This is a genomic window from Microbacterium sp. MYb62, from assembly GCF_002979475.1.
Taxonomy (GTDB): domain Bacteria; phylum Actinomycetota; class Actinomycetes; order Actinomycetales; family Microbacteriaceae; genus Microbacterium.
On the sequence record NZ_PCOY01000001.1, the window covers coordinates 1 to 113,474 of the forward strand.

A 113,474-nucleotide genomic window follows, 5' to 3' on the forward strand; every position below is an offset into this window, starting at 1 on the left:
CGCTGGATCGAGGCCCGGTGGTGACCATCGACCGCGCGGACTATCAGATCGCCGGGATCATCACGCAGTCCCCGCGGTTCCCATTGCTTCGGGGCGAGATTCTTCTCCCCGAAGCGACGGCCGGATTCGAACAACCAAAGACGACCAGTGCAGTGCTGCTCACCTCTGCAGGTGCTGCGCAACAAGTCGCACAGCAGGTGCCCATCACAGTGAACCCGTACACGCCAGAGGTGGTGACGGTTGAAGCACCCACTGATGCGAAGGAGCTTCGAGTCCGTGTCGAACAAGGTGTGCAGACCACGCTCATCGCGTTCTCGATTCTCGCGATCGTCGTCGCCATTGCCGCGCTCACCAACGCGATGCTGCTCGCGGTCACCGCTCGACGTGGCGAGATTGGAATGCGCAAGGCCCTTGGCGCTCGAAGCCGACACATCGCATGGCTCATCGCAGGAGAATCTGCGTACGTCGGCGCGGCTGGGGGAGTCCTCGGACTCACCCTCGGGATCCTCGCGATCCTCATCGTCACCCTCACCCAGCAGTGGACACCCGTCTTCGATCTGCGCCTTGGACCGCTGGCTGTCCTCGCCGGAATTCTGATCGGCGTCCTTGGCGGAACGGTTGCCGCTGCCCGAGCCTCCCGCATCCGACCCGCTGACACCCTCCGCCAATGACGGCGCACAGCCCCCAGAGATCCATAGACTCACACCCATCCCTGCGCATCGTCACCCAGCTGCTGCAGGGCGACATCGCGCACCGGGGAACAGCAACCAACCACTGGCATATGAAGGTCACCTACGCCTACCCGGCTCGATCCCACCACAATCGGAGACCAAGCCCTCGTCGACGAAGCCGTGGAGCCCTCCGGGGCCTGTCGCGAGCCCCGAACGACGGGGATGGAGTGGAACGGAACAGTCTCGCTGACGAAGTCCTTATCCCGTTCCAGGAGAACAGACGAAGCGACTTTCGGCGATTCGACTGGTCAACACGTGCGTTGGGGGACCCCGAGCCAGTTCCGACCGGCGATGTGTTGATTGTCGACCTGATCGGTCTCTTGCACCCCTCGATGGCTGACGTGCTGGATCTCACGGTCTGGTGCGACGTGCCCCTCTTGATCGCGCAAGAGCGCGGGATCGCACGTGATGCTCAACTCGGGAATGACCATCGGCGGCTCTGGCACGAAGTGTGGACGCCCAATGAGATTGACTTCGACGCCAACTTCGCTCCCCGAGAGCGGGCCGAAGTGCTCATGTCCTCGACCGATGTGGGAGCCAAGTAGCGAACGAGGTTTGGAGCACAGCGGCCTCGAATCGGCACCCTCGAAGACCAGACTTCGGTAGCAGCTTGCAGATTTCCGCTGGATCTCAGGTTGCGGCCCTACAGCGGTTTATGGGCCTTTCCCCGGTTTCTCACTAACGTCCGGAACGGAGCTCGTTGGGGGCTCCTGTGCGTACGGATCTTGCGGGCGGGTTCATCGCGCGGCCCCAGCGGTCTACGAGCCGAGTGAAGCACAGCGGTCGCCATCGGCCCGCTGGGGGAGAGGGGGAGGGGGACCCGACATGCGGGCCGCTGGCAAAGCAAGAGCAGCAAGACGACGCATCTAGCGGTGCGAGATGCCGCTCGCTGTGTGGATCGGCTCGCGCCGCGGCGCAACACAGTTCGGCTTCTGGTCTAATCAGGGGATGGTCGCAAAATCATCGAGAGCTGCTCCGAAGGCTCTGCCGGGTGATCGGGTCGCAGTGATCTCGCCGGCATTCGCCGCTCCGGCGATCTCGCCCACCCTGCACGAGCAGGCAATGCGCCGGCTGAGCGAGGCGACAGGACTGATCCCGGTCGAATACCCAACCACCCGGCAACTTGGCGCAAGTGCGGAGGCCCGTGCCGCCGACGTCACCGAAGCTTTCGCCGACCCGAACATCCGCGCCGTGCTGGCCACGATCGGCGGCGACGATCAGGTGACCGTCATCCCGCATATCGACGCCGGGGTGCTCGCGGCGAACCCGAAGCCGTTCCTGGGCTACAGCGACAACACGAACCTGCACAACCTGCTCTGGAACCTCGGCGTGCCGAGCTTCTACGGCGGGTCGACCCAGGTGCACCTCGGGCCCGGCCCTCATCTCGATGACATCCATGTGCGGTCGCTGCGGGCTGCCCTCCTCGACGGCGGCACTCTCGAGCTCACCGAACCCGGCGAGTCCGAGGACTTCGGGTGGCCGTGGGAAGACCCACGGTCTCTGCGGGACTTCGGCGCACGTGAGGTCACCGGGCCATGGACGTGGGCTGGACCGGAGAAGGCCGTGTCTGGTCGCAGCTGGGGCGGTTGCATCGAGGTCATCGACCAGATTGCTCTTGCCGGACGAATGCCCGACGTTTCTGACTTTGACGGGGCGATCCTGCTGCTGGAGACCGGCGGGGAGGCACCGTCTGTGACCGAGGTCAAGCGTTGGGTACGCGCCCTGGGCGAGCGCGGAGTCCTCGGCGCCGTTGCCGGTGTGCTTGTTGCCCGACCGCCGGTCAGCGAGCGGCACTCACCCGTGCCCTCAGCGCCTGAGCGAACCCGCCTGCGCGAGGCGCAACGGGACACCATCATCGAGCAGATCGCCAGATACAACCCCACTGCTGTGGTCTGCGTCGGGGTGCCGTTCGGGCACACCCGCCCGCAGTGGATCGTCCCACATGGCGGCACCATGGCACTCGACGGAGCACGCCGTATTGTGACTGCTGATTACTGAGTGATCTAGACGTGCGGGGTTCACAGGACGACAGAACAAACCCCGATCAGGATGGGACTCAGGGGAGGGGATCGGCGATACCCGTTTCTGCAGTAGTTGCAGATCTCGCAAGTAGTACAAGAGCGATCTGACATAATGTGCATTATCGGATATCGATCTGCCTGAGTTGCGTTGGATGCAAGAACTCTAGGCCCATCGCAACCTCGCTTTACCCCAGTTCACAAGGTATATAACGACGACGCTCGATGTCGTTCTTCGCTACGCTCTTGCCTCGCAGGTCAGTCGGGCGTATGTTTCTTGCATCAAACGCGAGTTTCATCGATTGGATGCAAGATGAGATCTTCCCGCGACGATGACATCAAGCTACTCGTGCAGCGCCGCACTCGCGTGCTGTCGATCCGCTTCGAGTCCGAGATCGCCAAGGCGATGGCGGACGATTTGGGGCGACGTTCGAAGCATGCCAGGTTGACGGAGTGGGCCAGCGTTAGGAATCAAAGTGTCTGAAACCGTCAAAGGACGCGTCCCACGCGAGTTTCGTGACGCATCGATTGCGTTATTCAGGGCTGATGAACGTGTGTTCGAAGGAATGGTTGAGGGCTGGAGAACTCAGATGTTGGCCCGCGGTCTAACCGTGGAAACCATCAGGAGCAAGATCGCCACGATTGAGCGATTTCAGGTGCATACAGGCGCGTACCCGTGGCAGTGGGCTCCAGTGGACGTAGAGCAGTACTTCGCAGACTCACGAGGGCGAACGAAGAAGCCGCTCTCGACGCGGACGCTTCGCCAGTACAGCGGATCGATAGGAATGTTCTGTAGCTATGCGACGAACCCCGTGTACGGCTGGGTGGAGTACTGCGAAGCCACTTTCGGGGACGTGCCATCACAGATCGTTTTCGATTGGAACTCGCCGCGGCACACTGCTGACGACGACGTAGCAACGTCCAACAGAGCACTCACGCATTCCGAACTGCAGCAGCTCTTCGACTATATCGACGACCTTGTCGACAGCGAGCGGGCCAAAGGGTCGAAGCGGTGGGCGAGCCTGCTACGCGATTCGATGGCGTTCAAGCTTTGCTACGCCTTCGGCCTCCGGCGGCGTGAACTCGCAATGCTCGAGCTAAGTGATTTCGGCCCCAATCCGTATATCCCTCAGTACGGCGTCTTCGGTGCTCTCACAGTTCGGTGGGCGAAAGGCACGGAAGGATCCGGGCCTCGTCGGCGCACAGTGCTGACCACGCCGAAGTTCGAGTGGGCGGTTCCTTTGATGCAGAAGTGGCTCTCCCCCGGCCGGCGTGATCAGTTCCGCATGGCGGACGGCAGCCCTTCCCTTTGGCCGAGTGAGCGTCGACCACGAGTGGGGCTGAGCACATTTGGCAATTCTTTCACTCGACTACGCGAGGAGGCGGGACTGCCCGAGAATCTTGGTTTGCATTGCCTCCGGCACTCCTACATTACGCACCTGCTCGAGGCTGGCTACGATCCAGCGTTTGTACAAGTTCAAGTGGGGCACAAGTATGCGTCGACCACGGGTCTATACACCCATGTATCATCGAGTTTTCGTCAGAAGGAATTGCAGCGAATGCTGACAAAGCGCGCCGCGCAACTCACCGCAGGTCTTGGACTGGATGGCACTCATGAGTGAACAACGTCGCATCGGATATAGCTGGAACCTTCGACAGATCATGGCTCAACGAAATCTGTGGAAAAGCTCCGACCTCATCCCGTTGCTACGCGCACGCGGTATAAACCTCTCGGAGTCCCAAGTTTGGAGGCTTGTTACAGGAACGCCCGAGAAGTTCACTGGGCGTACGTTCGCGGCGTTGTGTGACATTCTCGAGTGCACCCCTGCCGACCTCTTCGAGCCATACGTCGAGATGCAATCCGCCCGACGCGCGAACGCGCCCCGACTGGGCGATGAGCCCTTCCCGGCCGCAGGCGAATCGCTTACTCACCGAATTCGGCTTGTCGATGAGGACGATGATGGCTAGGCCCAGGCCGCCCGAGGACCCAGTGGCCTATCGGAATCCCTGCGCCCGCTGCGGCGAACATCGAGAGACCGCCGCTCACTGGCCCGATGGCCGAGTCTGCCAGCTGTGCAGGCGGCAGGCTATTCGGACGAAGGGGACTTGCGCCCTGTGCGATCATCAAGGAGTTCTGCCCGGTGTCAGCATCTCGGGACCGACTTGCCGCGCATGCTCGGGAATCCGATTGAAGATCGATTGTGCAATCTGTGGAGCGGAAGACGAGCTCTACTCGGAAGGGCGCTGCTGGAGATGCGTCCTCGCCGTCCTCGTCGATGGTGCGCTCTCACATCCGGGCACAGGCCAGATTGCCAAGGATCTGATTCCGCTCGCTGACGCGCTGAAGTCCATGAAACGCGCGAACAGTGGATTGACCTGGATTCGTCAGCCTCACGTTCAGATCTTTTTGTCTTCGCTGGCTCGAGTAGCAACCGTGAGGCATGATCAGATCGATGCGCTGCCCCGCTCGACCACGCGAGAGTTCGTGCGTAGTCTCCTAGTGACCCACGGGGTACTCCCCCAGCGCGACTCCTACCTCATGACCTTCGAGCACTGGCTACTCGACGTGCCTGCTCGGCTGACTAGCCCAGCGCACAGCACGGTCCTTGAGAAGTACGTGCGGTGGGATCACCTGCGCAAGATGCGAGCACGCTCTCCCGTCAGCCGCGGGACATTTCTTCGCAGCAAGCAAGCCATCACCGTAGCCGTGGACTTCCTCAACTGGATGGATGCCGAAGAAATTTCGCTCGCAGAACTCGGGCAGGATGACGTCGAAGCGTGGGCGACGGGCGGCACGACCACGAGGCTGATCGCCGAGAGATTCCTGAACTGGGCCCGGAAGGAAGGGTTGGTAAGCCGCAACCTGAGGATGCCACAGCACCGACGTGGGACCGCGAGCCGACTTACCCTTGACGAGCAGCAAGACGCAAGCACGCGGGCCTTGGATCCGAACATGATGACCGTGCGCGACCGGGCCGCCGCTGTTTTGGTTTTGGTGTTCGGTCAACAGCTTGAGCGCCTCGTTCGTCTCAAGTGGCGCGATGTGAGGGTCACTCCCGACGCCGTGTACGTTTCCCTCGGCGGTGACCCGATGCCGATTCCAGCGCCGTTCGATGATGCCTGGAGAGAGCTCCATGCGAACCCAGCTAATTGTCAGACGGCATCACACCCGAAGCGAGACCTCGTCTTCCCTGGTAGCAAGCCCGGCCAGCCCATCAACCCCGGCTATCTCGCGAACAGGATCAAGGCCATCATTCGAGCGCGCGCGGCTCGCCTGGGTGCGCTGGACGAGTTGACGAAGTTGGGTCCTGTGGTCGTCGTCGCCGGCGCTCTCGGTTACTCGCCTCGAACGCTAGAGACCTACGCGTTCGACGGCGGCGCCACCTATGCGCGATACCTCGGAGCCGTAAAGGAACTCGCGAAGGCGGCAACGCCCGGGACGAGCATGCTGGAACGTTAGAGGAGTTCACTCATTGATTGATCTCACTCCCCCGGTTGTGGGGCAGCGGAGCCGCGGTCAGCGTCACCGACGACGCAGGTCGGGTACGGCATGCGGCAGCAGTTCTGTGAGAGGAACCTCGAGCACCTGGGCGATCGCGAGTACGGCTCGAAGGGATGGGTTAGCCGGGGTGCCTCGACGCGACTCCCCCTGCTCGTACTGTCTGTAGATAAAGCGACTCAAGTTCGCCCGATACGCCACATCCTCCTGGCTGAGCCCCGCGGCATGCCGCTTCCGTCGAAGCAGCACCGCGAACTGGTCGGCGAAGTCTCGCCACTCGCTATCCGCCTCCCCGGTACGCTTTTCCACTCCCCTAGCGTTTCGAGAATGACTGCCAGGTATGGGCTTACGCGTATGCCATAATCTGAGTGGCCATACGAAACAATCGACTACTGCCGGATCCGCTCCACTCTGCACGTGTGCTGCCCGCCCTACGGACACCGCGGTCGCACCGCAGGGCAGGCCCGATGCGTGCGACCGCGATTGTGACGGTGATCGTGGCCGAGAAGCCATGGACTGCATGGTGGCGCGGTGTAAGCCATCCCCCACCGGCCGCATGGAAGTATGCGTTCGAAGAGTTCACGAGCGACGATACAGCCGACGAATGGGCTCTTGCCGCGGCGATCTTCGTTGCTCAGTATCGCCGTCGCCACTCACATGGGCCTACCTTCCGCGACCTATTCGCACATCTGCTTCCCGACACAGGTGGAGTTCCATCTCGCCTACCCAACGACTGGGATGCGGTCGATCATCGTCGCGGCAGCAACGACTTTCGCCGGCACGTGGCGATCGAGTGGCGCCGCCGGGGATATATCGGCTACGACAAGCAAGTTGCACGCAGTCTCAGAGTGGGCCCTCGATTTCGCGCGCAGTCCCGCGCGCGAAACGCACAGTCCCCTGACCGCCGAGGGGCGAGCGACGTTCCTATGCCATCGGTCTGCTCAGCGCGGGAGAAGGAATGACGGCAGACGCCATAGCGAATCCACGGTCGAAGGGTCGATCCAACTGCTGGTGGGGCGGGTACAGATGCCCTCCCGCCGCGTGGTTCACCGCTTTCACCGACTTCACCCAAGGTGACTCTGGTCGCCAGTGGGGTCTTGCCGCCTCTCTGTTCGTCTCACACCATCGGCGCAAACACCCTGAGGGCCCGAGCGCCCGCGAAGTGTTCGAGCACCTCCTGCCCGAGACTGGAGGCGCACCGACGGTACTCCCTGCGGAGTGGACGCCATCTGAACGAGGCCATGTCGTCCAACGATTCCAGTTCTTCGTCCTGACGAGATGGAAGCAGTTCGGATTGGTTGATTTTGACGACGGGGTTACTCACAATCTCCGTGCGGGGCCGCAGCTGCAGGTAATCGCATCGCGTGATCGCCATATTCGCGCGCTCGTGAGGGCGAGACCTCCTCGTTCGGGCAGAGGCCCCCACGACTGCGCGTTGTCCGCGTGTCTTACGCGAGAAGGAGCAGCGGAACGCCTCCGCATCACCGAGACCGCCGTGAAGCGCCACACCAAGGCGGGATACCTTCGCGTAGTCGTTCACGACGATCAGGTGCTTTATCCCGCATGGCAGTTCTCGCCTCGCCCGGACAAGCAAGTCGTGGCCGGCATTGATGTTGTCGCTCCTGCAGTCCCCGAGTCATGGTCAGTGGTCGCCGAGCACTACTTCATGGCTGCACCTCGCAGCGAACTGTCGGTGGATGGGCGCCTACTCTCCCCCGGCGACTGGCTAGACCTTGGCTTGAATCCGCATCGTGTCGCAGGAATTCTCGAGAAGTACACGTATGACATCCGACGGTAACCAACAGTCGCGGGCCGACGATTCTGCGCGTGAATCCCCTGCGCCGCACGACGCCGAGTCGGTCTCGAAGTCGCTGCAGCTCCTCGACGACGCAGCGACAGAGCAGGGGCGAGACTGGAAGCTAATCGATGCCCTTCTGGTCACTTTGGCAGCGTTCCCCGCTGGTAGCAGAGTAGACGTACTCGCGCCCCACGATCCAAGAGATCCGACGCGACGGCTACGCCCTGAGTTCAGGGCACGTATGGACGCTGTCGCAGATTCTCTGAGTGATGACGAGGCTGCCTTGTTTCTCGGTGTCGGCACGCGTCAGTGGACACCTGACGAGGTTGAGCGATTCATGACTGAGACGGAGCCGACATTGAAGATGCGTGATGAGCCGATCACGCCGTGGCCCTGGCTGATCCTCGGGCTGGATTCGACGAGCGCGCCAGCCCTCATCCGGAAGGCCGCAGAGAACGATGAGTGAGCGAAAGCTGACACCAGCACAGGTGAAACAGGCCCTCGCAGCCATCGAGAAGGGACATCAACTTGAAGGCCACCGGCCGAGTGCGAGTGCTCTCGACCGTGCTCGGCGCATTCTCGCGGGCGAGCTCAACCCTGAGGACGCCGAAGCGGAGATGCGAGACGCGCTCCGAGAGGTGATCGCGGGCGAACAGGAAATCCTACGCACGGCAGACAGCCGCGCGCTCGTCGGACGACTGATAGAGGTCCTGGGCCCGACACTTGTGTCCACCCTCGCGGGCTCGACCGACACGCACGCCGCGATGACTTGGGCTACCCCAGACGGCCCGAAACCCAACATGGAAGCGCTCACGCGGCTCCGGTGTGCGGCGGACGCGTGGCGGGCGATCAGCGAAGTGGAAGGCGATGACATCGCCAGAGCCTGGTTCATTGGAGGGAATTCGTGGCTCAGCGAGGATGCACCCGTCACGGCAATACGAGAAGGTCGATTCACCGAGGTAACGACCGCCGTCACAGCATGCGTGGAGGATACGTTCAGCGGGTAGCCCAGCGCGCTCCAGTGGTGCGGGGCTACGCCCCACTAACCTCAGACCTCAGACCTCAGACCTCAGAACTCAGAACTCAGCGAGTGATGATCGCGGCGGGTGGAGATACCAGATCGGCCATGCCTCCATCATCGCCAGCCGTTCGGGTTCGAGCTGCTTCTCCAAGTGAGCCACCTCGCCGGCGTCGTCGAGAAGAAGCGCGCAGGCGATCTCAAACTCGAGTGACTGTGAATCGCCGACCCGGGCCTGTTGCCGCTTCATCTCCCTGATGGCTGCAAGGTCGTCCGAGGTGAGTGAGCCTGTCCGCCAGAGGATCTGATACCTGTTCAGGTGGTGCCGGTCAAGATCCCTCTCCTGCGCGATCAACCAGTCGTTGAGGTGTTGCGCCGCGGCTAGGAGCACTCCCTTTCGGGAACCCGCGCCGTCGGCCGCGGAGATGAGCGCGATTACTCGGAGATTCGCGAGGTGCAAGGTTGTGGGCTGATCGATCAGCGCTTCGTACGCGTTCACCATCGCGCTCAGGCGCAAGTTCAGAACAGTGGCGAAATACTCGTCCTCGACGGTGTCGTAGACGGTGACGGGGACGCCAGCGCGCGAAGGATCGTCCTCGTCGTCGTAGCGGTACACGTGAGGCGCGGCCGAGTCGAACGGATCCACGAGACGCCAACGCCCCTCCGTAGACCCTGGCACGAGGAGGAACATCAGATGCCACTCGGCGATGGGAACCACGAACCGGCTGATCTCCCCCGTCTTGTTAGTGGGCTCCTCGCCGTCGATGAGTGATCGGGAGACGTTTATCAGCTCTCGCAGCTGCGAATCCGAGACGTCCTCGAGGTTGATCAAAGTCGTATCGACATCGAGCAGAGTGAACAGTTCCTGCAGCCGTCGCATGAAGCGCAGCTGACGCTCGAGCGAGTCGTCCTCGTCCTCGTCTTCCATGTCGTAGGTGGACTCTCGCCCGTCGAGCTCGATGCTCCGAGTGGTCTTCACAGCCGAGAAGAACTCGAGCGCTTTCAGCTCGTCAGCGAAGTTCCCTGCGAGGGTGAGAGTGAAAGAGCTGGTCTGAAGACCCGCCTCCGCCTTGAAAATAATCGTCAGACCGCCGGCAAGTGCGACCGCAACCCGAGACGAGTCCAGCCTTCTCACCAAGCACTCGTCGTAGGCGATGTCACCGCAGCGGATCTGGAAGGCCGCACGCTTCTGGGCGTACTCGGCAGGAAGGATCTCGAGACGACCGCCAAGGGGCACCTGCATGCCGCCGGTCGTCGTCATCTCAAGCGCGACGTCCAGACGGCTCGAATCCAACGTCACAGGGACGTCGAAGCTGAGGTCACTCACGGAGTGCACGGTGAGGGACGCGATCTCGTCAAACAGGGCCGGATCGAAACCCATCGACGCGTTCTGCCGCCTCGTGTTCAATGCCAAAGCCACAACCGCCTCAAGCTTGGCCGGATCGGTCGTCAGGGTAGTGAGCGGAACCGAGACTGTTTTCTGATCCGGATCCGCGTTCGCGAGAACACCCTGGATCCCGAACGGGGACAGCACCGCATAGTAGGCCGTTCTCTTCAACGTCTTCGGGTGGATCGCCACCACGAAGTAGAGCACACCGGCGTTGGACTGAAAGGCGACCAGGTCGGTCCGCGCGACAGGAAACGACGCAAGTAGTCCCTTGTTCCTGCGCCCCTTGACCTGCACGTCGACGCGACCCCGCCAGTCGGCCTTGCTACGACCGAGACCCTCATACACGTCGATGTGCCCGTCGGTGAATGGGGTCTTGTCGTTCGACGCAATCTGGGCTGCAAGGTGGGGGCACCGCGCGACAAGATCGGTGATCTTCGATACCGCTAGGAGCTCGACGTCTGCCACGGACACATCATCCCAGGTCGCGAGCGTCGGCGGCCGGCGCAGCGCTCGTCCGGCGAGTCTCGGGTCCTACCTCCAGCATCCCTTCGGCGCTCAGCTCTCTGCGAGCAATTCGATGGGTCGTTCCTCGCGATGACCAGCTGCACTTTGCCAGCTGATACTGCCAAACGTGGGGTGCCTCCGCATGACTGCCTGAGCGACTGGACCTCTCATCTCAGTGTCTTCGAGAATCGCATCGGCGTCAGCGCCCGCGGGGACGTCACCGAGGTGGAACGTGGCATCTCCATCGGGCGTCAGGACCTTCAGGACCGCGTCGTACGCATCAGTGCTTCCGAGGTTCGACATCCGGAGCGTGGGAGCTTGGTCATTGCAGATGTCCATCGGCCACTCTCCTCCCCAGCTCACGTCTCGCCGTTCGCTGTGTAGCGCGTGACGGCGGCGTTCGAGGTCAAGACGCTCCTCCATCGTGTCGCGCGCTGACCGCGCAATCGCATTGGCCTCATCAAGCAGTTCAGTGCTCCTTCGCTGCGCGGCAACCGCCTCGTCCCGCGCCGACTTGGCCTCCCTCGAATCTGCGAGCGATGAGCGCGCCTGCACGAACGCCACGACCGTGGCGGCACCTGTCGCGACCAACAGCGCGAAGTTCACGATGAGTATGGCGAGATCCATGGCGCGATCGTACTGGACTGCTCGAGTCCAGTACGGGAATCCATACCCATCGCCGGCTGACGGACCCACTCTTCCAGTCAGTTGGCTCTCTCTCGGGTCTCTGCCTGGCCCTTCACCGACGATGACTCCTTGGCCGGACTATCGGCGGCCGTTCGGGCTTGAGCGGAATATGAAGCGCTGTTTCCAGCCCCACTTCGCACGCCCCCTGCAACACCCCTTGGCTCCGGTGGGGTGCGGCGCGTCGATCTAGTAGGCACCGTGGTCCAGGCCGGAGAGGGGGTGACGGTGACGTGGGGCAGAAGATCCGCGAGGGCGTCGCTGGCAGTGTGGAACACGTGCTCGCTGTCGCCGCCAATGCCCGAACGGGGTGGGGACGCAAGTCACCGCGATCGGTCTGCGATCTGCCTGAGTTGCGTTGGAAGCAACTCAGGCAGTTAGAAGGATCGCACGCTCAACGTCACCGGTTGGGCTCAATGACCTTCACTGAGCCAAGTTGGGATGAAGTGTTCGTCCGATCCGCGATACTACGAAGGTGAGCAAAGGACGCCCTCAGGACCTCTTGAAACAGATCGAGCGTGATCTCATCGCGGAGAAACCTCTCGACACCCTTCTGAGGAAGCTGATCCTGCTCGGCGGGAACGCAGGTTCCCCCGAGCTTCGTCAGTGGGCCGCCACTGAGCTCCGCGGGTACGAGGACGACAACTCCTTGCCGTCGTACCGCAGAGTGAATGCTCCCCTGCAGATCGACGGAGCTGTTCCGGGTGGAGTCATTCGCCACCAGTCCATTTCGTCGATGGATCTGCCGGACTTCGCGCGCGCAGAGATCGGTGAACTGGTACCGCTTCGTATGGGCGTCAACGAACTGCACAGCATGGTCAGGAACCACTCGATCGATCACATAGTCAAGCTTCAGCCACCGGGGGCCGCTCTTCTCGTGGGATACATGAACCGGGACCGTCAACTGAATGGTCGCATTGACTCTCTGTATTGGAGCGTGTCGACCGTCGCCATCGAGGGTGTGCTCGACCAGGTTCGCACTCGTCTCGCGGAACTAATAGCCGAACTACGATCTACAACATCCTCGGATCAGGCCTTGCCTACGCCCATGCAAGCCGCGAATGCGGTGAACCTCGTGCTGAACGGACGCGGTCACCGAGTCAGCATCGCGCAAGCCGCCGGCAACGGGGTGGTCACGCCAGTGCTCGGAGATGATGAGCCGCGGTTCTGGACCACAGCACGAGTGATCGGAGCGGCTGTCGTGGGCTTGGCAACACTAACCGGGACCGGGATCGCAATCATTCAGTGGCTCTCGTGACGGTCGGTTGTTGTCCGAGGTTGGGCCTGTTCTCAGTAGTCCCGGTGCCCAGCGTGCGTTGGGGAGATGACGTGAGACGATAGTCCGCGCTGGACATTCCTCGCCAAGCGAAGCTCCGCCGGGAACTGTATACGCCCATCGCGCCGAGCACGCTCATGACCTCGCGCGCGTGTCTTGGTTGATACGACCACCCCGTTGATATCCACCAGAAACCGACGTCGCTCGCCATTCGCACTCCTTGCGGCAACGCTGCCCGAAAGAGAACCTTGCGCAGAGCGCAAGAACCCATCAGCCCACGCGTGTCCTTCAATCGAGCGTTGACAACGATGCGAGGATCTATGTGTTCGCATTTGGTTGGGCGGGTGACGGGGGTCACCGATTGGAGAATTCGGTGACCACAAGACATGTCAATCATTCTGGCGCGCGATGGTGGAAGGTTGATTTTCACGCCCACAGCCCGGCCTCCTTCGACTTCGGCGCCAGCGAGGGAAAGCCTGCTGGAGAGGCCACAGCCTTCCGAGACTGGCTGCTTGCATACATGCGCGGCGGAATCGATGCGCTAGTCATCGCCGATCACAATGAGCACAGTGGCATCGACAGAGCGCGGGCGGAGCTCGATGCCATGCGAGAAGCTGGGGTCGACGGATTCCGTGAAATAGCGCTCCTTGCTGGCGTTGAGCTGACTGTCGATGGTGGCTTCCACCTGCTTGCGGTCTTCGATGTCGAAACCGAGAGCGAAGTGGTCAACGGCTTACTTCATGTCTCCGGATACGACGGTCAGCGCGGCAGCAGCTTGGCGACGACGAAGAAGTCGTTTACCGAGGTGGTGGACGAGATCGTCGGCCGTGGCGGACTCGCCGTACCGGCTCACGCCGACGTCGCGAAGGGCCTTTATCGCCACGATGCGCGCACAGTCGCCGCCCTCGAAGCATCTGGCAAGATTTTGGCAGTCGAGGCGGTGACAGAGGAGGGGCGATCACGCTCTGTGAAGGCGGGGTGGGTCCCGGTGCTCGGCTCCGATGCGCACCATCTGGATGGAGCGTCCTGTCCCGAAGGCGTACAGCCGAAGTTCCCTGGAAGCCACTTCACATGGGTGAAGATGGAGACCCCCAACCTCCTTGGCATCCGTTTGGCACTAGCGGACGGGGAACAGTCTGTGGTGCCAGCAACGCAGGATGCCTTTGATCGCAACGACGTTGCGCATACTGTGATCGAACGCGTCGTGCTGGCGGATGGCGATTCCGAGCACGAGTACGTATTTGGCCCCTGGATGAACGCCGTCATCGGCGGCCGGGGGGTTGGTAAGTCGACAATCATCGAAGTCGTACGCTTGGCAATGGGGCGTTTCGATGATCTGCCTGACGAGCTTCAGCGAGACGGGGAATGGTTCTCGCCCGCGCCGCCGGGCAGAGGCGCTTCCCGGTTCTGGAGCGATGACACTCGAATCGAGGTCCACCTGACTCGTCTGAATGAGCGCTATCGCGTTGTGTGGAGTGGAGAGCGACCAGACATCTCTGTGGTCGAAGTCCTCTCGGAAGGGTCGTGGATCCCTCAAGGGGGCTCGCCACGTGACCGATTTGCGTTGCTCATCAATAGTCAGAAGCAGATCTATGAGACAGCGCGTGATCCCCAAAGCCTGCTCAGGGCCATCGATGATCAGCCGCAGGTCGGCTTCGCTGCATGGAGGGAGAAGTTTGACGAGCTTCGCGGTCAGTACAGAACGCAACGCGCTGAAATTCAAGAATTGCAGGTCAAGATCGACTCCGAAAATCGCCTTCGCGGTGAACTCTCGGATGTTCTAGTCGAGCTTCAGCAGCTGTCGAAACTTCGGGATTCTGACGAAGCAAAGGAACTGGATCAGCTAACTCAGGACGAGCATGAGATGCTCCGCTGGGAGCAACTCGCCTCAACATTCGAAGGAGCCCTGGCAAAGCTCATCGGTGAGTTCGACGAACTACAGAGCGATGCCTCAGAAGTTCCGAGCCCAACGGCTTGGGCGGACGAACAAAAGCGCCGAGCACAGGTGTCGATGGCATATGAATCGATTGTGCAGGCCCGCCTCGCGCTAGTAACCTCGCGAGAGGTGTGGCATACCGCCCTCCAAGAGTCGCCCCGCCGAACTCGCATGGAAGAGTTGCGCGAGTTCCTAGTCCCCTCTGCCAGCATTCTCGATACACCGACGGTTTCGTCGGAGGAGGACGCGCACGCCGCCAACGCAAGGCTCCTTAAAGAGAAGAACGACCGAGAGGTCAGCCTCGACGAGATCGAGAGAGCGAAAACCCGGCTTGGTCAGCTAGAGGCAGGATCAGATGCGACGCTATCGCAACTCACCGACCATCGACGCACACTGACCACCGCCCGTCAAGCGATGGCAAAGAGCCTGAGCGGAGACGAACTTAAGCTTCAGGTGCTCGAGCAATCCGACGATGCGTCTCTGGAGGAGGACCTGCGGCGCTTAGTCCAGAAACCGACTTCATTCGACCCAGTGTTCTCGGAAACTGGACTTCCAGCGGTTCTCGAGCATCCATACAAGCCGGGGCGAGCGCAGCGCATATCTGAGTTGAAGAGCCTCCTGAAGGAGCTGCGCCACGACGGCGCGAACGCGTCTAGCCTCACAGACGCGCTCAGAGCCACGATCGATCAACGCCTGTATGCGCACCTGCGCACGCTGGACGATCACCGATACCAAACCGAAGTTGCACTTTGGTTCCCCGAGGATCGTCTCCGGGTTCAATACAAACAGGCCGACTCTGACGTCTTTCGCGAGATCGATGAAGGGTCACCCGGAGAGAAGACCGCAGCGCTTCTCGCCGTTATCCTGCAGCTCAGCAAGGACCCGCTGATTTTGGATCAGCCAGAGGATGATCTCGACAACAAGTTGATCTACGAGCTTGTCGTAACCACTCTCAAGCGAATCAAGAGCGACCGCCAGCTGATCGTCGTCACGCACAACGCCAACGTGGTCGTGAACGCGGATGCTGAGCACGTCACGGTCCTGCGACACGGAAAGATTCCACAAGTCGAGACCCGCGGTTCGATCCAATCATCGAGCGTCAAGCAGGCAATCTGTTTGATCATGGAGGGCGGCGAATCGGCCTTCCAAGCGCGCTACAAGAGGCTGATTGGGTGAGCACCTCGGCGTACGGAAGAGAAATCAGGGGTGCCGACCAGATGGTCACCCTCACCCATCCGCCGCACGTGTGGAGGACCGGTAGTTCAACTCACTGCGTGTGCGTACCGACTTTGCCCGTCGATCTGACTGAGTTGCACCGAGACGCGGGCATGTGGGGTTCGGTGCCCGATGCCGGTACCCTCTACCTGTGATCGACAGTGCACCAAGGCAATACCTCTACTTCGACGGCGATGATGTTGGCGCGGCCATCGAACTCTGTTTGCTAGAAGAGGACGTTCCGGGCGCGCACCTCGTGAGCACGCGGGTATCAGACGGTATTGAGGGACTCGCGGCGGAGTTGCGACGTTCGTTTGGGGCGGAGATCGTTTTCGCCGCTGGCGACGAAGTATTGGCGGTGACCAATTCACTCGTCGACCCCATACTGGTTCAACGTTTTCGCGCCAAGTTCGAGAAAACAACAGGTCGGACTGTTTCGTGCGGAATTGGTACTTCAGCAGCGGATGCGACTCGACAACTGCATCTTGCAAAACTTCATGGTAAGAACCAGACACGACGTGGCGGCAATGATGCCTAGCAGAGTCGTCATTCTGGCTTCGTCCGTGCAACCAGATGTCTACTTCAACATCATCGCCTTCAACGCGAGACAAAACGTACGTGAATTCGTCGTCGCGGTGATAGACCCGCCGACGCTACCGTCTGGATCCTCGAGTGACGCGGTTCAGAAACGACTACAGGATCTAGTGAACCGCTTATCCGAATCGAATTACCTTAAATTTGCATCCGAAGCTACGACCATGATTCCACTGGTAGACCCGGCACCTATGACATCATTCCTGGCGGAAGTGAACTGGTACTCCCTGCAAATCACATATCGGTCGGTCGCCGAATCGGACCTGAAAGAATTCCTGGATGAGGAGCAACAGGCCGGGGCAGCTTTTGACGTCACTGCTTGTCGCAACACCGTCCTGGCCGGCGCGGTCGCTTGGCTCGTCTCCCGCGGTGGTGCGCCTCTTCACTCATTGGAGGTGAAACGTCCATTTCGACACGACGCTTCAGACTTGCTTCCATACCTCGATCAAGTCGACTATGCATACCCGGAACTGTCGGCGTCGAAGCTGATCCGATCCGCTACCCGCCGCGTTAATCGAGGCACGCTGCGAAAAAAGACCTTCTGGATCCTCAGTGTCGTGGGCGCAATTCTGGTTGGCGCGCTAGCGTACTTCGCGCCTTCTGAGCTCTCAACTCCCATACTGACAGCAGCAGCGGCGTTTGCGACCGTCATGTCCGCCGTAGCGATACTCGTGCGAAATCCTGCATAGCGCGTCTCAGAGTAGTTTCTCGACAGCGGGCTTGGCCACTACCAGATCAACCATTTTTCGCAGCTTTGTGACAGGTCAAGCTGATGATCTCGGGAAACTATAACCTCGTTACTCGGGCGGGGGCGTCGTTGCAGAGCGAGTCATCGGGAACAGTCATTTGCACGGCCGCAGCTCTTTGAGGGCAACTACTCAGTACGTACTCATACCGGCGTGTGCCAGTCATTCACGATTCGAGAGCGGCGCTCGATAGGCTCACATCGTGAACGGAAGCAATGTCGATGTCGACTGGGAATCTGCACGGGACGCGAACCAGGAGAACTGGGAGGATCGAGTCCCGCTGCATGAGAACGCCTACGGGCTCGACGCGTTCGACGAACCGGAACACCTCAGCGACGTCGTCCGCGACGACCTTGCAGCGATGTCTGCATTCCTTCCTTCTGGAGGTCTGTCCGGGCTCGACCTGTGTCACCTGCAATGCCACATCGGCACCGACACCGTCTCGCTGGCGCGCGCCGGTGCGAATGTCACCGGCGTCGACTTCTCGCCGTCCGCGCTTCGCGCGGCCAGAGAGCTCGCGACGCGTCTTGGCGTCGAGGCGACGTGGGTGGAGACCGATGTCCTCGACGCGCGTGTCGCAGTGTCGGGTGACTTCGATGTCGTCTACACGAGCATCGGGACGATCACCTGGCTCAACGACTTGGATCGGTGGGCCGCGCAGATCGTGGCGTTACTGCGTCCTGGCGGCACGTTCTTCATCCGAGATGGCCATCCGGTGCTCTACGCACTGGATGAGGCTACCCCGGGGCTGGTCACGCGATACCCCTACTTCGCCACGGGGCACGCTCAGCAATGGGATGACGACTCCACCTACGCCGGATCCGGCCGCGTCGCTCATGCACGCACCTATGAGTGGCCGCACCCGCTGTCCGAGATCCTCGGCGCGCTGCTCCGCGCCGGACTGAGACTCGTCCACTTCGACGAAGGCCGAACACTGCCGTGGCGGTTCAGCGACCGCATGGTCGAGGTTCCCGGCGGCTACGCCTGGCCGGAAGACGAACGCAACCTGGTTCCCTGCACGTACACGATCATCGCCCGACGCGACTGACACGAGACGCGAGACGCCGTCCTCCCGCGTCTCGCCTGACCTCACGGCCGCTCTCGTCCTCCGCTAGGAGCCGACGTACTCCGCGAGGTGCTCCCCCGTGAGCGTCGATTTTTGGGATACCAAATCGGCGGGCGTACCCTCGAACACGACCTTTCCGCCGTCGTGGCCGGCACCCGGCCCGATGTCGATGATCCAGTCCGCGTGCGCCATGACCGCCTGGTGGTGCTCGATCACGATCACCGTCTTCCCGGCGTCGACGAGTCGATCCAGGAGACCGAGGATCTTGTCGACATCGGCGAGATGCAGTCCGGTGGTGGGCTCGTCGAGGACGTAGACGTCCCCCTTCTCCCCCATCTGGATCGCGAGCTTGATCCGCTGGCGCTCTCCGCCCGACAAGGTCGACAACGGCTGCCCGAGGGACAGATACCCGAGTCCCACATCTTCCATACGCCCCAGGATCGCGGTGGCTGCAGGCAGCTTCGCCTCGCCCTCGCCGAAGAACGCCCGTGCCTCTGACACCGGAAGGTCGAGCACCTCGGTGATGTCCTTCCCCGCCAGCTTGTACTCGAGCACCCCGGCCTGGAAGCGCTTGCCGCCGCAGTCCTCGCAGGGAGTCTCGATCGTGTCCATGAATCCGAGCTCGGTGATGATGACGCCGGCGCCCTTGCACGACGGGCATGCACCTTCGGAGTTCGCGCTGAACAGCGCCGGTTTCACGCCGTTCGCCTTCGCGAATGCCTTGCGAATCGGCTCGAGAAGCCCCGTATACGTCGCCGGGTTGCTCCGACGCGAGCCCTTGATCGCCGCCTGGTCGATCGCCACGACGCCTTCGCGCTTCGACACCGAGCCGTGGATGAGGGAGCTCTTGCCCGATCCCGCGACTCCCGTCACGACCGTGAGCACGCCCGTCGGGATGTCGACGTCGACGTTCTGCAGGTTGTTCGCCGTGGCGCCCCGCACCTCGATCGAGCCCTCCCCCGCACGCACGGAGTCCTTGAGCTGCGCCCGATCTTCGAGGTGATCACCGGTCTTCGTGCCACTGGCTTTCAGACCCTCGACGGTGCCTTCGAAGCAGATCTCTCCGCCCGCGCTGCCGGCTCCGGGTCCCAGATCGACGACATGGTCGCCGATCACGATGGTCTCCGGCTTGTGCTCGACCACCAGCACCGTGTTGCCCTTGTCGCGCAGCTGGAGCAGCAGCCTGTTCATACGCTGGATGTCGTGCGGGTGCAGGCCGATCGTGGGCTCGTCGAACACATAGGTGATGTCGGTCAGCGACGACCCGAGATGGCGCAGCATCTTGATGCGCTGCGCCTCTCCCCCGGACAGTGTTCCCGACGGCCGCTCGAGGCTGAGATACCCCAGGCCCAGCGTCACGAACGCGTCCAGATTCGCGCCGAGGGCCTGCAGCAGCGGCCCCGCCTCCGGGAGGTCGAGTCCGCGCACCCAGTCCGCCAGGTCGGTCACCTGCATCCGGCACGCGTCGGCGATGCTCACGCCCTCGATCTTCGAGGAGCGCGCCCCCTCTGTGAGGCGTGTGCCGTCGCACTCCGGGCACACTGCGAAGGTGGCGACCCGTTCGACGAAAGCGCGGATATGCGGCTGCAGCGCATCGAGATCCTTCGACAGCATCGCCTTGGTGATCTTCGGGATCAGACCCTCGTAGGTCATGTTGATCCCGGAGATCTTCACCTTCGTCACCTCGCCGTAGAGGAAGAGATGGCGCTGCTTGTCGGTGAACTGCGAGATCGGCTTGTCCGCGGGATAGAAGCCCGACTCCGAGAAGCCCTTCACCATCCACCCGTCGGCGGTATAGCCCGGCACCATGATGGCGCCCTCGTCGAGCGACTTCGACTCATCGACGATCTGCGCGAGATCGAGGTCGGAGACCGCTCCCCTGCCCTCACACCGAGGGCACATGCCACCCAGGTAGATCGCATCCTTCACGATCTTCTTCTCACCGCCGGGACCGGTCATCACCCCACTGGCCTTCTGCGTCGGGATGTTGAAGGAGAATGCCGTCGGGCCGCCGATATAGGGGTTGCCGAGCTTGCTGAAGAGGATGCGGAGCATCGCGTTCGCATCGGTGACGGTTCCGACCGTCGATCGCGGATTGGCGCCCAGGCGCTCCTGGTCGACGATGATCGCCGTTGTCAGTCCCTCCAGGATGTCGACATCGGGCCGCGGCACCGACGGCATGAAGCCCTGGACGAAGGCACTGTAGGTCTCGTCGATCATGCGGCGCGACTCCGCAGCGATCGTGTCGAAGACGAGTGAGCTCTTCCCTGATCCGGACACCCCCGTGAACACCGTCAGCCGCCGCTTCGGTATGTCGACGCTCACGTCCTTCAGGTTGTTCTCGCGTGCGCCCTGCACGCGAATCAGGTCGTGGGTGTCGGCGGGGTGCTCATCGGCGGTCATCGGCGTCCTTCGTGTTGTCGATCGAGGGTTCAGGCAGTCTGATTGATACGGAGCAGGTTGCCGGCGGGGTCGCGGAAAGCGCAGTCGCGGACGCCGTACGGCTGATCCATCGGCTCCTGGACCACGTCGGCTCCGCCGTCGACGAGGCGTTCGAAGAGGCCGTCGACATCGTCGCTGGCGAGGGTGAGAGCCGCGTAGCTGCCCTTGGCGATCAGCTCGAGGATCGTCTGGCGCTCGGCGTCGGTGATCCCGGGGTCGGTTGCGGGCGGGTGCAGCACGATCGAGGTCTCCGGCTGCCCCTCGGGACCGACGGTGAGCCACCGCAATCCGTCATAGCCGACGTCGTTCCTGACCTCGAACCCGAGCGCGTCACGGTAGAAGGCGAGCGCTGCCTCGGCATCGGTGTGAGGAAGGAATGCGTAGTGGATGCTGATGTTCATGGTCTTCACGTTAGGTGAGCACCGGTTCTCGGCGCTTCTTGATTCCTGATGGGCCTGGTCACCTGCTTCGCCTGGAACGACGGGATCCCTTCGACGTTCGCGGCGCGTTCACGGTACACGCGGGGTGAGACACCGACCAGCTCGGAGAATCTCGTGCTGAAAGTGCCGAGGGAGGAGCAGCCGACCTCGAAGCACACCTCGGTCACCGTCAGGTCGCCCCGGCGCAGCAGGGCCATCGCCCGTTCGATGCGCCGCGTCATCAGGTAGGAGTACGGGGATTCGCCATAGGCCTCACGGAACCGCCTGCTGAGGTGCCCAGCGGACATGTGCACACCGCGGGCCAGCGCCTCCACGTCGAGCGGCTTCGCGTACTCCCGATCGATGCGGTCTCTGACCTTTCGCATCACGACGAGTTCGCGCACGCGGGCGTCATCCACGGCAGTCACGAATCGATCTTGTCATGTCGCCGCGAGTCCTGGCATGACTTCACGAAACGCGGATGAGGACTCGTCCCCCATCTCGGACCGGGAGGGCGCTACCCTGAGGAGGCATCCTCACAGGATCTTCTCAGAAAGGGGTCCCCCACCATGTCTGAACCGCTCAACGAGGCGAAGTCAGTGTTCAAGTCGATCCGCGTCACGCTGGCCGTCGCCGGTGTCCTCGCACTGATCGCGGGAATCGTCCTGCTCGTCTGGCCGGTGAAGTCCGCGGTCATCGTGACAGCGATCTTCGCCTCCTACCTGGTCATCGCCGGTCTGGTGTACATCGGACTCGGCATCTTCTCGAGCACCAAGGGCGGGTGGGCCCGCGTCGGCCACATCGTCCTCGGCCTGCTCTACATCGCCGCCGGTGTCATCGCGTTCTTCAACCTGAACGTCGCCGCCGCCACGCTCGCCTTCGTCGTGGTGATCTTCATCGGTGTCAGCTGGATCGTCGATGGAATCGTCGCGCTGACGCTCCTGGGCAGGGACGGGTCGCGCGTATGGACCGTTCTCTACGCCATCCTGAGCATCGTCGCGGGAATCATCGTGCTGTTCTCGCCGCTGATCGCCGGCTTCGCCTTCTGGCTGCTGCTCGGCATCGCGCTGGTGGTGCTCGGAATCATCCAGATCGTGCGTGCCATCACGCTCGGCAAGGACGAGAAGGAGTACGTCGCCGCTGTTCAGGGAGAGCCCGCCAGCTGAGTTCTCCCCCGATACAGAGATCGGCCCGCCCTGCGTGATGCAGGGCGGGCCGATCTCTGTATCGGGGGCTACTCCGCGACGAATGCGCTCACATCTCCGACGAGGCGCGTGTTGTCAGCGGGCACCGGATCGACGGCTGCCTTCGCGACCTCCGCCGCGAACTCCGAGACGTTGTAGAGCTTCCCGGCGGACTCCCGACGCTCCGCGATCGCGCCCGGATTCGCCCGCTCCAGCAGAGTGGCGGTGATGGTTCCCTCGATCATGTCCCCCGAGACGACGGTGAAGCCGATCCCCTTCTCTGTGAGAGCGGGGATGAGCTCCCGGAGGGCGTCTTCGCCGGCGCGCTTCGAGAGCGCCACCGGCTCGTACTCTGGCATCGTCGGAGTGGTCCGGATGAAGTGCGCCTGGTGGCTGGTCACGAAGACGACGCGCGCACCCTCGCCCAGAAGCGGTGTCGCGGCATTCAGGACGTTGAGCTGCGCATCGCGGTTCAGGGTGAGCGCGTAGTCCTCCGCCATCCCGGACTCCATGCCTCCGGACGCGTTGAGGACCAGGACGTCGAGGCGTCCGTACTCGGCGCGGATGGCATCGAACATCTCGGCGACCGACGCCGGGTCGGTGAGATCCGCCCCGACCACGAGCGCGCGACGGCCGAGCTCACGCAGCTGGGCGGCGAGCTTCTCCGCGCGCGGCGCCTTGTTGCGGAAGTTGATGACGACATCGGCACCGGCCTCGGCGAGGTAGCGGACAGTGTCCGCACCGATCCCGCGCGACGAACCGGTGACAAGAGCGACCTTGCCGTCGAGGGATCCTGCGGGAAGAACGTCGGTCACGGTGACTCCTCATGATGCGTGAAAACGCCGTGATCGCACGGCCCTCTCACACTACCAAGCGACCGCTGCGGCGCCCGGATCGGCAGCCTCCCGCGTGATACGTTGACCACAAAGGAGGCCGCATGGACAACTTCGCGACATTCGTCACGTTCATCGACCAATGGGCTTGGATCGGCTGGCTGGTCCTGATCGCCGTCTTCCTCGTCATCGAGATGCTCTCGCTGGACTTCACGTTCCTCATGCTGAGCTTCGGAAGCGTCGTCGGGCTGGTCACCGACCTCATCGGCGTCCCGGTCTGGCTGCAGGTGATCATCGCCGCGGCCGCGGCCGCACTGTTCATCCTGTTCCTGCGTCCCCCGCTGCTGAAGAGACTGCGCCGGGGCGAGGACCCCACCAAGTCCAACGTCGACGCCCTCGTCGATCTTCGAGGAATCGCGCTGCACGAGATCACGCAGATCTCCGGCCAGGTCAAGCTCGCCAACGGCGACACCTGGACGGCCCGCACCGCCACCCCCGTGCCGATCCCCCCTGGCGCACCGGTCGCCGTGAGCGCGATCAACGGGGCAACCGCCATCGTCCGTCCCACCAACGACTAGGAGCACCCCGTGAACGACGCCTCGTTCATCCCCACCGCGATCCTGTGGATCCTCGTGATCGCGGTGATCATCTTCGTGGTGGTCACCGTCGCACGCGCGATCCGCATCATCCCGCAGGCCACCGCCGGGGTCGTGGAGCGCCTCGGGCGCTATCACAAGACCCTGACCCCGGGCCTCAACGTCCTCGTCCCCTTCATCGATCGCCTGCGCCCCCTGATCGACATGCGCGAGCAGGTCGTCTCTTTCCCGCCGCAGCCCGTCATCACCGAGGACAACCTCGTGGTGTCGATCGACACGGTCGTCTACTTCCAGGTGACCGATGCCAGAGCCGCGACCTATGAGATCGCGAACTACCTCGGCGCCGTCGAGCAACTGACGACCACGACATTGAGAAACGTGGTCGGTGGGCTGAACCTCGAGGAGGCTCTCACGAGCCGCGACAACATCAACGGTCAGCTGCGCGTCGTGCTCGACGAGGCGACCGGCAAGTGGGGCATCCGGGTCGGCCGTGTCGAGCTCAAAGCGATCGACCCGCCCATCTCCATCCAGGATTCCATGGAGAAGCAGATGCGCGCCGAACGTGACCGTCGCGCGGCCATCCTGACCGCAGAGGGAACCAAGCAGTCGGCGATCCTCGAAGCGGAAGGTGCCCGCCAGGCGGAGATCCTCCGTGCCGAGGGCGACAAGCAGGCGGCCGTGCTCCGCGCACAGGGTGAGGCTGAGGCGATCCAGAACGTCTTCACCGCCATCCATCAGGGCGCACCGGACGACAAGCTCCTCGCCTACCAGTACCTGCAGATGCTGCCGAAGATCAGCGAGGGCCAGTCCAACAAGCTGTGGATCATCCCGAGCGAGCTGACCGAGGCGCTGAAGGGCATCGGCAGCGCCTTCACACCGAAGCCGGGTCAGGGTCCGACGAACACGCTCCCGGGCGCGTGACGCACCCGTACTTCTCGAAGGCGCGGTATCCCCGAGTCCTCGCCCACCGCGGCCTGATCACTGCGGCGGGCGAGGACTCTGGCGTCTGGGAGAACTCGGCCGCCGCCTTCGCCGCCGCGCATGCCGCCGGCGTCGACTTCATCGAGACCGACTGCCAGGTGACCGCCGACGGCGACGTGGTGCTGTTCCACGATGCGACGCTCGACCGTCTCCTCGGCGACCCCCGCGCCGTCCGCGACGTCCGCACCCGCGAGCTGCGCGCCGTGTTCGCCGACCATGGCGGACTCCTCACGGTCGCCGAGGCGCTCGCCTCCTTCCCCGACGTCCGGTTCAACATCGACGTGAAGACCGCCTCCGCCGTCGAACCGCTCGGCCGGATCCTCGCCGAGCACACGCACCGCGTGCTCGTGACGAGCTTCTCCGATGCGAACCGCCGCGCGACGCTGGCCTCCGTGCTGCGTGCGGGAGCGTCGATGCGACCGGCCACCTCGGGTGGGAGCGCGACGATCGCGTCGCTGCGGGCGCTGTCGGCTCTCCGCCTCTCCCCCAGCCGTGTGCTCCGAGACATCGACGCCCTGCAGATCCCGGAACGGCACGGCGCGCTGAAGGTGCTGACACCTGCGCTTCTCCGCGCGGCGCACCGCCGCGGAGTCGAAGTGCACGTCTGGACCGTCAACGAGGCCGAGGACATGCGCCGACTGGTCGCTGCGGGCGTCGACGGCATCGTCTCGGACCGTTCCGATGTGGCCGTCTCCGCCCTCTCGCCGAGCTAGTTCTCGACGCGCCCCATAACCTCCGCCGCTGGGATTAACCTGTGAGTTCCGCCGAGAAGACGCTCGCGTGGATGAAGCGCACAGGCTGGACCGTTATACCTGACAGCGACGAGAGGACCACACAATGGCAGATCGCAGCCTGCGCGGCATCCGACTCGGCGCCCAGAGCCTACAGAGCGAAGAGGGCGTCGTTTTCATGGAGCGCCGTGAGACCACCTACACCTGTGACACTTGCGGCCACGTCACGAACCTGATGTTCGCGGCGGATGCGGAGCCGCCCCAGACCTGGGAGTGCCGCGCGTGCGGCGCCGAAGCCCGTCTGAACGTCGACGGCCAGGCCGTCACGCTCGAGGCCAGCGACGAGAAGGCCGCTCGCACCCACTGGGACATGCTCATGGAGCGCCGGACACGTGCGGAGCTCGAGGAACTCCTCGAGGAGCGCCTCGCATTCATCCGCGCCCGCCGCGGCGCGGGGGAAGACCCCACCCGCGAGAAGATCGGCGCTTAGCGCCCGCGGGCGCGCCACCACCCGACGACGAGCGCGCCCAGACCGCCCCACAGCAGGAGCTGCTGGATCCAGGGGCCCAGAACGACACCAGCTGTGAGGCCGGAACGAAGCTCGACATCCTCGAGCATCGCTCCGGCCTCATCCGCATCCAGGCTCGTCACCGTGGATCCGTCCGACCGGATCACCTGGCTGGTGCCGACGGTCGACACGTTCACGACGCTGCGGCCGGTCTCGATGGCGCGCATCCGCGCGAACGCGAGCTGCTGCAGGTTCTCGTCCGTGCCGCGGAAGTCGGCGTTGTTGGTCTGGAAGACGAGCACTTCTGCGCCGTCGTTGATCCCCTCCCAGATCACATCGTCGTAGATCACGTCGAAGCAGATCGCGAGCCCGACGACCACGTCGTCGACCTCCACGACCGGCGGGTTGGAGCCCGACGTGTACTCCCGCTGGATCAGGCCGATGAGGTCGGGCGCGAGCGCGTTGAAGAATGCGCGGTCCGGGACGTACTCGCCGAACGGGACCGGGTGCCTCTTGTCGTGTATCTGCGTGGCTGTGCCTTCGGTCGTCCACAGCATCGACGTGTTGAAGTAGAGACCGTCGCGACCGGTCGCCGCATTCGCCAGCAGGGGCGCATCGATACGGTTCGCCACGAGGGTCATCCGTCGCGCGATCGCCTCGGCCTCGAACGGATCGGCGTCGAGGGAACCCTCGGGCCACACGACGAGATCGACGTCCTCTCCGTAGAGCGGAGCCGTGGCCTCCGTCTGCGCCTGGATCACTGCGAACGGCTCCCGCTCGTCGAAGTAACCCGTCGGCCCGTTCCCCTGGACGGCAGCGATCCGCATCGAGCCGGACGACGACGACGGGAACAGCGGGGTGAACAGCAGCACCACGACCAGCGCTGCCGGAGCGATCAGCCGGAGCGGGCGCCGCCAGGCGCGGAGCCGTGCGACCTCGATGAGCATCGCGACGATCAGGACCATCAGGAAGCCGAGCCCGCTGACTCCCACCCACGAGGAGATCGGGGCGAGCGGACTCTCCGCCTGGCTCATGCCGATCCGCGCCCAGGGGAAGCCCCCGTAGGGCCACGAGCCGACGAAGAGCTCGCGCCCGACCCACAGGGCCGCGACGACCACGGGGAGGCCCAGGAGACGCCCTGTGGCCCCGGGGAAGGCTCGAGGAAGCCACCGGTACGCCAACGCGATCGGCACCAGGGCGATGGCCGTCAGCACCCCTTCCACGACGGCGAGTGCCGCCCACGGAATCGGCCCCAGGTAGCGAGATGTCCAGGAGACAAGGAGCCCGAAGAACAGGATGCCGTAGACCAGCCCCACCAACAGGGCTCCCCCGAACCGCCGCCCGATCAGAGCGACGAGGAGGAGGCCGGTCGCCGGGAACGCGAGTACCCACACCGCCGCCTCCGGATACGCCAGATCCATCAGCACGGCAGCGAGAGCAGCGCTCAGCACCGCAGCCCAGAGCGGGAGGAGGGGGCGCCGCGGCGCTCGGGGTTCGGACATCCTTCTCATCCTCACATCGACGAGTAGGCGACGATGCCACGCCGGACGCCGTCGAGCGCCGAGCGTGCAGTGCGAGCGAGCGCCCCGTCCTCGGCGACGATCGACAGCTGGTCGAGCAGATCGATCGTCTGCTTGGCCCAGCGCACGAAGTCTCCGGCCGCCATGTCCGCGTCGATCAGGACCCGATCGAGCATCCCTCCGCGAGCCCACGCGTGCATCGCCCCCGCCAGCCCGGCCGCCAGAGGCTCGCTGCCCGGAAGGTGATGGTCCTGCTCCAGGTCATCCAGCTCGGCCCAGAGTGTCGTCGTCTTCTCGTAGGCGGCGCGGAAGGCACCGCGCGGAAGATCGCGCTCTCCAGCGTTCGCCTCATCGCGGCGCGGCTCGTAGACGAGACAGCAGGCCATGGCCGCAAGGGATGGGGCATCGAGACCAGCCCACAGCCCCTGTCGCAGTGACTCGGCGACCAGAAGGTCTCGCTCACCGTAGATGCGACGCATGGTGCGTCCGGCGTCGGTCAGAGCGGTCTCCTCGCCGTCGTCCACCAGATAGTCCAGCGTCTCCAGCACCTCGACCACACGGTCGAAGACGCGCGCCACCGTTCCCGTGCGCGTCTCGATCTGACGACGGATGCGATCGGTCTGCCGCTTGAGCTTCCAGTAGCGCTCGGCCCACCGGGCATGGGCCTCCCGGTCGGGGCAGCGATGGCAGGGGTGACGCTGCATCTGGGTGCGGAGCGATTGGATGCGCTTCAGCCGCTTGTCGCGGGACGCCCGAGGCGCCTGCGAGTCCTGCCGATTCTTCTTCTCGAGGTCGCTCAGCTCCCTGCGGATGGCCGCATACTCCGGGAAGTCCCCGTGTTCGCAAGCCATCGCGCTCTGATAACCGGCGAGCGACTCTTCGTACTCCCGCACCTGCCGAGCCAGTCCGACGACGGCGCGGTCGGCCTGGAACTGCGCGAACGACGATTCGAGGATCTGCCTGGCCCTGTTCTTGCCGAACATGTCGATCAGGTTCACGGCCATGTTGTAGGTGGGCCGGAAGCTGGAGTTCAGCGGATAGGTGCGACGCGAAGCGAGCGCGGCGACCGCCTGCGGGTCCATCCCCTCCGTCCACTGCACGACGGCGTGGCCCTCGACGTCGATCCCCCGCCGCCCTGCACGCCCGGTGAGCTGCGTGTACTCCCCCGACGTGATGGCGACCCGGGCCTCCCCGTTGAACTTCTCCATCTTCTCGAGCACGACCGTTCGCGCCGGCATGTTGATGCCGAGGGCCAGCGTCTCGGTGGCGAAGACGACCTTCACGAGCTTGCGCTGGTAGAGCTCTTCGACGACTTCCTTGAACGCGGGGAGCAGCCCGGCGTGATGGGACGCGACTCCCCGCTCGAGGTTGTCGAGCCATTCCCAATACCCGAGCACGCCGAGATCCTCCTCCTGGAGGGTGCGCGTGCGCTCTTCGACGATCGCGCGGATCTCGGCCCGCTCCTCGTTCGACGTCAGCCTGATGCCGGAGCGGCGCATCTGCTGCACGGCCGCGTCGCAGCCCACCCGGCTGAAGATGAAGAAGATCGCGGGAAGGAGGTTGGATCGCTCGAGCAGGCGGACGACGTCGGGACGGTCCATCCGCTCGATGCTGCGGGCATTCGAGGCTCGGACCGGACGACGGCCGCCGCGCGGCGGACGCTGGGCTTGGCGACCCGCGTGACGGTTGCTGCGATAGGACTGAGCCTGCCGGTTGTTGTCGTAGTTCGACCCCGTCGAGGAGCGGATGCGCATCAGCTCCTGGTTCACCTGCGCTGTGGCGATTCCCGCGCGATCGTCGAACAGCGGAAGGAGGTCGTCGCGGACGAGCACATGCTGCTCCAGCGGCACAGGCCTGATCTCGGAGACGATCACCTCGGTGTCGCCGCGGACCGTGTCGAGCCAATCACCGAACTCCTCCGCGTTCGACACGGTGGCACTCAACGACACCAGCCGTACCCGCGCCGGGAGGTGGATGATGACCTCTTCCCACACCGCCCCGCGAAAGCGATCAGCGAGGTAGTGGACCTCGTCCATGATCACGTAGCGCAGATCGCGGAGCGCCGCGGCATCGGCGTAGATCATGTTCCGCAGGACCTCGGTGGTCATCACCACGATGCGCGCGTTGCCGTTGATGTTCGTGTCGCCGGTGAGGAGCCCTACGTCGTCGGCGCCGTAGACATCGACGAGCTCGCGGAACTTCTGATTCGACAGGGCCTTCATCGGCGTCGTGTAGAACGCCTTGTCGCTCGCGGTCTGCATCGCGAGATGGATCGCGAACTCTCCGACGATCGTCTTGCCGGCACCGGTGGGAGCGGCCACGAGCACGCTGCGGCCGTTCTCCAGCGCGTGACAGCCGGCCACCTGGAACGGGTCGAGCTGGAACTTCTGCAATGCGGCGAAGGCTGAGGACTGAGGATGTTCAGCCGCTTCCTGAGCGCGCGCGTACTTCTCCGAGGGTGAACTCATGCCGGATCCGGCAGCAGCCCCGATGCCGCGTCACGCTTGCGCTTGCGTCTGTCGAAGATGAGGGAGAGCCCCGCGGCCGCGAAGAAGAGCACGATGAGGATTCCGGCGAGCATCAGCATGCTGATCACGTCCGCCGCGGGTGTCGCCAGCGCGGCGAAGACCGTGGCGATGATGATCGCGACGCGCCAGCCCTTGAGGATCGCGCGGCCCGACATGACGCCCGCGACGTTCAAGGCGACGAGGAACACCGGGAGGACGAACGAGATCCCGATCACGATCATCAGCTTGAAGATGAAGTCGTAGTACTCCTGGGCCTGGAAGAGGTTCTTGGCGCCTTCCGGAGTGAAACCGGCCATCAGCTCGATGATGTGCGGCTGGATCATGACACCGACGTAGCAGCCGGCGAAGAACAACGGCACCGCCGCCGCCACGAAGGCGATGGTGTACCGGATCTCCTTCTTCGTGAGCCCGGGCATGATGAACGCCCAGATCTGCCAGAGCCACACGGGGGCGGAGATGAACAGCCCCAACGAGAACGCGATCCGCATCCGCATGTCGAAGGGGCCGGTGATCGTCGAGTACACGAGCGCCGCGACGTCTTCGCCGCGTTGCTCCGCGATGTCATTGATCGGCTTCGTGATGAAGCTGATGACCGGATCGGTGATGAGAAAAGCCACCACCATGCCGACGACGAGCGCCAGCGCCGCGTACATCAGACGCTTGCGGAGTTCGACCAGATGCGCGCCGAGCGACATCCGCCGATCCCGGTCCGCCTTCGGCATCACGGTCGGTTCGATGGCTGCCACGGCCGGTCAGGCGCGGGGAGGAGTCTCAGGGTCGGTGCCCGGGTCCTTCACCGAGGGAGGATCGACGGCCGTGGAATCGGCGCGAGTGGCGTCGTCTTCCTTCATCGCCTTCATCTCACCCTTGAACACACGAGCCGACTGCCCCATGCTCTTGGCGAGAGCCGGCAACTTGGCAGCACCGAACAGAAGGAGGATCACGGCCAGCACGATAAGCAGGTGCCAGCCTTGCATTCCAGCGAACATGTCAGGATTCCCGTCGTCGGTGAGCGTTCCATCCAGTCTACAGTTCAATCCTTTGCATCGGGTTGGTGGTAGAGGGCGAGTCCCGACGCCGCCCACTCACGCGTCGCGGTGCGGGCGACCCCGGGATCGAGCACCTCCATCGCTCCGCCGAAGCGCGCGGCGAGCCTCTTGATGCTGCGAGGATCGGCGAGGTGCAGGTGCGTCGTCACAGCGCCGTCGATCACGTCGGCAGCCCCGGTGGGCACGAAGCCGCTCAGCAGCGGCGCGAGACGCTCGGGGACGCGGACGGCGACCTCGCGCTCATCGTCGAGGCCGGAGAACGCCTCCGGAACCTGATCGCCACCGTGGGTGATCGGGATCTCGGTCAGTGTCGGCGCGCTCACACGATCGAGGTGGAACGTGCGCATCGCCTGTCGCAGATGGCACCACCCCTGCAGATACCACTGCCCGTTCGTGATGAGGATCTGCATCGGGTCGACGGTCCTCGTCGTCGGCTCGGCATCCGGGGCCTGGTAGGTGAAGGAGATCGCGACGCCCTCGTGCAGTCCTCGCGCCACGGCTTCGCGGACCTCGTCGACGGCCGTCGGCGCCACCACGACATCGGCCGGGACATCGGCGGCTCCCCGGGAGAGCTTCGAGATCAGGCCGGCGACCAGACCGGAATCGGAGACGGCGGGCACGGCCGCGACCATCTGCAGACCGGCGAGCAGCGCCGCCGCCTCTCGGGCCGTGAATCGAGGCACTCGTCGTAGCGCCACGTCATTGGTGATCTCGATCTCGTCCTCGAGGTCGAGCAGGTCCCAGTTGATGTCGAACATCTCCTGCGGCTGCTGCCAATAGCCGGACTCGCCGGGGAGGCCGATCACCGTGAGCTTCTCCACCATGCCGCGCATCTCCTGCGGTGTGACGCCGAACTCCGCCGCCGCTTCGGAGAGCGACACCTGTCCGTGCTCGAGGAGGTAGGGCACGAGGGTGAGGTAGAGCCGCACACGATCTGCGGCGAGGAGCGGTTTGGACTTCGTGGACATCATGCCTCCTCCGCATCGGCGTGAGCGTGGACGACCGCACGGAGCCGATCGATCACGGCGTCGCGCAGGACGGCGGGTTCGACCACCCGCACCTCCGGCCCGTACGAGGCGAGTTCATCGGCGAGGATGTGCACGTCGACGAAGGGGACGTGGATCCCCTGGGATGCGGAGGTCGCGCGTCGACCGAGCCGGAGCGCGGCCTCGGTACCCGGGGTGACCTCCAGCAGCGCGGAGTTCTCGGAGGCGACCCGTTCGAGACCGGACAGGGCGCGCTCCCCCGCACCGTCGCGGAGCGAGGACGCGAAGGACTTCGCGGTGACCTTTACCTCTCCGACGATACGGCTGAGCAGGAAGGTGCGGTCTTCGTCGACGTCCACGTCGACGCCGAAGACGTGCCAACGGGCTTCATAGTCGACCAGCGCCAGAGGGCGGATCGTGCGACGGCGAGGCGCATCCTCTCCGGGCTTGAGATAGTCGAAGGCGACCACCCGGGAGCGTTCGATGGCGTCCTGAAGCGGCGAGAACGCCGCATCTCGCGCCGTGATCCGCGGCGCGAAGCCGATGATCGGCTCATCGCCGTCGATGCCCAGCGCCCTGATCTTGCGCACGCCGGACTGTGCGTCGCCCGAGACGGACTCCGCGCTCCACACGCTGCCGGCGAGCTGCAGCACCGCGAGCTCGGCCGGCGAGAACTCGATATCACTGGGAAGGTCGTATTCCGCTTGCGGAATACGGTATCGCGCCTCGCGCAGATCGTTCGGATCGGCGGCATCGCCGATGGTCTCGATCGGCACGCCGAGCGCGCGCAGCTCTTCTTTGTCCCGTTCGAACATCTTCTCCAGAGCGTCGGAGCGTGTGCCGGCGTCTGCACGTTGCCGGTACCCGGAGACGTTGTCGAGAATCTGCTGCTTCGTCAGCCCGATCTCCGTGGACATCAGCGCCACGACGAGATTCGTCAGGCGCTCCTCCGCAGGGATCCGGGCAGCCATCACTGTGTGGGCGCCGTCACTGCGCCCAGGATGTCGACGACGATCGCGGTGGCCGGCGCGGCCTCGGTGGCGGGGAAGACGATGAGGAGCTGGGATCCGACCGTGGCACCGACGAGCTGTTCGACAGCCGCGCCGATGCTGGCCTCTGCGCCCCACGAACTCGTCGTGACTTTCTTGTCGTCCCAGCTGACGCCCATGATGTTCGTCACGACGGCATCGCCGGCCTTCACCTCAGGCCCGTCGCCCTTGATGAGCGTCTGCGTGGTGATCTCCGTCGGCGCGGGGACATCGGGGATGATGACGCCGGGGGTGCCATCGGGAGCGCGGACGACGGTCGGAAGCCCCTGCGCGTCGTTGAACTGCAGCGCACCGGAGGCCTTCGACGGCATGACGTCGAGCACGTCGATGACCGCGACGATGTTCTCACCCTTGTCGAGGCCGAAGGCCTCGACGTTCTGCGGGCCGAAGTCCTCCGGCGTCAGAACGGCCAGGACCCGGCTGCCGCCGGTCGCGCACTCGAGCACATCGGCCAATCCGGGCGAACGCTGCGCCCAGTAGTCGATGCTGTGCACACGGCTGGGATCGCCGTTGAACTCGGACTCGTACAGTTTCTTGCCGCTGTCGCCGCCGTAGAAGGCGAGGTCGAGCACGACGGGCTGGAAGTCGGTCGTGAGGGCGAGTCCGTCGCCGACCGTGACATCGGCGAACGAGGTCTCGTCGCCCTTGACGGGGTCGAAGACCGTGACCTCCGGCGCGGAGCCGAGGTCCCCGGACACGTCGGCGACGTTCAGGATCTTGTCGTTGCCGCCGCGATCGCAGGCGGCAGCGCCGTCGGACGCTGTCGTGGTGCACCCGGTCAGGGCGAGGACGGCGAGGCTGAGGGATGCCAGAACGGCGGACGTTTTACGCACGCGCTCCAGTCTATTCCGTCGCGTGCCCGGATTCGCGCGATGCCGCGGCCAGACGCGCACCTTCTGCCGCCTTCTCGGCTTCTCTGGCGCGCTTGCGCAGGTTCTTGTCGCTGATCTCGCGATCGCCGACGGCACCGGGCGTCCATGCCTCCACATCCTCGTCGCCGTAGCTGCTCTTGGAAGCTCGTCGCTTGACGGAGGGTGCGATGGCCCCGGGCGCGAGGCGTCGCGCCGTGAGGAGGAAGCCCGTGTGCGCGACCATGCGGTGATCAGGGCGAACGGCGAGCCCTTCGACATGCCAGCCGCGGACCATCGTCTCCGACGCATCCGGATCGGTGAAGAGCCCGGTGCCGCGGATGTACTCGGCGACGCGCGAGAGCTGTGTCGCGGTCGCCACGTAGCAGAGGACGACTCCGCCCGGCGTGAGCGCGTCCGCCACGGCGTCCATGCACTCCCACGGTGCCAGCATGTCGAGCACCACCCGGTCGACGGACCCCGGGGCGACCTCGTTCGGAAGAGCCTCGACCAGATCCCCGACGACGACGCGCCAGGTGTCGGGGTGCTCGCCGAAGAACGTCTCGACATTGCCGCGCGCCACATCGGCGAAGTCTTCACGACGCTCGAAGGAGATCAGCTTCCCGGCCGACCCCACGGCCCGCAGCAGCGAGAGCGAGAGCGCACCCGACCCGACGCCGGCCTCGACCACGACCGACCCGGGGAAGATGTCGGCCTGCATGACGATCTGAGCCGCATCCTTCGGATACACGATGGCCGCGCCGCGCGGCATCGACATCGCGAAGTCGCGCAGCAGGGGGCGTAGGGCGAGGTAGTCGTGGCCGGAGCTGTTGGCCACGACCGAGCCGTCGGGCAATCCGATCAGATCGCGATGACGGAGCACGCCCTGGTGCGTGTGGAGCTCGCCGTCCTCGCGGAGGGTGACGGTGTGCAGGCGCCCCTTCGGGCCGGTCAGTTGCACGCGATCCCCCACGCGGAACGGACCGCTCGGTCGCTGCGGACGGGTATCGGTCATCGGGTGGCTCCTGACACGGCGTTCCGGTTGTCGAACAGATCGGTGAGGTCTGCTGCTCCCCTGCCGTCGAGCGTGGCCCAGAGTTCGTGGGCACCCAGGTGGTCCAGGGGCAGGATATGCGGCACCGCGAGCGTCAGGGCACCCGAAGCGAGCCCGGCACGGACACCCGTCGGAGAATCCTCGATGACGATCACCTCGGAGATGTCCACGTCCAGGAGTGCTGCCGCCTGCAGATACGGCTCAGGGTGCGGTTTGGGGTTGTCCACGTCGTCGCCGGCGACGACGATGTCGAACGCCTCGAAGTCGATCAGATCCACGACGCTCAGCGCCATCCGACGCATCGACATCGTCACGAGGCCGGTCGGGATCCCCGCGTGGCGCAGGTCGCGGAGGAGCTCCCGAGCGCCGGGACGGAACGGGACCCCCTGTGTGCGGAGCGATTCCTGCACGACGTCGGTCAGATGCGACACGATCGCCTCGGCCTCCATCGAGACACCCGCGTTCTGCAGGATCTCGGCACTGTCGAGCAGTCCGCTCCCGACGAGCTGCAGCGCGTCCTCGTGGCTCCAGGTGCCGCCGAACGATTCGACCAGTGCGGTCTCGGCCGCCATCCAATACGGTTCGGTGTCGACGAGTGTTCCGTCCATGTCCCAAAGGACCGCGCTGGGCTGTCTGCTCACTGAACCCATGCTAGCCGGGGCGCCACCCGCATCCCGCCGACGCGGACTAGCCTGGAAGGATCACGTCCACGAACTCGAAGGGAGCCCTCGATGGATGTTCTCGGTCCACGCATCGTCATCGCCGCCTTCGACGGCTGGAACGATGCGGGTGAAGCGGCGAGCGGTGCGATCGAAGCATTGCGTGCGTCGACGGAGTACGACCTCGTGCACTCGGTGGACCCCGAGCTGTATTTCGACTACCAGTACACCCGCCCTTCCACACAGATGGATGCAGAAGGCCGTCGCCAGCTCACGTGGCCGGAAGCGGGACTCTGGCGTCCGCGCGATCCGGGGCCCGGCCCCGAGTTCTGGCTGCTCACCGGCGCGGAGCCCGCGCGCACCTGGCAGGCTTTCGCCTCCGAGTTCATCGACGTCGCCCTGCGCGACGACATCACCGGGCTGGTCACCCTGGGCGCGATGCTCTCGGATGTCCCGCACACCCGCCCGATCTCGATCTTCGCCTCCAGCCAGAACGAGCAGGTACGAGAGGCGCACGGCCTGGAACGCTCGCTCTACGAGGGCCCGGTCGGCATCCTCAGCGTCTTCGAGCACTTCGCCGAGAACGCCGGCATCCCCACGGCGAGCCTGTGGGCCAGCGTTCCCCACTACGTCGCTTCGGCGACCCCTTCGCCGAAGGTGACACTCGCACTCCTGGACAGGCTCGAAGAGCTCACCGGCGTCGACGTCGACCGCCAGGCCCTCCGCACCGAGGCAGCGGCATGGGAGGCGTCGATCGACGCCGCGGCCTCCGAAGACGAGGACATGGCCGAGTACATCCGTCAGCTCGAGCGCACCCGCGACACCTGGGACTCCCCCGAGGCGTCGGGTGACGCGATCGCCCAGGCGTTCGAGCGCTACCTCCGCCGCCGCGACGACGGCCCGGGCGACCGCAAACGCTGAGTTCGGCTCAGGCCGCGATCACCCCGGTACCGAGCAGGACCAGCAGCACGGTGCCGAGCAGGATGCGGTAGATCACGAACGGCAGGAAGCTGCGCTTCGAGATCCAGTTCATGAAGAACGCGATCACGCCGAGTGCGACCACGAACGCGATGCCCGTGGCGGCGAGCGTGTCGCCGAAGGAGAAGAACGACGGCTCGTCCCAGCTCTTGAACACCTGATAGAAGCCGCTGCCGAACACGGCCGGGATCGCGAGCAGGAACGCGTAGCGGGCCGCTGCGGCCCGCTCATAGCCGAGGAAGAGGCCCATCGTGATGGTGCCGCCCGACCGCGAGACCCCCGGGATGAGCGCCAGCGCCTGCGCGAACCCGAAGGCGATGCCGTGCGGGTAGGTCAGGTCGCCGAGCGTGCGCCGCTTCGCCCCCACGTAGTCGGCGATGCCGAGGAGGATGCCGAACACGATGAGCATGGTCGCGACGATCCACATCGAGCGCAGCACGGTCTCGATCTGGTCCTGGAACAGGAGTCCGAGCACGACGATCGGGATGCTGCCGATGATGATCAGCCAGCCCATGCGAGCGTCCGGGTCGTTGCGGGGGGCCTTCCCCGCGAGCGACCGGAACCACTGCGTCACGATCCGCACGATGTCACGCCAGAAGAAGACCACCACGGCCGCCTCGGTGCCGATCTGCGTGATCGCGGTGAACGCCGCGCCGGGGTCCTCCCCCGATGGCAGGAACGTCCCGAGGATACGCAGATGCGCGCTGGAGGAGATCGGGAGGAACTCGGTGAGTCCCTGGACGACCCCGAGGATCAGTGCTTCGAGCAGGTGCATGGAGGGCTTTCAGTTCAGGGACGGCACGGAGCGGGCGGCGCTCAGTACGTGCGCAGCAGATCGGTCAGCACCCGCTGGCCGAAGACAAGCGATTCTACGGGCACTCGTTCGTCGACACCGTGGAACATGCCTGTGAAGTCCAGGTCGGCGGGGAGCTTCAGGGGTGCGAATCCGTACCCCGTGATGCCGAGGTAGGCCAGCGCCTTGTTGTCGGTACCGGCGCCGAGCAGGTAGGGGATCACCGGGACTCCGGGGTCGTGGCGGCCGATGCTGGCGACCATGGCCTCGACGAGATCGCCCTCGAACGGTGTCTCCATGCCGATGTCGCGCACGACCGTCTCGATCGCGATCTCATCGCCGACGATCTCCTGGAGTTCGGCGAGGACGGCATCCTCGGTCCCGGGGATCACGCGCACGTCGATGAGGGCTTCTGCACGCTCGGGTATCACGTTGTGCTTGTAGCCCGCCTTCAGCGCGGTCGGGTTGGTCGTCGTGCGGAACGAGGACCGAAGGAAGGCCTCAGCGGGTCCGGCGGCGGCCGCGAGAGCATCCGGGTCGTCGACGCTGCGTCCGCTCAGGGCGCTCAGGCCCTCGAGCAGGGCGCTGGTCGTCGACGTCAACCGGATCGGCCAGCGCGTGCGTCCGATCGCCGCGACCGCTTCTGCGAGCTTCGTGACGGCATTGTCGTCGTGCAGGCGGCTGCCGTGACCCGCACGGCCCTTCGCCACCAGTCGGATCCAGATCAGGGCCTTCTCTCCCACCTGGAGCAGATATGCGCGACGGTCGTCGACGGTGATCGAGTAGCCTCCGACTTCGCTGATCGCCGCCGTCGCGCCCGCGAACCACTCCGGGCGGTTCTGCACGACCAGCGCCGAGCCCTCGACGCCGCCGTTCTCCTCGTCGGCGAAGAACGCGAGGATCAGGTCGCGTTCCGGCTGCTCCCCTGCACGGAGGATCTCCGCGACGGAGGTGAGGATCATCGCGTTCATGTTCTTCATGTCGACGGCACCGCGCCCCCACAGCATCCCGTCCTGCACGAGGCCGGCGAACGGATCGACGCTCCAGTCCTCGGCCATCGCCGGCACGACATCGAGATGACCGTGCACGACCAGTGCCGGCTTGTCACTGTCGCGTCCGCGCACGCGCGCCATCACGTTCGTGCGACGCGGGATCGGCTCGTAGTACTCGACCTCGAGCCCGAGGTCCTCGAGATACGCGCCGACGTACTCCGCGGCCTCGCGTTCCCCCTTCGCGTCGCCTCCGCCGAAGTTGGAGGTGTCGAAGCGGATCAGGTCGCTCGCGATGCGGACGACCTCCGGAAGAGACGGATCGGTCATGGCTCCAGGCTACCGAAACCGCGCGCCACGCCCGGGCGTATGGCTCGGTTCGAGAGGCCGCTGAGGACGTGGTAATGTCATTCTTCGGTCGGCAACGATCATCCAACACCTGCGCGGGTGGCGGAATGGTAGACGCGCTACGTTGAGGTCGTAGTGCCCGTAAGGGCGTGGGGGTTCAAGTCCCCCTCCGCGCACAGGAAGAAGAAGGCCCCTGATCCACGGATCCGGGGCCTTCTTCGCTTTCCGGGAGGCCCCCGATCACAGCCCGGACACTCATCCCGCCCGGATGACCGGGCCCCCGGCTCTCGCGAGATCTGACTATCGTGAGCCGCATGACAGCGTTCGATGCCGATCGTCCCACCCTCACCCAGGCCTACCTCTACGGGTTCCCGCTCGTGTTCGATCTCGATCAGGTGACGCGTTACACGACGACGGGCGTGGGAGCGAACCCCGCGGCCCCGTTCAACAGCTTCAGTCACGCCCGAACCCTCGCGGGACCGGCCGACACGTTCGTGACGATCAACAACGACACGCTCTATTCCATCGCCCAGGTCGACCTCAGCGTCGGGCCGGTCGAGCTGCACGTCCCGGATGCCGCAGGTCGGTATTACGTCCTCCAGTTCGTCGATGCATGGACGAACAACTTCGCCTACGTCGGTCATCGGGCCACGGGGACATCCGAGGGCACGTTCCTCCTCGTCCCTCCGTCATGGGAGGGCGATGCCGGTGATGCGACGGTCATCCGCTTTCCGACGACCGTCGCGTCCATCGTCGGACGCTGGGCGGTGAGCGGCGACGAAGAGCTGCCTGACGTGCACGCGCTCCAGGATGCCACCACGCTCACTCCCCGGGATCCGCACGCCGTCCCCGCAGGGCTCGCCACGCCCGATCCGCGTGTCCCCCCGGAGGCGCTCTTCCTCGAGAAGCTCCGGCTCTGGTCGCAGCAGTTCCCACCCGCCCCTCGTGATCTCCCTCGGCAGCAGTCCCTCGCTGCGACCGGCATCACCCACGAGGGCGCCTCCCCCTTCGCGTCGCTTTCGCGCGCGGACGCCGCCCGCCTCGCCGGTGGCCTGGACGCCGCCAAGGAGGCGCTCCACACCGCTCTGACACACGGATCCAGCCCCGAAGCCAACGGGTGGAAGCTCACCTTCCACGTCTTCGACTACAACCTCGACTACTTCGAGATCGGCGCACTCGACGACGAGCGCTTCACGATGGCGGACACGGATCTCCGCATCGCCGAGCGGGCGGCTGCGGCGCTCGGAGGGCTATGGGGCAACCATCCCTACGAAGCCGCGTACATCATGACCTACGTCGACGATCACGGCGAGCAGCTGACCGGGGAACGCATGTACACGTTGCGACTGGACCCGCCGCCACCCGTCTCCGCGTTCTGGTCGCTCACCATGTACTCGGTGCCCGACTTCTACCTCGTCGACAACCCGATCGCCCGTTACTCGATCGGCGATCGGACTCCGGGACTCGTCCGGGACGAGGACGGGGCGCTGACGATCACGATCAGCCATGAGCGGCCCGCCGACGCCGCGGCTGCGGCGAACTGGCTCCCCGCACCCGCCGGCGACTTCCGACCGGTGATGCGGATGTACGAGCCCGAACCGGCCGTGCTCGACGGCAGCTATGCGGTACCCGCGATCACCCGAGTGGAGGGATGAGCCCGCACCCGTGCATCAGACCGCGCCGACGCCGAAGACGAGGCCGAGCACGTAGGTGATCGCCGCGGCGCCGAAACCGATCGCGAGCTGGCGGAGGGCGCGTCGCAGCGGCGGACCGCCCGAGAGCACCCCGACCATCGCGCCGGTGCTGAGCAATGCGATGCCCACCAGCACGAGGGCGACGATGATCGCGGCGGCGCCCTGCAGACCGAAGATCCAGGGCAGGACGGGGATGATCGCTCCCGAGGCGAAGAGCAGGAAGCTCGAGATCGCTGCGGTCCAGTCGCTGCCGACGATCTCATGGTCGTCGCCGCGTTGCACGTTCACCGGTCCCGTCGCTGCGCGACGCACTCCCGCCTGCGCCGCCGTGACGATGCGGCGCGCCCGCGCCAACGACTCTTCCTGCTCCATGCCACGTGCGCGATAGACCAGAGCGAGCTCGTTCTCATCGATGTCCAGGTCGCCCGCAGCGGCGGCCGCGTCCTCGTTCGCCTCGGTCGCCGCCAGGAGCTCGCGCTGGGAGCGGACCGAGACGAACTCTCCTGCCCCCATCGACAACGCACCGGCCAGAAGCCCCGCGATACCGCTGAAGAGCACGAATCCGGAACTCACTCCCGTCGCGCCGATGCCGAGCACGAGGGCGAGGTTGCTCACCAGGCCGTCGTTCGCACCGAAGACCGCGGCGCGGAACGAGCCGGAGAGGCGCCGACGTCCCCGCGCGGCGAGTCCGCGAACCACCTCGTAGTGGACCTTCTCATCGGCCCGCATCGCGGGCGTGGCGTACTGCTCCGAGTCATAGGGGGATCGCGCCTCGGCGCTCTGCGCCAGCGCGAGGACGAAGATGGAGCCGAAGCGACCCGCCATCCACCCGAGCATGCGGGATCGGATGCCCGCCCTCGGGAGCCGAACGGGCTCCGCACCGAGGAGGTCCAGCCAGTGCTGCTCGTGGCGGCGCTCGGCATCGGCCAGGCTCAGCAGGATCTGACGCTCCTCCCCCTCTCGCCGCGCGGCGAGCTTCTGGTAGACGGTGCCTTCGGCTCGTTCCTCGACGAGGTAGCGAGCCCAGCGCCGACGGTCGGCAGGGGTCGGTGCAGCGGCGGCAGCGGGGGCTGTCATGGATCCTCCAGGTGTCACGATGCCCGGGGCGCGGGCAACCGTTCCACGCTAGCCGCGTGGTCGTTCACGCACCCCGCTGAGACGCGGATTGACAGCATTTCGGGGATCCGAAGCTGCGCAACGACCGCGTCAGCGCCGGCGGGAAGCTCGCCTCAGGAGCGCACGCGTTTGCGCAGCACCTCGATGCGCGACTGCAGCTGGGTCACGGTCGCCTGAGCCACGGCAGGGCCGCCGCAGATACGTCGGAGCTCCGCGTGCACAGCGCCATGGGGCTCCCCCTTCTGGCGGGCGTACAGACCCACGAGGCTGTTCAGCAGCTGACGCTGCTCTTTCAGGGTGCGATGAAGCGGGGCGGGGAGCGTCGTCGTCTCGGTCGGTCCCGCAGCGGCCTCACGCGTCTCCCGCAGACGGGACTGACGGGTTTGCCGCTGCATGAGCAGCTCGTGCACGTGCTCGGGCTCGAGGAGGCCGGGGAACCCGATGAACTCCTCCTCCTCCGGCGTGCCCGGTTCGGCCAGCTGCCCGAACTCCTGCCCCTCGAACACGACCCGATCGAAGTGCGCGACCGAGGAGAGCGCCTGATAGCTGAACTCCTGGGTCAGTGCGTCCGAGGTCTCCTCCTCGCGGTTCGCGCTCTCGAGCAGCGAATCGTCGAGACCGTCTTCTTCCTTCGACTGCCGGTCGAGCGCATGGTCGCGCTGCTTGTCCATCTCGTTCGCGAGCCCCATGAGCACCGGAACCTGAGGGAGGAAGACGCTGGCAGCCTCACCACGACGTCGAGCACGCACGAAGCGGCCGATGGCCTGCGCGAAGAACAACGGCGTCGACGACGACGTCGCGTAGACGCCGACGGCCAGACGCGGGACATCGACGCCTTCGGACACCATCCGCACGGCCACCATCCAGCGGGCGTCGTTCGCACTGAACTTCTCGATCCGCTCCGAGGCGGTCGCGTCGTCGGAGAGCACGACGGTCGCCTGCTGACCGGTGATGCTGTGCAGGATCTTCGCGTAGGCACGGGCGACCGTCTGATCCGTCGCGAGCACCAGTCCCCCGGCATCGGGCACGTGATGGCGGATCTCGGTGAGGCGGCGATCGGCTGCCGACAGCACCGCCGGCATCCAATCTCCCTCGGGATCGAGAGCGGTCCGCCACGCCTGTGACGTCACGTCCTTCGTGTTGTCCTGACCCAAGTGCGTCTCGAGCTCATCGCCGGTGGTCGTGCGCCAGCGCATCTTGCCCGCGTACATGTGGAAGAGCACGGGCCGAACCACGCCGTCGGCCAGCGCCCGGCCGTAGCCGTAGTTGTAGTCGGTGCGCGAGATCCGTGCGCCCGACTCGTCCGGGTGGTATTCGACGAACGGGATCGGCGCCGTATCGCTGCGGAATGGCGTGCCGGAGAGGAGCAGGCGACGTTTCGCGGGGCCGTAGGCGTCGCGGATGGCATCGCCCCAGCTCAGCGCGTCACCGCCGTGGTGAACCTCGTCGAGGATGACGAGCGTCTTCGCGTCTTCGGTGAGATGCCGGTGCACCGACGACTTCGCCGCGACCTGCGCATACGTGACCACGGCACCGTGATAGTGCCGCGCGGGTGCCCAATCGCTGTTCCGGAACCGCGGGTCGAGGCGGATGTGCACCCGTGCCGCGGCATCGGCCCACTGGGTCTTGAGATGCTCGGTCGGAGCGACCACGATGATCCGGTTGACCTCGCCCATGCGCATGAGCTCGACGGCGAGGGTGAGGGCGAAGGTGGTCTTTCCTGCACCCGGCGTCGCGGCCACGAGGAAGTCGCGCTGATCCGCCTCGAAGTACTGTTCGAGCGCCTCCTGCTGCCAGGCGCGCAGCTTGTTCGCGGTTCCCCATGGGGCACGCTGAGGAAAGGACGGAGAGAGCATCGACTCCACGATAATCGCTGCCGACGACACTGGATCACTCGCCACGATTCCCGCGCGCGCCCCTCCCCCGGACCTGCGGCTGCGGGTAGGCTCTGACACTGCGCTGCGGCCACCGCCGCCTCGCAGACCGTTCGCGAAGGAGAGCTGGATGACCGACCAGGATTCGACTCGGACCCCCTATGTCCCCAACGAGACCGCGCATCCCTGGCGCCGTTTCGTCGCGATCGGCGACTCCTTCACCGAGGGCATCGGCGATCCGGACCCCGCTCACCCCGGCAGCCACCGCGGCTGGGCCGACCGCGTCGCCGAGGTGCTCGCCGCTCAGGTGCCCGACTTCGCCTACGCGAACCTCGCCGTCCGCGGAAAACTGATCGCCCAGATCGTCGCCGACCAGATCGAGCCGGCGGTCGCGCTGCGCCCCGACCTGGTGTCCATCTGCGCCGGCGGCAACGACGTGATCCGCCCTGGCACCGACCCCGACGCGATCGCCAACCAGCTCGAGGATGCGGTCGCCCGGTTGTCATCGACAGGAGCGGCCGTGCTCCTGTTCACCGGCATCGACACCGGTTTCACCCCGGTCTTCCGGGCCTTCCGGGGCAAAGTCGCCATCTACAACGAGAACGTCCGCGCCATCGCCGAGCGCCACGACTGCATCGTGGCCGATCAGTGGGCGCTCAAGGTCGTGCAGGACATGCGGTTCTTCGACGACGACCGTCTGCACTACAACGCCCTCGGTCATCACGAGGTCGCCCGTATGGCGCTGCGGGCGCTGAACGTCCCCAATGACCTCGAGGCCATGCAGCCCGAGCCCTTCCCGCTGCGCACCTGGCGCGCAGCGCGCTCGGAAGACCTCGGCTGGGCACGGGAGCACCTGGTCCCCTGGGTCCTGCGTCGACTGCGCCACCAGTCATCGGGTGACAACCTCGCCGCCAAGCGGCCCGACCCGTCGCCGGTGATCCTGCCCGAGCGCGACTGACCCGCTCAGCGCTGCATCGACCAGAGGGCGACTGCGGCTGCGGAGGCCACGTTGAGCGAGTCGACCCCTCCGGACATCGGGATCGTGACGACGGTGTCCGCACTGTCGATCGCGGTCCGTGACAGCCCATCCCCTTCCGACCCCATGACGAGGGCGACGCGCTCGGGGCGCACGGCCGCGTACGCATCGAGCGTCACGGCGTCGTCGCGCAATGCCAGCGCGGCGATGTCGAAACCTGCCGCATGAAGGTCGGCAGCCGCGGATCCCCAATCGGCCATGCGCGTCCACGGGACCTGGAACACGGTTCCCATGCTCACGCGCACGCTGCGGCGGTACAGCGGGTCAGCTCCCCCGGGCGATACCAGCACGGCATCCGCGCCGAGGCCCGCCGCCGCACGGAAAGCGGCACCGACGTTCGTGTGATCACCGATGTTCTCGAGGATCAGCACGAGGGTGGCGCCCGCGATCACCTGACGGACGCTCGGCAGCTCGGGCCGGTGCATCGACGCGATCGTGCCCCGGTGCACGGCGAAGCCGGTGACGGCCTCGGCCACCTCGTCGGGGACGACGTACACCGGCACCTCGAGATCGCCGACGATCGCCCGGATGTCGTCCACTCGACGCTCCTGCACCAGCACGGAGCGCGGACGATGACCGGCCACGACCGCACGGGCGATGACCTTCGTCGACTCCGCGATGTACAGTCCCCCGGCCGGATCCTGCACGGCCCTGAGGGCCGTATCGGTGAGAGCGCGGTAGTCGTCGAGGCGTCGATCGTCGGCGTCGGTCACAGTCAGTAGTTCCACGTGCTCCACTCTGCCATCGCTCGGGCCCCTCACTTCCCCGCGCGTCGCGGGACCGCGCGTCGACCCCTCGCACGCAGCGCCCGGCGGCGTCTCCACGCCGTAGACTCGCTCGAGGAGGTCCTGTGAGCGTGTCGAACACCGCCGAGCTGTCGGCCACCATCGCCCACGCCGCCGAGCTGCTGCGCGGGAAACGGGTCGCTCTTCTGACCGGGGCCGGAATCTCCACCGATTCCGGTATCCCCGCGTATCGCGGCGAGGGTGCCAGGACACGCAGCGATCCGATGACGATCCAGACGTACCTGGGAGACGAGGCCGCGCGTCGCCGTTACTGGGTCGGCGGACACCTCGGCTGGAAGGCGTTCGCCCGTGCCGAACCCAATGCCGGGCACCTCGCCCTCGCCCAGCTCGAAGCCGCCGGCAGCGTCTCGGGAGTCATCACCCAGAACGTCGACGGGCTGCACCTGCGGGCCGGGAGCTCGCATGTGATCGAGGTGCACGGCACGATGCGCCGGGTTCTGTGTCTGCAGTGCGGTCAGGTCTTCGACCGCCGCGACGTCGCCGTGCAGATCGAGGAGCTCAACCCCTGGATCACGGTGCCGGAGAACGTCGCCCTCGCACCGGACGGCGACGTCCTCCCCGAGACCACGGAGGGCTTCGTCATCCCGGTCTGCACGGTGTGCGGCGGCATGCTCAAGCCGGACGTGGTGTTCTTCGGCGAGTATGTGCCGCAGGGCCGATTCCGTGCGGCGGAGTCGCTGCTGCGCTCCAGTTCCGCCCTCATCGTCGCCGGCTCCTCGCTGGTGGTCAACTCCGGTGTGCGCCTCGTCGAGCGCGCGCGTCGCCGCAGCATCCCTCTGATCATCGTCAACCGCGAGCCGACGCGCGCGGATGCCTGGGCCGATGTCACCATCGCCGCAGGCACCAGCGACGTGCTCCCCGCACTCCAGGAACTCCTCTCGTGACCCACCTCACTCTCGTCCGCCATGGTCAGACCGACTGGAACCTCGCCAGGCGCATCCAGGGCTCGACCGACATCCCGCTGAACGAGACCGGGCGCGACGACGCCCGATGGGCCGCGGAGAAGCTCGCCGCGAGCACGCATCACGCCGTGTACACGAGTCCGCTGCTGCGGGCCAAGGAGACCGCGGAGATCATCGCCGACCGGCTCGGGCTGGAGATCGCCGGCGTCGTGCCCGACATCCGCGAGCGCGAGTTCGGCGACGGGGAGGGCATGCTCGTCCCCGACTACATCGAGACGTACGGGGACTGGCACGCGGAGGTCCCCGGCGCCGAGTCGCTGCACGAGGTCGGAGAACGCGCCATCGCGGCGCTGCACGCGATCGCGCGCGAAGCACGTCGACGGTCCACTCCCCGCGCGGAATCCGTCATCGTCGTCGCCCACGGCGGAGTGATCCGCGCCGTGATCGATCACGTCTCCGGCGGCACGCTCCCCCGCGAGGGCGAAGTCCTCCAGAACGGCTCGGTGCACCGCTTCGTGGCGGCTCCCGGTTACCTGCGTCTGCTGGAGGAGTCGCCGGTCCTCTGATCAGACGGCGCGGGAGACCACCGAGCGCGCGTGGCGGAGCACCGGCTCGTCGATCATGCGTGCCTCGAACCGGAAGACGCCTCGCTCCGCGTCGGCGGCAGCGAGCACGGCACGCGCCCACCGCACGGTCTCCTCGTCCGGTCGGTAGGCCGCCCGGATCGCAGCCACCTGGTTCGGGTGGATGCAGGCCGACGCGCGGAAGCCCGACGCGGCGGCATCGCTCGCCTCGTTCTCGAGCCCCTCGGCATCATCGAGATCGATGTGCACGGCATCGATCGCGGCCTTTCCCTGTGCCCCCGACGCGAGGAGCACGCGCGCGCGGGCGTAGCGAGCGATGTCGCGATATCCCCCGTCCGCGTTCCGCGACGAGGTGCCTCCGAGAGAGGCCACGAGATCCTCGGCGCCCCACATCATCGCCGTGACCAGCGGGTGCGCAGCGATGCCGTCGGCCGCGTGGATGCCGCGGGCGGTCTCGCACAGGGCGATGAGCGAATAACGGTCGTCGAAAGCCGACAGGCTGTCCGCGTCCTCCGTCTTCGCCACCATCACGGTGCGGAAGTCCGTCCGCGCCAGTGCCTCGAGGTCGGCGGCGAAGGCGTCGCTGTCCGGCGCGTTCACCCGCACGATCACACGCTCGGGGTCGAGATCCGCGGCCATCACATTCCTGCGGGCGACCGTCTTGGCGTCCGGCAGCACGGCATCCTCGAGATCGAGGATGATCGCATCCGCGCGCTCCGACGCCTTCTGGAAGCGCTCAGGGCGATCGGCAGGGCAGAACAGCAGTGCCGGGCCGAGGTCGAAGGTCATGGCTGGGCTCCTTCCGGAAGGCAGTGCACGAGGACGGAGCGCACGGCGGTGGCAACGACGGTCCCGTCCTGGTTCCGTCCGGTGTGCGCGATCTTCACGATGCCCTGTCCTGGCCGGGACGACGACAGCCGCTTCTCGACGACGACGCTCTCGGTGTAGAGCGTGTCTCCGGCGAACAGCGGACGCGGGAAGGCGACGTCACCGAAGCCGAGCTGAGCGACCAGAGTCCCCTGCGTCAACTGCGCGACCGACGAACCGACCATGGTCGACAACGTCCACATCGAATTCATCAGCCGCGCGCGGAACGGTTCCTGCGTGTCGGCGAAGGCCGCATCGAGGTGCAGCGCCTGCGTGTTCATGGTGAGGGTGGTGAAGAGCACGTTGTCGGCCTCGGTCGCCGTCCGTCCCGGACGATGCAGGTAGCGGGCATCCGCCACGAACTCCTCGTAGTACAACCCCCTCTGGAGGATGTCCTGCGTGGTCATTCCGACCCCCTTCGTCGCGCGATACGGTGCACGGGCCACGCTACCCGGCGAGTCCGAGTCCCCGCGCGATGACGAGGAGCTGCACCTCGGTGGTGCCCTCGCCGATCTCGAGGATCTTGGAATCACGGTAGTGGCGTCCCACGGGGAACTCGTTCATGAATCCGTTCCCACCGAAGATCTGGGTCGCGTCCCTGGCGTTGTCCATCGCCGCTTCGCCTCCGACGAGCTTCGCGATGGCGGCCGCCTCGGCGAACGGCTTGCCCGCATCGCGCAGGCGGGCGGCGTGGTGCCAGGCGAGCCGCGCGGTGTGGACCCGAGCCCGCATGCGCGCCAGCGTGAACTGGGCGTTCTGGCGCGTGCTGAGCGCGGCTCCGAAGATCGTGCGGCTCTTCGCGTACTCGACCGCGGCTTCCAAGCACCCTTCCGCGGCGCCGGTGGAGAGCGCCGCGATCGCGATGCGGCCTTCGTCGAGGATGCTGAGGAAGTTCCGGAATCCGGTCCCCCGCGTTCCCAGCAGGTTCGACGCGGGGACGCGCGCACCGTCGAACGTCAGCGGATGCGTGTCCGAGGCGTTCCAACCGACCTTGTCGTATGGGGCCTCGACCGTGAAGCCCGGAGTGCCGTTGGGCACGATGATCGTGGAGATCTCCTTGCGCCCGTCCTCGTTCCCCGTCACGGCGGTGACCGTGACGAAGCGGGTTATCGGGGTTCCCGAGTTGGTGATGAACTGCTTGGAGCCGTCGATCACCCATTCGTCGCCGTCGAGCCGCGCCGTGGTCCGGGTCGCACCGGCGTCGCTGCCCGCTTCGGGCTCGGTGAGCCCGAAACCCGCCAGTGCCCGACCCGCGAGCAGATCCGGAAGCATCTCCTGCCGCTGCTCTTCGGTGCCGAAGCGGAAGATCGGCATGGCGCCGAGGCTGACCCCCGCTTCGAGGGTGATCGCGATGGACTGGTCGACCCGTCCGAGCGCCTCGATCGCGATGCCGAGCGCCATGTAATCGCCGCCTTGGCCGCCGTACTCCTCCGGGAACGGCAGACCGAACAGACCGAGATCTCCCATCTGCGACACGACGTCCATCGACAGCGTGTGCGTGCGGTCGGCCTCGTAGGCCTGCGGCGCGACGACGGTCTCGGCGAACTCGCGCACCATGGCGGCGAGCTCGCGCTCCTCCTCGGACAGATCTTCCATGTTCAACTCTCCTCCGTCGTCACGCGGGCGACCGGCTGGTCACGCCGCACCTGGTCGCCCACCGCGACCAGCAGATGCACCACACCGTCGCGGGGGGCGAGCACCGGGTGCTCCATCTTCATGGCTTCGATCGAGACGAGCGGATCTCCCGCCGACACCGACTCGCCCTCCCTGACGTGCACGGCGACGACGCTGCCCGGCATGGGGGCGCGACCCTCCGGCTCCTTCGCCGCAGATCCCGACTCGCGAGCGGCCAGGCGGCGGAGCATCCGCCGGCGCCGGTCGATCGGGCGCAGACGCACGGTGCGGCCGTCCTCGGCGACCCACACCGCCCCGTCGCCGTCCACGGCGGCGCGGACAGCGCCTCGAGACCGCCTGGCCGCGTCCTCGTCGAGCTCGACCTCTTCGTCATCGTCCGTGAGCGCCGTGAACGGCGCACGGGCCACGTCTTCGGCTCCCAGACGCCAGCCGGGCAGATCGCGCCACAGCGTGCTGGATCGCAACGGCTCGGTGGACCCCGAGGCGACGTCCCTCGCCGCCGCGAGCTGTGCCGGCGACGGCTGCTCGGCTTCGAGGGGAAGCAGGGTGTCGATGAGCCCCGTGTCGAGGTCGCCGGACAGGACGCGCGCGTCCTGGCAGAGGGTCCGGAGGAACGCGATGTTGGTCTCGACGCCCAGGACGACGGTGCGTCCGAGCGCCTCATCCAGCCGTTTGAGCGCTGTGCTGCGGTCCTCTGCGAACGCGATCACCTTCGCGATCATCGGGTCGTAGAAGCCGGTCACCTCGCTCCCGGTCTCGATCGCCGCGTCCACGCGGACGCCCGCGGGCGGATCGAACAGCAGCACCGTTCCGGTGGAAGGGAGGAATCCGCGCTCCGGGGATTCCGCGTACACCCGCGCCTCGACCGCATGGCCTCGAAGGCGCAGGGTGACATCCAACGGAAGCCCATCGGCCACACGGAGTTGGAGCGCGACGAGGTCGAGCCCCGTGACCTCCTCTGTGACGGGATGCTCCACCTGCAGGCGGGTGTTCATCTCGATGAAGAAGACCTCGTCCGGCGCGTCGGCATCGATGAGGAACTCCACCGTGCCGGCGCCCACGTACTCGACGCTCTCCGCGGCGAGCACGGCTGCCGAGAGGAGCCGCTCCCGTGTGTGCGCGGGGATCCCCGCGGAGGGGGCCTCCTCGATCACCTTCTGATGGCGCCGCTGCAGGGTGCACTCGCGCTCGCCGAGGGCGATGACCGTGCCCTGCGCATCTCCGAAGACCTGCACCTCGATGTGTCGCGGGCGTCTGATCAGACGTTCGAGGATGAGCGAGTCGTCTCCGAAGGCGGCGGCGGCCACCCGGCGTGCTGATGCCAGTGCTGCACGCAGGCCGGCCGCGTCAGCGACGACCTCCATACCCTTTCCGCCACCCCCGGCGCTGGGTTTGACGAGCAGCGGATATCCGACGCTGTCCGCCTCTTCGCCGATCTCGACATCGGAGAGGCCCTTCGCATCGAACCCGGGAACGACGGGAACCCCGTATCGCAGCACGTGATCGCGCGCCCGCGCCTTGTCGCCCATGATCTGGAGCGCGTCGACGGAGGGCCCGATGAAGGTGATACCGCTCTCGGCACAGGCCTCGGCGAGCCCGACGCTCTCGGAGAGGAATCCGTAGCCAGGGTGGATGGCCTGCGCACCGGTGCTGCGGGCGGCGGCGATCACGGCATCGATGTCGAGATACGACTCCGCAGCGGGTGACGGACCGATCCGAACGGCGGTGTCCGCCTCGCGAACGTGGGGTGCGGACGCATCGGCATCGCTGTAGACCGCGACACTGCGGATGCCGAGCGCGCGAAGGGTGCGGATGACGCGGCGCGCGATCTCGCCCCGATTGGCGACGAGGACGGTGTGGAAGGAGACGGCGTTCGAGGAAGACATGGCATTCACATCCGGAAGACGCCGAAGCGCGGTTCGGGCAGCGGGCTGCGGGCGACCACGTCGAGCGCGAGGCCCAGGAGGTCGCGGGTCTGCACAGGGTCGACGATGCCGTCGTCCCACAGGCGTGCCGTGGCGTAGTAGGGCTCGCCCTGGTGCTCGTACTGCTCACGGATGGGAGCCTCGAAGGCGTCGCGGTCCTCGCCACTCCAGGAGTCGCCGCGCGCGGCGAGCTGATCCTCTTTGACGGTGGCGAGCACGGACGCGGCCTGCGCGCCCCCCATCACGGAGATGCGGCTCGCCGGCCAGGTCCACAGGAAGCGCGGCGAGTACGCGCGCCCGCACATGGAGTAGTTGCCGGCGCCGAACGAGCCGCCGATGATCACGGTGAGCTTCGGCACCCTGGTGCTGGCTACGGCCGTGACCATCTTCGCGCCGTCCTTGGCGATGCCCCCGGCCTCGGCCTCGGAGCCGACCATGAAACCCGTGATGTTCTGCAGGAACAGCAGCGGGATACCGCGTTGATCGCACAGCTCGATGAAGTGCGCCCCCTTGAGCGCGGACTCACCGAAGAGCACGCCGTTGTTGGCGACGATGCCGACCGGATGACCGTGGAGGCGGGCGAAGCCGGTGACGAGCGTCGTACCGTACTCGGGTTTGAACTCGAGGAATGTGTCGCCATCCACGAGTCGCGAGATGACCTCGTGCACGTCGTACGCGGCGTTCACGTCGACGGGGACCGCGTCGTACAGACTCGACAGCTCGGAGGGCGGGCGACTGCTCCGCACTTCCCAGGCAGTGTCCGCCGGAGGGGGAAGCGTGGCGACGATGTCGCGCAGGATCTCGAGCGCATGCTCATCGTCTTCCGCGAGATGGTCGACGACACCGCTGCGGCGGGCGTGCATCTCTCCCCCACCCAGCTCCTCCGCGGTCACGATCTCGCCGATCGCCGCCTTCACGAGGGGCGGGCCGCCGAGGAAGATCGTGCCCTGGCCGCGGACGATGACGGTCTCGTCGCTCATCGCGGGAACGTAAGCGCCACCGGCAGTGCACGATCCGAGCACCGCGGCCAGCTGAGGGATCCGCTCGGCCGACATCCGCGCCTGATTGAAGAAGATGCGTCCGAAGTGCTCGCGGTCGGGGAACACCTCGTCCTGCTTAGGCAGGAAGGCGCCTCCCGAGTCGACGAGGTAGAGGCAGGGCAGGCGGTTCTCGAGAGCGATCTCCTGTGCCCGCAGGTGCTTCTTGACCGTGAGCGGGTAGTACGTGCCACCCTTCACGGTCGCGTCGTTGCACACCACCATCACGTGACGGCCGTGGACGAGACCGATACCGGCGATGACCCCGGCTCCCGGTGCTTCTCCGCCGTACAGACCATCGGCCGCGAGCGGTGCGACCTCGAGGAACGGGCTGCCTTCGTCGAGCAGCCGTGCGACACGATCCCGAGGAAGCAGCTTTCCCCGACCGACATGGCGTTCTCGGGAGGCCTCCGGTCCGCCGCGCGCTGCGGAGGCCAGGCGCTCACGCAACTCGTCCGCGAGCGACTCCTGGGTTGCGGGCATCGTGATGTCCTCCTCGACCCACGTCCGCGCCGGAGAGCATCTGGCGCGGTGCATGCATTTTCGGTTAGTGTTCACTAACCCGTTGATTCAGGTTAGCGAGGATTAACTGAGATGACAAGCCCGGTCACCGCCCGAGACCGCGCGAAGGCCGAACGGTCGGATGCGATCCTGCACGCCGCCGCGCGCCTCTTCGCCGCGCGAGGCTACACCGGCGTGAGCCTCGAGGACATCGGCGCCGCCGTCGGGGTCTCCGGGCCGGCCGTCTATCGCCACTTCGCCGGTAAGCAGGCCCTGCTCGGGGCCGTCCTCGTGAAGGTGAGTCAGGACCTGATCCGCGGTGGTCGCCTGGTCGCGGAGGATGCGCCGACGCCGGAACAGCGCATGCGTGCCCTGATCGGCTTCCACGTCGACTTCGCCCTGGGAAACGCCGAGGTCATCCAGGTGCAGGATCGCGACGTCGCACACCTCTCCGAGGCGGACCGCGCCGAGGTCCGCCGGCTACAGCGCGCCTACATCGAACTGTGGATGGAAGCCCTCGCTCCGCTGCACGACGATTCCGGCCGCGATACGGATCAGGATCAGCTCCGCCTGCGCGTGCAGGCCTGCTTCGGTCTCATCAACTCCACCCCGCACAGCACGCGGGCCGCAGCCAGACGGCATGCCGCCACCGCGACCGTGCTGATCGCGATGGCGGATGCCGCGCTGCGCGCGACTATCTGAGAAGCATCGCCCGGCCCGGTTCCTGCAGGACGTCCGCGACGTCCTTGAGGAACCGTGCCCCCTCGGCCCCGTCGACCAACCGGTGATCGAAGGAGAGGCTGAGCGTCATCAGCTGCCGCAGAGCGATCTCTCCCTGGTGCTCCCAGGGCTGTCGACGCACCGCGCCGACCGCCAGTATCCCCGACTGCCCGGGCGGAAGGATGGGCGTGCCCGCGTCGACGCCGAACACCCCGATGTTGGAGATCGAGAACGTGCCACCGGCGAGTTCGGCCGGAGACGTCTTTCCCGATCGCGCGACCTCGGCCAGCGACCGCACGGCATCCGCGAGACCGACCAGGGTCAGCCGCTCGGCGTCTCGGACCATCGGGACGATGAGTCCGCGATCCGTCGCGGCCGCGATCCCGAGGTCCACGTAGTTGTGCTGGACGATCTCACCGGCCGCCTCGTCCCAGCGCGAGTTGAGTCCGGGGTTCCGCCCGAGGGCGAGACAGACGGCCTTCGCCACCACCGCGAGCGGGCCGATCCTGTGCGCGCTCAGCGACCGGTCGTCACGGAGACCGGCCAGCAGATCCATCGTCGCCGTCACGTCGACCGTGTGGAACACCGTGACGTGCGGCGCCGTGAAGGCACTCTGCACCATCGCTGCCGCCGTGTGCTTCCTCACACCGCGAATGGGGATCCGGGTCTCGCGCTCCTGCTCGCCCAGCGCTGCAGGGCTGGAGGGGACCGCGGGCGCGGAAGGCGCTTCGCCCGCCGTGACGCCGTGCGACCCGACCCGCTCCGCATACGCATCGACGTCGCTGCGGGTGATGACGCGATCGCCGACCTCTGCCGCGACGAGCACCAGATCGATGCCGAGGCGCTTGGCATGCGCCCGTACCGGCGGAGTGGAGCGCGGGCGTTCGATCACCGCGTCGACCGCGGCGGACGGAGTGGCGTCGTGCGGCGCGGCCTCGAGCACCGCGGTGTCGACGGCGACCGGGGTGCCGCCGATCCGACGTGCCCGACGAGCCGGCCGGCCGGCCGAGGAGGGGGCGGCTCCGTAGCCGACGAGGTTCGGCTGGGCCTTCTCCGCGGACTCCGACCCCGATACCGGCGCGTCATCCTCCTCGCCGACGACGTCGAAGGCGATCAGCGGAGCGCCGACGGCGATGGTCTGACCGGCCTCGGCGTGCAGCGTCGACACGGTCCCCTCATAGGGCGAGGGGAGCTCCACGACCGCTTTCGCCGTCTCGACCTCGGCGAGCGTCTGGTTGAGGGCGACCGTGTCACCGGGCGAGACCAGCCAGGTCACCACCTCGGCCTCGGTCAGCCCTTCCCCGAGATCCGGAAGACGGAACTCCGCGATCATGCTTCTGCTCCCGTCAGGCTGTTCGGTCGGTCCAGCACCCGATCGACCGCGTCGAGCAGTCGGTCGAGGTCGGGCAGGTGGTACTTCTCGAGCTTCGCGGGCGGGTACGGGATGTCATGGCCGGTGACGCGCAGCGGCGCCGACTCCAGGTACTCGAAGCAGCGCTCCGTGATGCTCGCGATCACCTCGGCGGCGACCCCGGCCTCCCGCGACGCCTCATGCGCGACGACCACGCGACCGGTCTTCCGCACCGATGCGGCGACGGAGTCGTAGTCGACGGGTGAAAGCGAACGCAGGTCGATGACCTCCAGGGATATCCCCTCGTCCTCTGCCGCGTCAGCGGCCTGCAGCGCGGTGGCCACCATCGCCCCGTACGCGATGAGCGTCGCATCCGTCCCCGTCCGCACGACGCGCGCGAGCCCCATGGGCGGGGCATCCGCGAGCGGCGCCTCGAGGTCGACGTCGCCCTTGTGGTGGTACAGACGCTTCGGCTCGAAGAAGATCACGGGGTCGTCGGAGGCGATCGCCTGTCGGAGACTGCGATACGCGTCCTCCGGGTTCGACACCGCGATGACGCGCAGCCCGGCGGTGTGCACGAAGTAGGCCTCCGGGGACTCCGAATGGTGCTCGGCGGCACCGATACCGCCCGCCCACGGGATCCGGATCGTGATGGGCATCTTGACGCGTCCCTGCGTGCGGTAGTGGAGCTTGGCCACCTGAGCGACGATCTGATCGAAGGCCGGGTACACAAACCCGTCGAACTGGATCTCCACGACGGGGCGATAGCCGCGGAACGCGAGGCCGACCGCCGTCCCGACGATGCCGGACTCCGCGAGAGGCGTGTCGATCACGCGCTTCGCACCGAACTCGTCGAGCAGCCCATCGGTGATCCGGAAGACACCGCCGAGTCTGCCGATGTCCTCGCCCAGCAGCACGACCTTGGCATCGTCGCTCATCGCCTGTCGGAGGCCGGCGCCGAGCGCCTTGCCGAGAGTCATCTCGGTCATGCTCACACCTCGCTCTCGAAGGACGCGAGGTATGCGGCGTACTCGCCGCGCTGACGCTCGAGTCCGGTGTGCGGCTCGGCGTAGACGCCGTCGAAGACGGCGACCGGCGGACGCGTCACCATGCCGAGGCAGGCGGCACGCATCTCCTTCGCCACGGCGTCTGCGGCGACCTGGGTCTCGGCCACGTACTCGTCGGACAGCTCGCCCGTGGCACGCAGGTGCGCCTCCAGCCGCGCGATCGGGTCGCGCCGACGCCACGACTCGAGTTCGGCCTCGTCGCGGTAACGCGTCGGGTCATCGGCCGTCGTGTGCGGTCCCATGCGGTACGTGACGGCCTCGATGTAGGCGGGGCCCTTCCCCGAGCGTGCGTGATCGAGGGCCCAGCGCATGGCCGCCATGCTGGCGAGGACGTCGTTGCCGTCGACACGGACGCTGGGGATGCCGAAACCCGGCGCCCGTCCGGCGATCGGGTACTGCGACTGCACGGCGACGGGTTCCGAGATCGCCCAGTGGTTGTTCTGGCAGACGAAGACGACCGGCGCCTGGTATGACGCGGCGAAGATCATGGCCTCGTTGACGTCGCCCTGACTGGTCGCACCGTCTCCGAAATACGTCACGGCCACCTCGTCGGCACCATCGTGCTGGATGCCGAGCGCGTATCCCACCGCATGCAGCGTCTGTGCGCCGATGATGATCTGCAGCGGGGCGACTCCGAGCGCTGCGGGGTCGTATGCGGCGCCCTCTTCTCCGCGCCACATGCGCACGTAGTCACCGGGCTGCGCGCCGCGCGCGTAGATGACTCCGGTCTCGCGGTAGCTGGGGAACACGTAGTCCTCGGGTGCGATCGCTCTGGCCGTGCCGATCTGCGTCGCCTCCTGGCCTTGGCAGGGCGCCCAGAGCCCGAGCTGGCCCTGACGCTGGAGTGCGACGCCCTCGGTGTCGATCCGGCGGAGGATGATCATGTCGCGAAGCAGGGCACGCAGCTGCGCGGCGTCGACGTCGGCGACGAACGGGTCCAGCCGAGGATTCGCGATGCGGCTTCCATCCGGAGCCAGGATGCGCTCCGAGAGCTCCAGATCCTGGGCGGTGTCTGCGATGGGGGTGATCTGCGGTGACATCGTCGTCCTCCTCGTCGTCGGCGGCCCTCGTGAGGCTCCGCGCGCTGATGCCGGCGTCATCACCGGCATGGTCTGAGAGTACGTCCGGTCAACACCTCGCTCAAGCATTCTCAGACGCCTTGAGCATGTTGCTCAATTTCGGTCGAAGTGGGACTGCTAGGGTTTGGCACTATGCCAGGACTGGACCGTATCGATCTCGAGCTTCTCGCCGCCCTCGCCGACGACCCGAGGACCACCATCGTCGCCCTGGCGGAGAACCTGGGACTCTCGCGCAACACGATCCAGGCACGGATGTCACGCCTGGAGCAGAGCGGGATCTTCCTCTCCTACGAGCGATCCTTCTCCCCCGACGTCCTCGGCTTCCCTCTGCAGGCATTCGTCAGCATCGGCGTGCGGCAGACGGAACTCCCCCGCATCATCAACGAGCTCGCCCGGATCCCCGAGGTCGTGCAGGCGCACGGCCTGAGCGGCTCGATCGATCTCCTCGCGAGAGTCGCCTGCCGCGACGCGCGTCACCTCTTCGACACCGATGCACGCATCCTCTCGATCGAGGGCGTCGAACGCACCGAGACCTCACTCGCGATGGGCGAGGTGATCCCGTTCCGCGTTGCCGGTCTCATCGGCCTCGCGCGACGGGAATCCTGAGGAAGCGGCGGACAGCACCGGCGGCTTCGGCCGGGGTCTCGTAGTGGATCAGGTGCCCGACATGGGCGATCTCGACCAACCGGGCGTCGGGGAAGAGTGTGACCAGCTTCCGTTCCGCCTCGATGGGCGTGATGTCATCATTTTCTGCCGCGACCAGCAATGTCGGGACGTCGATCTTCGGCGCGTACTCGCGGACGTCGTGGGAGACACTCGCGACGAAGGCATCACGGAGCACGTCACGGTCGGAGAAGCGCGAGAAGTAGGTGTCGTGCTGGTCGTGTATGAACCGGCGGAGTTCGGGATCCTTCGTCTTGGCCATCGTGATGCTCATGACGCGTACGATGACCCGATTGCGCAGCAGTGCGGTACCGAGCTTCTCCGGGAGTCGGGCGCCGAGTGCGTAGTAGAGCACCGCCAGACGCGTCATCAGACCCTTGGGGCCTTCCAGGGCCGGAGCCCCGATCGGGTTCAGCAGGATCAGGCGCGGAGTCCGCAGCCCCTGGGCGACGGCGGCCGCGGTCACGATGGACCCGAAAGAGTGTCCGAGGATCACGGCTCCGGGTGCGACCGCGGATGCGAAGTCTCCGAGCCATCCGGCGTACTCGTCGAGGTCGTGGGTGCGTCCGGGCAGCGGGGCGGATTCTCCGAATCCGGGAAGGTCGGGGGCGATCACCCGCACCTCGGGGAGGTAGGCGAGCACCGGTTCGAGACCGTGGTGCTCACCGCGGAACCCGTGCACCGCGATCACGGTGGTCTCGGCATCCTCGGGGCCGTACACCCAGTAAGCGGTGCTCGCGCCGCCCACCTCGACCTCGTGACGCTGCACGGGGAGGCGACGAAGACGGTCCGCATACGGGGAAGGCACGGTCATCCCCCGAGTCTACGAGTCGCCGTGTGCCTTCCCCTGAATGTCCGCGGCCGAACGTAGCGTGAGGTCATGCCATCCGGTCCTCCCCTTCCCGCCTGGCTCACCCGTGTCGGAGTGTTCGACCTGGAGACCACGGGCGTCGATGTGTCATCCGATCGGGTCGTCACCGCGTACGTCGGCGTTCTCGATGCCGAGGGCAGACAGGTCGCCGCCCGTTCCTGGCTGGCCGACCCGGGGATCCCGATCCCCGAAGGGGCGACCGCCGTGCACGGCATCACCACCGGACACGCGCGATCGGAAGGACGACCGGCCCCCGAGGTCGTCGCCGAGATCACTGCGGCGCTGCGATCGCTGTTCGCGCAGGGAGTGCCGGTCGTCGCATACAACGCCTCCTATGATTTCTCCCTGCTCGCGTGCGAAGCAGTGAGACACGGCATCGAGCCGCTCGTCACCCCCTCGCCCGTCATCGACCCGCTCGTGATCGACAAGGCCTACGATCGCTACCGTCGAGGACGGCGCACGCTCGAAGTCGTCGCTCAGCACTACGCCGTCCCCCTCGAGGGCGCGCATGAGGCGTCCGCCGACGCGATCGCGGCGGGGCGTGTCGCCCAGGCGCTCGCGCGCCAGTTCCGCCTTCCCGCGAGTCCGGCGGAGCTGCACACGCATCAGATCGGATGGGCGCGCTCGCAGGCCGCCAGTCTCACCGAGTACTTCGTGAGCATCGGCCGCCTCGACCCCGACGACGCGCTCGACGGCAGCTGGCCCGTGCGATCGACGGATTCCCTCGCAGACTGACCTCGCCGCCCGGTCGTCTCCGTGAGGCACGGTGGGATACGCTCCAGATGACGTGCCGACGAGTGGGATCGCGGCACGAAGAACAAGGAGCGGCCCATGCAGTTCACGTCCACCGATGTCGAGCAGGTGGAGACCACGTGGCAGCAGTTCGTCCCTTCGTCCTCGCTGCAGAACGCGGATCGTCAGCGCTTCCGATTCGACTGGCGTTCCGAAGACCTCCGCAGTGTGACACTGGTGAACTATCGCCTCGCCGCGCAGATCCATTCGAGGGCGGAGCCCCAGGACCAGCTTCTGGTCTGCCGCGTCGACGCGTCCGACGCCCGGGTATGGTCCTCGCGTCAGCCGCTGGATCCTCGTTCGCCCTGGATCTCCGACGGCACGCGGGTGGAGGCGAAGTGGGATCGTTCTGCCCGGGTCCGCGCCTTCGTGATCGACCGCGCGTCGGCCGAGAAGAGGGCCAGACAGATGACGGGCGACGACCGGCTGGACCTGCGGGCGACCGGACTCGCGCCGCACTCGATCGTCGACGCGAGACGTTGGGAGAAGACCTTCGCCTACGTCGACGACGTCCTCGGCACGGCCGTCGCCGAGCCCCTGCTGATCGCCGAACTCGAGCGGCATGTCCTGACGATGACGCTCTCGACCTTCCCGACGACGTTCACGGAGCCGCTCCGACGCCCGACGCAACGCGCCGCCGCTCCGGCTTCAGTCCGCCGGGCGCTCGCCTACATCGACGAGAACGCGCACCGCGCCATCACGATCGACGAAGTCGCGGCTGCGTCGTTCATCTCGACGAGAGGCCTGCAGTACGCGTTCCGACGGGCGCTCGACATCACGCCTGCCGACGCCCTTCGTCGCGCGCGCCTCGACGGGGCGCATCGTGACCTCCGGAACGGCGGCGGCCACTCCGTCGGCGAGATCGCCCGGCGATGGGGGTTCAGCAACTCTTCCCGCTTCGCCGCCGCCTACCAGGCGGCATACGGCACGGCACCATCACTCCCCTCGCCGTGACAGCGAACGAACAAGCTGTTCGCCTCCGACGGCGGGTCGAAGCGCTCCCGCGGGGTGACGACGAGTCGATTGGCTAGAGTTCGAGTACCCGGACCGCCTTCTCGGTCCTCCGCGCACGCCATCGAGGAGTCCCATGGTCCATTCCCTGCACGCCGCCCGCAAGACCGATCACTGATGGGCAGTCTCTACTACGGCGATGCGAGAACCCCGATCCACATCGACGACCGCGCTCTCGCGCACCTGAAGGTCGTCATCGCCACCAAGCTCCGTCGTAACGAGAGCTTCACACTCTCGTGGCGTCACCCCGAGGGCGATGCTCCCGGCCGCTCGACGTTGTGGCTGCACCCCTCGATTCCGCTGCGGTTCGTGTTCCAGGACGCGGAGACACCCGACCTGAGCCGCAAGTGGATCGAGGAACTCGCCCACTCCGCGAGTTCCAGTGGGGGGATCACCCTCGTCGAGGAGCATCTCGAGAGCGTGACGCCCGACTGACGGCATCCGCGACCCTCCGCCGGCGGATGCCGTCAGGGCCTGTGCTCACACCGCTTCGTCGCCGCTGGAGCTGACGGATCGACGGGTGGTCGGCTCCCCGGTCGCGGGATCGACGAAAGTCCGCGACACGGTCTCGGTGCGCCGCCGACGCGCGAGCAGCACGATCCCGATGAGGAACACGACGACTCCTGCGCCCATCAGGATGTACCCGACCATGTCGAGGTCGACCCAGGAGATGTCGACGTTCACTGCGAAGACGAGGATCGCTCCGATCACGAAGAGCGCGATTCCGCTGCCGATGCTCATGGTGCCTCCGTTCTGCGGCGCGGTGCCGCACCTACGAAGAATGGCGCGCCACCGCAGTACCGGGGAGGGGCTTGACAGCCGCGCGGGCTTTCCCCCTCCCCGGACTCGACGACCTCAGGCGGCATCGACCGCCGGCTGCTGCGCCCACAGATCAGGGCCGAAGACCTCGTAGGAGATCCGTTCGGCCGGCACTCCACGAGCGATGAGAGTCGTTCTGGCTGCCCGCATGAATGCGAGCGGACCGCACATGAACACCACGGCGTCGTCGGGGAGCTCGACCGCCGACAGGTCCATCCTCCCCGGGAGCGCCGGGTGGAGTGTCGGTGCGAGCTCGGCGCCGGTCTCGTACCAGTTCTGCGCCTTGGCATCGTCCATCGCGAGCACCTGACGCCGCAACGACGGATAGAGCGCGTGGCTGTCGTGGGCACGGTCCGCGTGGAACAGACGGACCGTACGCCCCGGCGACCGACGCGAGAGGTCCTCGAGGATCGCGGCGATCGGCGTGATGCCGATGCCGGCCGACACCAGGACGAGGGGGTGCTCTGCCTCATCGAGGACGACGTCGCCAGCGGGCTGGGAGACATCGAGCACGGTGCCGGGGTGGGCATGCTCGTGCAGCCAGGTCGATACCTGACCATCGGGCGTCCCGCCGATGCCCCGCACGCGTTTCACGGTCACACGCAGGGAGTCCCCGCGCGGCCCGGACGAGATCGTGTACTGACGCGGCTGTCGAGAGCCGTCAGCCAGGTCGACGGCGATCGCGACGTACTGACCCGTCCGGTGCGGGGCCGCTTCGCCCTCCAACGGTGCGAGGAGGAGGGAGATCACGTCGTCCGATTCCTCGATCCTCTCCACGACGCGGTGCCTGCGCCATGGTTGGTCGGGGTCTGTGCCTCCCCGCGCGTACAGCTTCGCCTCCTCCGCGATGAGAGAACACCCGAAGAGCCAATAGACCTCGTCCCATGCGGCCCTCACCTCCGCGGTGACGGCGTCGCCCAGCACCGTTCCGACGGCATCGAGGAGGTGATGTCCCACGATCGTGTACTGACGTGCCTGGATTCCGAGCGAGACGTGCTTGTGAGCGATCCGCCGCATGACCGGTGTGAAATCCGGTGCGGCGGGATCGATGAGCTGCACCGCGAAGGCGACGACCGATGCCGCCAGAGCCTTCGGCTGCTCGCCGATCGCCTGGTTCGCCCGGTTGAACACGCGGAGCAACTCCGGATGGGCCGCGAACATCTCACGGTAGAACAGCGTCGTGATCTCGTCCGCATGCTGCGCGACGACGCCCGCGGTCGCACGGACGACCGCCTCGGACTCCGGTGAGAGTTTCATGACTTCCCTTCCCTTCAACGGCGTGGTGCTTCCACCCTCACGCGTGCCGTCCGACGGTGCCGTCCGTTCCACCGGGTTATTTCCGGCCGAAAGCGGTCTGAACTCCTCCTCGCGCGTCTACTCTCGCCCCATGCCCCGTCGCGCCCACGACTTCCGCGGTCTGACGCAACCGCGTCGACTCCGCCTGCTCCACGCCATCCAGCAAGCCCCGGGTCGCCGTGCCGGCGCGCTGGCCGAGGAGTGCGCGATTCCGCTCAACACGGTTCGTGATCACCTCCGTGTGCTCGAAGACGAGGGCCTGATCCGCAGCGAGACCGTGCACCCCGGGGGCCGCGGCCGCCCGCCGGTGGTGTTCCATCCCGTCCGCGACGCCTCATCGAGCACCGTCGCACGAACGCGGGTCGAGGGAGCGAGCGCGAGAGGGCGGATGCTCCGGGCCGTGACGGCCGGAGCATCACCCACGCTCGGAACTGAGGCGCTGCGCCAGGTCGATGCGCTCTACGAGCACCTCGAAGACGCTGGACTGAGGCCGGTCGTCGACGAGGACGAACTGAGGTTCGATCTCGCCCCGTGCCGCTATCACGGCGTGCTCGAGAAGGATCAAGCGCTCGTCTGCGGCGTTCATGCCCAGCTCGTGCGCGACGTGCTCAGGCACAGCGACGGACCTCTCGAGATGCAGCGCCTCGACCCGTTCGTCACGTCACACTCCTGTCGATTGCTGCTCTCGATGACCAGGATGGCCTCGTCACACCGGCTTTCGGGATCCGACGAGGTCGACGATGCCGATCACCGCGACGAGGACGGCGACCACGGCGGTGAAGACGAGGCCCGCAGGGCGCAGGCCGACGACCTGGGCAACCCTGTCGACGGCATCATCTGACTGTCGGGGAAGAGGAGGCGACGCCTTCGGATCGATCGGTAGGGCGGGCGGGACTTGAACCCGCGATCGTTGGGTGGCACAACAACTTCAATCGATCCCCTGGATGCCATGAATCTACATGGTTGTCCGACGGTTGGCACGGGTCTCTACGGACACTGAACAGGACAGTCCGCGCCAGTATCGGCCAGAATTGGGACAGCAACAACGGCGCACCAGACGGCCCCTGTGGTGTGATCAGAACATGACCTTCCTCGAAGCTCGATCACTGGACGAACCGGAGCGCCCGGCGCTCGTCGCGATGCTCGCCCAAGAGCACGCCGCTGGATGGCTCGTCGATCAGCTTCGACGTCGCTCACCGTCCTTCGATGACTTTGCGGTGTGGAGTGACGGTGCCCCTGTTGGAGCTCTACGCGGAAACACCCGCACATCGTTCGCAGGGAACAACGCGTTCGATGAGTTCGAGCTTCCTCGCGGGCCTCACGCGTTCCTGTCCGGCATTTTCATCGCCACGCAGGCACGAGGAACCGATGCCGCCGCGCTGCTTGTCCGGTCCTTCGTCCTCGCCGCGGAAGAACGCGGAGCCACATTCATCGCCGGCACTATGGACCGGAGCTTCGATGGCGGTGTGCGAAGGGGGTTCTTCGAGAAGTGCGGATTCGTCATCACGCTTTCCCAGCAGTTCGGAGCGCCAACAGACGATCTGCTCGGCACTCTGAGCTCACTCTGACGGAGGCGCCCATCGGTGCGGTCTCCGCGCATTCGACAGGCGTGGCTACCGGGTCCGCGCGCTGCGGCCGCGTTCGATCTGGTCGACCGAGCTCTACTCGAGGTCTTCGCGAGCAGCGTCCTCGTTGCGCGCGGCCGTGCCGGTCTTCCGACGCAGGTCCTTCACACCGCTGACGACCAGCACGACGGCGAGCAGCAACATGGGAGTCGGTCGCCGCTGCGGCTGCTCGCATGCCCTCGTCCGAATGGCGAGCGAAGGTGAGGGTCATGAGCCCGACCTTATCGGCCCCCGTCGTCGAGGAGTCCGCGTGTGGTGGTAGGCGCAGGATCAGTGTCCGAACGGCCAAGCACGCCTCGGCGTCGGCTGTTCAAGAGCAGTGTCAGTCCGGCGGCGAGGAGCGTCCCGATTCCGGCGACGGCCAGGGCGCCGGCAGGTCCGGTGGCGACGAGGAGGGGTGCGGCGAGGGCCGTCCCTGCGACGCCGGCGGTCTGGTTGACGCTGCCCATCGCTGCCAAGGCGCGACCGCGGGTGCTGTCGGGAACCGCCGATACGACGATGAGGCGGATCGCTGCGACTTGGATCGCGTTCGCGAGACCGGCGATCGCGAAACCCACGCCGGCGACGATGCTGTTGTGGATCACGCCGGGCAGGAGAAGGCCGATGCCCATCGCTGCCGTTGCGCCGAGCAGCCATGTCGAGGCGCGGCTCTCCGTGACTCGCGCGCCGAGGCGTGATCCGATCAGCCGTCCGACGACGAAGCACTGGGTGAGGATCGCGACGCCGATGGGGTCGAGGGCGAGGACGTCGAGGGAGTACAGGGTCTGCGCGGTCGAGAAGATCGAGGTGAACACGATCGCCAGGACGAGTCCGCTGAGCGCGGCGCGCGCAGCCTGGTGCCGGAACAGCAGGGCGGGAGCTTCGGTGACGCGTTGCCACCAGGACGACGGTGCCGCCACCGGCTCCCAAGCCTGCTGGGGATACCACCGGGCGACGACTCCGAGCACGGCGACCGTTGCGGCCTGAGCGAGGAACAGCCAGGACAGGTCGAGGAACTGCACCGCGATCCCCCCGAGCAGCGGACCGATGAGCCCGCCGATGAGCCGGGCGGTGTCCAGGCGAGCGAAAGCTCGCGCGGTGGAGTCGGGAGCCTGCGAACGCGGGGCACGGTCGGCGAGCAGCAGGAGCGCAGCTGAGTCCAACGCGGACACGCACGCACGAGTAGCGACCATGGCGATGAGCACTGCCGTGGTCGGTGCGGCCGCGGTGAGCAGGAGGATGACGACCTGCACGGCCGCGGACACGACGACGACCGTGCGAGGTCCGAACCTGTCCAGTAGCGGGGCCGCGAGTGGGGCGAGGACGATGGCGGGGATCGCAGCCGAAAGGAGCACGGCAGCGACCGCCCAGCTCGCCGCTTCGCCCTGCGCGACGGTCACCATGACAGCCAGCATCGTCGCCGATGAGCTGACCGTGGCGATCAGGTGCGCGAGAGGAAGGGAGAGCCGGACGGCCGCTTTCATATGGTCGGGAGCCGACATACGGGGAAGCTTATGCCCCCACGAGGTCCTGTTCCCGCTTGTAGTGCGTCACGGTGAAGTCGTCGACCTCGACGCCGAGGCGGTCGAAGAGACGCTCGTGGAAGTGGCCACGGAGTGTCTCACGGTGCTCCAGGTAGTAGTCGTCGTCGTACCACACCACACCGAAGTGGACCTTCGCGGAGCCGTCCTCAGCCGAGTCCTTCCAGACGATCGTCCAGTCGTACGGGTCGATGTCGCCGACAGCCTTCGGGGCTGCCAAGCGTCGGTCCGAGACTTCGATCGCGTGAAGGACCTTCTGCAGGGTTGCGTCGTCCTTCACCTTGATGGTGGCCTGGGTCTCCGCAACGGGAGTGCGCCCACGTCGACGCTCCTCCGTCGACCCGCCCCATGCAACGAACTCAATAACTGCGCGAAGAGGTGGGGCCGTGCCAGCGTTCCGATCTGTGACCGGGTGCTGGGAGCAGCTTAACCTCTCTGTCGATCCCGAAGTTAGCAGCGAAGGGTGTGCCGGTCACGGAGCCGAAGACCTATCGCTGAGGAGTCTGGCCCTTGGTCGAATCGGGCGTGGACTTTCCGGTCGAACTATGCGCGGACCGTGCTCGGTCGTCAGTTGCGCGACTTCACCTCGGCCGATATTGACCTCTGGCCAACAACCTTTGGGTTCATGCCGCTGGGCCGTCGCCGAGGATCTCATCGAGGATCTCGGCGGAGCCGACGTTCCTGAACGCGAGCCCTGCGTACCAGTCGCGAGTGGTGGCGATGTCGGCGTGGCCGAGGAGCTCCTGCGCGGAACGAAGGTCCCCTGTGGCTACCGCCACGAGTGTCGCAGCAGTCCTACGGAGGAGGTGCGGCGTGAAGTCCTTCGGCACCAACCCCGTTTCCGCGAGAGCGGCTGCCATTTCCGGGTGCTCCCTGAGAACCCGGAGAGCCCGGTTGACGGAGCGCGCGGGTATCGCGTTCCCACGTCGCCCTGGAAGCGCTGGAGCAAGCGGAAGTCTCGCGCTGAGCTCCGTCTGAGTGCTGCGCGCTTCGAGGAACACCTCGCGCGCGTAGCGAGGAAGCGCGATGTACCGTGCCTGCTCTCGAGACTTGAGCTCGTCTTGGCGGACTGCCTTACCCGTCTCAGGTTCGGCCATCGTCCCAGTGACCGACACTCTTCCAGAGGGCACTTTCACCTCGACATCCATGTTCCGCAGGGCGAGCACCTCACTGATCCGCAGCCCGGATCCAAGCATCACTTCCGTTACCCACCGAAGGATGTTGACGCCTCCGTCACCGGCGTGCTTCCCGACGCCCTCCTCACGTTCCAGCACGAGCTTGCGGAACACCGCAACTTGATGCGGGTTCAGAGCTTTGGGGATCCGGCGTTGCGGCTTCTTTCGGCGAAGACTGCGGATGGGGTTGTGCTGCAGCGCGTCCAGCTCGACCGCGATCCCGAAAGCTCCGCTGAGTGCGATGCGGGCACTGCGGGCCGCTGATGCGGACCGTTCCTGCTCGATGTTCTGGAGAACCTTCTTCACTCTCGCTGGTGTCATCTCCCCGATGGTGATCCCGCCGATGAGCGGTGTGAGCCAGCTCACTGTGTGCTTGTAGAGGCGCAACGACTGCGGCCTGACTTGACCGTCGCGGTCCTCGATCCGCAGATCGAGCATTGTGCTCATCTTCGTGATCGGGCTGACGGCCTCCACTTCGAAGGAGAGCCGAGCTGCCGCGTTCGCCAGAAGCTCGGCCACCTCCTCCTGGCTGGTACCGGTCGCGTAGAGACGACGGACCGTTCCGCCGGCGTCCCTGGTTCGCGCCCTGCCAGCGACCTTGCCGTTGACGACGCCGAACTTGATCAATCCGAGTTCCCCAACGTTCAGGGGGCGACGACCAGCCATCACGCAGCTCCCTGGGCAGTGTCGAAGCTCTCTGCTTCGAGCGACTCCAGCCAGGCGTCGACCGTAGCGAGCCGGTAGCGGACACGCTTGCCGAGATGGATCGGACGCGGCCCGCGCTGAACCCGGCTGGTGCGCCAGTCCTCGAGAGTCCGTTCCGGGATCTGGAGGTAGGCGGCCAGCTCCTTGGTCGGCATCAGCCGGGAGACAGTGATCTCATCCATGCCAACCATATGCGCGGCCACACCCGTTAGCTGTGCGCTGATACTCCGTCGCCTGCCGTACAGGGGCCTCAGAATCCCGCCTGTGGGCTTGCATCTAGGACTAAACCGTGACAGTTGAACGGTTTGATGGCCTATGTCGAACAAGGGTGAACCTCCTAGATCCGCGGAATTACGCTGATCCAGAGGGTGTCGTGTTGGTAGGGCGGGTCGGACTTGAACCGACGATCGTTGGGTTATGAGCCCACTGCCTTAACCAGCTTGGCCACCGCCCCGTACGCGTTCCAGCCTAGCGGCCGGCGCCCTCAGGCCGGAGTCGCCGCCGTGTGGGTCTGCGAGTGCCCGAGGTAGATGTCGGCGTTCGCCAGCAGGCCTGCCCGCTCCTCTTCGCTGAGCACGCGACGCACCTTGGCAGGCACCCCCGCGACGAGCGATCCCGCAGGGATCTCGGTACCGCCGAGGACCACCGCGCCGCCCGCGATCAGACAGCCTGCGCCGATCACCGCACCGCTGAGGATCACGGCGCCCATGCCGACGAGCGTGCCGTTCCCGATCGTGCAGCCGTGCACGACCGCGTTATGGCCGATCGAGACCTTCGCACCGACGACCACGGGATGCCCCGAGTCGACGTGGACCGAGACGTTGTCCTGGACATTGGAACCCGGCCCGATGACGATTCCCGCCGAGTCCCCGCGGAGCACCGCGTTATACCAGACGCTCGAACCCGCCGCGAGAGAGACGTCCCCGACGATGCGTGCACCATCGGCGACGAACGCCGTCGCGTCGATCGACGGCGTGCTGTTCGGCAGGGCGAGGACGGAGGCTCCGGCAGCGATGCTCATGAGGCGAGACTACCCTCACTTCCGCGGAAACACGCGGAAGTGAGCCGAGCCTCAGCTTGCTTGCGGAATGTCTGAGCCTGAGTAGCGTTGTCTTCAACAGGTACGAGATTCCGAACCGGAGGAGCACAAAATGAGCAAGGCACAGACCGTTTCCACCACCGCCATCGACCCGACCGTGGCTGCAGGGGCGGCTCAGTTCCTTTCCCCTGTCGTGCTCGGCCTCCAGGCACTCACCGTCAACGGCAAGCAGGCGCACTGGCACGTGCGCGGCGCCAACTTCGTCGGCGTCCATGAGCTGCTCGACACCATCGTCGCCCACGCCGGTGACTTCGCCGACACCGCCGCAGAGCGCATCGTCGCCCTCGGCCTGCCGATCGACGCCCGCGTGAGCGCCGTCGCCGACAAGGCCGGCGCGACGTCGGTCCCGGCCGGCTTCACCCCGTCCGACGACCTGATCCGCGCGGTCATCTCCGACATCGACGCGATCCTCGTCGACGTCAAGGCTGCCGTCGAAGGCCTCGACGAGGTCGACCTGACCAGCCAGGACGTCGCGATCGAGATCCAGCGCGGTCTCGAGAAGGACCGCTGGTTCCTGGTTTCGCACATCGCGGCCTGATCACCGACGCCTGACATAGGACGAAGGGGTGGACCTCGGGGAACCGAGGCCCACCCCTTCGTCGTATGCGGGGCCGGTCACCCGGAGTGCGTGACGTACCCCGCCAGAACAGTCGCCTGGACGACCATCGACCGAAGCTCCTCCCCTGTCGACGTCCGCGGATCGGCCGCACAGAGCACGACGTCCGCGGGCTGTCCCGGCCGCAGGGAAGTGCGGACACTCGCCTCGAGCGCCTGGTCGAGCGTGACCCGCTCCTCCGGATGCCAGGGCGTGCGCTCATCGTCGGTGCGCGACACCGCTGCCGAGATGGCGTGCCACGGGTCGAGCGCCGCGACAGGAGCGTCGGATCCGAAGCGCAGCTGCGCACCGGCGTCACGCAACGAGGCCAGCGGATAGCCGATCGCGGTCTGCTCCGCCCAGTGACGGTCCACCAGGTCGCGGTCGTCGACCGCGTGCTGCGGCTGGACGCTGGCGACGACGCCGAGACGTGCGAAGCGCGCGAGGTCGGTGTGTCGCACGAGCTGCACATGCTCGATCGAACCGACGGCACCGGTCGCGGTGAACGCATCCAGCGCCGAGGTGATCGCCCTGTCGCCGATCGCGTGCACAGCCACAGCCAACCCGGCGCCGGTCGCGCGGGTCAGGAGCTCGACGAGTTCGTCCGACGGCACGGTGAGCATTCCGAAGTTGCCGGGGTCGCCGGGGTAGGCATGCGAGCATGCAGCCGTTCGCGTCCCGAGCGAGCCGTCGGTGATGACCTTCAGCGGCCCGACGTGCACGAGCCCCCGACCAGCCGGCGGGGCGTCGGTGTCTTCACGGAGCTCGCCCGTGCGCAGCCCGGCACCGATGGCGCGGTCGAGGTCGAACGGGTACATCGCGAACTCGACGCGATGAGACGCGAAACCCGCCTGCACGCGCCGCGGCCATGCCTCGGCACTCCACGCCATGTCGAAGTCGACGAGGCCGGTGATGCCTCGCGCCGCCGCCTGCTCGCCCGCGCTCATCATCGCGCGGTCGCCGTGAGCCGCATCGACCGCGTTCAGGCGCCGCGAGATCTCGAAGGCGTCCGTCTCCCGCAACATCCCGTCATCGCTCCGGAACCCCTCACGAGCCAGGGCCGCGGAGTTGAGCCACACGCTGTGGACGTCGGCGTTGATCAGATACGTCGGAACAGTGCCCGTCGCGGCGTCGAGGAGTTCGAGCGCCGGCCGATCAGCCCACAACGCATCGCGGAATCCGGTACCGACGCGGCGGCCGTCCGGCAGCGGGGCGACGTCGCTCATCGTCCTGGCCGCAGCGGCAGCGGAATCGGCTTCTCCCAGCGGCGCCCGCTCCGAGGTGAGCGCCCACTGAACGGTGTGGACGTGGTTGTCCCAGAGACCCGGCACGGCCCAGGCGCCAGCCGCGTCGACGGCTTCGCCCCGCACGGGGAGAGATCCGGTCGGTGCGATGTCGACGATGCGTCCGTCGGCGATGAAGATGTCCACCGGCTCGTCGTCCATCAAGTACTCGCGTCCCGGCCCTGCGACCCGCACGGCCGTGATGGCGTCGATCGCCGTTCCGCGTTCCGTCACTGCTGCTGTCCTCCCCGGCGCGCATCCTGCGCGCGCCGCATCTCCGCGGCGAGAGCCGGGTTCGAGTAGGGTCCTTCGGCCGTGAGAGCGGCGATCACCGTCTCGATCGTCTCCGCAGGCTTGTTCTGACTGAGCTTCCGCTTGGCGACGACGCGCGTCGGAACCAGGCGGAAACCGACCGTTCCCGAAGCGAGTCGCCCGACATACGCGGGATCATTTGGACGCTCCCACATGAGCCGCGGGTCCGGCATCCGCGACTCGAAGTGTGCGACCAGCCGATCCAGCACCGCGAGGTTCTCCTCATCGGTCAGGATCTCGGGCACACCGGCGAGGTGAACGGCGGTGTAGTTCCACGTCGGAACCGACGGAACATCCCCGTACCACCCCGGCGACACGTAGCCGTGGGGCCCTTGGAAGACGACGAGCAGCTCGCGCTCCCCCAGACCGTGGATCAGGTCGTCCGGGCGCCCGACGTGTCCGACGATCGTGAGGTCGTCGCGCGCTTCGTCCAGGAGCACGGCGTAGTGAGAGGCGACGAGACCCTCGTCGCCCGCGCTCACGACCGTCGCCCACGGATTCGCCTCGATCACGCGACGGATCTCCGTCACATCGGCCAACGTGAAGCTGGGATTCTGTCGCATCCGATCAGCCTAGGGCGGTTGCCGGGACCGGGGACGAACTCACGCCTGGCAACGAGGGCACCAGTAGAGCTTGCGCGCACCGATCTCCTCAAGCGCGATCTCCGTGCCGCAGATCCGGCAGGGCAGTCCGGCGCGGTGGTACACCCAGTGCCGGTCGTCCCGGTTGGCCATCGCCGCACGGTAGTCCGCTCCCGTGAGTCCGTCCATCGTCATCATCTGGCCGGTCTCGACGCCGATCGCGAGCAGACGCACCCAGTCGTGCCAGAGGGCGCGCACGACCTCGTCCGGAACGTCCCGCCCCGGGGTGTGCGGGTTCAGTCGCTGCCGGAACAGCATCTCGGCACGGTAGACGTTACCGATGCCGCTCACGACCGACTGGTCCATCAGCAGCAGAGCGATGACCGTCGGCTTCTTCCGCACCGCGCGCACGAAGCGCTCCTCATTCGCGACCGGATCACCCACCAGGGGATCGGGTCCCAGCTTCGCCACCGTCGCGAGCATCTCCTCGGGAGTCTGCAGCACGCAGGCGGTCGGTCCTCGGAGGTCCGCTGCGGTGATGTCGGTCATCAGGCGGAGGCGGACCTGTCCGACGACGGGAGGCGGCCACTCCCCATCGTCAGCGGCCAGCCCCTTCGTCTGCTCCGACATGCGCACGTGCACACGCGTGCGACGAGGCGCTCCGATCGAGGCCAGGGAGTTCTCCCCCGCGTCGTCGAGGATCGGCTCGTCGAGAACGGTGCCGCGCTGATTCGTCTGGCCCATCCGTCCGTTCGCCGCGGCGATGGTCGGGTCGACGATGATCTCGCCCGCGAAGTCCCAGGCCCCGTAGAGACCGAGGTGCACCCTCAGCCAGAGGTCGCCCTCCGTTTCGAGGAACATCTGCTTTCCGACGGCCTGCACGCTCACCGCGGCGCGTCCGTCGAGAACGGAGGCCCCCTCGGCGAAGCGGCCCTGCGGGCTGGAGGCGCTCAGAGTCTTGCCGACGAAGTTACGGTCGAACTGCCGAGCGATCCGGTGGACGGAATGACCCTCGGGCATCTCAGGCTCGCGGGTCCGGAAGCAGGGAGCCGTCGCGTTCGAAGTCGGCGATCTGGCCGATGCGTCGCACATGCCGTTCCTCGCCCGAGAACGGCGTCTCGATGAACCGGTCGATGAACGCGGTCACCTCGTCGTAGGTGTGCTGACGCGCGCCGATCGAGATCACGTTGGCGTCGTTGTGCTCTCTAGCGAGCTCTGCCGTCGACAGGTTCCAGACCAGCGCCGCGCGCACGCCCTCCACCTTGTTCGCGGCGATCTGCTCGCCGTTGCCCGAACCGCCGAAGACGACGCCGAGAGCATCGACGCCCGCGCGCTGATCGGCGATGACCGCCTGCGCCGCGCGGATGCAGAACGCGGGATAGTCGTCGACCGCGTCGTACTCGATCGGCCCGTGGTCCACGACCTCGTGTCCGGCAGCGCGCAAGTGGTCCTGCAACTGGGTGGAGAAGTCGAGTCCCGCGTGGTCGGTGGCGATGTGGATGCGCATGACTCCCATCCTAGAAGCGCCCGCCGGTCACCGAGGGGTCACGGGGCGACACCCGCAGCCGCCGGCTTGAAGCCGGCGCGGATGTTCTCGCAGCACCCGGGACGGCAGACGTCGAATCCACCGGGAAGCGAGGTGACGTGGGCGCGCTCCTCGTTGGGGCGGCCCTGAAGACGCTCCTCGATCAGATCGACGATGCCCGCGACGAACGCCGGCGACACGCCCGGGGTGGGCGTGCGCGTGAAGGAGAGACCTGCCTCTTCCGCTGCTTCGGCAGCCTCGGTGTCGAGGTCCCACAGGACCTCCATGTGGTCGCTCATGAATCCCACCGGGACGACGGCGACGGCCTTGCGACCACGGTCGGGAAGCTCACCGATCACGTCGCACACATCGGGCTCGAGCCACGGCTGCGAGGCGGGGCCGGAACGCGACTGGTACACGAGTTCCCAGGAAACGTCCGCCGCTGCGGGGATGCTCTCGCGCACGCGGTCCATGGTCCACTCGGCGACCGCGAGATGCTGCGCGGCATACGCACCGCCCTCTCCCCACTCGATGTCGCGAGCACCCGAGCGCTCCGCGTCAGCCGTGGGGATGCTGTGGGTCGAGAACAGGATCTGGATGTCGGACGCCGCGATGCCCTGGGCGAGGAAACCCTCGACCGCCTCGCGCACGCCGGTCTCGAACGCCTCGACGAACCCGGGATGGTCGTAGAACGGACGGATCTTGTCGATCGTCACGGTCTCCCCCAACCCGGTCTCCTCCAGGATGCGGGCGAAGTCCTCGCGGTACTGACGGCAGCTGGAGAAGGAGCTGTACGCGCTGGTCGCGAAGGCCAGCAGGGTGTTGTGCCCGTTGGTCGAGGCCTCGGTCACGACCTCTTCCAGGTAGGGGCTCCAGTTGCGGTTGCCCCAATAGACGGGGAGCGTGATCCCCCGCTCAGCGAGGGCGTTCTGCAGCGCGTCCTTGAGCACGCGGTTCTGTCCGTTGATCGGACTCACACCGCCGAAGTGACGGTAGTGGTGTGCGACCTCCTCGAGCCGCTCGTCGGGGATCCCTCGTCCACGTGTCACGTTCCGAAGGAACGGGATCACGTCTTCCTGGCCCTCCGGTCCGCCGAATCCGGCGAGGAGGATCGCGTCGTAGGCGACCGGGGTGGTCACGAAAGGTGCACCACCGGCGGCAGCAGGCGAGGCAAAGGGAACGACATTCGGCTCGATCGCAGTCACCCCTCCATCCTTCCACTTCGGCGGAGCACAGGCGTCCGCTCCCGACCGTTTCTATCCGTCGGTCGTCCTGACCTCTGCACGGGTGGGGCATACGCCGCACTGGCGTAGGCTGTCAGGGTTGCCGTCGGCGCCAACTGCGCCCAGCCCCGGTGACATCCCCTCACCCCTGGGAGTACAGCTGTGCCTGGAGAGAACCTCACCCGTATCGAAGCGCAGGAGCGCCGCGACGTCATCGACACTCAGTCCTACGAAGTCGCCCTCGATCTGACCAAGGGTGCCGAGGTCTTCGGCTCTCGGAGCGTGGTGCGTTTCACCGCGATTCCGGAGGGCGTCACCTTCATCGACCTGATCGCACGCGACGTGCGCGAGATCTCGCTCAACGGCGAGCAGCTCGATCCGAACGACGTCTTCGCCGACTCGCGCATCTCGCTCTCCGGCCTGCAGGCCGAGAACGTGCTGGTCGTCGATGCCGACTGCCTCTACACGAACACGGGCGAGGGCCTGCACCTCTTCGTCGACCCGGTCGACGAAGAGGTCTACGTGTACTCGCAGTTCGAGGTGCCCGATTCGCGCCGAGTGTTCGCGGTCTTCGAGCAGCCCGACCTCAAGGCGACGTTCCAGTTCACGGTGACCGCACCCGCCGCGTGGAAGGTCGTCTCCAACTCCCCCACGCCCGAGCCCATCGTGCACGACGACGACGTCACCGCGACCTGGGGTTTCGACCCCACTCCGCGCATCTCCTCGTACATCACGGCGCTCGTCGCCGGCCCGTACGAGTCGACGTTCTCGGAGCTGACGAGCGCCTCGGGCCGCGTCGTGCCGCTGGGCGTCTACGGCCGCAAGAGCCTGTGGCAGCACCTCGACGCCGACTACATCTTCGACAAGACCCGCGAGGGCTTCGCGTACTTCGAGTCGAAGTTCGGCGTCCCCTACCCGTTCGCCAAGTACGACCAGCTCTTCGTTCCGGAGTTCAACGCCGGCGCGATGGAGAACGCAGGCGCCGTCACGTTCACCGAGACCTACGTGTTCCGCAGCAAGGTGACCGACGCCGTCAAGGAGCGTCGCGTCGTCACGATCCTGCACGAGCTCGCCCACATGTGGTTCGGCGACCTCGTCACCATGAAGTGGTGGAACGACCTGTGGCTCAACGAGTCGTTCGCCGAGTGGGCGTCGACCATCGCCACCGCCGAGGCCACCGAATGGACCGAAGCCTGGACCACGTTCAACGCCATGGAGAAGACCTGGGCGTATCGCCAGGACCAGCTCCCCTCGACTCACCCGATCGTCGCCGAGATCAACGATCTCGAAGACGTGCAGGTGAACTTCGACGGCATCACCTACGCCAAGGGTGGCTCCGTCCTGAAGCAGCTGGCCGCCTGGGTCGGCATCGAGGCCTTCTTCGCCGGTGTCTCGCAGTACTTCCAGAAGCACTCCTGGGGCAACACCGAACTGAGCGACCTGCTTTCGGAGCTCGAGGCGACCAGCGGCCGCGACCTGAGCACCTGGTCGAAGAAGTGGCTCGAGACCGCCGGTGTCAACACGCTCGAGCCCGTCATCACCGAGAGCCACGACGGCACGATCTCCCGTTTCGCGATCACGCAGACCGCGCCGGCGGACTACCCGACGATCCGGCCGCACCGCCTCGGTATCGGCTTCTACACGCTGACGGACGGCTCACTCACGCGCACGCACTACCTCGAGGTCGACGTCGACGGCGACCGCACGGAGGTGCCGGAGCTGCAGGGCCTCGCCCGTCCCGACCTGGTGCTGCTCAACGACAACGACCTCGCCTACGCGAAGATCCGCCTCGATGAGAAGTCGCTCGCCACCGCGATCGCCCATCTGGCGGACATCCATGATCCTCTGGCTCGTTCCCTGGTCTGGGGAGCTGCGTGGGACCAGACCCGCGACGCCGAGACGGCGGCATCCGCCTACCTCGACCTCGTTCTCGGCAACATCGGCCGGGAGACCGAGTCGACCACGGTCCGGACCACGCTCTCGCAGCTGCGGACGGCCGCGAACCTGTACGTCACGCCGGCCGATCGCGAGGCAGCACGCCTCAAGGTGGCGGACGGCCTGTGGAGCCTCGCGGAGTCCGCAGAGCCGGGCAGCGACAGCCAGTTGCAGTTCGTGACGGCCTTCGCCACCGCCCTGGTTACCCCGGAGCACGCCGGCATCGTCGGGCGTCTGCGCTCCGGCGAAGACACGCTCCCCGGCCTCGAGATCGACGCCGACCTGAACTGGCAGCTCCTCGTCGGTCTGGCCACGATCGGTGCGACGGACGCCGCCACCATCGATGCCGCGCTCAACGCCGACAACACCGCCAAGGGCGGCGAGTTCGCCGCACAGGCACGCGCCTCCCTGCCGGATTCCGCCTCGAAGAAGGCCGCGTGGACCTCGCTCATCGAGCGCGATGACGCCCCCAACACGATCGTCCGCTCCGCCGCACTCGGGTTCACCCACCCGGCCGGCGCTGCGGTGCTGGGCGAGTTCGTTCCCGCGTACTTCGACATGCTCCTCCCGATCTGGGAGTCGCGCACCTACCAGATCGCCCAGTACCTGATCGTCGGGCTCTTCCCGACGGCTCTCGCCGACGTCGCACTCCGCGACGCGACCAGGTCGTGGCTCTCCGCCAACCAGGATGCAGCGCCGGCGCTGCGTCGACTCGTCCTGGAGAACCTCGCGGACGTCGAGCGCGCGCTCGCTGCTCAGGCGCGCGACGCCGACGACTGATCCGGAGCACATCCGAAACGGAGACCATCCGCCCCGCCTCCGGCGTGTCCCCTGCGCACACGCCACGGCGGAGGCAGATGGTCTCCGTCTTCACATCCAGCCCGCACAGAGGCCCGATCGCTAGGATCAGGGGTGATGATTCTCCCCTTCTCTGTCACCGACCCGCCCCCGGAAGTGCCTCTCCCCGACTGGGTGAAGACGCTGCTCACCTGGCTCGGCGAGGCCGGCATGAAGGCCCTCGCGGTCGCCATCATCATCGCCAGCTGCGTCGCGATCGGGCTCGTCCTGCGCCTCGTCATCCGACGAGTCGTGCACCGCATCGTCGACAGCGCCAAGAACAAGGCATCGGTCGACGACACCCAGGCGCTCGAGCGATCCCCTCTCGCCGACATGCGGCTGGTGCAACGCACCCGTACGCTCGGCACGATCCTGCAGAACATCGTCAACGTGATGCTGGTGGTCATCGCGATCGTGCTGATCGTCAATGCGATCGACAACAGCCTCCTCGGCTCTCTGACGCTGCTCACGGCCGCTGTCGGCGCCGGGCTCGGTTTCGGCGCGCAGAACATCGTCAAAGACGTCCTCAACGGCATCTTCCTCGTCGCCGAGGACCAGATCGGCATCGGCGATGTGGTCGACCTCGGCCTCGCGAGCGGTGTGGTCGAGTACGTCAGTGTGCGCATCACCCAGGTACGCGACGTCAACGGCACCCTCTGGTACGTGCGCAACGGCGAGGTCACCCGCATCGGCAACATGTCGCAGGGGTGGGCGCGCTCCATCATCGACATCGGCGTGCCACCTGACTCCGACCTCGAACAGGTCGAGCACGTCATGCTCGAGACCGCCCAGGGCCTCGCGAAGGATCCGAAGTGGCGCACCCGCATCATCGAGAAGCCCGAGCTGTGGGGTCTCGAGTCCATCGATGGCGATGCACTGGTGGTGCGCATCGTGGTCAAAGCCCGCGCAAACGCCAAGGACGATGTGGCGCAGGAGCTTCGCCGACGCCTCCGTTCCGCGCTCCTGGAGAAGGAGATCGGCGTTCCCCGGATGGTCGACGTCATGCCGACGGGACTCGACGGCGCCCGCCGCGTGCGCGGTGCGAACCCGCCTAAGACCCGGCCGAACGCCGTGACGGGCGTTCCGGTGATCCCCGATCGCGGAATCTGGCGCCGGAAGAAGCCGACCGATGACGGGAGTCCCCAGAAGTGACGTTCTACGACGAGATCGGCGGACACGAGACCTTCACCAAGATCGTCTCCGTGTTCTACCGTGAGGTGGCGCTCGATCCGGTGATGAAGCCGATGTATCCCGAGGAGGACCTGGGGCCCGCCGAGGACCGGCTCCGGATGTTCCTGGAGCAGTACTGGGGCGGACCGACCACCTATGGCGAGACCCGCGGGCATCCTCGACTCCGCATGCGGCACATGCCCTTCCACATCGATGCGGATGCTCGCGATCGTTGGCTTCGTCACATGAGGACCGCCGTGGACGAGGCGCAGTTGTCCCCCCTGCACGAAACCACGCTGTGGGACTACCTGGAGCGCGCGGCCTATGCCATGGTGAACACATTCGAGCCTTCGGGGATCGGCCTCGCGCCCGGTGCTCGCCCCACGATCGAGACCCGCTCACGTCAGGAATCAACGGAGAACTCATGACGACAACACCCCTGTCCGCAGATGTCCTGGTGATCGGATGGGGGTTGGCCGGCCTGGTCGCCGCCGCGGAGGCGCTCGACGCCGGGCGGCGCGTCGTCGTGGTGGATCAGGAGCCGCGCACGAATCTCGGCGGACAGGCCTGGTGGTCGTTCGGCGGGCTGTTCTTCATCGACTCGCCCGAACAGCGCCGTTTCGGCATCAAGGACTCGCTCGAGCTCGCAACCCAGGACTGGTTCGGCAACGCCGGATTCGATCGTCCGGAAGACGAGTGGCCGCGGCGCTGGGCCGAGGCGTACCTCCAGTTCGCGGCCGGCGAGAAGCGCGCGTGGCTCCGTGAACGCGGCGTCGGCTTCTTCCCCGTCGTGGGCTGGGCGGAACGAGGCGGATACGGGGCGATCGGCCCGGGCAACTCGGTCCCCCGTTTCCACATCACCTGGGGCACCGGCCCCGGCATCGTCGCCCCCTTCGCGGCAGCTGTCGAGCAGGGAGAGCGGGAAGGACGGCTCACGATCCTTCCGCGCCACCGGGTCACGGATTTGGTGGTCGTCGATGGCACGGTCACCGGAGCGCGAGGCGATGTCCTCGCCACGAGCGGATCCGAGCGCGGCGTCCCCTCCTCCCGAGACGTCATCGGCGATTTCGAGATCGCAGCGAAGGCCACCGTCGTCTCCTCCGGAGGAATCGGCGGCAACCATGACCTCGTGCGTGCGGCATGGCCCTCCCGTCTGGGCACCCCGCCGCAGCATATGCTCACCGGGGTCCCTGCCTACGTCGACGGGTCGATGCACGGGGTGAGCGAGGCTGCAGGTGCCCGTCTGATCAACGGGGACCGGATGTGGCACTACGTCGAGGGCATCGCCAACTGGGATCCGGTGTGGCCCTCCCACGGGATCCGCATCCTGCCCGGTCCGTCTTCGCTCTGGCTCGATGCCACGGGCAAGCGACTGCCCGTGCCGCTGTTTCCCGGGTTCGACACACTCGGAACGCTCGAGCACCTCCGCACGACCGGCCACGACCACTCCTGGTTCGTCACGTCACGCCAGATCGTCGAGAAGGAGTTCGCGCTCTCCGGCAGCGAGCAGAACCCCGACCTCACCGGCAAGGATGTGAGCCTCCTGCTGAAGTCCCGCCTCGCCAAGGGACCGACCGGCCCGGTGCAGTCGTTCCTCGACGAGGGCGAGGACTTCATCGTGGAGAACGACCTCGATTCGCTGCTCGAGCAGATGCAGAATCACCCCGGCGGTGAGCTCCTCGACATCGACAACGTCCGGCGCGAGGTGACGGCCCGCGACCGCGAGATCGACAACGACTTCACGAAAGATGCTCAGATCGGGATGCTGCGTTCGATGCGCAACTACCGCGGCGACAAGCTGATCCGGACCGCTGCGCCCCATCGTCTGCAGGATCCTGCGGCCGGGCCGCTCGTCGCCGTCAAGCTGCACGTGCTCACACGGAAGTCGCTCGGCGGGATCAACACCGATCTCGACGGGCGCGCCCTGAACGCGGCCGGTGATGCGATTTCGGGGCTCTACGCCGCAGGCGAGGCGAGCGGCTTCGGCGGGGGCGGCGTTCACGGGTACCGCGCGCTCGAGGGAACCTTCCTCGGCGGCTGCCTCTTCTCCGGCCGAGCAGCAGGACGTGCAGCGGCGGCCGCAGCAGTCTGAGTCCTCCTCCAGCTTTCCCGGCTTCCCCGTTCCGGGCATCCCTCGTCCCTGTTCGGGGTAGCCCGAACAGATGCTCCCGGCCGTCGAGTCCCTCGGTGCGGATCCCTACTGTGGGCTCGTGCGCATCCTCTTCCTTGGCCTGTTGTCGGCAGCGATCGTCGTCGGCGCGGGTCCTTCCGCCTCTGTCGCCACGGCCGCGACCGCGGCTCCGGAGGACAGCGTGCGAGGTTATGTCGACGCGTTCGCCACCCCGGGGGTCGCGGCTGCCGTGATCTCCGACGGCGAGATCGAACTGGTCGTGAGTGGTCGCGACGGTGCCGGCGAGGCGATCACACCCGACACCCGATTCCGGATCGCCTCCCTAAGCAAGTCGATGACGGCGACCGCGATGATGGTCCTCGTGCAGGATGGTGCGCTGCGCCTCGACGACCGTGCGGTCGACCTGCTCCCCGAGTTCACGATGGCGGATCGGCGACATGAGGACGTCACCGTCCGGCAGCTGCTGTCGCACACGTCCGGCCTGTCGCTGCAGGGCAACGACGAGTTCGCCCTCCCCGCTCCGCGGACGACGGACGCGGTCGTCGCCGAGTTGAGGAACCGTGGACTCACGGCTGCTCCCGGTGCGCGCTTCGAATACCACAACACGAACTACTCCCTCGCAGCTCGCATCATCGAAGTGGTCACCGGGCAGTCACTCGACGACTTCCTGCGTGCTCGCCTCTTCACCCCGCTCGGCATGCACGATTCGGGGAGCGTGGACGCCTGCGACCGTCCTGTCGACGAGCTCACGTCCGGCTACTCCGTGGTGCTGGGCGTCGCCTACAGCATGCCGGAGATGCCGGGGCGCTGCGGTGGAAACGGAGGTGTGGTCTCGACGCTCGACGACATGGTGCGATGGCTCCGCTTCAACCAGGGCGAGATCGGCGCGGACGTCTTGAAGCGTGGGCTGCTCGACGAACTCCACGCCGTGCACCCGGGCACCCCTTCGTACGGACTCGGCTGGCAGCGCGTCGCTTCCGGAGGCGGCGGCGCGCTGGGATTCGTCTCACACGGCGGGACGCTGGCCACCTTCACCGGATCCATGGCCTTCTCGCCGGATACGGGCTCCGCCGCAGTGGTGCTGACGAACGGCGTCGGCGCGCCCGGCGAACTGGTGCAGAACCTCATCGCGGAAGCAGACGGGAACCGAGCGATGCCTTACGAGAATCCTTTGAACGTCGTCAACACCATCCTGCTCGGGCTCTCAGCCCTGGCGTCGATCCTGCTCCTGGGAACGGCCGTCGGCGCACCGCGATGGGCGGCCCGTCGACGGGCCGCCCATCGACCGCGCACCGGACTCCGACTGATCCCGCTCACACTCGTGATCGTCGCCGGCATCTTCGTCCCGCTGACACCCGCATTGCTCGGGGGGTCGATCAATTGGCAGTACTGGGTCATCGACCTGTGGCTGTTCCCTCTCCTCGACGTGCTCGGACTGGTGCTCGTGCTCGGCGGGATCAGTGCTCTGGTGAGCAGAGCCGTCGCTCTGCGCGTGGCGCCCACGTCGTTGCGGCGGAGCCCGCGCCCCGCGGACTAGCCTGCGGATCCGGTGTCGCGCACACTCGTGAGGCCCGAAGCCACCGGGCCGCGGGCGAGGACGTGGCCGCGTCGGAATGCCAAGCGCGTCCACCTGCCGGATCGGGACACGGCGACCTGCTCCTCGCCCGAGATGAAGCCCATCGCATCGGCCGCGAAGGCGACGCCCCGCGGAAGGCCGTCGAGATCGTCATCCGGCTCGCCCCAGATCGCGGCACGAAGGGCGCGAACAGCCTCCTCGCCCGAACCGGTGCCCGCCCCGCGCGCGACGGCAGAGATTCCCCACTGCGCACGCTGCGCGATCACCGAAGCCGCCAAGGTCGATACCGGCTCCCACGCGCCGCGGGGCGGTGCCACGCCCGCCCAGGCCGGGGAGAGGCCGGTATCCGGGAGGGTGAGCCGCTGGGGCTCGTCCGTCTGGGAGAGCTGATCGACGACGATGTCACATTCGAGTTCCGGGTCGGCGTGCACGATGCGCATCGCGAGAACCGTCGGCGTCTGATCGAACAGACCGTGCGGGGCGAGGACCGCCGTCGTCAGCGCGAGGACTCCCTGCGCGGCCTGCAGACGCACTCCATCATCGGTGATCCTGGTCGCGCGTCCCATGAATGTGAGAACGTCCTTGGCGGTGTCCGGGTCGGCGAGGAGAAGGTGATGCGGCACGCGTTCTAAACTACCAACGGAGCGGCGCCTCGAGGCGCGGAGAGGAATCCATGAGCGCGGAAGACCACGCCATCCAGACCGTCGAGCGGCTGCTCGAGGTCCTCGATCTCGACTCGACGCAGGCACGGACCACCGAGGACATCTTCACCGGTTCCTCGCATCCGATGCCGACCGGGCGGATCTACGGAGGCCAGGTCCTGGCACAGGCTCTCCTCGCGGCGGAGCGCACTCTGCCCGAGGATCGGGCCGTGCACTCGATGCACGGCTATTTCCTGCGCCCGGGCGATGCGAGCCAGGGCATCACGATCGCGGTCGATCGCATCCACGACGGACGCTCGTTCTCGACACGGCGCGCTCAGGCCTACCAGAACGGTGTGCCGATCTTCTCGATGATCGCCTCGTTCCAGGATGCGGATCCCGGCGTCGAGCATGCGGAGCCCATGCCTGCGGGCATCCCCGCTCCGGAGGATCTCACGCCGGACGAAGACCGGGTGCACGGACTGCCTGGGGGGACGGTCAGGATGCTGAGCGAGCGCGCAGCAGACATCCGGCATGTCGACTCGCCTCTCTACCTGCCGAGCGATGACGCGCGCACACCCCGTCAAGCCGTGTGGATGCGTCTGCGCGCGCCGCTCCCCGACGACCAGCGACTGCACCGCGCAGCACTCGCCTACCTCAGCGACATGACCATCCAGGAGTCGATCCTGCGCGCGCACGGTGTGTACTGGGCGCTTCCCGGCCTCAAGGTCGCGAGCCTCGACCATGCGATGTGGTGGCACCGCCCCGCGCGCGTGGACGAGTGGCTCCTGTACGTGCAGGAGTCTCCGAACGCACGCGGTGGCCGAGGTCTCGCGACAGGACGCATCTACACGCGCGATGGTGCCCTGGTGGCGAGCGTCGCTCAGGAGATCATGATCCGGGTCCCCGAAGCGGAGTCCTGAGCGCGACGCCGAGCGCCCACAGACCGGTCAGCGCGCCGGAAGAGGGTCTTCTCAGCGGTGGGTGTACTCGATCGAGGGCCCGACATACGGCTCCCACACGTCACGCATCTCCTGCGTCAGGCGGGTCGGGCGCCCCGTCTTCGCGTCGACGAGCACGATGATCGCCGTCGACCGCGCGTAGATCTGGCGCGGTTGCGCAGCGGGGTCGTTGTGCACCTCGTAGCAGACCTCGACGCTGGATCCGCCGAGCTTGCCGAACCACATCTGCACTTCGAGCGGATGACGCTGATAGGGCACGGGCGCCAGGTACTCGATCTCCTGACGCGCGATCAGGGTGAGGATTCCCTCGTCGATGCCCGAATCGAGCACTGCCGTCGAGGGTGCCTCCTCACCGGGGCCGGCACGCCAGAACGCCCTGACACGGGCCTCCTCGAGCAGTTTCAGCATCGAGGTGTTGTTGACGTGATTGAACGCATCCAGATCCCCCCAGCGGAGGTGGATCGGGATGTGCAGGCGGGGCCCCGGCGAAGCGGACATCGTCGCCTCAGTCGCGCGTGAGCTTGCGGTGCGTCGAACGGTGCGGCTTCGCGGCATCCGGTCCGAGACGCTCAATCTTGTTCTCCTCGTAGGCTTCGAAGTTGCCCTCGAACCAGTACCACTGGCCGGGCTTCTCGTCGGTGCCCTCGTAGGCGAGGATGTGCGTCGCGATGCGGTCCAGGAACCACCGGTCGTGAGTGATGACGACAGCACAGCCGGGGAACTCGAGCAGGGCGTTCTCGAGCGAGCTCAGGGTTTCGACGTCGAGGTCGTTGGTGGGCTCGTCGAGGAGCAGCAGGTTGCCACCTTCTTTGAGCGTCAGCGCGAGGTTGAGACGGTTGCGCTCACCACCCGAGAGCACTCCGGCCTTCTTCTGCTGGTCCGGACCCTTGAAGCCGAACTTCGAGACGTAGGCGCGCGAGGGGATCTCGGTCTTGCCGACCGTGATGTAGTCGAGCCCATCGGACACGACCTCCCACAGCGTCTTGTTGGGGTCGATGTTGGAGCGCGACTGGTCGACGTAGCTGATCTTGACCGTCTCGCCGATCTTCAGGTCGCCGCCGTCGAGCGGCTCGAGGCCGACGATCGTCTTGAAGAGCGTGGTCTTACCCACACCGTTCGGGCCGATCACGCCGACGATGCCGTTCGGCGGGAGGCTGAAGCTGAGGTCATCGATCAGCACGCGACCATCGAAGCCCTTCTGCAGCTTCTTGGCATCGATGACGATGCCACCCAGGCGCGGCCCCGCGGGGATCTGGATCTCGTCGAAGTCCAGCTTCCTGGTCCGCTCCGCTTCCGAAGCCATCTCCTCGTAGCGAGCGAGACGCGCCTTCGACTTGGTCTGGCGGCCCTTCGCGCTCGAGCGGACCCACTCGAGCTCCTCTTTGAGGCGCTTGGCCAGCTTGGCGTCCTTCTTGCCCTGGACCTCGAGGCGTTCGCCCTTCTTCTCCAGGTAGGTCGAGTAGTTGCCCTCGTAGCCGATGAGACGACCGCGGTCGACTTCAGCGATCCACTCCGCGACGTGGTCGAGGAAGTACCGGTCGTGGGTGATCGCGATCACGGCACCCTTGTACGCCTGCAGGTGCTGCTCGAGCCAGAGCACGCTCTCGGCGTCGAGGTGGTTGGTGGGCTCGTCGAGGAGCAGGAGGTCAGGCTTCTGCAGGAGCAGTTTCGCGAGCGCGACGCGACGCTTCTCACCACCGGAGAGCGGCGCGATCGCGGCGTCGGCCGGGGGCGTCCGCAGAGCGTCCATCGCCTGGTCGAGCTGCGAGTCGAGGTCCCAGCCGTCGGCTGCGTCGATCTCTTCCTGCAGGGTGCCCATCTCGGCGAGCAGGGCGTCGAAGTCCGCGTCGGGCTCGGCCATCAGGAGGGAGATCTCGTTGAAACGGTCGACCTTCGGCTTGATCGCGATGCCGTCCTGGATGTTCTCGATCACCGTCTTCGACTCGTCGAGCTCCGGCTCCTGCATCAGGATGCCGACCGTGTACCCCGGGGAGAGCTTCGCCTCGCCGTTGGAGGGGGTGTCGAGACCCGCCATGATCTTGAGGATCGTCGACTTTCCGGCACCGTTGGGACCGACCATGCCGATCTTGGCACCGGGGAGGAACGCCATGGTCACGTCGTCGAGGATGAGCTTCTCGCCCACTGCCTTGCGCGCACGAACCATCGAGTAGATGTACTCAGCCACCGAAAACCGCTCCTTCTGTTGGCGTCGAAGATCGACACTCCAGCCTACCGGCCCCCTGGCGTGTCACCAGTCGATCGGGCGTGTGGTGCCGACGAGGCAGCGCCCCTCGGCGAGCTGCGGCATCACCGTGGTCACGACCTGGCCGGTCGAGGGACCGACCTGGCCGACGAGGCATTCGTCGGCCCCCCACCGGACCGAGAACTGCAGGCTCTCGGCGGGATTGCCGACGGTCGTCTGATCCTGTGTCACCTGCATCGCGCCACGATCGAACCCTGCACCGATCAGAGCATCGACGTACGCCCGCCCGGACCCTCGTTGGTCTGTCGCCCAGACGCCTTCAGCGGCCGCCGTGAACACAGGCAGGTTCTCTTCGGCGGTGCCATCCGGCTGCAGCACAGGGGCAGCGGGCTCGGTCGATTCCGCATCAGGGGAAGCGGAGACAGACACCGAAGGGGAAGGAGCGGGAGTCGGCGCGCAGCCGGACAGCAGGAGGGCGACGGTGGCCGTGGCCCCGAGGACACCGGCTGCACGCGCCGGCGAGAAGACCGATCGACGAAGCACGTGCCGAGTCTACGTCGACTCCTCTCTCGTCCCGTGTGCACACTCGCGGTGCCGAGCGGATCGCGCAGCGACGCATCAGCTCATCGCCGTGGCCTCTGCACCCGGATCAGCCCACGACACGTCGAGCGAAGCGAGTTCGGAAGGCCCGGATTCTGTATCGGGATAGCCCGAGTCCACCTCCGACTCCGACTCCGACTCGGAAGTGGGCTCGCCGACGGAGCGGGAACGCGCGTCCGTGCCTCCTGTGGAGGCGCGCATCTGCGGCCGATAGGCCGTGGTCCCCCATCGCAGATCGTGACCGATCGCATCCGCCTCGATGTCGACGCTCGTCCCCTGTTTGCCGTTGCTCTCCCAGCTACGGATCTTGAGTCGCCCGGTGACGATCACGCTGTCGCCTGTGCGCAACGACGCTTTCGCGTTCTCGCCGAGCTGACGGAACGCGGCGACCGAGAACCAGTTGGTTCCCGAGTCCGTCCACGATTGGGTCACCGCATCGAAGCGTCGATGAGTACTGGCCAGGCGGAAGTTCGTGACCGGGACACCTCCCCCGGTCTGTCCCTGCGTCGGATCGGTGGCGACTCTCCCCACGATGGTCAAGGTGTCGATCATGTGCTCGTCCTTTCGGTGGCCGGATCTCTTCCGGGTTCCTCCAGGATGAACGGCGACGAAGCTGCCGCAACTGCGAGAACACGCAGCCCGTGGAAAGTACCGTTCAGACGACTTCGGTGCAGAGAGAAAGCCCCGATCAGCAGGCGAGGAACGTGCGGGACGGAATGTCGGAGGTCGGTCATATCTTCGAATCACGAAAGGAGCACCGATGACCGACAACCTGATCACCTCACTGCCCGAAGTCCCGTACGCGACGCCTCGACTCTCGTCTTCGCGAGAGCACCTGGTCCGCGCGGCGGATCACCTCTGGCGGGTCCAGGATCAGCGAGAGCATGTCCTGGGCCACCTGCGCATCGTCGCCGACCCGCTCGGACTCCGGTATCGCGCAGAGCGGCTGCATCTCGCGACCGGTGTCTTCCGGATCGTCGGAGAGTTCTGGCGGGCGGATGATGCCGTCGCCGTCCTCCGTTACTCCTGACGAGAAGGCTTCCGGCGACGATGGGTGTTCGATGAGAAGAGGCCGCCTCGGAGAAGGCGATCGTCTCCCGACCGAGGCCGATCCCGTGGGGTGCCCCCGGCAGGATTCGAACCTGCGACCAAGAGATTAGAAGGCTCCTGCTCTATCCCCTGAGCTACGGAGGCGCACCCTTCTAGCGTATCGCGGTCCCGCGGGCGATTAACGAAGCACTCTCCGGTGGGCGATGTCGAGCCCGTCGATAGTATGGCGACATGGTATCTGCGTCCGAGAATGATCGTCTCGTATGGATCGACTGCGAGATGACGGGGCTCGACCTGGCAGTCGACGAGCTCGTCGAGATCGCCGTCGTCATCACCGACTTCGAGCTCAACCCCATCGATCCCGGTTTCCAGGTGGTGATTCGCGCCAGTGAGACCGCCCTCGAGCACATGAACGACTTCGTCACCAAGATGCACGAGACATCCGGCCTCATCGAGGAGATCGCCGGCGGCATCTCCCTGGAAGAAGCCGAGTCGCAGACCCTCGCATACATCAAGCGCTTCGTGCCCCTGGAGCGCAAGGCCCCGCTGGCCGGCAACACGATCGGTACGGATCGGATGTTCCTCGCGAAGTACATGCCGCAGGTTGATCAGTGGTTGCACTACCGGAACGTCGATGTCTCGAGCATCAAGGAACTCTCGCGTCGCTGGTACCCGCGAGTGTTCTTCCAGGCTCCTTCCAAGGATGGCGGCCACCGTGCGCTCGCCGACATCCTGGAGTCGATCCGAGAGCTCCGGTACTACCGCGAAGCGGTCTTCGTCGACGAACCGGGACCGTCCAGTGACGAGGCACGGGAGATCGCCGCCCGCACGGTGTCCGAGTTCACTCCGAACATGTAATAGACTCGTATGGTTGCCCGCTCCGGTGGGCACATGGTGGGTATAGCTCAGCTGGTAGAGCGCTGGCTTGTGGTGCCGGATGTCGCGGGTTCGAGTCCCGTTACTCACCCTCTTGAAGAAGGCCCGAATCGCATGGTTCGGGCCTTCTTCGCGTTCTTGCGCCGAACGGCGTCGCCCGCGCCACGCTCTAGACTTGCGGAGTGTCACTCGCGGTCTGGTTCTCGTTGCTGACCGCGTCCGTCGTGATCAGCTTCACGCCAGGGGCCGGCGCGATCAACACGATGTCGAACGCCATGAATCAGGGATGGCGACGCTCGATCTGGGGCATCATCGGCCAGCAGATCGCCCTGATCGTCCACGTGGCCATCGTCGCGGCAGGCGTGGGGCTCCTCGTCTCACGATCGGAGATCCTGTTCAACGGCATCCGCTATGCCGGCGCCGCGTACCTCGTGTTCCTCGGGATCCGCCTGATCCTGACGAAGCCGTCGGTCGTCGTCGACGATGCTCCGGATCCGATCGACTCCCGCGAGAGCCACTGGTCGATGATCCGACGAGGGTTCTGGGTCAACCTCCTGAACCCCAAGGCGATCGTGTTCTTCTTGGCGTTCATCCCGCAGTTCATCCGTCTCGATCAACCGCCGATCCCCCAGTACTTCGCTCTCATCGCCACCGTGGTCGTCGTGGATGTGCTCGTGATGTGGGGATTCTTCGCCGCGGCCGCCCGCCCCTTCCGACGGCTCACCCGGACCACACGCGGACAGCGAGTGCTCAACACGGTCTTCGGCGCCTTGTTCATCGTCGTCGCCGCCATCCTCGTTCTCCTGCACTGACGGCTTCTTCGCCTCTAGGCTGGACACGATGGACATGGATGCCGCCGCCTTCGAGGAGCTCGTGATCGACGAGCTCGACCAGCTTCCCGACGACATGGTCGAAGGGTTGGAGAACGTCGTGTTCGTCGTGGAGGACCGCCCGGAAGACGGAAGCCTCGATCTGCTCGGACTCTACGACGGCTTGGCCCTCACGGAGCGGACGCAGTACGGGATGGGCGAGCTCCCCGACCGGATCGTCGTCTACCGTGAGCCGCATCTGGCGCAGTGCGACACGGCCGAAGAGCTCCGGGACGAGATCCACACGACGCTCGTCCACGAGATCGCGCACTTCTACGGCATCGACGACGAGCAGCTGCACGAGATGGGCTGGGCATGAGCACCCCGATCGCCGTCCCGGATCTCGACGAGGTGACCGACCTCCACGCCGCGCCACTCGAACCGTGGCAAGTCGTGGTCTGGAACGATCCCGTCAACCTCATGAGCTACGTGGTCCGCGTCTTCCGCACGTATTTCGGATACTCCGTCGACCATGCCACGGCACTGATGCTCGCGGTCCATCATGAGGGGCACGCGATCGTCGCCACCGGACCGCGCGAGACCATGGAGGTCCACGCCCAGGCGATGCACGACTTCGGACTCTGGGCGACCGTGAGGAAGGCTCCCCTGTGACCTCGGACCCGATCGTCGCCCCGATCACGATGATCGAGGGATTCCACCTCGCGCAACTCGTGGATGATTTCCTCGAACTCATCGACACGTCGCGGGACTCCGGGGACCCGGCGATCGAACGATTGACGCCGAGCCCCTATCCGGACGACCCGGATTCCGCCACCGACTTCGCTGCGAGCACGCGCGGTGATCTCCTCGACCGTCGACTCGCCGACGCCCGCAGGATGCGCGAAGCGCTCAGCGCCGTCGCCGGCCGCGGCGAGCCGCTCGAGCACGAGGCGCTCGACACCCGAGACGTCCTCATCGCCGCGGACGACGTCGATGCGTGGCTCCGGACGTTGACCGCCATTCGCCTCGTCGTCGCCACACGACTCGGGATCACGTCAGACGAGCAGAGCAGCACCGATGGGCGGCACGACGTCTACGACTGGCTCGGCTACCGCCTCGAACTGCTCATCCAAGCGGCCGACGAGGCAGACGCCGATCGGGAGCTCTAGGGAACCTCGACGATTCGGGTCGCAAGGGCCCGGGGATCGTCACGTTCGACATGGCGACGCTCCTGCGTAGCCCACCGGTCCCAGTGCGGACGGTAGGTCTCGCCGTCACGTGCCAGGGCCCGCGCCTTGCGTGATTCCTCGGCAGACTCGACCCAGATGCGGACGTCGGCGAGACCCGCGGTCGATGGCCGCAGGATGCCGCTGCCCTCAACGATCACGCCGAGCGCAGGATCGACGGCATGGCTCTCCGCTTCAGCGTCGACGTCCCAGTCCCACCGCCGCCAGGTGCCGAGGAATCCGCGGCCGTGAGGTCGGAGAATCCAGTCAAGCGCACGCTCCGCCCCACTGTCGAGTCCGTCCCAGCCCGGGTAGAGAGAGTCGAGCGCGACCAACTGCACGTGTCCGAGCACCGGCCAGCGCCGGACCAGCAGAGCGGCGAGCGAAGACTTACCCGCGCCGCTGCAGCCGTCGATCAGCACCACAGGATTCGCTGCCGCCAGGGCACGGATGTCCTGCTCGATCAGGGCCGCAGCGCGCTCCAGCGCCGCCGCGACGGGATCGTCACTTCTTGAGGGCACGGATGATACGGGTGAGAGCGCGTCCGGCAACCCAGACGAAAGGCACAGCGACGACGAGCAGCGTGACGATGTTCGGCTCGAACCGCAGGCCCTCCTCGCGACGCACGTAGACGCCGACCGGGACCGACACGCCTCCGCCGCCCCCGCCCTCGGCACCGTCTCCGCTGCCGCCACCGAATCCTGAGTAGGTGAACGCGACGGGGGTGATGCTCACTCCGTCGACGTCCTGCGGCTCTCCGTACGCGCTCTTCACGCCGAAGGACGCAGCTTGCTTTCCGAGTTCCAGTGCAATGTTCGGCATACCCCCACGCTAGCCGAGGAAGCGCACGCGCGTGGGATCAATCCAGGCCGTGCGCCTTCGGATGCGGCGCGGCGCCCCGCCCGTCTCCCCGGCCGATGTGTCGCGCACGGCTGATCGTCGCAGATCCGAACCGCGCCACCGCCTCATCGACCGCCCCCTCGACTTTGCGCCAGTCTTCGTCGTCGTCCCAGAGAGCGAGTCCCGCGCCCCCAGCCGGCCGCAGATTCTCGGCACGCACACCGACCAATCTCACGGGATCACGCCGATCGATCTGCTCGAACAGCGCCTGGGCGGCTTCGCCGATGCGCTGCCCGACGGCCGTGGGCTCACTCAGAGTCTGCGACCGGTTCAAGGTGCGGAAGTCATCGAAGCGGATCTTGATGGCAACGGTCGAGGTCTCCCACTCCGCACGTCGGAGCCGGGCGGCGACACGGTCGGCTAGCCGGAGAAGCTCGGCGCGGAGGAACGGGCGGTCAAGGATGTCCTGGTCGAAGGTCTCCTCATGCCCGATGCTCTTCTCCACGCGGGCGGTGTCGACCACTCGGGCGTCCTCCCCGAGTGCGAGCTGCGAGAGACGGCCGCTGAGGGCGGGGCCGACCGCGCGCTCGAGCATCTCGCGCGGAGCGTCGCGCACATCCTGCACCGTGCGGATGCCGCGGGCCTCCAGCGCCTCCGCGGCCTTCGGCCCCACGCCCCACATGGCGCGGACCGACCGGGGCGCGAGGAAATCGAGCGTGTCCTTCCCCGCGACCACGAGCATCCCATCGGGCTTGGCGAACGTCGATGCCATCTTCGCGACGTGCTTCGTCGCCGCGACGCCGACGCTGCACGTGATGCCGACCTCGTCGAGCACACGCTCGCGGATCAGCTCCGCGATACGCGCCGGGCTCCCCCACAGTCGCCGCACACCCTGCACATCGAGGAACGCTTCGTCGACCGACAGGGGTTCCACCAGCGGGGTGAACGACTCGAAGATGGCCATGACCTGCCGAGACACCTCTTGGTAGCGGTGGAAGTGCGGGAGGACGATGCGGGCGGAAGGGCACAGCCGAAGCGCCTGCGAGACCGGCATCGCCGCACGTACGCCGTAGCGGCGAGCCTCGTACGAGGCACTCGAGACGACGGATCGGCCGTCCGGTGCCCCGATGATCAGCGGGAGGCCACGGAGGGAGGGGTCGTCGAGCACCTCGACCGCCGCATAGAACGCATCCATGTCGACGTGCAGGATGCGCGTGCCGGTGTCGTCGGCATCGGCGGCGGAGACGATGCGCCCCCTGCCGTCACCGTGTCCCATACGACCATTCTCCCCCGGGCCTCCGACACGAGGCCCGGGGCCGCACGCTACTGGGCAGCGCGCTCGAGGATGAGTTCACGGACGCGGGCGGCGTCGGCCTGGCCCTTCATCGCCTTCATGACCGCACCGATCACGGCACCGGCGGCCTGCACCTTGCCGTCCTTGATCTTGGCCATCACGTCGGGCTGCGCGGCGAGGGCCTCGTCGATCGCGGCGATCAGCGCACCGTCGTCGGACACGACCGCGAGGCCGCGGGCGTCGACGACCTCCTGCGGGGTGCCCTCACCGGCGATGACGCCTTCGAGCACCTGGCGCGCGAGCTTGTCGGTGAGCGTTCCCGCGTCGACGAGCAGCTGCAGGGCGGCGACGTTGTCCGGGCTGATCAGCTCCGTCGCATCCTTCTCCTGGGTGTTCGCGATGCGGGTGATCTCGCCGGTCCACCACTTGCGCGCGGTGGCCGGAGTCGCGCCGGCCGCGATCGTCGCCTCGACGACCTCGAGCAGACCGCCGTTGCGCACGTCCTGGAACTCCAGGTCGGTGAAGCCCCACTCCGTCATCAGGCGGCGTCGGCGGGCGACCGGCTGCTCCGGAAGAGCCGCACGCAGCTCCTCGATCAGCGCGGCGGCCGGGTCCACCGGCAGCAGATCGGGTTCGGGGAAATAGCGGTAGTCGTCGGCATCCGACTTCGGGCGTCCGGGCGACGTGGTACCGGTGTCCTCGTGCCAGTGGCGCGTCTCCTGCGTGATCGTTCCCCCGTCGGCGAGGATCTGCGCCTGCCGCTGGATCTCGTACTTGACCGCACGCTCGACCGAGCGCATCGAGTTGACGTTCTTCGTCTCGGTGCGGGTGCCCAGCTTCTCGCTGCCACGCGGACGCAGCGAGACGTTCGCATCGCAGCGCAGGTTTCCGCGTTCCAGCCGGGCCTCGGAGATACCCAGACCGCGGACGATGTCACGGATCGCCTGCACGTAGGCCTTGGCGACCTCCGGTGCACGGTGTTCGGTGCCGTAGATGATGTTCGTCACGATCTCGACCAGCGGCACACCCGCACGGTTGTAGTCGACCAGCGAGTACTCTGCGCCCTGGATGCGTCCGGTCGCCCCGCCCATGTGGGTGAGCTTGCCGGCGTCCTCCTCCATGTGCGCGCGCTCGATCGGGATCGTGATGAGCGTGCCGTCTTCGAGTTCGACTTCGACCGATCCCTCGTACGCGATCGGCTCGTCGTACTGCGAGATCTGGTAGTTCTTGCCCAGGTCCGGGTAGAAGTAGTTCTTCCTGGCGAACCGGCTCGACTCCGCGATCGAGCAGCCGAGAGCGAGGCCCAGGCTGATCGACGAGCGGATCGCGGTCTCGTTCACGACAGGCAGCGATCCGGGAAGGCCGAGGTCGACCGGAGCGATGAGAGTGTTCGGCTCCGCGGCGTGATAGGCCTCGTTGGCCGGGTTCGGCGCGTCGGAGAACATCTTCGTGTGGGTGTTGAGCTCGACGTGCACCTCGAATCCGAGGACCGGCTCGAACAGCTCGAGCGCCTTGTCGAAGTCCATGAGCTTGGCGGCGGCCATCAGCGGTTCGCTCCTGCGAGCTGCGGTGCGCGGGTGAGCAGTGGCGCACCCCACGAGTCGACGAGCAGCGTCTCGAGCGCAGCGCCGACCTTGTAGAGACGTGCGTCCTCCCGTGCGGGGGCGATGAACTGGATGCCGACGGGGAGGCCGTCGTCATCCGCCAGACCGCTGGGGATGGAGATGCCGGGAACACCGGCGAGGTTCACCGGGATCGTGGTGATGTCGTTGAGGTACATCTGCAGCGGATCGTCGATCTTCTCGCCGAGCTTGAACGCCGTGGTGGGTGCGGACGGCGTCGCGATGACGTCGACCTCGGCGAAGGCGTTCGCGAAGTCCTGCTGGATGAGGGTGCGAACCTTCTGCGCGCTGCCGTAGTAGGCGTCGTAGTATCCGGCCGACAGCGCATACGTGCCGAGGATGATGCGGCGCTTGACCTCGTCGCCGAAGCCGGCCTCGCGGGTCGCGGACATGACGTCCTCGACGGTCGGGTTGCCGTCAGGCGTCACCCGCAGACCGAAGCGCACCGAGTCGAACTTCGCCAGGTTGCTCGACGCCTCGGCGGGAAGGATCAGGTAGTACGCGGCGACGCCGTACTCGAAGTGCGGAGCACCGATCTCCACGATCTCGGCCCCCTGCGCCTCCATGAGCGCCAGTGCGCTGCGGAAGGAGGCGGCGACACCGGGCTGGAAGCCGCTGTCAGGCAGCTCACGGATCACACCGACCTTGAGTCCCTTGAGCACGTCTCCGCGCGCACCCTCACGAGCCGCCTCGGCGAACGACGGCCACGCGTCGCGCAGCGAGGTCGAGTCCTTCGGGTCATGCCCGCCGATCGCATCATGCAGCAATCCGGAGTCGAGCACGGTCCGGGAGACCGGGCCGACCTGGTCGAGGCTGGAGGCGAGGGCGATCGCGCCGTAGCGGCTCACCCCGCCGTACGTCGGTTTGACGCCGACCGTTCCGGTCACGTGGGCGGGCTGACGGATCGAGCCCCCCGTGTCGGAGCCGAGGGCGAGCGGTGCTTCGAAGGCGGCGACCGCGGCGGCCGAGCCACCACCGGAGCCACCGGGGATGCGATCGAGATCCCAGGGGTTGCGCGTGGGGCCGTAGGCCGAGTGCTCGGTCGACGAGCCCATCGCGAACTCGTCCATGTTCGTCTTGCCCAGCGGGATCAACCCGGCGGCACGGGACCGTGCGACGACCGTGGCGTCGTAGGGCGAGAGGTACCCCTCGAGGATGCGCGAGCCGCTTGTCGTGGGCTGGTCGGTCGTGACGAGGACGTCCTTGATGGCGAGCGGCACACCCGCGAGCGGGCCGAGGGCCTCACCGGAGGCACGACGGGCATCGATGGCCGCTGCGGCCTCGAGAGCCCCGTCGTTGACGTGCAGGAACGCGTGGACGTCGCCGTCCACCGCCGCGATGCGATCGAGGTGTGCCTGAGTCGCCTCGACGCTCGACACCTCGCGAGAGGCGAGCTTCGCGGCGAGATCCGCCGCGTCCAGCCGGATGATGTCGCTCACTGCTCTTCTCCCAGGATCGCGGTGACGCGGAAGCGGCCGTCGGCGGCATCCGGGGCGTTCTGAAGCACCTGCTCATGCGTGAGCGTCTGTCCGACCACGTCAGGACGGAACACGTTGCTCAACGGGATGGGGTGGCTCGTCGCGACGACATCGGCCGTCGCGACCTCCGACACCTTCGCGATGTTGTCGACGATCGCGTCGAGCTGGCCCGTGAGCCGCGACACCTCGTCGTCGTTCAGCTGGATGCGTGCGAGTACACCGAGGTGGCGCACGAGTTCAGGGGTGATTTCAGACACTCCCCCAGTCTAGTTGGCGCGCTCCCCCGCCCCATGCCCGACGAGTAGCTCGTCCTATGCTGGGCGGGTGAGCACGTTCCAACCCCCTCGCCCGTGGATCGCCAGCTATGCCGCAGGAGTTCCGGAAGATCTCCCTCCTGTCGACGGATCGCTCGTGGACATCGTCGCCGCTTCCGCACAGGACTACCCGGATGCCCCCGCCCTCCAGTTCTTCGGACGCGAGACCAGCTATGCCGAATTGCAGGCGGCGATCGACCGCGCGGCAGCGGGCCTGCGCGATCTCGGTGTCCGCGCCGGCGACCCGGTCGCCATCGTGCTCCCGAACTGCCCCCAGCACATCGTGGCCTTCTACGCCGTGCTCCGGCTCGGCGCCGTCGTCGTCGAGCACAACCCGCTCTACACGCCCCGCGAGCTGCGCAAGCAGTTCGAGGACCATGGCGCGAAGCATGCGATCGTGTGGAACAAGGTCGTCTCCACCGTGCAGGAGTTCCCCGCCGATCTGGCCGTGACGAACCTCATCTCCGTCGATGTCACACGCGCGATGCCGTTCCTCACCCGCTTCGCCCTGCGACTTCCGGTCGCCAAGGCGCGCGAGTCCCGCGCGGCACTCACCGAGAAGGTGCGCGGCACCGTTTCCTGGGACTCGTTGCTCGTTTCGGCTCCGCTCCCGGCATCGCACCCGAAGCCGGGAACCGACGATCTCGCGATCATCCAGTACACCTCCGGAACGACGGGAACACCGAAGGGAGCGGCGCTCACCCACCGCAACCTCCTGGCGAATGCCGCGCAGGCGCAGGCCTGGGTGCCGTCGATCCAGCGCGGCAAGGGATGCGTCGTGTACGCGGTCCTGCCGATGTTCCACGCGTACGGACTCACACTCTGCCTGACCTTCGCGATGTCGATGGGGGCGCGACTCGTGCTCTTCCCCAAGTTCGACCCCGACCTCGTGCTCGACGTCGTCAAGAAGCACCCCGCGACGTTCCTGCCGCTCGTCCCGCCCATCGCCGACCGTCTGCTCGCCGCGGCGAAGGCGAAGGGCGTGTCGCTCGACGGCATCGAGGTCGCGATCTCCGGGGCGATGGCGCTGCCGCACGAGCTGGTCGTCCCCTTCGAGGAAGCCACGCACGGCTACCTCGTCGAGGGCTACGGGCTGAGCGAGTGCTCGCCCGTCCTCATGGCGAACCCGGTCGCAGACAATCGCGTGCCCGGCACCGTCGGGCTCCCGCTTCCCGGCACCGAATGCCGCGTGGTCGATCCGGAGAATCCCACGGAGGACGTGCCCTCGGGTTCCGCCGGCGAACTGGTCGTCCGCGGCCCGCAGGTCTTCTCCGGCTACTACGGCAAGCCGGAAGAGACCGAGGCGGTCTTCGTCGACGGGTGGTACCGCACGGGCGACATCGTCACGATCGACGATGCAGGATTCGTGCGCATCGTCGATCGCATCAAGGAGCTCATCATCACGGGCGGCTTCAACGTCGCCCCCACCGAGGTGGAGAACGCACTGCGTCAGCACCCGAACGTCGCGGATGCGGCGGTCGTCGGTCTGCCGAGCGACCACTCGGGCGAGGAGGTCGTCGCAGCCATCGTCGTCGATCCCGGAACCGATGTCGACGTCGAGGCGATCCGCGAGTTCGCCCGCAGCATCCTGACTCCCTACAAGGTTCCACGTCGCGTGTTCGTGGTCGACGAGCTCCCCAAATCCCTCATCGGCAAGGTGCTCCGGCGTCAGGTGAAGGCGAAGCTGGTCTCCCTGACGACCGGCGCCTGAGGACGCCCTCACAGGCGCCGAGCGCCGACGCGCGCTACCCTTGGGAAGTGACCCCTGAAGATGCAGTGCTGACCGACGCCCCCGAGGACTCCCCCGCGACCCCCGGATTCGAGGAGCTCGGCATCACCGGGCCCGTCCTCAAAGCCATCAAGGACCTCGGCTACGAGACCCCGTCGCCCATCCAGGCGGCCACCATTCCCACGCTTCTCGCCGGCCGCGATGTCGTCGGCATGGCGCAGACCGGTACCGGCAAGACCGCGGCATTCGCACTCCCCGTGCTCGAGCGCCTCGACGTCTCGCAGAAGACCCCGCAAGCGCTCGTGCTCGCCCCGACCCGTGAGCTCGCGCTCCAGGTGTGCGAGGCCTTCGAGTCGTACGCCTCGAAGATGAAGGGCGTGCACGTCCTCCCCGTCTACGGTGGACAGGGCTACGGCGTGCAGCTGTCGGCTCTGCGCCGCGGCGTCCATGTGATCGTCGGTACGCCGGGTCGCATCATGGACCACCTCGCGAAGGGCACGCTCGACCTGTCGCAGCTGCAGTACCTCGTGCTCGACGAGGCCGACGAGATGCTGAAGATGGGCTTCGCGGAGGACGTGGAGCAGATCCTCGCGCAGACGCCCGAGGAGAAGCAGGTCGCCCTGTTCTCCGCGACGATGCCGCCGCAGATCCGCCGCCTCGCGCAGAAGTACCTGCGCGACCCGGAAGAGATCAGCATCAAGTCGAAGACCGCCACCGGAACGAACATCACCCAGCGCTACCTCGTGGTGTCGTACGCGCAGAAGGTCGACGCGCTCACCCGCATCCTCGAGGTCGAGAACTTCGACGGCATGATCGTGTTCGTCCGCACCAAGAACGAGACCGAGACCCTGGCCGAGAAGCTGCGCGCACGCGGCTACTCCGCCGCCGCGATCAACGGCGACGTGCCGCAGGTGCAGCGCGAGCGCAGCGTCAACCAGCTCAAGGACGGCAAACTCGACATCCTCGTCGCGACCGACGTGGCGGCCCGCGGGCTCGACGTCGAGCGCATCAGCCATGTCGTCAACTTCGACATCCCCACCGACACCGAGTCGTACGTGCACCGCATCGGCCGCACCGGACGTGCCGGACGCTCGGGAGATGCGATCAGCTTCATCACCCCGCGTGAGCGCTACCTGCTCAAGCACATCGAGAAGGCGACGCGCCAGCAGCCCACCCAGATGCAGCTGCCCAGCACCGAGGACGTGAACACCACGCGTCTGAACCGCTTCGACGACGCGATCACGACCGCGCTGTCGGAGACCGGTCGCATCGAGGCGTTCCGTGACATCGTCGCGCACTACGTCCGTCACCACGACGTGCCGGAGGGAGACGTCGCCGCGGCTCTCGCCGTCGTCGCACAGGGCGACAAGCCGCTGCTGCTGGACCCGGCGAACGATCCACTGACCAAAGCGGTCGAAGCCGACAACCGCCCGCCGCGTGAACGCGCCGGCCGCGATTCTCGGGAGCCGCGCGAGCCCCGCACGGAGCGCCGCGGCCGCGGCGACTACGCGGCGTACCGCATCGAGGTCGGCCGCCGCCACCGGGTCGAGCCCCGCCAGATCGTCGGCGCGCTCGCGAATGAGGGCGGCCTCGGTCGCGACGACTTCGGCGCGATCAACATCCGTCCCGACTTCTCGGTCGTCGAGCTGCCCGCGAATCTCGACCCCGCGGTTCTCGAGAAGCTGCGCGATACGCGCATCTCCGGTCGACTGATCGAGATCAAGCCCGACCGCGGCCCCGCCGGTGCACGTCGCAGTGGTCCTCGCGAGGGCGGCCGCGACTCGGGTGCGCGCAACGATCGGTTCGAACGCCGTGACCGCGACGAGCGTCCGGCGCGCGACAGCCGCGACGAGAAGCCGTTCCGGAAGCCGCGCCACAAGAGCTGACGCCGACTCGCGCGTGGGACGGACTATCCCGTTCCGCGCGCGAGTTGCGCCGCGACGTCGATCAGCTGCTCGGGATGGGCCAGAAGGGCCCGCTGTTCCGGGTGCGCGATGAGGTGAGCGATCAGTCGATGCGCACCGGCGACCGTCGGCGCCCAGTAGCCTCCGACATGATGCCGGCTCAGCGGGACGGTGCGGACTTCCCCGTCGACCGTCATCGTCACCGTGCCGTCGTCGGGGTCGACGCCCGGATCGGTCAGCAACGCCGCTGTCAGCGCGCCGAGCAGGATCGTCCCGACGAGACCGGGGAGACGGAACCTCGTCGTCGGCACGTCGAGCGCGATCTGTTCCACATCCGCCCACGGCACGATTCCGCGGTTGTCGACACCTTCGCGGATGATCACCGCATCCGGCGTCAGGCGAAGATGATGGCGTCCGGGGTCTCCGACCGCGAGTGCCTCCGACACGACGATCAGCGGTCCGTAGCGCTTCATGCTCCTTCGCCCGTGCGCGGGAGCGCATCGGGGCCCTGGGTGACGAGGATATGGAACTGCGCCGCGTCGAGGATGCGGAGGCCGAGTTCCTCGGCCTTCGCGAGCTTGGAGCCCGCCCCGGGGCCGGCGGCGACGAAGTCGGTCTTCTTCGACACGCTCGACGCGGCCTTGCCGCCCGCGTTGATGATCGCCTCCTGCGCACCGTCTCGCGTGTAGCCGTCGAGGGAACCGGTCGCGACGACCGTGAGCCCCTCGAGCACGCCGCCCGCGGCTACGGCGGCTCCCGGCCCGGGGTGTCCGGGTGTCGACCACTGCACCCCGGCATCCGCCCACTGCTGCACGATCTCCTGGTGCCAATCCACATCGAACCACGCCAGCAGCGAATCGGCGATGATCCCGCCCACTCCCTCCACAGCGGCGAGTTCGTCGCGCGATGCCGCACGGATCGCTTCCAGCGACCCGAACCACTGCGCCAGCGCCCTGGCGGCGACGGGGCCGACGTGACGGATGTTCAACGAGACCAGAAGGCGCCACAGATCCTTGGTCTTCGCCTTCTCGAGCTCGGCGAGCAGCGTGAGCGCCTGCGACGAGGGCTGGGGGCCTTCGATGCCGGACTTCTTCTCTGCCGCCGTCGGGTTGCGGCGGAAGGGGGCGCGTGTCTTGACGACCCCGTCCTCGTCCTCCTTCGGCAGTCCGGTCTCGGCATCGCGCACGAAGAGCTCGATGGGCACGAGCTGCTCGAGGGTGAGGGCGAACAGCCCCGCCTCGGTCTCGAGCGGCGGGACCACCGGCGACGTCGGCTGCGTCAGTGCTGCCGCGGTGACCTCTCCCAGCGCCTCGACGTCGAGCGCGCCACGGGAGCCGATGTGCTCGACACGTCCGCGCACCTGCGCCGGGCAGGAACGGGCGTTCGGGCACCGCAGGTCGATGTCGCCCTCCTTCATCGCTCGCAGCGGCGTGCCGCACTCCGGGCACTCGACGGGCATCACGAACTCGCGTTCGGTGCCGTCGCGTTTCTCGACCACAGGGCCGAGGACTTCCGGGATCACGTCGCCGGCCTTGCGCAGCACGACGGTGTCGCCGATCAGCACGCCCTTCGCCTTGACGACGTCTTTATTGTGCAAGGTCGCCTGACGCACCACGGAGCCGGCGACGTGCGCAGGAGCCATCACCGCGAACGGCGTCGCACGGCCGGTGCGGCCGACAGACACGACGATGTCGAGCAGCGTGGTCTGCACCTCTTCCGGCGGATACTTGTAGGCGATCGCCCAGCGCGGGGCCCTGCTCGTCGCGCCGAGCTCGTCATGGAGTTCGAGCTCGTCGACCTTGACCACGATGCCGTCGAGTTCGTGCTCGATGTCGTGACGGTGCTCCCCGAAGTACTCGACGAATGCGACGACCTCGTCGATGGATGCGCACACCCTGGTGTGCGGGCTCGTGGGCAGCCCCCATTGCGCGAGCAGGTCGTACACCTCGCTCTGCGCGGCGACGGGAGGGTTCGTCCATGCGCCGATGCCGTGCACGTAGAGGGCGAGCGACTCGATCCGCAGCAGCCCGGCTTCGAGCTCGAGGCCGTTCTTCTTGTCGATCTGCTGACGGAGTCCGCCACTCGCCGCGTTGCGCGGGTTCGCGAACGACGGGAAGCGCCGGGCGGCCGCCGTGCGCGCCTTCTCCTCGTCGAAGGGCTTCTTCACCCCACCGCGCGACTCCCATCGCTCGAGCGCATCGGCGTAGGCGCGATCTCGGAATGCCGCCTGCGCGGCGTTGAGGCGCTCGAAGGCCGCAACGGGGATGAAGACCTCGCCGCGCACCTCGACGATCGGGGGATGCCCCTCCCCGCTCAGCCGGTTCGGGATCTCGGGGAGTCGCAGCGCGTTCTCGGTGACGATCTCGCCGACGCGTCCGTCTCCTCTGGTGGCCGCAGAGGTCAGCACGCCGTTCTCGTAGCGGAGGTTGATCGCCAGCCCGTCGATCTTCAGCTCGGTGAGCCAGGCGACCTCACGCCCGGCCGAGGCCTTCGTCTTCGCCGCCCACTCCCTCAGCTCGTCGACGGAGAACACGTTGTCGAGGCTGAGCATCCGCTCGGCGTGCTCGACGGTCGCGAGCCCCGTCGCCTCGGCCGCCCCGACCATCTGGGTGGGCGAATCCTGCCCCTGGAGCTCGGGATGCAGCCGCTCGAGCTCCTCGAGCCGATGCATCCATCCGTCGTAGGTGAAGTCGTCGACGACCGAGGCGTCGCGGCCGTAGTAGGCCTCTTTCGCGTCGAGGATACGAGTGGTCAGCTCCTCGGCTTCGGTTCGGGCGTCTTCCAGCGAGATGTTCTCCGGCACCCCGTCAGTCTACGAGCGGGCACCGACACCGGAAGGGTCTACGCGCCGACGGGAACGGCCGAGACCGTGGTGTCGATCGTGAACTGCCCGAGCACGCGCGTGCCGACGTAGAGCACGGCGGTCTGTCCGGGAGCGACGCCGTCGAGCGGTACTTCCGGCGTGACGCGCACGCCGGCGTGGGAGACCTCCGCGTTCGCGGCCACCGGCTCGGCGTGGGCACGGATCTGCACGTGGCAGGGGAAGGACGATTCGATCGGCGCGGCTCCGGCCCAGCTGAACCGCTCCCCCGCGATCTCGGCGATCGCGAGCGCCTCCTTCGGACCGACGACCACGGTGTTCGACACGGGACGCACTTCGAGGACGAATCGCGGCTTGCCGTCCGGCGCCGGGACGCCGAGCTTGAGGCCGCGACGCTGCCCGACCGTGAACGCGTGGGCGCCCTCGTGAGAGCCGACGACCTCGCCGCTGCGGTCGACGATCTCGCCCGTGGCGGTGCCGACCTTCTCGGCGAGCCAGCCGCGGGTGTCGCCGTCGGGGATGAAGCAGATGTCGTGGCTGTCGGGCTTCTGCGCGACACTCAGACCGCGCGCCTCGGCCTCGGCGCGCACGATCGCCTTCGAAGGGGTGGTGCCGAGCGGGAAGTAGGTGTGCGCGAGCTGCTCGGCCGTGAGCACGCCCAGCACGTAGGACTGATCCTTGGCGTTGTCGGACGCACGATGCAGCTCCAGGCCGCCGTCCCCGTCGACGAGGGTCGCGTAGTGACCGGTGCACACCGCGTCGAAGCCGAGCTCGATGGCCCGCTCCAGGAGGGCGGCGAACTTGATCTTCTCGTTGCAGCGCATGCAGGGGTTCGGCGTGCGGCCCGCCTGGTACTCGGCGATGAAGTCGTCGATGACGTCGTCGCGGAAGCGTTCCGAGAAGTCCCACACATAGAACGGGATGCCGAGCAGGTCGGCGGCGCGACGGGCATCGAGTGCGTCCTCGATGGTGCAGCATCCGCGGCTGCCCGTGCGCAGGGTTCCGCCGGCTCGGGAGAGGGCGAGGTGCACGCCGACGACGTCGTGTCCCGCCTCCACGGCCCTGGCGGCCGCGACGGCGGAGTCGACGCCACCGCTCATGGCCGCAAGGATCCGCATGTCACCAGTCTACGAGCGTGCGGCTGTGCCGGCGCCGGATGCGCGGGCATAGACATCGGCGATCGCGGCGAGCACCGCATCGACATCGGCGTCGACAGAGGTGCGGCCGAGCGAGAATCGCAGCACGCTGCGGGCGTCCCGCTCGCTGCGCCCCATCGCCATGACCACGTGAGAGGGCTCGGCGACGCCTGCCTGGCAGGCTGATCCCGTCGAGGCGGCGACGCCGACGACGTCGAGGAGGAACAGCAGGCTCTCCCCCACTGCCCCGGGGAACAGCACATGAGCGTTACCCGGAAGACGGTCGGTCGGCTCACCGAGGAGCTCGGCGGACGGCACGGAGGAGAGGATTCCGGAGACGAGGCGGTCACGCAGTGCAGCCAGGCGCGCCGCCTCCCCCGCACGCTCGGTCTCGGCGAGTTCCAGGGCGGTGGCGAAGGAGGCCGCTCCCGCGATGTCCTGAGTACCGGCACGGAGTCCCCGCTGCTGCGCTCCCCCGCGGAGCAGCGCGGTCACGCGAGCCGAACGGGCCGTGACGAGGACGCCGACGCCGACGGGAGCTCCGATCTTGTGCCCGGCGACACTCATCGCCACGAGCCCGACCCCGACTCCCGCCTCCCCACGCAGCGCGCGGAACGAGAGCGGGACATGGCCGAGTGCCGCCACGGCGTCGAGATGGAGGGCGACTCCGGCGGTCGCGGCGGCGGCGGTGAGCGCACCCGCGTCATTGATCGTGCCCGCCTCGTTGTTCGCCACGAGCGCGGTCGCGAGTGCCGCCTGCGGGAGGGCCGCCGCGAACGCACCCGCGTCGATCCGAGCTGTGGCGCTCACCGGCACCCGCCGCAGCTGCGCACCCTCGTCGACGAGCGCTGCGACCGTGTCCATGGTCGCGTGGTGCTCCGCGTCGGGCATCACGATCGCCGAGGTACCCTCCGGCCGGGCACGCCACATCCCCTGCAACGCGAGATTGATCGACTCCGTGCCCCCGGAGGTGAAGACGATCTCGATCGGGTCGGCATCCAGAACCGCGGCGACGCGCTCACGCGATTCCTCGAGCAGCCGGCGGGCGTCCTGTCCGGCGCCGTGCGTCGAAGAGGCGTTGCCGACCGTCTCCGACGCCGCGATCCAGGCATCGCGCGCCTCGGGGCGAAGCGGTGTGGTCGCCGCGTGATCGAGATAGTGCCGCATCCTTCGATTCTCTCGCGAAACCACCGGTCGCGGGCCCTGGCGCATGGAACCGGGTATGCCCTGACATGAGACTGCAACACATCGCGCCTAGTGTGTACTCATGCCCGCGTCCCGAGACCTCACCGTGCCCGGCGGCCCCGCCCTCGACAACCTCGGCGTCCGTCTCCACGACGGCGTCGGCACCCTGCGCGTCTGGTCGCAGAACGCCTCGTCGATCGAGTTGGTCGTCTTCGACGCCACCGACCTCGATTGGGCGACCGACGAAGTGCCGCTCGCGCGTCTTGCCGGCGGCATCTGGGAGGTCTCCTCGGAGCTCCTCCAGCCGGGAGTCCGGTACGCCATCCGGGTCGGAGGCCCGCACGGCACGGGGAACACCTTCAACCCGGAGACCCTGCTGCTCGATCCGTACGCCCGCGGCCTCGCTCAGGGAGACGGCTACGAGGAGTGGCGCTCGGTGGTCATCGTCGACGGATTCGACTGGGGCGATTCCCGGAAACCGCGCATCCCACTCGATCGCACCGTGATCTACGAGGGCCACCTCAAGGGGCTCACCAAGCGTCATCCCGAGGTTCCCCCGGCCCTCCACGGCACCTATGCAGGCCTCGCCCACCCGGCGATGATCGAACACTTCCATTCGCTCGGGATCACCTCGATCGAACTTCTGCCCGTGCACGCGTTCGTGCCCGAACCTCGCCTGCTGGAGCGCGGGCTCACGAACTACTGGGGCTACAACACCCTGAACTTCTTCACACCGCACACCGCCTACGCCACCGAGGACGCCCGCAAGGAGGGCCCCGAGGCGGTGCTCGCCGAGTTCAAGGGCATGGTCCGGCTGCTGCACGAGGCCGGTCTCGAGGTGATCCTCGACGTCGTCTACAACCACACCTCGGAAGAAGGTATCGGCGGCCCGCGCTCGAGCCTTCGCGGCATCGACAACGCGAACTACTACCGCCAGGACGAGTCCGGCGTGTACGTCGACACGACCGGATGCGGCAACACATTGAACACGGCGACCGATGCCGGTGCCAGGCTCGTCCTCGACTCGCTCCGCTACTGGGCGCAGGAGATGCAGATCGACGGCTTCCGCTTCGATCTCGCGACCGCGATCGCCCGCGACGGTGCGCACACGTACACCCCCGAGCACCCCCTCCTCGCGGCCATCGCGAACGATCCGGTCCTCGCCGACACCAAACTCATCGCCGAGCCGTGGGACGTCGGGCTCGGCGGATGGCAGACAGGCAACTTCCCGGCCGGATGGCACGAGTGGAACGACCGCTATCGCGACCGCGTGCGCAACTTCTGGCTGAGCGACATCGACTACGCCCGGCGCGCATCGGCCCCGGTCGGCATCGGCGGTTTCGCGACACGCCTCGCCGGCTCGTCGAACACGTTCAGCGAAGATCGCGGTCCGCTGGCGAGCGTCAACTTCGTCACCGCGCACGACGGCTTCACCCTGCACGATCTGGTCTCGTACGACGTCAAGCACAACGAGGCGAACGGCGAGCAGAACCGCGACGGCGCCGACATGAACCGCGCGTTCAATCACGGGATCGAGGGCCCGACCGACGACCCGACGATCCTCGCCGCACGTCGCAAGGCCATGCGCAACCTCCTGGGGACTCTGCTGCTCTCGGCCGGTATTCCGATGCTCACGGCGGGAGACGAGGTCGGGCGCACGCAGCGCGGCAACAACAACGCCTACGCGCAGGACTCCGCACTGACCTGGCTCGGGTGGGAGTTCGAGCCGTGGCAGGAAGACCTCCGGGCGCATGTCTCCCGACTGATCCGTCTGCGGCAGGAGAACCCGGCACTCCGACCCAGCCGCTATGCGCGACTCGGCGAGCACATCCCCAACGCCTCGGTCATGGACTGGTACGACCAGAACGGCGAGACGATGGAGCAGGGGCAGTGGGCCGACCCCGGGAACAGGACGCTGCAGTATGTCGCGGCATCCACCCCCGACACCGAGGCGTACAACCGCATCCTGCTGATCGTGCACGGGACGGAGTCGCCGATCGACGTGCGCCTGCCCGATGAGATCGAGGACGCGACCCGGTTCGTGTCGCTGTGGTCGAGTGCTCAGGAGCGTCCGTCCGACGAGGAGGAGGTCTTCGCTCCGGGTGATGTGCTGCCGGTCTCCGGGACGTCGATGAGGTTGTTCCGGATCGAATGACCCCGGCTCCCGACGCACCACGCGGCGCGCTACCCGCCGCCGGGTCCGCGCGGTACATTCGGGATGTGGCTGCACGTGCTGGTACTCGGTCCTCGGCTCTTCGGAGCCCCGCTCAGATCCCGGCGCGCGCCCTGGGCGACGCGGATGTCCCCGGAGCGCTGCGAACGACGCGTCTCCCGCTCCTGCGTGCCTCCCCGGCAGTACCGGGGGGATTCCCCCCGAAGGCGTTCGTCGGGGAGGTCGTCCCGTTCAGCGTCGTCGCCTTCCGCGAGGGCCATGACCTGATCGGCGTGCATGTGCGTCTCACCTCGCCGTCCGGCGAGCAGACCCTGCATCGGCTGTCGCCGCGCAACGACGGTACCGACGCCTGGGCGACGAGCATCGCTCTCGACGAACAGGGCGCATGGCTCTTCCGGTTCGAGGCCTTCTCGGACGACTTCGCGACCTGGGCGCACGCTGCGGAGGTGAAGGTCGCCGCCGGTGTCGACGTCCCCGTGATGGCCGCTCTCGGCGCCGATCTGCTCACCAGAGCCGCCGCGGAGAAGGACCGTCCCTCCGCGCAGCGTAAGCGGCTCCTCTCCGACGCGGACGCGCTGCGAATCGGCGACGCGGAGACGACGTTCGCCGCGGCGACGGATGCCGCGCTGGCGCAGATCTTCCGCGAGCGGCCGGTGACGACACTCCGTTCCGCCACCGAGGAACACCCGCTGAACGTGGATCGCGTCGCAGCCGGGGTCGGCGCCTGGTACGAGTTCTTCCCCCGGTCCGAAGGCGCCAGGCGCACGAAGGACGGCACCGTGAAGAGCGGCACGTTCCGCACGGCGACGAAACGGCTTCCCGAGGTCGCGGCGATGGGCTTCGACGTGGTCTACCTCGTCCCGATCCATCCGATCGGGACCACCAACCGCAAGGGACGAAACAACACCCTCACGGCCGAGTCCGGTGATCCGGGTTCCCCCTACGCGATCGGTGGCGCAGAAGGAGGACATGACGCCATCCACCCCGATCTCGGCACCGCGGCGGACTTCCGCGCCTTCGTGCGCGCCGCACGCAAGGAGGGTCTCGAGGTCGCACTCGACCTCGCGCTCCAGGCCTCCCCCGACCACCCGTGGGTGACCGAGCACCCGGAGTGGTTCACCACGCTTCCCGACGGCACCATCGCATATGCCGAGAACCCGCCCAAGAAGTACCAGGACATCTATCCGCTGAACTTCGACAACGACCCCGCGGGCATCGCGGCCGAGATGCTGAGGGTCGTGCGGCACTGGGTCGCGCAGGGTGTGAAGATCTTCCGCGTCGACAATCCGCACACCAAGCCCCTGCAGTTCTGGGAATGGCTCATCGCCGAGGTCAACGCCGCCGACCCCGACGTGATCTTCCTCGCCGAGGCCTTCACACGCCCGGCCGTCATGCGCGCGCTCGCCGCGGTGGGCTTCCAGCAGAGCTACAGCTACTTCACCTGGCGGAACACCAAGGCGGAGCTGGAGGAGTTCCTCACCTCGGTGGCACACGAGACGTCCGACTACATGCGGCCGAATCTCTTCGTCAACACACACGACATCCTGACGGAGTACCTGCAGTTCGGGGGCAGGGCCGCGTACCGCATCCGCGCCTGCATCGCGGCGACGGCCGGTCCCGTGTACGGCGTGTATGCCGGATACGAGCTGTTCGAGAACGTCGCACGCCCCGGATCCGAAGAGAACATCGACAACGAGAAGTACGAGTACAAGTTCCGGGATTGGAACGGCGCCGAGGCTCGGGGAGAGTCTCTGGCGCCTCTGCTCAGGAGACTCAACGAGATCCGCGGCTCCCACCCCGCGTTGCGGCAGCTCCGAAACCTCTCGACGCACTGGAGCGACGACGATGCCGTCCTCGTCTACAGCAAGCATCTCGCGGCGCCCTTCACCGGCACGGGGCACGCGGACACGATCATCGTGGTCGCCAACGTCGATCCGCACTCGGTGCGCGAGACGACGGTGCACCTCGACACCACGCGATGGGGTGTTCCCCTGGGCGCGTCGTTCGAGGTGGAGGATCTGCTCACGGGTGACGTCTGGACCTGGAGCGACCACAACTACGTGCGACTCGACGCCTTCGCCGAGCCGGTGCACATCCTGAAGGTGAGGGAGCGATCATGAGCTACACGGAAGACGTCGCCGCATCCACGGAATGGGAGGCGATCTCCTCGGCCACCCATCACGATCCGCACTCCGTGCTCGGGCCGCACGCCCACAAGGACGCCGCCGATCGCACGGTCACCGTCATCCGTGCGCGGCGCCCGCTCGCCTCCGACGTGGCCGCGGTGTTCGGCGACGGCAGCCGGCTCGCACTCAGCCACGTCGCGCACGGCATCTGGGAGGCGCAGCACAGCGGCCCCCCGCTCCCCTATCGGATCGCCACCCGCTACGGGGATCACGACGAGACGCTCTCCGGAGACCCGTATCGTCACCCGCCGACCCTCGGCGACCTCGACCTGCATCTGATCGCCGAGGGGCGGCACGAGCGTCTCTGGGAGGCGCTCGGCGCGCACCTGCGCACGTTCGACGGCGAGATCGGCGTCTCGTTCGCCGTCTGGGCACCGAACGCCACCGCCGTTCGGGTGGTGAGCGACCACAACGACTGGAACGGCGAGGCCCACGCCATGCGCTCGATGGGCGTCAGCGGAGTCTGGGAGCTCTTCATCCCCGGAGTGCCGATCGGCACCCGGTACAAGTATCAGATCCGCACCCGCGACGGCGCCTGGATCCTCAAGGCCGACCCGATGACCCTCGCCGCCGAGGTACCGCCGGAGACGGCCTCGGTCGTCTCCACCTCGACGTACCGCTGGTCGGACGGCGCCTGGATGACCAGACGCGCCGCGACGCACGCCGTCGCCCAGCCGCTCTCGGTGTACGAGATCCACGTCGGCTCATGGCGCAGCGGCCTGGGATATCGCGAGATCGCGGAACCGTTGATCCAGCACGTCACCGACGCGGGCTTCACGCATGTGGAGTTCATGCCCCTGGCCGAGCACCCGTTCGGCGGATCGTGGGGATACCAGGTGAGCGGCTACTACGCGCCGACGAGTCGGTTCGGCAGCCCGGACGACCTGCGGTACCTCATCGACAGGCTCCATCAGGCGGGCATCGGTGTGATCATGGACTGGGTCCCCGGCCACTTCCCCAAGGATGCCTTCGCACTCGCGCGCTTCGACGGCCAGGCGCTGTACGAACATCCGGATCCACGTCGCGGCGAGCACCAGGACTGGGGCACTCTCATCTTCGACTACGGCCGCCCCGAGGTCCGTGGTTTCCTGGTCGCGAACGCTCTGTACTGGCTCAAGGAGTTCCACGTCGACGGGTTGCGCGTCGACGCGGTCGCCTCGATGCTCTATCTCGACTACTCGCGGGAGCCCGGCCAGTGGGAGCCGAACATCCACGGCGGTCGCGAGAACCTCGAGGCGATCCGTTTCCTGCAGGAGGTGAACGCCACCGCTTATCGCCTGCATCCGGGCATCATGATGATCGCGGAGGAGTCGACGAGCTTCCCCGGGGTCACGGCGCCGACCGACCACGCCGGCCTCGGGTTCGGGTTCAAGTGGAACATGGGCTGGATGAACGACTCGCTCCAGTACATCTCCCGTGATCCGATGTACCGCGCGCACCACGAAGGCGAGATGACGTTCTCGTTCGTCTACGCGTTCGGCGAGAACTATCTGCTGCCGATCAGCCACGACGAAGTCGTGCACGGCAAGGGCAGCCTGCTCACGAAGATGCCGGGCGATCACTGGCACAAGCTGGCCAACGTCCGCGCCTACCTCGCCTACATGTGGGGGCACCCCGGCAAGAAGCTGCTCTTCATGGGTCAGGAGTTCGGTCAGCTCGCCGAATGGTCGGAAGGCCGTGAGCTGGACTGGTGGCTCCTCGACCAGCCGTCCCACGCCCAGCTGCAGGACTTCGTCGGAGCGATGAACCGCACTTATCGCGCGCAAGCACCGCTCTGGGCGCGAGACAACGACGCTTCGTCGTTCAGCCGTCTCGGCGCGCCGAGCTGGGACCCGACGGTCATCGCCTTCGAACGACGCGATGCGCACGGCGGACGCCTCGTCGTCGTCAGCAACTTCGCCGGTGTCGAGCGCGCCGGTCATCAGCTGGCCCTGCCTCGGGAAGGCGTATGGCAGGAGGTGCTCAACACGGATGCCGCCGAGTACGGAGGCCGCGGATCCGGCAACCTCGGCATGGTCTTCGCTCGGAGCCCGGAGAACGGCCCCGCCGTCGCGACCGTGACCCTGCCCGCGCTTTCGACACTGTGGCTGCGCCATCAATCCGATCCGCATGTCCCGACCGTGAGCCACGGCTGAGACCCCCACGGCGCCCGGCGAGCGAGCCATCGACGGATGCGTGGAGACACGACTCCGCTACCGCATCCTCCGCGAGGACATCTCGCCGGGATGCACGTCCACGGGACGCGCTCTAGAAGAGCAGGGACGACAGACGGTTGCGGGCCGACACCACTCGCGGATCTTCCGCCCCGATGAGGCCGAACAGCTCCACCAGACGCTCCCTGACCGGGGTCCGCTGATCGGCGGGCAGGTGAGCGAAGAGATCCAGCAGCCGGGCGAAGGCGTCTTCGACGTGGCCGCCTGCGAGGTCGAGATCCGCCACGTCGAACTGCGCCTGCGCGTCGCGGGGGCCTTCTGCTGCCGCCGCGCGCGCCGCCTGCAGATCCAGTCCCTGAACGCGGTCGAGGAGACGCACCTGTCCGAGGCCGGCGAGCGCATCCTCGTCGCGAGGATTCTCGGCGAGAGCCTTCTCATACGCGCGGATCGCCGCCGTGTAGTCGCCGACCTCGATCGCCGCGAAGGCCTCCGCGTGCAAGGGAGGGAGCTCGGGCTCCGCGGGGGGCTCGGGTGCGTCCCCTTCCTGCGCGACCGAGAGGGATCCGGTGACACCGTTCTGTGCGGCCACCTGGAGGAGCTGGGCGAAGACGTCGCGCACCTGCTGCTCCGGGACGGCACCGGTGAACATCGGGACCGGCTGGCCGGCGATCAGCGCGACCACCATGGGGATCGACTGGGCGCGGAAGCTCTGGGCGAGCTGGGGGTTCGCGTCGACGTCGACCTTGGCGAGCAGCACACGTCCGCCGAGCTCACGCGTCACCTTCTCGATGATCGGGCTCAGCTGCTTGCACGGCCCGCACCACTCCGCCCACAGGTCGACCACGACCGGAACGGTGCGCGAGAGCTCGAGGATCTGTCCGAAGGACTCGTCGGTCGCATCGACCACGACATCGACGACGCTCGGCGCCGCAGCTCCTTCGGCCGGCGAGGCCGGACGGTTGCGGAGGCTCGACAGGTCGACGGCGCCGCGCAGTGCGGCCGGGGAGATTTCACTCATTTGATCACCTTCACGGACAAGAGGTCCTGGTGGACTGCCAGGAGCCTGATCTGCTCCGTCGATCCCTTCGCCGGGACCGAGAAGAACAGCTGGAACTCATACGTCGTCTCGACACCCTTCGCCGATTCCGTGGCGTCGGTGAGGGCCTTGGCCTGCGCGTTGTCGCCGAAGCGGATCACCACGTCTCCCGAGGTCGGTGTCACCGTCTCGGTGTCGGTGAGCGCGACTGCGACGATGGCGCCGCTGTCGAGCGTCGTCATCGAGACGGGCGCGTCAGCGGTCGGCGCCATGTCGAACGCCGCGGCGGTCGTCTCGGCGGCGCCCTTGTCGGCGAGGCCCTGGACGACGGCCTGACGGCTGTCGGTGATCGATTTCGCCAGGTTCAGTGCCAGGTCATCGAACAGATCGTAGGACTCGCTCTTCTCCCCCTCATCCACGACATCGGCGAAAGTCGCCGCGAGGTCGGCAGGCGGAAGCGTGAGGAATGCCGAGTCGGAGGGCACGAGGGACGTGCCGAGCCACGGTGCGGCCACCTCGGGGAAGGCCGCGTCGGCCGACATCTCGGCCATGTTGGTGACCTTGTAGTTCGACCACGGGTCCGCCTGCGTCATCGTGAGGAGCACGGGCGGCACGGTCTCGTCGCCGGTGTTCTTCGAGAGCAGGAGCACCGTGCGCGGCCACTGATCGGTGGCCTCGGGGAGCACGACCTCGACGTCGTCGGTCGGGATCGCCGGAGGGACCGGCGTGTCGGTGATCTTCGAGCGAAGCGCGTACTCGGTGGTCCGTGCGGCGAGGGCCGGGCCCTCGAGACGGGTCGAGGCCAGGTCGAGATCGAGCGCCGCATCGGCCTCGACGACCGTCTCGGAGAGCGTCTGCAGGATGCGCTTCGCCTGGGCGTCGGTGACTGCCGGCGGCTTCTGATTCTCCGGTGCGATCACGGTCGGGCTGGGAGACGGCGAGGGCGTCGCGTCGCCGAACTGCGGCCAGGAGTCTGCCGAGCATCCAGCGGCGAGAAGCGCTGTGAGCCCGAGAGCCGGAAGCGCCAGCAGGCGACGTCGCCGAGCACGGGGCGCTGCACGCATCGATGTCTTCGCGTCGGGGTCCTTGCTCTCGTCCACGATCTCGGCCTCCTCGATCTCTCCCTCGGAGACGTCGGCCGGAGCTGTCACGGGAGCCGAGGATTCCGTCTCTTCGATCGCTGCGCGCTCGGCCGGGGGAAGGACCGCGACATCGATGGGTTCGGTCGCCGGAAGCGGACCCGGCCCCTTGCGCCGCGGTCCGCGTCCACGGCGCTGGTGACGGATGCCGAGCACGTAGAGGATGAGACCGACCAGCAGCAGGATGCC

Annotated in this window: 108 protein-coding genes and 4 tRNA genes (1 of these 112 running past the window's edge); 51 read left to right on the forward strand and 61 right to left on the reverse strand. The window is 66.8% G+C overall.

All coding sequences use genetic code 11. From position 1 onward, the window contains the following. The 6 genes from CQ042_RS00005 to CQ042_RS00030 form a co-directional block, all read left to right on the forward strand. The coding region (locus CQ042_RS00005) for an ABC transporter permease (protein ID WP_219844790.1) at positions 1 to 671 on the forward strand (671 nt) is incomplete at its 5' end. Positions 672 to 1,063: 392 nt separating this feature from the next. Further along, positions 1,064 to 1,276, forward strand: coding sequence for a hypothetical protein (locus CQ042_RS00010; protein WP_146115317.1), 213 nt, complete (start codon positions 1,064 to 1,066; stop codon positions 1,274 to 1,276). A 403-nt stretch (positions 1,277 to 1,679) separates the two neighbouring features. Next, complete coding sequence (locus CQ042_RS00015) at positions 1,680 to 2,729, forward strand: S66 peptidase family protein (RefSeq protein WP_105668612.1); 1,050 nt, start codon at positions 1,680 to 1,682, stop codon at positions 2,727 to 2,729. Positions 2,730 to 3,225: 496 nt separating this feature from the next. Then, entirely contained in the window at positions 3,226 to 4,371 is a 1,146-nt protein-coding gene (locus tag CQ042_RS00020; protein ID WP_258131856.1) for a site-specific integrase, read from the forward strand. Then, positions 4,364 to 4,717 (forward strand): helix-turn-helix transcriptional regulator, encoded by a 354-nt coding sequence (locus CQ042_RS00025; RefSeq protein ID WP_105668207.1) that lies wholly within the window; start codon positions 4,364 to 4,366, stop codon positions 4,715 to 4,717. The genes CQ042_RS00020 and CQ042_RS00025 overlap by 8 nt, the downstream gene beginning before the upstream one ends. A 220-nt stretch (positions 4,718 to 4,937) precedes the next feature. After that, positions 4,938 to 6,209 (forward strand): Fis family transcriptional regulator, encoded by a 1,272-nt coding sequence (locus CQ042_RS00030; protein ID WP_258131860.1) that lies wholly within the window; start codon positions 4,938 to 4,940, stop codon positions 6,207 to 6,209. Positions 6,210 to 6,272: 63 nt separating this feature from the next. Here CQ042_RS00030 and CQ042_RS00035 read toward each other — a convergent pair whose 3' ends face one another. Continuing rightward, entirely contained in the window at positions 6,273 to 6,806 is a 534-nt protein-coding gene (locus CQ042_RS00035) for a helix-turn-helix transcriptional regulator (protein WP_308736973.1), read from the reverse strand. A gap of 937 nt (positions 6,807 to 7,743) precedes the next feature. Here CQ042_RS00035 and CQ042_RS20230 point away from each other — a divergent pair. The 3 genes from CQ042_RS20230 (at position 7,744) to CQ042_RS00050 (ending at position 9,053) form a co-directional block, all read left to right on the forward strand. Further along, positions 7,744 to 8,046, forward strand: a complete 303-nt coding sequence (locus tag CQ042_RS20230; protein ID WP_146115318.1) for a hypothetical protein — start codon at positions 7,744 to 7,746, stop codon at positions 8,044 to 8,046. Between the two features lie 337 nt (positions 8,047 to 8,383). After that, positions 8,384 to 8,512 (forward strand): hypothetical protein, encoded by a 129-nt coding sequence (locus CQ042_RS20635; RefSeq protein ID WP_258131861.1) that lies wholly within the window; start codon positions 8,384 to 8,386, stop codon positions 8,510 to 8,512. Continuing rightward, a complete protein-coding gene (locus CQ042_RS00050; protein ID WP_258131862.1) occupies positions 8,505 to 9,053 on the forward strand; it encodes an antitoxin VbhA family protein in 549 nt (182 codons plus the stop codon). The genes CQ042_RS20635 and CQ042_RS00050 overlap by 8 nt, the downstream gene beginning before the upstream one ends. 69 nt (positions 9,054 to 9,122) lie before the next feature. Here the strand turns inward: CQ042_RS00050 and CQ042_RS00055 are convergent, their stop codons facing one another. Both CQ042_RS00055 and CQ042_RS00060 read right to left on the reverse strand, forming a co-directional pair. Next, on the reverse strand, positions 9,123 to 10,919 hold the full coding sequence (locus CQ042_RS00055; RefSeq protein ID WP_105668210.1) for a hypothetical protein: 1,797 nt from the start codon (positions 10,917 to 10,919) through the stop codon (positions 9,123 to 9,125). Between the two features lie 90 nt (positions 10,920 to 11,009). Next, complete coding sequence (locus CQ042_RS00060; protein ID WP_105668211.1) at positions 11,010 to 11,585, reverse strand: hypothetical protein; 576 nt, start codon at positions 11,583 to 11,585, stop codon at positions 11,010 to 11,012. Between the two features lie 532 nt (positions 11,586 to 12,117). Here CQ042_RS00060 and CQ042_RS00065 point away from each other — a divergent pair. The 5 genes from CQ042_RS00065 (at position 12,118) to CQ042_RS00075 (ending at position 18,457) form a co-directional block, all read left to right on the forward strand. Continuing rightward, on the forward strand, positions 12,118 to 12,900 hold the full coding sequence (locus CQ042_RS00065) for a hypothetical protein (RefSeq protein ID WP_105668212.1): 783 nt from the start codon (positions 12,118 to 12,120) through the stop codon (positions 12,898 to 12,900). A gap of 391 nt (positions 12,901 to 13,291) precedes the next feature. After that, positions 13,292 to 16,030, forward strand: a complete 2,739-nt coding sequence (locus tag CQ042_RS00070) for a TrlF family AAA-like ATPase (RefSeq protein WP_146115319.1) — start codon at positions 13,292 to 13,294, stop codon at positions 16,028 to 16,030. 190 nt (positions 16,031 to 16,220) lie between these two features. After that, positions 16,221 to 16,607 (forward strand): mCpol domain-containing protein, encoded by a 387-nt coding sequence (locus CQ042_RS20235; RefSeq protein ID WP_181157380.1) that lies wholly within the window; start codon positions 16,221 to 16,223, stop codon positions 16,605 to 16,607. Positions 16,608 to 16,632: 25 nt separating this feature from the next. After that, entirely contained in the window at positions 16,633 to 17,352 is a 720-nt protein-coding gene (locus tag CQ042_RS20240; RefSeq protein ID WP_146115321.1) for a hypothetical protein, read from the forward strand. Between the two features lie 259 nt (positions 17,353 to 17,611). Beyond that, positions 17,612 to 18,457, forward strand: coding sequence for a bifunctional 2-polyprenyl-6-hydroxyphenol methylase/3-demethylubiquinol 3-O-methyltransferase UbiG (locus tag CQ042_RS00075; protein ID WP_105668214.1), 846 nt, complete (start codon positions 17,612 to 17,614; stop codon positions 18,455 to 18,457). A 63-nt stretch (positions 18,458 to 18,520) separates the two neighbouring features. Here CQ042_RS00075 and CQ042_RS00080 read toward each other — a convergent pair whose 3' ends face one another. The 3 genes from CQ042_RS00080 to CQ042_RS00090 are packed head-to-tail and all read right to left on the reverse strand — an operon-like array spanning position 18,521 to position 21,722. After that, positions 18,521 to 20,878 (reverse strand): excinuclease ABC subunit UvrA, encoded by a 2,358-nt coding sequence (locus CQ042_RS00080; protein WP_105668215.1) that lies wholly within the window; start codon positions 20,876 to 20,878, stop codon positions 18,521 to 18,523. A gap of 29 nt (positions 20,879 to 20,907) precedes the next feature. Continuing rightward, positions 20,908 to 21,318 carry a VOC family protein gene (locus tag CQ042_RS00085; RefSeq protein WP_105668616.1) on the reverse strand — a complete coding sequence of 137 codons (411 nt, stop codon included), beginning with the start codon at positions 21,316 to 21,318 and terminating at the stop codon, positions 20,908 to 20,910. A gap of 5 nt (positions 21,319 to 21,323) precedes the next feature. After that, entirely contained in the window at positions 21,324 to 21,722 is a 399-nt protein-coding gene (locus CQ042_RS00090; protein WP_219844793.1) for a helix-turn-helix transcriptional regulator, read from the reverse strand. Between the two features lie 183 nt (positions 21,723 to 21,905). Between CQ042_RS00090 and CQ042_RS00095 the strand changes: the two genes are divergently transcribed. Further along, positions 21,906 to 22,502, forward strand: coding sequence for an HdeD family acid-resistance protein (locus CQ042_RS00095; RefSeq protein ID WP_105668217.1), 597 nt, complete (start codon positions 21,906 to 21,908; stop codon positions 22,500 to 22,502). A 68-nt stretch (positions 22,503 to 22,570) separates the two neighbouring features. Here the strand turns inward: CQ042_RS00095 and CQ042_RS00100 are convergent, their stop codons facing one another. Continuing rightward, positions 22,571 to 23,335 (reverse strand): SDR family oxidoreductase, encoded by a 765-nt coding sequence (locus CQ042_RS00100; RefSeq protein ID WP_105668218.1) that lies wholly within the window; start codon positions 23,333 to 23,335, stop codon positions 22,571 to 22,573. A 122-nt stretch (positions 23,336 to 23,457) separates the two neighbouring features. Here CQ042_RS00100 and CQ042_RS00105 point away from each other — a divergent pair, with 122 nt between their 5' ends. The 4 genes from CQ042_RS00105 to CQ042_RS00120 all read left to right on the forward strand — a co-directional run bounded on the left by CQ042_RS00105 (position 23,458) and on the right by CQ042_RS00120 (position 26,151). After that, positions 23,458 to 23,931 carry an NfeD family protein gene (locus CQ042_RS00105; protein WP_105668219.1) on the forward strand — a complete coding sequence of 158 codons (474 nt, stop codon included), beginning with the start codon at positions 23,458 to 23,460 and terminating at the stop codon, positions 23,929 to 23,931. Positions 23,932 to 23,940: 9 nt separating this feature from the next. Further along, the gene (locus CQ042_RS00110) at positions 23,941 to 24,870 is read left to right on the forward strand and encodes an SPFH domain-containing protein (RefSeq protein ID WP_105668220.1); all 930 of its coding nucleotides are present in this window, start codon (positions 23,941 to 23,943) and stop codon (positions 24,868 to 24,870) included. Further along, entirely contained in the window at positions 24,867 to 25,643 is a 777-nt protein-coding gene (locus tag CQ042_RS00115; protein ID WP_105668221.1) for a glycerophosphodiester phosphodiesterase family protein, read from the forward strand. The genes CQ042_RS00110 and CQ042_RS00115 overlap by 4 nt, the downstream gene beginning before the upstream one ends. Positions 25,644 to 25,767: 124 nt before the next feature. Further along, positions 25,768 to 26,151, forward strand: coding sequence for an RNA polymerase-binding protein RbpA (locus CQ042_RS00120; RefSeq protein WP_029263398.1), 384 nt, complete (start codon positions 25,768 to 25,770; stop codon positions 26,149 to 26,151). Here the strand turns inward: CQ042_RS00120 and lnt are convergent. From lnt to CQ042_RS00165, 9 genes are read right to left on the reverse strand one after another with little or no spacing between them, the layout of a single operon-like run. Beyond that, complete coding sequence (gene lnt / locus CQ042_RS00125) at positions 26,148 to 27,671, reverse strand: apolipoprotein N-acyltransferase (RefSeq protein ID WP_181157381.1); 1,524 nt, start codon at positions 27,669 to 27,671, stop codon at positions 26,148 to 26,150. The two genes, CQ042_RS00120 and lnt, sit on opposite strands and share 4 nt — an antisense overlap. Positions 27,672 to 27,682: 11 nt before the next feature. Next, positions 27,683 to 30,157 (reverse strand): RNA helicase, encoded by a 2,475-nt coding sequence (locus tag CQ042_RS00130; protein WP_105668223.1) that lies wholly within the window; start codon positions 30,155 to 30,157, stop codon positions 27,683 to 27,685. After that, entirely contained in the window at positions 30,154 to 30,912 is a 759-nt protein-coding gene (gene tatC / locus CQ042_RS00135) for a twin-arginine translocase subunit TatC (RefSeq protein ID WP_105668617.1), read from the reverse strand. The genes CQ042_RS00130 and tatC overlap by 4 nt, the downstream gene beginning before the upstream one ends. A gap of 57 nt (positions 30,913 to 30,969) precedes the next feature. After that, on the reverse strand, positions 30,970 to 31,206 hold the full coding sequence (gene tatA, locus CQ042_RS00140; protein WP_105668224.1) for a twin-arginine translocase TatA/TatE family subunit: 237 nt from the start codon (positions 31,204 to 31,206) through the stop codon (positions 30,970 to 30,972). Positions 31,207 to 31,250: 44 nt separating this feature from the next. After that, positions 31,251 to 32,234, reverse strand: a complete 984-nt coding sequence (locus CQ042_RS00145; RefSeq protein WP_105668225.1) for a YafY family protein — start codon at positions 32,232 to 32,234, stop codon at positions 31,251 to 31,253. Further along, entirely contained in the window at positions 32,234 to 33,223 is a 990-nt protein-coding gene (locus CQ042_RS00150) for a YafY family protein (protein WP_105668226.1), read from the reverse strand. The genes CQ042_RS00145 and CQ042_RS00150 overlap by 1 nt, the downstream gene beginning before the upstream one ends. After that, positions 33,223 to 34,134 carry a hypothetical protein gene (locus CQ042_RS00155; protein ID WP_105668227.1) on the reverse strand — a complete coding sequence of 304 codons (912 nt, stop codon included), beginning with the start codon at positions 34,132 to 34,134 and terminating at the stop codon, positions 33,223 to 33,225. Before CQ042_RS00155 ends, CQ042_RS00150 begins: the two co-directional genes overlap by 1 nt. Before the next feature lie 10 nt (positions 34,135 to 34,144). Further along, entirely contained in the window at positions 34,145 to 35,164 is a 1,020-nt protein-coding gene (locus tag CQ042_RS00160) for a tRNA (adenine-N1)-methyltransferase (RefSeq protein WP_105668228.1), read from the reverse strand. Continuing rightward, positions 35,161 to 35,853: an HAD family hydrolase gene (locus tag CQ042_RS00165; RefSeq protein WP_374954449.1), complete on the reverse strand. Its 693-nt coding sequence runs from the start codon at positions 35,851 to 35,853 to the stop codon at positions 35,161 to 35,163. Before CQ042_RS00165 ends, CQ042_RS00160 begins: the two co-directional genes overlap by 4 nt. A gap of 81 nt (positions 35,854 to 35,934) precedes the next feature. Here CQ042_RS00165 and CQ042_RS00170 point away from each other — a divergent pair, with 81 nt between their 5' ends. Next, a complete protein-coding gene (locus tag CQ042_RS00170) occupies positions 35,935 to 36,783 on the forward strand; it encodes a PAC2 family protein (protein WP_105668230.1) in 849 nt (282 codons plus the stop codon). Positions 36,784 to 36,790: 7 nt separating this feature from the next. On the opposite strand, the gene CQ042_RS00175 is transcribed toward CQ042_RS00170, so the two are convergent. After that, the gene (locus CQ042_RS00175) at positions 36,791 to 37,615 is read right to left on the reverse strand and encodes an undecaprenyl-diphosphate phosphatase (RefSeq protein ID WP_105668231.1); all 825 of its coding nucleotides are present in this window, start codon (positions 37,613 to 37,615) and stop codon (positions 36,791 to 36,793) included. Positions 37,616 to 37,656: 41 nt separating this feature from the next. Beyond that, entirely contained in the window at positions 37,657 to 38,952 is a 1,296-nt protein-coding gene (locus CQ042_RS00180; RefSeq protein ID WP_105668232.1) for a M20/M25/M40 family metallo-hydrolase, read from the reverse strand. 111 nt (positions 38,953 to 39,063) lie between these two features. On the opposite strand from CQ042_RS00180, the gene CQ042_RS00185 reads away from it, so the two are divergent. Continuing rightward, positions 39,064 to 39,146, forward strand: a tRNA-Leu gene (locus tag CQ042_RS00185). Positions 39,147 to 39,284: 138 nt separating this feature from the next. Further along, a complete protein-coding gene (locus tag CQ042_RS00190; RefSeq protein ID WP_105668233.1) occupies positions 39,285 to 40,625 on the forward strand; it encodes a DUF1254 domain-containing protein in 1,341 nt (446 codons plus the stop codon). Between the two features lie 15 nt (positions 40,626 to 40,640). On the opposite strand, the gene CQ042_RS00195 is transcribed toward CQ042_RS00190, so the two are convergent. Next, positions 40,641 to 41,741 (reverse strand): VIT1/CCC1 family protein, encoded by a 1,101-nt coding sequence (locus CQ042_RS00195; protein ID WP_105668234.1) that lies wholly within the window; start codon positions 41,739 to 41,741, stop codon positions 40,641 to 40,643. Between the two features lie 152 nt (positions 41,742 to 41,893). Next, a complete protein-coding gene (locus CQ042_RS00200; RefSeq protein WP_105668235.1) occupies positions 41,894 to 43,636 on the reverse strand; it encodes a DEAD/DEAH box helicase in 1,743 nt (580 codons plus the stop codon). A gap of 148 nt (positions 43,637 to 43,784) precedes the next feature. Between CQ042_RS00200 and CQ042_RS00205 the strand changes: the two genes are divergently transcribed. Beyond that, the gene (locus CQ042_RS00205; RefSeq protein WP_105668236.1) at positions 43,785 to 44,612 is read left to right on the forward strand and encodes an SGNH/GDSL hydrolase family protein; all 828 of its coding nucleotides are present in this window, start codon (positions 43,785 to 43,787) and stop codon (positions 44,610 to 44,612) included. Between the two features lie 5 nt (positions 44,613 to 44,617). Here the strand turns inward: CQ042_RS00205 and CQ042_RS00210 are convergent, their stop codons facing one another. Next, entirely contained in the window at positions 44,618 to 45,418 is an 801-nt protein-coding gene (locus CQ042_RS00210; protein ID WP_105668618.1) for an RNA methyltransferase, read from the reverse strand. A gap of 122 nt (positions 45,419 to 45,540) precedes the next feature. On the opposite strand from CQ042_RS00210, the gene CQ042_RS00215 reads away from it, so the two are divergent. Both CQ042_RS00215 and CQ042_RS00220 read left to right on the forward strand, forming a co-directional pair. Beyond that, the gene (locus CQ042_RS00215) at positions 45,541 to 46,380 is read left to right on the forward strand and encodes a Sir2 family NAD-dependent protein deacetylase (RefSeq protein ID WP_105668237.1); all 840 of its coding nucleotides are present in this window, start codon (positions 45,541 to 45,543) and stop codon (positions 46,378 to 46,380) included. Next, on the forward strand, positions 46,377 to 46,964 hold the full coding sequence (locus CQ042_RS00220; protein ID WP_105668238.1) for a histidine phosphatase family protein: 588 nt from the start codon (positions 46,377 to 46,379) through the stop codon (positions 46,962 to 46,964). Before CQ042_RS00215 ends, CQ042_RS00220 begins: the two co-directional genes overlap by 4 nt. Here the strand turns inward: CQ042_RS00220 and CQ042_RS00225 are convergent, their stop codons facing one another. From CQ042_RS00225 to CQ042_RS00245, 5 genes are read right to left on the reverse strand one after another with little or no spacing between them, the layout of a single operon-like run. After that, a complete protein-coding gene (locus CQ042_RS00225; RefSeq protein WP_105668239.1) occupies positions 46,965 to 47,771 on the reverse strand; it encodes a CoA ester lyase in 807 nt (268 codons plus the stop codon). It abuts the gene before it with no gap. Then, complete coding sequence (locus tag CQ042_RS00230) at positions 47,768 to 48,256, reverse strand: MaoC family dehydratase (RefSeq protein WP_105668240.1); 489 nt, start codon at positions 48,254 to 48,256, stop codon at positions 47,768 to 47,770. The genes CQ042_RS00225 and CQ042_RS00230 overlap by 4 nt, the downstream gene beginning before the upstream one ends. A gap of 40 nt (positions 48,257 to 48,296) precedes the next feature. Continuing rightward, the gene (locus CQ042_RS00235) at positions 48,297 to 49,445 is read right to left on the reverse strand and encodes an acyl-CoA dehydrogenase family protein (protein ID WP_105668241.1); all 1,149 of its coding nucleotides are present in this window, start codon (positions 49,443 to 49,445) and stop codon (positions 48,297 to 48,299) included. Positions 49,446 to 49,447: 2 nt separating this feature from the next. Then, the gene (locus CQ042_RS00240; protein WP_105668242.1) at positions 49,448 to 51,370 is read right to left on the reverse strand and encodes a biotin carboxylase N-terminal domain-containing protein; all 1,923 of its coding nucleotides are present in this window, start codon (positions 51,368 to 51,370) and stop codon (positions 49,448 to 49,450) included. 5 nt (positions 51,371 to 51,375) lie between these two features. Continuing rightward, entirely contained in the window at positions 51,376 to 52,929 is a 1,554-nt protein-coding gene (locus tag CQ042_RS00245) for a carboxyl transferase domain-containing protein (protein ID WP_258131870.1), read from the reverse strand. 111 nt (positions 52,930 to 53,040) lie between these two features. On the opposite strand from CQ042_RS00245, the gene CQ042_RS00250 reads away from it, so the two are divergent. Continuing rightward, positions 53,041 to 53,649, forward strand: a complete 609-nt coding sequence (locus CQ042_RS00250; protein WP_105668244.1) for a TetR/AcrR family transcriptional regulator — start codon at positions 53,041 to 53,043, stop codon at positions 53,647 to 53,649. Here CQ042_RS00250 and CQ042_RS00255 read toward each other — a convergent pair. From CQ042_RS00255 to pdhA, 3 genes are read right to left on the reverse strand one after another with little or no spacing between them, the layout of a single operon-like run. Continuing rightward, positions 53,642 to 55,000, reverse strand: a complete 1,359-nt coding sequence (locus CQ042_RS00255; protein ID WP_105668245.1) for a dihydrolipoamide acetyltransferase family protein — start codon at positions 54,998 to 55,000, stop codon at positions 53,642 to 53,644. The two genes, CQ042_RS00250 and CQ042_RS00255, sit on opposite strands and share 8 nt — an antisense overlap. After that, positions 54,997 to 56,007: an alpha-ketoacid dehydrogenase subunit beta gene (locus tag CQ042_RS00260; protein ID WP_105668246.1), complete on the reverse strand. Its 1,011-nt coding sequence runs from the start codon at positions 56,005 to 56,007 to the stop codon at positions 54,997 to 54,999. Before CQ042_RS00260 ends, CQ042_RS00255 begins: the two co-directional genes overlap by 4 nt. Positions 56,008 to 56,009: 2 nt before the next feature. Then, the gene (gene pdhA / locus CQ042_RS00265; RefSeq protein WP_105668247.1) at positions 56,010 to 57,125 is read right to left on the reverse strand and encodes a pyruvate dehydrogenase (acetyl-transferring) E1 component subunit alpha; all 1,116 of its coding nucleotides are present in this window, start codon (positions 57,123 to 57,125) and stop codon (positions 56,010 to 56,012) included. Between the two features lie 171 nt (positions 57,126 to 57,296). Between pdhA and CQ042_RS00270 the strand changes: the two genes are divergently transcribed. After that, the gene (locus CQ042_RS00270) at positions 57,297 to 57,770 is read left to right on the forward strand and encodes an Lrp/AsnC family transcriptional regulator (RefSeq protein WP_105668248.1); all 474 of its coding nucleotides are present in this window, start codon (positions 57,297 to 57,299) and stop codon (positions 57,768 to 57,770) included. Here the strand turns inward: CQ042_RS00270 and CQ042_RS00275 are convergent. Beyond that, positions 57,742 to 58,641, reverse strand: a complete 900-nt coding sequence (locus CQ042_RS00275) for an alpha/beta fold hydrolase (protein ID WP_105668249.1) — start codon at positions 58,639 to 58,641, stop codon at positions 57,742 to 57,744. The genes CQ042_RS00270 and CQ042_RS00275 overlap by 29 nt on opposite strands. A gap of 66 nt (positions 58,642 to 58,707) precedes the next feature. Here CQ042_RS00275 and CQ042_RS00280 point away from each other — a divergent pair, with 66 nt between their 5' ends. From CQ042_RS00280 to CQ042_RS00290, 3 genes are all read left to right on the forward strand, one after another. Next, complete coding sequence (locus tag CQ042_RS00280) at positions 58,708 to 59,433, forward strand: 3'-5' exonuclease (protein WP_105668250.1); 726 nt, start codon at positions 58,708 to 58,710, stop codon at positions 59,431 to 59,433. 96 nt (positions 59,434 to 59,529) lie between these two features. Then, the gene (locus CQ042_RS00285; RefSeq protein ID WP_105668251.1) at positions 59,530 to 60,444 is read left to right on the forward strand and encodes a helix-turn-helix transcriptional regulator; all 915 of its coding nucleotides are present in this window, start codon (positions 59,530 to 59,532) and stop codon (positions 60,442 to 60,444) included. 174 nt (positions 60,445 to 60,618) lie between these two features. Next, positions 60,619 to 60,936: a hypothetical protein gene (locus tag CQ042_RS00290; RefSeq protein WP_105668252.1), complete on the forward strand. Its 318-nt coding sequence runs from the start codon at positions 60,619 to 60,621 to the stop codon at positions 60,934 to 60,936. A 45-nt stretch (positions 60,937 to 60,981) separates the two neighbouring features. Here CQ042_RS00290 and CQ042_RS00295 read toward each other — a convergent pair whose 3' ends face one another. Next, on the reverse strand, positions 60,982 to 61,242 hold the full coding sequence (locus CQ042_RS00295) for a DUF6458 family protein (protein WP_105668253.1): 261 nt from the start codon (positions 61,240 to 61,242) through the stop codon (positions 60,982 to 60,984). 114 nt (positions 61,243 to 61,356) lie between these two features. Next, entirely contained in the window at positions 61,357 to 62,577 is a 1,221-nt protein-coding gene (locus CQ042_RS00300) for a globin domain-containing protein (RefSeq protein WP_105668254.1), read from the reverse strand. Positions 62,578 to 62,707: 130 nt separating this feature from the next. On the opposite strand from CQ042_RS00300, the gene CQ042_RS00305 reads away from it, so the two are divergent. Then, complete coding sequence (locus CQ042_RS00305; protein WP_181157382.1) at positions 62,708 to 63,457, forward strand: helix-turn-helix domain-containing protein; 750 nt, start codon at positions 62,708 to 62,710, stop codon at positions 63,455 to 63,457. 241 nt (positions 63,458 to 63,698) lie between these two features. After that, positions 63,699 to 64,184 carry a GNAT family N-acetyltransferase gene (locus CQ042_RS00310; RefSeq protein WP_181157383.1) on the forward strand — a complete coding sequence of 162 codons (486 nt, stop codon included), beginning with the start codon at positions 63,699 to 63,701 and terminating at the stop codon, positions 64,182 to 64,184. A gap of 278 nt (positions 64,185 to 64,462) precedes the next feature. Here the strand turns inward: CQ042_RS00310 and CQ042_RS00315 are convergent, their stop codons facing one another. From CQ042_RS00315 to CQ042_RS00340, 6 genes are all read right to left on the reverse strand, one after another. After that, the gene (locus CQ042_RS00315) at positions 64,463 to 65,722 is read right to left on the reverse strand and encodes an MFS transporter (RefSeq protein WP_105668257.1); all 1,260 of its coding nucleotides are present in this window, start codon (positions 65,720 to 65,722) and stop codon (positions 64,463 to 64,465) included. Positions 65,723 to 65,732: 10 nt separating this feature from the next. Then, positions 65,733 to 65,981 carry a hypothetical protein gene (locus tag CQ042_RS00320; protein ID WP_146115322.1) on the reverse strand — a complete coding sequence of 83 codons (249 nt, stop codon included), beginning with the start codon at positions 65,979 to 65,981 and terminating at the stop codon, positions 65,733 to 65,735. A 403-nt stretch (positions 65,982 to 66,384) separates the two neighbouring features. After that, positions 66,385 to 67,602, reverse strand: a complete 1,218-nt coding sequence (xerC, locus tag CQ042_RS00325) for a tyrosine recombinase XerC (RefSeq protein WP_105668259.1) — start codon at positions 67,600 to 67,602, stop codon at positions 66,385 to 66,387. Continuing rightward, positions 67,602 to 67,823 (reverse strand): AlpA family transcriptional regulator, encoded by a 222-nt coding sequence (locus tag CQ042_RS00330; protein ID WP_146115323.1) that lies wholly within the window; start codon positions 67,821 to 67,823, stop codon positions 67,602 to 67,604. The genes xerC and CQ042_RS00330 overlap by 1 nt, the downstream gene beginning before the upstream one ends. A gap of 195 nt (positions 67,824 to 68,018) precedes the next feature. Then, a tRNA-Ile gene (locus tag CQ042_RS00335) sits at positions 68,019 to 68,095 on the reverse strand. 30 nt (positions 68,096 to 68,125) lie between these two features. Continuing rightward, positions 68,126 to 68,662 carry a gamma carbonic anhydrase family protein gene (locus CQ042_RS00340; protein ID WP_105668261.1) on the reverse strand — a complete coding sequence of 179 codons (537 nt, stop codon included), beginning with the start codon at positions 68,660 to 68,662 and terminating at the stop codon, positions 68,126 to 68,128. 130 nt (positions 68,663 to 68,792) lie between these two features. Here CQ042_RS00340 and CQ042_RS00345 point away from each other — a divergent pair, with 130 nt between their 5' ends. Further along, positions 68,793 to 69,278 carry a Dps family protein gene (locus CQ042_RS00345; protein ID WP_105668262.1) on the forward strand — a complete coding sequence of 162 codons (486 nt, stop codon included), beginning with the start codon at positions 68,793 to 68,795 and terminating at the stop codon, positions 69,276 to 69,278. Positions 69,279 to 69,355: 77 nt separating this feature from the next. Here the strand turns inward: CQ042_RS00345 and CQ042_RS00350 are convergent, their stop codons facing one another. From CQ042_RS00350 to CQ042_RS00370, 5 genes are read right to left on the reverse strand one after another with little or no spacing between them, the layout of a single operon-like run. Then, positions 69,356 to 70,852 (reverse strand): amidohydrolase, encoded by a 1,497-nt coding sequence (locus CQ042_RS00350; RefSeq protein WP_181157384.1) that lies wholly within the window; start codon positions 70,850 to 70,852, stop codon positions 69,356 to 69,358. Further along, the gene (locus CQ042_RS00355) at positions 70,849 to 71,493 is read right to left on the reverse strand and encodes an FMN-binding negative transcriptional regulator (protein WP_105668263.1); all 645 of its coding nucleotides are present in this window, start codon (positions 71,491 to 71,493) and stop codon (positions 70,849 to 70,851) included. Before CQ042_RS00355 ends, CQ042_RS00350 begins: the two co-directional genes overlap by 4 nt. Positions 71,494 to 71,532: 39 nt before the next feature. After that, complete coding sequence (locus CQ042_RS00360) at positions 71,533 to 72,531, reverse strand: Fpg/Nei family DNA glycosylase (RefSeq protein WP_105668264.1); 999 nt, start codon at positions 72,529 to 72,531, stop codon at positions 71,533 to 71,535. Position 72,532: 1 nt separating this feature from the next. Then, the gene (locus tag CQ042_RS00365; RefSeq protein WP_105668265.1) at positions 72,533 to 73,018 is read right to left on the reverse strand and encodes a ribose-5-phosphate isomerase; all 486 of its coding nucleotides are present in this window, start codon (positions 73,016 to 73,018) and stop codon (positions 72,533 to 72,535) included. Positions 73,019 to 73,056: 38 nt separating this feature from the next. Then, positions 73,057 to 74,241 carry a ferrochelatase gene (locus tag CQ042_RS00370; protein WP_105668266.1) on the reverse strand — a complete coding sequence of 395 codons (1,185 nt, stop codon included), beginning with the start codon at positions 74,239 to 74,241 and terminating at the stop codon, positions 73,057 to 73,059. A 180-nt stretch (positions 74,242 to 74,421) separates the two neighbouring features. Between CQ042_RS00370 and pepN the strand changes: the two genes are divergently transcribed. From pepN to CQ042_RS00395, 5 genes are all read left to right on the forward strand, one after another. Next, positions 74,422 to 76,974 carry an aminopeptidase N gene (gene pepN, locus CQ042_RS00375; RefSeq protein ID WP_105668267.1) on the forward strand — a complete coding sequence of 851 codons (2,553 nt, stop codon included), beginning with the start codon at positions 74,422 to 74,424 and terminating at the stop codon, positions 76,972 to 76,974. Between the two features lie 135 nt (positions 76,975 to 77,109). Continuing rightward, a complete protein-coding gene (locus tag CQ042_RS00380) occupies positions 77,110 to 78,183 on the forward strand; it encodes a mechanosensitive ion channel family protein (RefSeq protein WP_105668268.1) in 1,074 nt (357 codons plus the stop codon). Continuing rightward, complete coding sequence (locus CQ042_RS00385; protein ID WP_105668269.1) at positions 78,180 to 78,629, forward strand: globin; 450 nt, start codon at positions 78,180 to 78,182, stop codon at positions 78,627 to 78,629. Before CQ042_RS00380 ends, CQ042_RS00385 begins: the two co-directional genes overlap by 4 nt. Then, positions 78,626 to 80,293, forward strand: coding sequence for an FAD-binding dehydrogenase (locus tag CQ042_RS00390; RefSeq protein WP_105668270.1), 1,668 nt, complete (start codon positions 78,626 to 78,628; stop codon positions 80,291 to 80,293). The genes CQ042_RS00385 and CQ042_RS00390 overlap by 4 nt, the downstream gene beginning before the upstream one ends. A 70-nt stretch (positions 80,294 to 80,363) precedes the next feature. Further along, positions 80,364 to 81,869 carry a serine hydrolase gene (locus tag CQ042_RS00395; protein ID WP_105668271.1) on the forward strand — a complete coding sequence of 502 codons (1,506 nt, stop codon included), beginning with the start codon at positions 80,364 to 80,366 and terminating at the stop codon, positions 81,867 to 81,869. Here the strand turns inward: CQ042_RS00395 and CQ042_RS00400 are convergent. Further along, complete coding sequence (locus CQ042_RS00400; protein ID WP_105668272.1) at positions 81,866 to 82,531, reverse strand: hypothetical protein; 666 nt, start codon at positions 82,529 to 82,531, stop codon at positions 81,866 to 81,868. The two genes, CQ042_RS00395 and CQ042_RS00400, sit on opposite strands and share 4 nt — an antisense overlap. A 50-nt stretch (positions 82,532 to 82,581) precedes the next feature. Between CQ042_RS00400 and CQ042_RS00405 the strand changes: the two genes are divergently transcribed. Beyond that, entirely contained in the window at positions 82,582 to 83,472 is an 891-nt protein-coding gene (locus CQ042_RS00405; protein ID WP_105668273.1) for an acyl-CoA thioesterase II, read from the forward strand. 51 nt (positions 83,473 to 83,523) lie between these two features. Here CQ042_RS00405 and CQ042_RS00410 read toward each other — a convergent pair whose 3' ends face one another. The 4 genes from CQ042_RS00410 to CQ042_RS00425 form a co-directional block, all read right to left on the reverse strand. Next, positions 83,524 to 84,009 carry a thioesterase family protein gene (locus CQ042_RS00410; RefSeq protein ID WP_105668274.1) on the reverse strand — a complete coding sequence of 162 codons (486 nt, stop codon included), beginning with the start codon at positions 84,007 to 84,009 and terminating at the stop codon, positions 83,524 to 83,526. Between the two features lie 7 nt (positions 84,010 to 84,016). After that, a complete protein-coding gene (gene ettA / locus CQ042_RS00415) occupies positions 84,017 to 85,696 on the reverse strand; it encodes an energy-dependent translational throttle protein EttA (protein WP_105668275.1) in 1,680 nt (559 codons plus the stop codon). Positions 85,697 to 85,759: 63 nt separating this feature from the next. Continuing rightward, the gene (locus tag CQ042_RS00420; RefSeq protein WP_105668276.1) at positions 85,760 to 86,257 is read right to left on the reverse strand and encodes a DUF6993 domain-containing protein; all 498 of its coding nucleotides are present in this window, start codon (positions 86,255 to 86,257) and stop codon (positions 85,760 to 85,762) included. Between the two features lie 75 nt (positions 86,258 to 86,332). Beyond that, the gene (locus CQ042_RS00425) at positions 86,333 to 86,866 is read right to left on the reverse strand and encodes a single-stranded DNA-binding protein (protein WP_258131877.1); all 534 of its coding nucleotides are present in this window, start codon (positions 86,864 to 86,866) and stop codon (positions 86,333 to 86,335) included. Between the two features lie 208 nt (positions 86,867 to 87,074). Here CQ042_RS00425 and CQ042_RS00430 point away from each other — a divergent pair, with 208 nt between their 5' ends. Further along, entirely contained in the window at positions 87,075 to 87,344 is a 270-nt protein-coding gene (locus tag CQ042_RS00430; RefSeq protein ID WP_105668277.1) for a hypothetical protein, read from the forward strand. Between the two features lie 91 nt (positions 87,345 to 87,435). On the opposite strand, the gene CQ042_RS00435 is transcribed toward CQ042_RS00430, so the two are convergent. After that, positions 87,436 to 87,508, reverse strand: a tRNA-Arg gene (locus CQ042_RS00435). 87 nt (positions 87,509 to 87,595) lie between these two features. On the opposite strand from CQ042_RS00435, the gene orn reads away from it, so the two are divergent. The 6 genes from orn to CQ042_RS00465 all read left to right on the forward strand — a co-directional run bounded on the left by orn (position 87,596) and on the right by CQ042_RS00465 (position 90,218). Further along, the gene (orn, locus tag CQ042_RS00440; protein WP_105668278.1) at positions 87,596 to 88,222 is read left to right on the forward strand and encodes an oligoribonuclease; all 627 of its coding nucleotides are present in this window, start codon (positions 87,596 to 87,598) and stop codon (positions 88,220 to 88,222) included. Between the two features lie 36 nt (positions 88,223 to 88,258). After that, a tRNA-His gene (locus tag CQ042_RS00445) sits at positions 88,259 to 88,331 on the forward strand. A gap of 91 nt (positions 88,332 to 88,422) precedes the next feature. Next, positions 88,423 to 89,052, forward strand: a complete 630-nt coding sequence (locus CQ042_RS00450) for a LysE family translocator (protein ID WP_105668279.1) — start codon at positions 88,423 to 88,425, stop codon at positions 89,050 to 89,052. Between the two features lie 28 nt (positions 89,053 to 89,080). Further along, complete coding sequence (locus CQ042_RS00455; protein ID WP_105668280.1) at positions 89,081 to 89,428, forward strand: metallopeptidase family protein; 348 nt, start codon at positions 89,081 to 89,083, stop codon at positions 89,426 to 89,428. Further along, positions 89,425 to 89,721, forward strand: coding sequence for an ATP-dependent Clp protease adapter ClpS (gene clpS / locus CQ042_RS00460; RefSeq protein ID WP_181157385.1), 297 nt, complete (start codon positions 89,425 to 89,427; stop codon positions 89,719 to 89,721). The genes CQ042_RS00455 and clpS overlap by 4 nt, the downstream gene beginning before the upstream one ends. Continuing rightward, complete coding sequence (locus CQ042_RS00465) at positions 89,718 to 90,218, forward strand: DUF2017 family protein (RefSeq protein WP_181157386.1); 501 nt, start codon at positions 89,718 to 89,720, stop codon at positions 90,216 to 90,218. Before clpS ends, CQ042_RS00465 begins: the two co-directional genes overlap by 4 nt. Here CQ042_RS00465 and CQ042_RS00470 read toward each other — a convergent pair. The 6 genes from CQ042_RS00470 to gatC are packed head-to-tail and all read right to left on the reverse strand — an operon-like array spanning position 90,215 to position 95,766. Then, positions 90,215 to 90,796 (reverse strand): hypothetical protein, encoded by a 582-nt coding sequence (locus tag CQ042_RS00470; RefSeq protein WP_105668281.1) that lies wholly within the window; start codon positions 90,794 to 90,796, stop codon positions 90,215 to 90,217. The genes CQ042_RS00465 and CQ042_RS00470 overlap by 4 nt on opposite strands. Then, positions 90,780 to 91,097: a hypothetical protein gene (locus CQ042_RS00475; protein WP_031206169.1), complete on the reverse strand. Its 318-nt coding sequence runs from the start codon at positions 91,095 to 91,097 to the stop codon at positions 90,780 to 90,782. The genes CQ042_RS00470 and CQ042_RS00475 overlap by 17 nt, the downstream gene beginning before the upstream one ends. Positions 91,098 to 91,134: 37 nt before the next feature. Continuing rightward, complete coding sequence (gene dinB, locus CQ042_RS00480) at positions 91,135 to 92,391, reverse strand: DNA polymerase IV (RefSeq protein WP_105668282.1); 1,257 nt, start codon at positions 92,389 to 92,391, stop codon at positions 91,135 to 91,137. A gap of 47 nt (positions 92,392 to 92,438) precedes the next feature. Next, positions 92,439 to 93,953, reverse strand: coding sequence for an Asp-tRNA(Asn)/Glu-tRNA(Gln) amidotransferase subunit GatB (gene gatB, locus CQ042_RS00485; protein ID WP_105668283.1), 1,515 nt, complete (start codon positions 93,951 to 93,953; stop codon positions 92,439 to 92,441). Then, positions 93,953 to 95,470, reverse strand: a complete 1,518-nt coding sequence (gatA, locus tag CQ042_RS00490) for an Asp-tRNA(Asn)/Glu-tRNA(Gln) amidotransferase subunit GatA (protein ID WP_105668284.1) — start codon at positions 95,468 to 95,470, stop codon at positions 93,953 to 93,955. Before gatA ends, gatB begins: the two co-directional genes overlap by 1 nt. After that, the gene (gatC, locus tag CQ042_RS00495) at positions 95,467 to 95,766 is read right to left on the reverse strand and encodes an Asp-tRNA(Asn)/Glu-tRNA(Gln) amidotransferase subunit GatC (RefSeq protein ID WP_029259178.1); all 300 of its coding nucleotides are present in this window, start codon (positions 95,764 to 95,766) and stop codon (positions 95,467 to 95,469) included. Before gatC ends, gatA begins: the two co-directional genes overlap by 4 nt. Before the next feature lie 67 nt (positions 95,767 to 95,833). On the opposite strand from gatC, the gene CQ042_RS00500 reads away from it, so the two are divergent. Both CQ042_RS00500 and CQ042_RS00505 read left to right on the forward strand, forming a co-directional pair. Next, positions 95,834 to 97,534 carry a long-chain-fatty-acid--CoA ligase gene (locus CQ042_RS00500; protein ID WP_105668285.1) on the forward strand — a complete coding sequence of 567 codons (1,701 nt, stop codon included), beginning with the start codon at positions 95,834 to 95,836 and terminating at the stop codon, positions 97,532 to 97,534. 47 nt (positions 97,535 to 97,581) lie between these two features. Beyond that, a complete protein-coding gene (locus CQ042_RS00505; RefSeq protein WP_374954450.1) occupies positions 97,582 to 99,438 on the forward strand; it encodes a DEAD/DEAH box helicase in 1,857 nt (618 codons plus the stop codon). Between the two features lie 23 nt (positions 99,439 to 99,461). Here the strand turns inward: CQ042_RS00505 and CQ042_RS00510 are convergent, their stop codons facing one another. From CQ042_RS00510 to CQ042_RS00525, 4 genes are read right to left on the reverse strand one after another with little or no spacing between them, the layout of a single operon-like run. Continuing rightward, on the reverse strand, positions 99,462 to 99,929 hold the full coding sequence (locus CQ042_RS00510) for a hypothetical protein (protein WP_105668287.1): 468 nt from the start codon (positions 99,927 to 99,929) through the stop codon (positions 99,462 to 99,464). Continuing rightward, entirely contained in the window at positions 99,926 to 102,259 is a 2,334-nt protein-coding gene (ligA, locus tag CQ042_RS00515; RefSeq protein ID WP_105668288.1) for an NAD-dependent DNA ligase LigA, read from the reverse strand. The genes CQ042_RS00510 and ligA overlap by 4 nt, the downstream gene beginning before the upstream one ends. 38 nt (positions 102,260 to 102,297) lie before the next feature. Further along, positions 102,298 to 103,395, reverse strand: a complete 1,098-nt coding sequence (gene mnmA, locus CQ042_RS00520) for a tRNA 2-thiouridine(34) synthase MnmA (RefSeq protein ID WP_105668289.1) — start codon at positions 103,393 to 103,395, stop codon at positions 102,298 to 102,300. A 9-nt stretch (positions 103,396 to 103,404) separates the two neighbouring features. Beyond that, complete coding sequence (locus CQ042_RS00525) at positions 103,405 to 104,580, reverse strand: cysteine desulfurase family protein (RefSeq protein WP_105668290.1); 1,176 nt, start codon at positions 104,578 to 104,580, stop codon at positions 103,405 to 103,407. 100 nt (positions 104,581 to 104,680) lie between these two features. Here CQ042_RS00525 and glgX point away from each other — a divergent pair, with 100 nt between their 5' ends. The 3 genes from glgX (at position 104,681) to glgB (ending at position 111,092) form a co-directional block, all read left to right on the forward strand. After that, a complete protein-coding gene (gene glgX, locus CQ042_RS00530; protein ID WP_105668291.1) occupies positions 104,681 to 106,753 on the forward strand; it encodes a glycogen debranching protein GlgX in 2,073 nt (690 codons plus the stop codon). 65 nt (positions 106,754 to 106,818) lie between these two features. Further along, complete coding sequence (locus CQ042_RS00535; protein WP_181157387.1) at positions 106,819 to 108,891, forward strand: alpha-1,4-glucan--maltose-1-phosphate maltosyltransferase; 2,073 nt, start codon at positions 106,819 to 106,821, stop codon at positions 108,889 to 108,891. After that, a complete protein-coding gene (gene glgB / locus CQ042_RS00540) occupies positions 108,888 to 111,092 on the forward strand; it encodes a 1,4-alpha-glucan branching protein GlgB (RefSeq protein WP_105668292.1) in 2,205 nt (734 codons plus the stop codon). The genes CQ042_RS00535 and glgB overlap by 4 nt, the downstream gene beginning before the upstream one ends. Before the next feature lie 112 nt (positions 111,093 to 111,204). On the opposite strand, the gene CQ042_RS00545 is transcribed toward glgB, so the two are convergent. Continuing rightward, positions 111,205 to 112,128, reverse strand: a complete 924-nt coding sequence (locus CQ042_RS00545; protein ID WP_105668293.1) for a tetratricopeptide repeat protein — start codon at positions 112,126 to 112,128, stop codon at positions 111,205 to 111,207. Beyond that, on the reverse strand, positions 112,125 to 113,474 hold the 3' portion of the coding sequence (locus CQ042_RS00550; protein WP_258131884.1) for a glycosyl transferase. 615 nt of this gene lie beyond the right edge of the window; only the last 1,350 of its 1,965 coding nucleotides appear in the window; its start codon lies off the right edge, out of view; it ends in the stop codon at positions 112,125 to 112,127. The genes CQ042_RS00545 and CQ042_RS00550 overlap by 4 nt, the downstream gene beginning before the upstream one ends.

Excerpts from the sequence above, each read along its gene's own strand:
- CQ042_RS00010 (WP_146115317.1), top strand. The coding sequence starts at position 1,064 with ATGGCTGACGTGCTGGATCTCACGGTCTGGTGCGACGTGCCCCTCTTG.
- CQ042_RS00015 (WP_105668612.1), top strand. The coding sequence starts at position 1,680 with ATGGTCGCAAAATCATCGAGAGCTGCTCCGAAGGCTCTGCCGGGTGAT.
- CQ042_RS00025 (WP_105668207.1), top strand. The coding sequence starts at position 4,364 with ATGAGTGAACAACGTCGCATCGGATATAGCTGGAACCTTCGACAGATC.
- CQ042_RS00035 (WP_308736973.1), bottom strand. The coding sequence starts at position 6,806 with ATGCGGCCGGTGGGGGATGGCTTACACCGCGCCACCATGCAGTCCATG.
- CQ042_RS20635 (WP_258131861.1), top strand. The coding sequence starts at position 8,384 with ATGACTGAGACGGAGCCGACATTGAAGATGCGTGATGAGCCGATCACG.
- CQ042_RS00050 (WP_258131862.1), top strand. The coding sequence starts at position 8,505 with ATGAGTGAGCGAAAGCTGACACCAGCACAGGTGAAACAGGCCCTCGCA.
- CQ042_RS00060 (WP_105668211.1), bottom strand. The coding sequence starts at position 11,585 with ATGGATCTCGCCATACTCATCGTGAACTTCGCGCTGTTGGTCGCGACA.
- CQ042_RS00080 (WP_105668215.1), bottom strand. The coding sequence starts at position 20,878 with ATGACCGCCGATGAGCACCCCGCCGACACCCACGACCTGATTCGCGTG.
- CQ042_RS00085 (WP_105668616.1), bottom strand. The coding sequence starts at position 21,318 with ATGAACATCAGCATCCACTACGCATTCCTTCCTCACACCGATGCCGAG.
- CQ042_RS00090 (WP_219844793.1), bottom strand. The coding sequence starts at position 21,722 with ATGCGAAAGGTCAGAGACCGCATCGATCGGGAGTACGCGAAGCCGCTC.
- CQ042_RS00095 (WP_105668217.1), top strand. The coding sequence starts at position 21,906 with ATGTCTGAACCGCTCAACGAGGCGAAGTCAGTGTTCAAGTCGATCCGC.
- CQ042_RS00105 (WP_105668219.1), top strand. The coding sequence starts at position 23,458 with ATGGACAACTTCGCGACATTCGTCACGTTCATCGACCAATGGGCTTGG.
- CQ042_RS00120 (WP_029263398.1), top strand. The coding sequence starts at position 25,768 with ATGGCAGATCGCAGCCTGCGCGGCATCCGACTCGGCGCCCAGAGCCTA.
- lnt (WP_181157381.1), bottom strand. The coding sequence starts at position 27,671 with ATGTCCGAACCCCGAGCGCCGCGGCGCCCCCTCCTCCCGCTCTGGGCT.
- CQ042_RS00130 (WP_105668223.1), bottom strand. The coding sequence starts at position 30,157 with ATGAGTTCACCCTCGGAGAAGTACGCGCGCGCTCAGGAAGCGGCTGAA.
- tatC (WP_105668617.1), bottom strand. The coding sequence starts at position 30,912 with ATGTCGCTCGGCGCGCATCTGGTCGAACTCCGCAAGCGTCTGATGTAC.
- tatA (WP_105668224.1), bottom strand. The coding sequence starts at position 31,206 with ATGTTCGCTGGAATGCAAGGCTGGCACCTGCTTATCGTGCTGGCCGTG.
- CQ042_RS00145 (WP_105668225.1), bottom strand. The coding sequence starts at position 32,234 with ATGTCCACGAAGTCCAAACCGCTCCTCGCCGCAGATCGTGTGCGGCTC.
- CQ042_RS00150 (WP_105668226.1), bottom strand. The coding sequence starts at position 33,223 with ATGGCTGCCCGGATCCCTGCGGAGGAGCGCCTGACGAATCTCGTCGTG.
- CQ042_RS00160 (WP_105668228.1), bottom strand. The coding sequence starts at position 35,164 with ATGACCGATACCCGTCCGCAGCGACCGAGCGGTCCGTTCCGCGTGGGG.
- CQ042_RS00165 (WP_374954449.1), bottom strand. The coding sequence starts at position 35,853 with ATGGGTTCAGTGAGCAGACAGCCCAGCGCGGTCCTTTGGGACATGGAC.
- CQ042_RS00170 (WP_105668230.1), top strand. The coding sequence starts at position 35,935 with ATGGATGTTCTCGGTCCACGCATCGTCATCGCCGCCTTCGACGGCTGG.
- CQ042_RS00175 (WP_105668231.1), bottom strand. The coding sequence starts at position 37,615 with ATGCACCTGCTCGAAGCACTGATCCTCGGGGTCGTCCAGGGACTCACC.
- CQ042_RS00180 (WP_105668232.1), bottom strand. The coding sequence starts at position 38,952 with ATGACCGATCCGTCTCTTCCGGAGGTCGTCCGCATCGCGAGCGACCTG.
- CQ042_RS00190 (WP_105668233.1), top strand. The coding sequence starts at position 39,285 with ATGACAGCGTTCGATGCCGATCGTCCCACCCTCACCCAGGCCTACCTC.
- CQ042_RS00195 (WP_105668234.1), bottom strand. The coding sequence starts at position 41,741 with ATGACAGCCCCCGCTGCCGCCGCTGCACCGACCCCTGCCGACCGTCGG.
- CQ042_RS00200 (WP_105668235.1), bottom strand. The coding sequence starts at position 43,636 with ATGCTCTCTCCGTCCTTTCCTCAGCGTGCCCCATGGGGAACCGCGAAC.
- CQ042_RS00205 (WP_105668236.1), top strand. The coding sequence starts at position 43,785 with ATGACCGACCAGGATTCGACTCGGACCCCCTATGTCCCCAACGAGACC.
- CQ042_RS00225 (WP_105668239.1), bottom strand. The coding sequence starts at position 47,771 with ATGACCTTCGACCTCGGCCCGGCACTGCTGTTCTGCCCTGCCGATCGC.
- CQ042_RS00230 (WP_105668240.1), bottom strand. The coding sequence starts at position 48,256 with ATGACCACGCAGGACATCCTCCAGAGGGGGTTGTACTACGAGGAGTTC.
- CQ042_RS00235 (WP_105668241.1), bottom strand. The coding sequence starts at position 49,445 with ATGGAAGATCTGTCCGAGGAGGAGCGCGAGCTCGCCGCCATGGTGCGC.
- CQ042_RS00240 (WP_105668242.1), bottom strand. The coding sequence starts at position 51,370 with ATGTCTTCCTCGAACGCCGTCTCCTTCCACACCGTCCTCGTCGCCAAT.
- CQ042_RS00245 (WP_258131870.1), bottom strand. The coding sequence starts at position 52,929 with ATGCCCGCAACCCAGGAGTCGCTCGCGGACGAGTTGCGTGAGCGCCTG.
- CQ042_RS00250 (WP_105668244.1), top strand. The coding sequence starts at position 53,041 with ATGACAAGCCCGGTCACCGCCCGAGACCGCGCGAAGGCCGAACGGTCG.
- CQ042_RS00255 (WP_105668245.1), bottom strand. The coding sequence starts at position 55,000 with ATGATCGCGGAGTTCCGTCTTCCGGATCTCGGGGAAGGGCTGACCGAG.
- CQ042_RS00260 (WP_105668246.1), bottom strand. The coding sequence starts at position 56,007 with ATGACCGAGATGACTCTCGGCAAGGCGCTCGGCGCCGGCCTCCGACAG.
- pdhA (WP_105668247.1), bottom strand. The coding sequence starts at position 57,125 with ATGTCACCGCAGATCACCCCCATCGCAGACACCGCCCAGGATCTGGAG.
- CQ042_RS00270 (WP_105668248.1), top strand. The coding sequence starts at position 57,297 with ATGCCAGGACTGGACCGTATCGATCTCGAGCTTCTCGCCGCCCTCGCC.
- CQ042_RS00275 (WP_105668249.1), bottom strand. The coding sequence starts at position 58,641 with ATGACCGTGCCTTCCCCGTATGCGGACCGTCTTCGTCGCCTCCCCGTG.
- CQ042_RS00280 (WP_105668250.1), top strand. The coding sequence starts at position 58,708 with ATGCCATCCGGTCCTCCCCTTCCCGCCTGGCTCACCCGTGTCGGAGTG.
- CQ042_RS00285 (WP_105668251.1), top strand. The coding sequence starts at position 59,530 with ATGCAGTTCACGTCCACCGATGTCGAGCAGGTGGAGACCACGTGGCAG.
- CQ042_RS00290 (WP_105668252.1), top strand. The coding sequence starts at position 60,619 with ATGGGCAGTCTCTACTACGGCGATGCGAGAACCCCGATCCACATCGAC.
- CQ042_RS00295 (WP_105668253.1), bottom strand. The coding sequence starts at position 61,242 with ATGAGCATCGGCAGCGGAATCGCGCTCTTCGTGATCGGAGCGATCCTC.
- CQ042_RS00300 (WP_105668254.1), bottom strand. The coding sequence starts at position 62,577 with ATGAAACTCTCACCGGAGTCCGAGGCGGTCGTCCGTGCGACCGCGGGC.
- CQ042_RS00305 (WP_181157382.1), top strand. The coding sequence starts at position 62,708 with ATGCCCCGTCGCGCCCACGACTTCCGCGGTCTGACGCAACCGCGTCGA.
- CQ042_RS00310 (WP_181157383.1), top strand. The coding sequence starts at position 63,699 with ATGACCTTCCTCGAAGCTCGATCACTGGACGAACCGGAGCGCCCGGCG.
- CQ042_RS00315 (WP_105668257.1), bottom strand. The coding sequence starts at position 65,722 with ATGTCGGCTCCCGACCATATGAAAGCGGCCGTCCGGCTCTCCCTTCCT.
- xerC (WP_105668259.1), bottom strand. The coding sequence starts at position 67,602 with ATGGCTGGTCGTCGCCCCCTGAACGTTGGGGAACTCGGATTGATCAAG.
- CQ042_RS00330 (WP_146115323.1), bottom strand. The coding sequence starts at position 67,823 with ATGGATGAGATCACTGTCTCCCGGCTGATGCCGACCAAGGAGCTGGCC.
- CQ042_RS00340 (WP_105668261.1), bottom strand. The coding sequence starts at position 68,662 with ATGAGCATCGCTGCCGGAGCCTCCGTCCTCGCCCTGCCGAACAGCACG.
- CQ042_RS00345 (WP_105668262.1), top strand. The coding sequence starts at position 68,793 with ATGAGCAAGGCACAGACCGTTTCCACCACCGCCATCGACCCGACCGTG.
- CQ042_RS00355 (WP_105668263.1), bottom strand. The coding sequence starts at position 71,493 with ATGCGACAGAATCCCAGCTTCACGTTGGCCGATGTGACGGAGATCCGT.
- CQ042_RS00360 (WP_105668264.1), bottom strand. The coding sequence starts at position 72,531 with ATGCCCGAGGGTCATTCCGTCCACCGGATCGCTCGGCAGTTCGACCGT.
- CQ042_RS00365 (WP_105668265.1), bottom strand. The coding sequence starts at position 73,018 with ATGCGCATCCACATCGCCACCGACCACGCGGGACTCGACTTCTCCACC.
- CQ042_RS00380 (WP_105668268.1), top strand. The coding sequence starts at position 77,110 with ATGATTCTCCCCTTCTCTGTCACCGACCCGCCCCCGGAAGTGCCTCTC.
- CQ042_RS00390 (WP_105668270.1), top strand. The coding sequence starts at position 78,626 with ATGACGACAACACCCCTGTCCGCAGATGTCCTGGTGATCGGATGGGGG.
- CQ042_RS00395 (WP_105668271.1), top strand. The coding sequence starts at position 80,364 with ATGCTCCCGGCCGTCGAGTCCCTCGGTGCGGATCCCTACTGTGGGCTC.
- CQ042_RS00405 (WP_105668273.1), top strand. The coding sequence starts at position 82,582 with ATGAGCGCGGAAGACCACGCCATCCAGACCGTCGAGCGGCTGCTCGAG.
- CQ042_RS00410 (WP_105668274.1), bottom strand. The coding sequence starts at position 84,009 with ATGTCCGCTTCGCCGGGGCCCCGCCTGCACATCCCGATCCACCTCCGC.
- CQ042_RS00425 (WP_258131877.1), bottom strand. The coding sequence starts at position 86,866 with ATGATCGACACCTTGACCATCGTGGGGAGAGTCGCCACCGATCCGACG.
- CQ042_RS00430 (WP_105668277.1), top strand. The coding sequence starts at position 87,075 with ATGACCGACAACCTGATCACCTCACTGCCCGAAGTCCCGTACGCGACG.
- orn (WP_105668278.1), top strand. The coding sequence starts at position 87,596 with ATGGTATCTGCGTCCGAGAATGATCGTCTCGTATGGATCGACTGCGAG.
- CQ042_RS00455 (WP_105668280.1), top strand. The coding sequence starts at position 89,081 with ATGGACATGGATGCCGCCGCCTTCGAGGAGCTCGTGATCGACGAGCTC.
- clpS (WP_181157385.1), top strand. The coding sequence starts at position 89,425 with ATGAGCACCCCGATCGCCGTCCCGGATCTCGACGAGGTGACCGACCTC.
- CQ042_RS00475 (WP_031206169.1), bottom strand. The coding sequence starts at position 91,097 with ATGCCGAACATTGCACTGGAACTCGGAAAGCAAGCTGCGTCCTTCGGC.
- dinB (WP_105668282.1), bottom strand. The coding sequence starts at position 92,391 with ATGGGACACGGTGACGGCAGGGGGCGCATCGTCTCCGCCGCCGATGCC.
- gatB (WP_105668283.1), bottom strand. The coding sequence starts at position 93,953 with ATGGCCGCCGCCAAGCTCATGGACTTCGACAAGGCGCTCGAGCTGTTC.
- CQ042_RS00510 (WP_105668287.1), bottom strand. The coding sequence starts at position 99,929 with ATGAAGCGCTACGGACCGCTGATCGTCGTGTCGGAGGCACTCGCGGTC.
- mnmA (WP_105668289.1), bottom strand. The coding sequence starts at position 103,395 with ATGCGGATCCTTGCGGCCATGAGCGGTGGCGTCGACTCCGCCGTCGCG.
- CQ042_RS00525 (WP_105668290.1), bottom strand. The coding sequence starts at position 104,580 with ATGCGGCACTATCTCGATCACGCGGCGACCACACCGCTTCGCCCCGAG.
- glgX (WP_105668291.1), top strand. The coding sequence starts at position 104,681 with ATGCCCGCGTCCCGAGACCTCACCGTGCCCGGCGGCCCCGCCCTCGAC.
- glgB (WP_105668292.1), top strand. The coding sequence starts at position 108,888 with ATGAGCTACACGGAAGACGTCGCCGCATCCACGGAATGGGAGGCGATC.
- CQ042_RS00545 (WP_105668293.1), bottom strand. The coding sequence starts at position 112,128 with ATGAGTGAAATCTCCCCGGCCGCACTGCGCGGCGCCGTCGACCTGTCG.